Genomic DNA, 115343 nt, shown 5'->3' on the forward strand with positions numbered 1-115343 from the left:
CCGGCGAGGTGGACCGGGGCACCTCGATGCTGGTCCCCGTCGGACCGCTGCGCGGGGTCCTGGTCAGCCGGGAGTCGCACCCCTTCACCTGGACCGAGGCCAGCCGGGCCGACGCCCTGGTGCGTTCGGTCATGCCCTCCGCCGGACCGGTGCCCGCCGACCGCGTCATCCGCACCGCCGAGGGTCTCGGGCTCGGCCTCGGCCAGGTGCACGAGACCGATGCAGCGGCCCTGCGAGCCCTGCACCGCCGCTGCTCGCCGGGGACCCTGCGCAACCGCTACTTCGCGGGCGTCAGCGAACTGGGGGCGCACATGCTGCGGGTGTTCTGCGACGCGGAGCGCGGTCTGACCGTCGCGGTGCGCCCGCACGGCCGGGAGGAACCGGTGGCGCTGGGCCACCTGATGTACACGCTGGACCCGGGGGTGGGCGAGATCGCCTTCCTGGTGGAGGACGCCTGGCAGGGGCGCGGGGTGGGTACCGCGCTGACCCGTGCGCTCACGGTCGTCGCCGCGGACTGGGGGCTGGCCGAGGTGCGTGCCGAGACCACGCTCGCCAACACCGCGATGCTGAGGATCATGCGCCGTTTCGGGGCCTCGGTCCAGGCCCGGGAGGGTGCGTACGTGCACGCCCGGCTGCCGGTCGCTGAGGCGGTCCAGGGCGGGATCGGTGCCCGGAACCGGGATGGCGGCCAGGTGGTGGGGCTGACGGGGCCGGGCTGACCCCGTCCGCTTCGCGGGGTGTTCGGGTCGGGCCCGGCTCTCCGGGGCGCGGACGGGTGCGGGGGCCGGCGGCCACCGCGGTGGCCGCCGGCCCCCGCCTCGCGGTTGACGCGATGAGGCCGTTCTCCCGTGCCCCGGGCGGGGCCGCGGAAGCGAAACCTAGTTGTCGTCGCCGTCCGCGGCGCTGTCGGAGCCCTGGGGCTTCTCGGCGGCGGGCGCGGCCTTCTTGGTGGCGCGACGCTTCTTCACCGGACGCGAGTAGTCGACGAGGGGCTCGTAGCGGGTCTCGTGCTCCTTGAAGCACTCCTCGCAGGCGTCGACCTCGCGGACAGCGCCCTCCCAGGCGAACTGGATGACCTCAGAGGCCTCGACCTTCTCCTCGCGGACGGCGTGGGGGTCGCAGTACTTGCGCGTGAAGACCTCGGTGACCACGGCGGGGATTTCCCTTCGATATCGCGTGAACAGTGCGGACCCCGCAATCATACACGTGTACGAAAGCGGAAACGGGTGATGAGCCGGGTTTCCGTGATGGGTCGGGGTCGCCCCGAAGCCTAGCGAAGTCGGAGGGGTCGCCGCGCCGCCGAGCGCCGCGTGCGGCCCGGGTGACCAGGCAGTCCGTTCGGGGCGGGCACTGTGATCCCGGTCGCCGTCGGTTCGGGGATTCGATCCGGGGCGGACAATGTCCTTCGTCCCTTTTCCTGTTCCCGTCGCGAATATTCGCACCAGCCGATTTGTGCATTTGGTGAACACGGTGCCCGGGGTGTGGTTAGTGTGATGGCCACTCCGGGGAGGGGCCGTCGGCCGCAGTCGGCGGGTCGCCCCGGGAAACCGGCCGCAGCGCCCTTGCCGGCGCGCGCCGAGGGAAGGACCGGAGGCCGTGGGGGAGCGGATCCGGTGCCGTACGAGTGGGCCCCGCGTGCGCGGGGTGCGTTTGCCGTGTTCAGGGGGATGGTCGTGGTCGAGTACATGGAAGGTACGCCCAGAAGGCGTGGTGACGGCGCTGGGGAGGGGACGCGCCCCGGCGGCGGGAGATCGGCGCGGCTGCGCGCCGAGGCCGATATGGCACACGCCTGCGAGCGCATGTCGGTGGACCCGCGTTTCGTGAAACTCCGTAGGAGGTTCGCACTTCAGGCGGGGGCGTTGGTGGGCGCCTTCCTGTTCAGTTACACGGCCTATCTCCTCCTTTCCGCCTACGCGCGCGATTTCATGAGTGTGCAGATCGTCGACTCCGTCAATGTCGCCCTGGTGTTGGGCGTCGGGCAGTTCCTGCTCACCTTCGTCCTCGCCTGGGCGTTCTGCCGTTTCTCCACGCTTTCCATCGACCCGTTGGCCGAGGAGATCCGGGACCGGGCCCGGGACGAGGAGACGATCAGCGGACGGGTGATCGGCTGATGGGTACCGCGATCCCGCTCCCGGGAACCGCCCTCCGCCCGGCGGCCGCACCGGACCTGGGCAGTGTGCTCAGCGGCCAGTTCGGCGTCGCGCACGCCTGGACCATCGGCCTGTGCGCCCTGTTCGTCCTGGTCACCCTGGCCGTCACGGTCCGGGCCCGGCGCACGACCAAGGGCGCCGTCGACTTCTACGCGGGAGGCCGCGGCTTCTCCAGCACCCAGAACGGCCTCGCCCTCACCGGCGACTACCTGTCCGCCGCCTCCTTCCTCGGCATCGCCGGGATGATCGCCCTCCAGGGCTACGACGGCTTCCTGTACTCCATCGGCTTCCTGGTGGCCTGGCTGCTGGTGCTGCCGATGGCCCAGCTGATGCGCAACACCGGCCGCTTCACCATGGCCGACCTGCCCGCATTCCGGATGCGTCGGATGCGGGTACGCCTGGCCTGCACCGTCTCCACGGTGACCGTGTGCGTGTTCTACCTGGTGGCCCAGATGGTCGGGGCGGGAGCCCTGGTCGCAGTCCTGCTCGGCCTGCACGACGGCGGCACCTTCCTGGGACTGGGCGCGGACCAGGCCCGTACCGGCGCGATCGTCCTCGTGGGCGTACTGATGATCGTCTACGTCATGTACGGCGGGATGAAGGCCGCCACCTGGCTGCAGATCATCAAGGCCGTGGCACTGCTGACCGCCACCGGGCTGCTCACCGTGATGGTGCTGGCCATCTTCTCCTTCGACCCCAGGGCCCTGCTCGGCAGCGCGGCCGAGGCCAGCGGGCACGGGTCGGCCTTCCTCGAACCCGGGCTGCGCCTGGGCGTGGAGGTCCCCGGCGACGCGGCGCAGACCTTCTTCAACAAGATCGACCTGATCAGCCTGGGCCTGGCACTGGTCCTGGGCACCGTCGCGCTGCCGCACATCCTCATCCGCTTCTACACGGTGACCGACGGCCGGGCCGCCCGCTCCTCGGTCAACCGCACCATCGTGATGGTCGGCGCCTTCTACCTGATGACCCTCGCCCTGGGGTTCGGCGCCGCGGCCCTGGTGGGCTCGGAACGCATCATGGCCCTGGACCCCTCCGGCAACTCCGCGGTCCCCATGCTCGCCGAGGAACTCGGCAGCCGGGCCGCAGGTCCCGCGGGCGCCGCCGTGCTGCTCGCGCTGATCTCCGCGGTCGCCCTGGCCACCATCCTCGCGGTCATCGCCAGCCTCACCCTGGCCTCCTCCTCCTCGATCGCGCACGACCTGTTCGGCCACGTCCTGATGTGGGGACGCCCCCGCGAGTCCCAGGAGATGAGTGTGGCCCGTCTCTCCGCCTGCGTGATCGGCGCGGTCGCCATCGCCCTGGCCGTGCAGGCCCAGGAACAGAACGTCGCCTTCCTGGTGGGCCTGGCCTTCGCCATCGCGGCCGCAGCCAACCTGCCCGTCATAGTCCTCACCCTGTTCTGGCGCCGCTTCAACACCAGGGGGGTGGAGTGGGGGATCTACGGCGGCCTGTCCGCGACCCTGCTGCTGATGCTGTTCTCCCCGGTGGTGTCCGGCAAGACCGACCCCGTCACCGGTGGGAACCTGTCGGTTCTGCCCGCCTGGGTCGACATCCAGCTCTTCCCGATGGAGAACCCCGCGCTGGTCGCCGTGCCAGTCGGCTTCGCCTGCGCCGTCCTCGGGAGCCTGCTCTCGCCCGAACGCAACAGCGCCCGCTTCACCGAGCTGCGGGTGCGCTCCCTCACCGGGTGGGGCGCCGACCGGAGCTGAGCGGCGGTGCCCGCCCGGGCCGGGTCCGTTCCCGGCCCGGGAGCGGCGCGACGAGGGGTCTCAGTCCCGGCCGCTGGGTTCGGCCGCGGCCACGGACTCGGCCACCTCGTGCAGGAACCCCGGGAGGTCGGGCAGTACCCGGACGGTCTCGTCCCAGTCGCGCTCGAAGGCAGCGGCGTGTTCCGCCACGGAGGAGCCCTCGGCCCGGCGGATCGAACGCAGCAGGGCCCACGCGGCCGCGGCCACCAGCGGACGGGACAGCCCGCGGCCGCGTACGTCCAGCTCACCGGTCACCGACCACCGCCCGTGCGGCGCCGGGGCGGGTACGGCCACGGCCCGCCCGCGGACCAGGCGGTGCTCCACCTCCAGGGTCAGGGGCGGGTCGGCCGCGGCCCCGGACGCCGCCGAGAACCAGGCGCGCAGGTCCAACCGGGCGCTGACCCGGGCCGTCAACAGGTTCGAGCCCCAGCGGGCCAGCGCGCTCTGCACCGGAAAGCTCAGGTCCGCGCTGACCACCAGGGTCTGACGCGCGTGGTCGTGGACCACGCTTCCGCGGGTGGCCGGGGGAGCGTCGGACCCACCGGGCGCCTCGTCCCCGCGCATCGCGAAGTCGACCGAACACACGCCCGTCCCGTCCCAGGCGGTGACGGTCAGGTCGGTACCGAGCCACCCCTCGCCGCCCCGGTCCAGGAGGGGCCTTCCCTCGGCGTCCACCTCGGTCAGCAGGTACCTGCTCCCCGGGGCCAGGTGCTCCCCGTCGAGCAGCCTCAGGGAGGGGGCCGCCCCGCCCACGGCGGCCTCGTCCGCGAGGTCCCGGGCCCGCAGCTCCCGCTCCGTGTCGCTTTCCGGCGCCTCGGCGGGGTCGGGCCCCGGGACGTCGGCCAGCCGCCCCCGGTCCGCCCGCTCCCTTTCCCGACGCTCCTCAGCGGACAGGAGCAGTCCCAGTTCCTCGGCCCGTCCCCGGAGCCGTTCCCGCTCCTGCTCGCGGGGCAGGAGCAGCTCCCCGGTGCCGTCGAAGCGGGCGCGGCGCAGGACCTCGTACACCGCGGACACCGTGCGCGCGAGGTCGTCCCGGTCCGCGGGGGACAGGTCCAGGGTGTGGCTCAGGCGGGGCATGCGTCCCCTCCGCTTCGGTCGGTGGTCCGGTGTGGCCAGGCCATTGTGGTCCCTGGCGGTCAGGGGGGACAAGCGCGGCGGGCACGCCCGGACTGTCCCAGGGGTCGGGCAGGATGACCCCGTGACCAGATACGTCGTACTGCTGCGCGGGATCAACGTCGGCGGGCACCGCAAGGTGCCCATGGCCGACCTTAGGTCCCTGCTGACCGGACTCGGGTACACCGGCGTCGCCACCTACATCCAGAGCGGCAACGCCGTCCTCACCGCGCCCGGGGCGGGGCCTGCCGCGCCGGACGGGGTGGCGTCCCGGGTCCGCTCGGCGATCGCCGCCGAACTCGGCCTGGACGTTCCGACCGTGGTGCGCACCCGGGACCGGCTGCGCGCGACGGTGGCCGGGAATCCCCTGGAGGTGCCCGACCCCGCCCGGTTCCTGGTGCTGTTCAGTTCCTCGCCGATCGACCCCCGGGTGCTGGCCGACGTGGACCCGGCCGGGTACCCGGACGAACACCTGGCCCTGGGGCCGGACGCGGCCTACACCCGGCACGAGCGGGGGATCCGGTACGCCAGGTACCCCGACCTGCTGGCCAACCGGGTCCCCGGTACCGTCACGGCACGCAACTGGCGTACGGTCCTGCGTCTGCTGGAGATGGCCGAGGGCGGCTGAGGGGCCCGGCGGCGGGGACTGTCCGAGAGGAGTCAGCGGTGAACTGAGCACGGCGGTCGGAGCACCGCCGGCGCGACCACGTGAAGGGGTGGTGTCCGTGCCCAGACGGTGGACGGTGATTCTGCGGGACCACGCTGACGCGGCGCGGCCGATCCGGCCGGAGGACTGTCACGGGCTGCTCAACCACTGGTGGCCGCAACCGGCGTCGGAGCACACCGCGCCCAAGCGCTGGGTGATGAACGGGTGGCCCCGGCCCCTGGGCGACCGGCTCCACCACTGGACCCTGACCTGGTTGGACGACGCCGACCCGGCACCCCTGGACCCCGGCGAGCTGCTCGGCGCGGTCCAGCGCATCGGCGACCACGTACTCGAGCCCCTCTCGGTCACCCGGACCTTCGACCGCACCTACACCGAGATGCTCACCCCGCCGAGCGGCCCCGCCGCCGTGCGCGCCGCCGAGGTGCGCACCCGCACACCCGTCGTGACGACCACCCGGGACACCTCCGGTGAGCGCGTCCCGCACATCTGGCCCAGCCCCCGGCGCCTCTTCGGGGCCGTGCACCGTTCCGGCGGCGGGATCGTCGGCGGCAGCGGCGCGCTGGGTGCGGTGGCCCGCTTCGCTCCGCCGTCCCTGGCCGCCCCCTGGCTGGAGCAGGCGCTGGCCGGGCTGGCCCGGGTCCGGCGCTCGGCCCTGCCGGGCCAGGAGGTGCGACTGTGCGAACACCACCACGCGGAGAACCGGACGGTGCTGGGCTGGCGCGGCGGCCTTCTCCTGGAGGTGTTCGGCGGGGGGAACCAGGACGCCGCCACCTTCGCCGCCCTGCTGGAGCTCCTGGAACTGGCCGGGGTCGGCAAGTACACCGCGCAGGGCTTCGGGTCGGTGCTGGTGGACACCGTCACCCGCGGCCGGAGCGCCGCCGCTGTCCCCGCTCCGCGCTCCGGCCGGGCGCCCCACCGGGTCCGCCGGAGCCCGCCCCGGTCGGTGGAGGCCCGTGCGCACGCGGCGGCCGAGGCCGAGGAGTTCGGGGGCACCCTGTTCGACTGACCCGCAGACCGCCGGTTCCCGCCCGAGGACGGCGGGCGGGGGCCGGTGCCCCTCCGGGCGGCCGATCGGCCGCCCCGTCGGCTCCCACCCGGTGGACGGGGCGGGAGCCGGCACCTGTCTCCGGGGCGTTCAGACCGGGCTCTGCCCCGGCCCCGGCCCCGGGACCGTCCCCCCGTCACCCCGCCGCAGGGCCCGGGCCAGGCCGAGCAGGTGCGGGACCAGGTCCTCCGGGGTCAGTGCGGGGCCGGTCCCGCCGTCGGATGCGGGGTGCTCGCGTTCGGAGCGGGGGAACTGTTCGTTTCTGCGCGGGGTCGGCATGGGGCGCCTTCCTGGCCTGGGGGCGGGACGGGTCCGTGTACCCAGCTCTCTCGGACAGAGACGGCGGCCCCGGTGCACGCGAGGTGACCGGAAGAGGTCAACCGGATGACGCGGGGCCGAGGCGCCTGGTATCGGTGGTGCCGACGGCAACGCCGTCCGAGAGAGGTCGGCAATCCGATTCCGTTCGGCATCCGGACCGTTCCAGCCGTTGCCCCCGGCCATGAGGAGTCCGCCGCGGTGATCCACGCCCCCGAGCACCGACCGACCGAACCCCCGGAGAACGGCCCCCGCGCCCCCGCGGGCCCGCCGGACAGCGGGGTGGTCGTCGGGGTGGACCTGCGGGGGATCCAGGCCTACGTGTACAGCGGCCGCCGCATCCTGGACGCCGTCGGCCGGGCCGCCCTGGTCGCCGAACTCACCGACACCGCCGACCCCGTCCACGGGGTGGCCCACCTGGTGCCCGAGGACTGCCTGGTCCTGCGGGACGCGGGCGGCGCCCTGACCGTCGTCCTGCCCGACCTCGCGGCGGCCCGTTACTTCACCGCCCGCTACACACGGCGGCTGCGGGAGCGCGCCGGGGAACTCACCCCGGTGGTCGCGTTCGTCCCCTACGGGCCGCGGGCCCTCCCGGTCCCGGGCGAGGCCGTGCTCCCCGACGTGGACACGGCCCTGACCGAACTTCCGGTCCGTCTGCGCCGTGCCCGCCGCCACATGTCCGCGCTGCACACCCCAGCGCACGGCTACGGGATCACGGCGGTGTGCTCGGTCAGCGGAGCCCCGGCCGAATCGGTGGACAGCAGCAGGTCCCTGGACGGCCGGGCCGGGGTGTACGAACGGGTGGCCGCCGACGTGGCCCGGGCCCGGGGGATCGGCCGCCGCTGGCACCGCGCGCACAGCGACGCCTGGCTGACGGGCGCCGACACCGCCGCCGGAACACCCGGACTGGTGCTGCCGATGGAGGTGGACCGGCTCGGCCGCGACCGCGGTGACGTGAGCCGGGTCGCGGTGGTGCACCTGGACGTCAACGGTCTGGGGGCGATCCTCGGCGGCTACCGGGAGCGGGCGGGAGACCCCGGTGCCCCCGGTTCCGGCGCCCTGGCCCAGCGGACGCTCTCCACCAGGATCGCCGGGCTCACCGAGGGGCTGGCCCGGGTCCTGGTGCGCGCGGTGGCCGCCACGGTCCGGACCGGCCCCGGACGGCGGCCGGTCATCCCCGCCGCCGGCGGGGGCGGTCCGATCACCCTGGACCACGAACCGCCCGGCCCGGCCCGGCTGCCGGTGCGGCCGATCGTGGTCGCCGGGGACGACCTCACCGTGCTGTGCGACGCGAGGCTGGCCCTGAGCATGGTGCGGTACGCCCTGGACTGGCTGGACGCCGACCCGGAACTGGTCGGTGACCCCGAGGACCCGCGGGTGGCCCTGCACCGCGCCCTCGCCGCGGTGCACGGCCCGTCGGACCGGTCCGACGGGCCGTCCGCTCCGGGTACGCCGACGGGCGGCCTCCCGGACGGGCGCGCCGTGGTGGCCGCGGACGGGCGTCGGCACACCACGTTCGTCCCCACGGTCGGGGTGGGGGTCGCGGTGCAGCCGGTGGGGGCCCCGCTCTCGCTCGGGTACGACCTCTGCGAGGCCCTGTGCCGGCTGGCCAAGGACCGACGGGCTGCGGCCGCCGACTCCGACCCGGCCGCCGCGGGGGAGCACGCGGTGGCCTGGACGGCCCGTTTCGACGGGGTCAACCGGGTCCTGGACCGGATGGAACACGCCCGCCTGGCGGAGTGTCCGCGCACTGCGCTGCCGATGACCGGGACCGCCTTCGTCCGGTTCCTGGACCGCTACCTGTCCCCGGGCGGCCCGGTCGCGGACGACGACAGCCGCCACCGGGGATGGCTGGTCTCCGCCCTGGTCCCGCTGCTGGAGTCCGGGGCCGACCCCGGTCCCGAACTGGCCCGCCGGGCACGCGTCACCGGACGTGCCGCGGCCCTGCCCGCGGGGTGGACCCCCGGCGAACTGCTGGACGCGGTCGGGGTGATGGACCTGTACACGGATCCGGGGCTGGCCGAGGCGCTCGACCCCCGGCGCCCCGTGAGGGTCGGGGATTCAGCTCCGGGCGGAGGCGGGGACCGGTGAACGCCCAGGACCCGGTGGACCCTCCGGACCGGATCGTGGTGCGTCTGGCCTCCCCCGCGCTGTTCGTCGGGGCCAGCGCGGACGGCACGGGCGCCGACACCGACGTGGTCACCGACGCCCACGGACTGCCCCTCCTGCCCCGGCACCGGCTCGCGGCCCGGTTGCGCGCGGGCGCGGTCAGCGCCGCGGCGGTCGCCCCCGACCTGGCCGGTGCGGTGGAGCTCCTGTTCGGCCGCGGGCGTTCGCACGGCCCCGACCGGATCCTGCGGCTGGGCCACGCGGTCCCCGGCGACGGGGTGCGCGCCGCCGTGGCCCGGGCGCTGGCGGGACGCGCCGAACCCGCGCGCTCCACGCTGCGCCGGGCCGTCACCGACGCCCACACCACCCTGGAGTCGGGGGTCGGGATCGGCCCGTACGGGGCGCCCGAACCCGGGCGGTTGCGCACCAACCGGGTGCTCCTGCCCGGGCTGACCCTGACCGCGGTCCTGACCTGGGCGGTCCCTCCGGGGGAGGAGCACTGGCGGTGCCTGGCGCGGGCCTGTCTGGCCACCGACCAGATCGGGCTCAGGGCCACCCGCGGGCGCGGCCGGGTGGACGTGCGCCTGGCCCGGAGCGATGACCCCGACCCCCAGGCCACCACGCTGTCCCTGGCAGCGCCCCCGGCACGCCCGCCGGGCCCCGCCCGGCGGGAGGGGGCGCGGACATGAGCTCCGCCCCGGCTGTGAGCGCCTACCTGCCGCTGCGGTACGTGCTCACCGACTCCCTGGCCGTGCGTACCGCCTTCGACCCCCTGCGGGTGGACTCCGAAACCGTGCTGGGCGGGCGCGCGCAGCGCGGCATGCTCGCCGCGGCGCTGCGCCGGGCCGGTCTGGAGGACGAACTGACGGAGTGGGTGGCGCGCGGTGAACGGGTCCGGTTCGCCCCGGCCCACCCCCGGCTGGAACAGCACGCCCGGGGAGGCGCACCGGTGGTCGCCCATCCGCCGCCCGCTCACCTGTACGTCCCGGGCAAGGACGGCGACGCCCTCGTCGACGTCTTCGCCGAGGGCGCCGACCAGCCGGGCGTCCCCCTCCGCGCGCTCCGGGACCCGCTCACCCCGGACCGGTCGCTGCGCGCCGCCGTACGCACCACCTCCGAGCGCTACCTGGGGCGTTCGAGGTCCGGGGGAGCGGGACGGGGCGTGCCGTTCTTCACCACGAGCCTGGACCCGGGACAGGTCTTCGAAGCCAGGTGGCAGCTGCGCGGACCCGACCACGCCTTTCTCCTGGGGCTCGCGGAGCGGATCGTGGCGGTCCTGGCCGAGGCCGAGGGCACGCTCACCCTCGGATCGGGAGGGACCCGTGCGCACGGCGGGGTGGCGGTGGGGCCCGTCGACCCGGACCGGTTGCTGTCCCCGGACCGGGTGGAGCGCCCGGACGCGGACCGGACCCGCGTCGCCGGGGACCCGGTCGACCTGCTCCTGCTCTCCCCGGCGCTGCTGGTGGGTGGGCAGGGGCAGGCCCGCCCGCACGCCCTGGTGCCCGCTGTCCGCGAACTCCTGGCCCGGCTGCTGCCCCGCACACCGGTGGAGGTGGCGGCGGCCCACGTCGAGCCCGTCCTGGTCGGCGCCTACCACCGGGGTTACCGGGGGCCCATGGCCCAGCGCTGGGCGGCGGCCCCCGGTTCGGTGGTGCGGTTGCGGCCGGGCCGGGACCTGACCGCCGCGCACGTCCGCGACCTGGAGGCCCACCCGTTGGGGGAACGCCTCGTGGACGGGTACGGCCAGTTCGCCCTGCTCGACGCGCCGCCGGGCGGCCCCGAACCGCTGCCCCCGCCGTCCGCGCCCCTCCCCGCCCGGGCAGGGGGCACCGCCGCCCTGCCCGACGGCCGGCCCCCGGCCGCCCCCGACCTCCCGGAGGCGGGGCGGGACGGGGAGCTGGACGCCCTGTACGGCGAACTGCTGTGGAACGCCGCCGCGCAGCCCGTCCGCGACCACGCCCGCGCGCTGGCCCACGCCTGTGCGGACACACTCGCCCCGGTCACCCCCAGCCTGCTGGGGCGGCTGCGGGAGGTGCTGACCCGTCCCGGACGCAGCGCCGAGGAGTCGTTGGCCGCACTGGATCGCACGCTCTCCCGGTCGCCGTCCGGGGGCGGCGGCCGGGGACCGGAGGGGTACGGGGGCCCGGGTGAGCGCGCGGTGCGCGTCCTGGAACGGGCCCGGCTGGTCCGCCCCGGTCCGGCCGCACCCGTCACGGTCCACGCGTGGTTGGGCGGGATCCGTGCGGGGGCGGGCGCACCGGTCTGGTGGCGCGACAACCGGCCCCGGGCCGACCGGGACCCCGCCTACGCCCGCGCCTTGGCCGCCGTCGACCTGGCCTCCCCCGACGGCCTCCCGGCCAGGGACCGGGAGAGCGGTCTCTCGGCCCGCGCCGAACAGTGGGAGGAGCGGGCCTCGGCCCGGCTGAGTCTGCTGCTGGTCTCCTCGTGGCTGGCGGAGGCGGCCCGGGTCCTGCGCACCCAAGGGGACCGGACCGAACAGGCACGGGGGCGCGCCGACCTGGACCGGGGGAGCGCCGACCGGGACCGGGGCGGGGGTGCGCCGCGGTGACCGCGCCCGAGGACGCACGCGACCCCCGATCCGCCGGCCTGCTCTGGGAGTTCGCGGTCCGGCTGCTCCTGCTCACCGACACCCACGTCGGCGCGGCCCGGGCCACGCCCCGGCACGCCGCGGAGAGCGACGTCAACCTGCGCCTGGACCGCGACCCGCGGTCCGGGGCGCCCCGGCTGCGCGCCACCACCCTCGCGGGGCTGCTCCGCCACGAACTCCTCGCGCGTACCGGCGACCCCGACGGCGCCGCCGCCCTGCTGGGGTCGGGCGACACGGGCGGGGCCGATGGTGCCCGGGCCCCTTCGCCGCTGCCCAGCGCCCTGGACGTCGACGACGCGTACGCCGTCCTGCCGGACTCCGCGGCGGTGTCGGTGCGGGTGGGAACCCGGGTGGACCCGGCCACCGGCAGCGTGCGCCCCGGCCGGATGTGGCAGTGGGAGGTCCTGCCCGCGGGCACCGTGTTCACCGCGCACCTGCGGCTGCGGGTGGCCGCCCCCGCAGACGAGGCCCGGCTCCTCACCCTGCTGGTGCTGGCCGTCCGCGGACTGGGGGGCGACGGCCCCGGGATCCGGATCGGCGGACGTTCGGGACGGGGTCACGGAGCGGTCCGGGCCGCCCGCTGGGCCGCGCGCCGACACGACCTCACCGACGAACACGGCTGGTTCGCCTACCACGCACGCGACTGGGCAACCCGCTGGGGCGAGGGCGCCGAAGCGCTCACGGGTCCGCCGGAGGCGCCCCCGCCCGGGGCGGCCCCCGCGGAGCCGGACCTGGCCGCCCTCCTCGACATCCGGCTGCGCGAACAAGGGCGGGCCGCGACCGCCGCGCACCTGGCGGCCCGGTCCGCGCACACCGACCGGCGGCGCCGGGCCGAACTGCGGATGGAACTGTACGTGGCCGAAAGCCCCGACCCGGTCGCCGCGGGGCGTCCGCCCGCCCCCCGGGACCTGCGCCCCGGGCTCCTCATGGTCGGGGACGCGCCCGCGGACGGCCGCCTGGCGGAGGCCGACCGCGGCCACCGGCGGCGGCCGTTCGTCGCCGACCACGGGGACGAACGGGTGCCGCTTCGCCCCGTCCTCGGCGACACCGCCCTGTTCGCCCTGCTCAAACGGTTGGGCGGTCGGCTCGTGCGGGACGCCTGCGAACACCTCGTGGGGCAGGGCGGCCGTTGGCGGCAGTGGCACGGGCACTGGTGGGGCGCCGACACCGGCCACCGCCCCGGCGCCCCGCCGGCCCCCTCCCGGATCCGGCTGCGCGCCACCCCGCCCCTCGACGGCGGCGCGCCCCTGACCACCACGCGCCTGACCGCGGACGCCCTGTTCGGTGACGCCGTGGACGGCCACCTGTTCACCACAGACCTGCACTGCGGGGGCTCGGCCCGGGTCGTCGTGGACGTCACCGAACCCGACGACGCCGTCCGGGGGATGCTCGCCCTCCTGGTCCGGGAACTGGCCACCGTCCCCCTGGACACGCTCGGCGCGGGGGCCGGAAGCGGCCAGGGCAGACTCGTCGCGACCCGGGCGGTCCTGACCACCCGCGGGGGTGGCCGGGCACCGGTCGAGGAGGTGGACCTGGTGGCGGCACTGGACGAACCGGACGGCCGCGACGCCCGGACCGTGCGGGGGTGGCTGCCCGCCCTGCACGCCCGGATCACCGGCTCCGACACGGAAGGGGAACCGCGTTGAGCGTGCACGCACACGAACCGCCCGCACCGGCGGGGGTGGACGTCGGACCGCTCTCGCCCGAACGGGTCGAGGAGGTCCTCACCGACGTGTTCGTCCGGGGGGAGCGCTGCCGGGCGCTCGACGCCGCGGGACCGCCCGGGTTCCGGGGCGGCCCCCAGTGGCTGCTGGCCGAACTCGGCGACGGCCGGATCACCGGGGCCTGCCCCTCGGGCCGGTGGCACCGGTCGGACGCCCTGCCCACCGCGCACCTGTCCGCGCCCCCGCTCGACCCCCGCACCGACCGGTGGCGGGTCCTGGAGGTCCTGGTGTTCGGCCCGCACGCGCAGATCCGCCTGGGCGAGGGGGCGGACGCGGGGTGGGTCGCCGCCGACGCCCCGGGCGAACTCCCGGAGTGGCTGCGCCCCCGCGACAGGTCCTTCCTGCTCCAGGGCTGGGTCGGGGACGCCGACAGCCGCACCCTGGAAGGGGCGGTACCCCTGTCGGTGACCCGGGAGCCCTCCGGGGCCGAGGCGGTCCTGCCGGTGGCCTGGACCGGTTTCTCCGGCCGCCTGCGGACGCTTCCGGAACAGGGGCGCGGAGCCCTGGAGAGTACCGGGACCTGGCTGACGGTCCGGGAGTACTGGGCGTGCGATCCCGTCACGGGCGCGGTCGGGGTGGCCTTCCACCGGCTCACCGGGGTGTGCGCCGGGACTAAGCCCACCGGCCCGGAGTTCGAGGTGGGCACCGGAGACGAGACGGGCACCGGCGGCCCGGCGGGCGTCCGGGGCCGGGCGGGGGAGCGCTGATGGCGGACCCCCGGCACGTCGCCGCCCGGCTGAACCCCGCCGCGCCGGGGCCCGGGGGACAGCCGCGCCGCTACCGGGCCACGGCCCCCTACGGGCTGGTCCGGCTGGCCGATACGCCCGTGCCCGCCGCCGCACTGCACCCCGACCACGACACCAGGGCGCTGCTCCGCTCCCACGAGCGCACCGTCCCGGGGACGCACTCGGGCTGGATCGACCTGACCCTGACCACCCTGACCCCCACCTTCGTCGGCCGGACCCCGGGCAGGGGCGGCGTCCACCACTCCACCCGCTTCCCGCACGGGGACCGGTCCCTGCCCGCGGTGCCCGGCTCCACCCTGCGCGGCCTGGTCCGCAACACCCTGCGCATGCTCACCGGCGGCGAGAGCGGTCCGGTCAACACCCCCATGCTGTTCTTCCGGGCGCCGGTGCGCGTGGACCCGGACAGCGCCGACGGCTCCCCGTCCCCCCGGGCCCGCCACGTCGCGGCCAGGCAGCACGACCACTACCGCAGGCGCCGGGCCGGGCTGCGCACCAGGCAGGGGTTCCTGTACCACTCCCCGGGTGAGACGGCGTGGTACGCCGTCGAGGTGCCCGCCACCGCGCTGGAACCCGAACCGGGCCGGGCGCTCAAGGTGCCCTTCGCGGTGCTCCGGGAGAGCCTGCGCACCTGGGACTTCGGGGTCGGCGACTTTCCCGACCCGCCCCGCGGCAGCACCTACGTCCCCACCGCGCACGAACAGCACGGCCGCCTCCAGCACCGCTGGGTGTACGCGGTCCACCTGCCGGGGCGGCGCGGGGTCGCCGCGGTCGCCCCCACCGAACCGCAGGCCCGCGCCCACCTGGCCGAACGCGCCGGGAGCGGCGCGCGGCACGAGCACACGGGTCCCGGACACGGCGGGGTGGTACCGGCCCTGCTCGTGCTGACCGGGGCAGCCGCCGAGGAACGGCGCAACGCCTACCTCTTCCCCGCGCCGCCGGACCTGCGGACCGGTCGCCGCCCGGTGCCCGACGCCATGGTGGAGCTGTTCGAGTCGGCGGAGCAGGTCACCGGCTACCAGCGGGCCGCCTTCCCCCCGACCCTGGGCACCGGGGACGGGGACCCGGCCCGGCCCCCCGTCGCCGGGACCGGGGGCGGCGGGCTGCCCCGACGGGGCCTGGAACCGGTCTGGTTCGACGTGGACCCCTCCGGCCGCGTGGTCTCCTTCGGCCGCTCCGGCGGCTACCGGATCGCGGTCAGCGACGACAGCCCGATCCGCCGCGCCGTCCCCGAGCGGGTCCTGGGGCCCCAGCACGGCGACCCCGACCGCGCCGACCGGGCCGGGCGGACCGTCGACGTGTGCCGGGCGGTGTTCGGCGACACCGACGTCTTCGCGGGTGAGGCCGGAGCGCTCCGGGGCCGGGTCTCCTTCGGCAACGCCCTGAGCACGGACCCCGACCCCGACTACCCCGACGGCGCCGCGCTGCGGGTGCAACTGCTCTCCCCGCAGCGCGGCTGCTTCGCCAACTACCTCGCCCAGGGCCCCGACGCGGCGGCGGGCGAGCGGCCCGACATCGTCACCTGGTCGCACGAGGGGCGGATCCGCCTGGGCGGGTACAAGGCGTACCTGCACCGGCACGACCCCCGCCTGGGCGCGCCGGTCCGCTACGACGAGCGGGCCCGGACCGAACTCGGGATCACGGTGCTCCCCCGAGGAGCCCGGGCCGCGCCGCCCCGGGACACCCAGCGCGACATCGTCCCGCTCCGGGACGGCCTCACCCTGCGCTCCCGCATCACCTTCACCAACCTCACCGACGCCGAACTCGGCGCCCTGATGCGGGCCCTGCTCCTGGCCAACCCCGCCGACGGGGGAGACCCCGCGGACCCCGGGCACGCCCACAAGATCGGTATGGGCAAGTCCCTGGGCATGGGCAGCGTGCACCTGCGCCCCGAACTCCACCTGGTCGACCGCCGCGCCCGCGCCGCCGACCTCTCCCTGAGCCCCGCCGCGGGGGTCACCCGTGCCACCGGGGAACGTGTGGAGGCCTTCCTTGGCGCCTTCTCCGCGGCCCTGGCGGGGTACCGGGGGGCGGAGGACTGGAGGGAGGTGGAGCAGGTGGTGGACGTGCTCCTGGCCAGCCGCTGGCGGGGCCGCCTGCCGTGCTCGGAGACGGCGGTGATGTCGCTGCGCCAGTTCGCCGAGTACCCGGTCCTGCCCCCGCTCACCGAACGGTTCGGGGGAGCAGCCGCAGGATGAGCAGGCCGACGGCGAAGGACAACGCGCTCCCGACGGCCACGGCGGCGTACAGCCCGCGCAGGAACGCCTCCCGCGCGGAGTCGGCCGCCGCCGCGGACAGCCCCGGGGTCGCCAGGGTCTCGTTCAGGGTTCCCGCGACCTCGGGCCCCGTCAGCCGGAAGACCAGGGCCGCGACCGACCCGAGCAGGGAGATGCCCAGCGCGTTGCCGATCTCGTTGCTGGTCTCGGCGACGGCGGCGGCCGCCCCGGCCCGCTCCGGCGGCACCGCCGACACGGCGGTCTCGGCGACCGCGCTGAACGAGATGCCGTAGCCGACACTCGCCACCACGGTGGAGGCGACGAACCAGGCGACCCCGGAACCGGTGTCCGCCAGGAGCAGGAGCGCCAGGCCGGAACCGGCGAGCAGGTGCGCGGCGGCGAGGGCGGACCGCCTGCCCACCCGGGGGAGGAACCGGGGCGTCACGACGCAGGTCACCGTGAGCACCAGGGCCCCGGGGACCGCGAGCAGCGCGGCGGTGAGGACGTCGAGGCCGAGCACCGACTGCAGGTACATCCCGGTGAGGTAACTCGCCGAGGCCCACACCAGGAGCGAGAGCAGCCCGGTGACGATCGCGAGGGCGAAGACGCGCTCCCGGAACAGGCGCAGGTCCACGAGCGGGTGTTCGAGCCCGTGCTGCCTGCGGAGGAACCACCACACGAGCGCGGCCCCGAGGAGGCCGGTGGCGGTCTGGGACCAGGAGGGCCCGTGGCCCGCGGCGTCCTTGAGCGTGTACACGGTCAGCAGCAGACCGGCGGAGGACAGGGCCACGCTCAGCACGTCCACCCGCCCGGGCCGGGTGCCGCGGACCTCCCGCAGGACGGCGGGGGCGAACACGAGGAAGAGCGCCACGACCGGCATGTTGATCAGGAAGACCGATCCCCAGGGGAAGGCGCTCAGCAGCGTCCCGCCGGTGACGGGGCCGATCGCGAAACCGGCGGCGAAGGTCGCCGCGAAGATCCCGATCGCCTGGGCCCGCCGGCGGGGGTCGCGGAACAGCTCACTGATCACCGCGAGGCCGGAGGGCAGCAGGGTCGCCCCGCCGAGTCCCATCAGCGCGCGGAACGCGATCAGGGCCTCCGGTGTGGTCGAGAACGCCGCCCCGGCCGATCCGGCGCCGAACACGACGGCGCCGACCGTCATCAGCCGGAGGCGCCCGTAGCGGTCCCCGACGCTGCCGAAGGTGATGAGCAGCGAACCCACCACGAAGCCGTAGATGTCGAGGATCCACAGGGCCTGGCCCGCGCTGGGGGAGAGGGCTTCGCTGATACGGGGCATCGCCAGGTGGAGGATGGAGTTGTCCATCGCCACGAGCAGGACCGGGCCGAGCACGACCAGCAGGCCGAGCCACGCGCGGCGGTCCGTGGGCCTGTTCGGGGTACGGGAGAGGAGCTGTTCTGTCATGGCTCCGACGGTGTCCGCCGTCCCCGGCCCCAGCCAGACCACCGCCGTGGGTATCCCCGACAGGGGCAGGCACCGCGGCGCCGACCGTGCCTAGGATGCGGAGCATGGAACTGGAGAGCCTGGGCGCCTACCTCAGAAGCCGACGCGACCGCCTCACCCCCGAGGACGCCGGTGTGCGCGCCTACGGTGCGCAGCGTCGTGTGCCGGGGCTCCGCCGGGAGGAGCTGGCCCAGCTCGCGGGTGTCAGCCCCGGGTATTACACGCGGTTGGAGCAGGACCAGGCGGGCACCGCTTCCCGGCAGGTGCTCGACGCCCTGGCCCGGGTGCTGCGGCTGGACGCCCCCGAGACGGTCCACCTGCACAACCTCGCGCGCCGCCCGTCGGTGCCACGTCTGGTCCGGCCGGAGCCCGAGCAGCCGCACCCCAGGGTGCTGGCACTGCTGGCCTCACTCGGGGAGGGTGCTCCGGCGGTTCTGCTGGGGCGCCGCGGGGATGTTCTGGCGTGGAACCGCGCCGGGCACGCGCTGGTCGCCGAGCACCTGGACTTCGACTCCACGCAGGATCCGGAGAACCGCCCCTCGATCCCGAGGATGTTCTTCCTCGACCCGCTCTGCCGGGACCTGCACCGCAACTGGGAGGAGCTCGCCCGGGTGCACGTGGCCTACCTCCGCCTGACCGCGGGGCGCCACCCCGCCGACGGGCGGTTGGCCGAGCTCATCGGCGAGCTGACCATGCGCAGCCCCGAGTTCGCCGCCATGTGGGCCGAGGGCGAGGTCCGGGACTGCACCGTCGGCACCATGCGGCTCCGGCACCCCACCGTCGGTGCGCTGGACGTCGACTACCAGGTCTGGCTCCAGCCCGACAGCCCCGACCACCACCTGGAGGTCTACACCGCCCGCACCCAGGCCGACCGCGACGCGCTCAGCCTTCTGCCGACCCCTCGGGCGGCGGGGACGGGCGGGCGGACCCGGGAGCTTCACCCCTGGTGAAACCGGGCGGCTCGCGGCCGAGGGTTCTGGCCCCCGCTCACCCGTGCCCGCTTATGGTCTCGGCGAGGGCCTCCAGCAGGTCGGCCCGTCGGTCGGGTTCGTTCTGGGCGCCCCGCCACAGCTCCGGGGGCTCGGGGCCCTCCTCCAGGAGGCGGCACAGCAGGGTGTCGAGCGAACCCCGGGGGTCGGCGTCGAAGGCCGCCCGGCGGGCCTGGGCCTGCGCGGCCAGTTCCCGGGCGAGCCGGACCAGCCACGTCCGCTCGCTTTCGGCCAGGACCTCGCGCCGGGGACCGATCGGCTCCGGGGCGTCCCCGTGCCGTGCGGGCGGGTCGGGAACGGGGGCGTAGGGGGCGCTGCGGGACCGCCCCCTGGCCCGTTGGACCAGTGCGAAGTGGCCGGGCATGTCCACGGCCATCCGGCCCAGCACCCCGGTGAGCCTGCGCGCCACGTCCTCGCCGTTCATGGCCGGCAGCAACCGGCGCAGGAGCAGGCGTCGGCGCTGGTCGGGGGTGCGGCCGGGGTCGGCGTCACGGCCGGCGGCGAGTTCGGCGAGCTTGCGCAGCAGGTAGTCGCCGGTGGCGGTGGAGACCATCGGGGGTTCCCGGACCGCGGTGAGCGGGCGCCCGTGCAGGTCCGCGACGGGGACCGCGTCGCCGTCCTCGGTGAACGACACCGACTCGCCGGGGCGGACGTCCTCGGGCAGGTCGGCGGCGGGGTTCCCCCACCCGGCGGTGAGTACCAGCATGGCCAGGGCCTCCTGCTCGACCACGTCGGTGGCGATCCGGGCGACGTCGCGGCGCTGGGCCCAGCGCCGGGGGCGTTCGGAGAAGGCGCAGCGGATCCTGCCGTCGGGGGCGGGCTGCGGGTAGACGCGCCGCAGGTTCTTGTAGGACCGGTCGCGGCGGACGTCGTCCAGGGCGTCGCGGAGCCGGTGCGCGGCGGTGCGGTCCACGCCGCCGGTGCCCCCGGCGCCGGGCGCGGCCCGGGCCATGCGCACGGCCACGACGCCGTGCGGGTCGCCGCCGTGTCCGGTGCACGCGCAGTGTTCGAAGCACAGGTCGACGTAGTCGCAGAACTGCTCGGAGTGGCTGGCGCAGCCCTGCGCGGTTCCGTCCGCCGAGCACGGTCCGCAGCCCAGGACACGTGTGAACAAGCGTAGGAAGGCGGCCGAACCGAACAGCTCCCCGGCGGAGCAGTGGTGGTTGCTCACGAACTCTTCTCCCCGGATGTTCCGGGGCTGGGACGCTTCCCCAGCCCTTCCGGGGAAACGCGCGAACGAGGCGTGAGCCTTCGGTGACACTCCTGCGTCAACGGGAGGTCGTGCAACAAGGTAGGACCGCTGCGACTGGAATGTCAATTGCCGACCATGGTGCTGAAAGCTACCAAAAGTGAACATTTTCAATTAATCGGTCATTGTTCGCACGCGGCCCAGGATGAGCAGCGGGACGCCTCCGGCTGTGCCCCGGGATCCGGTTACGGGTGAGACGGAGTGCGTCACCGAACGTCAGCGGAACATGGCCGGATCAGGCCATGTCTACTCCCCTTCCCCTCGGGGCTGAGATGCGTTATGGGCGCGGTTATGGGAGCGATCCCAGGCTTCGCGGTGCCCGATTTCCGGCGAGGTATGCGCGCGCCCCACCTGGCATTTTGGGGATTTCATAGAATATGAAAGGAATCCTTGCGAATTCGGAGAGTATTCGCCCCGTTGTCGGTATCCTCCGCTTCCCTTACGTTGGCCCGGTGTTCACCACCCCATGGACACATGGCCGTCCGTAGAGCCATTCACCTCACGGACTGTCGACCCCCCGGGCTCAGGAGTGCGCTCCTGCCCAGAAAACGAAAGGGCAGCACCTTGCATCGACCCCCCATCGGGCGTGCCGTCGCAACCACCACCCTCGCGTTCGGACTGGCACTGGCAGCCACCGGAGTGGCCGCCGCCGACCCCGAGGCGTCCGAGATCCCCGCCGCGCAGGTCGCCGCCATGCAGGAGGCGTTCGGCCTCAGCGACTCGGGCGTCGCCGACCTTCTCGACGCGCAGGACCAGGCCGCCGACCTGGAGGCCGAGCTGCGGGAGCAACTCGGCACCGACTTCGGTGGAGCGGTCTTCGACGTCGAGACCCGCCAGCTCACCGTCCAGACCACCGACAGGTCGTCCTACGGACAGATCCGCAGCGCGGGAGCCGTCCCCGAGTTGGTCACCCACGGCGAGGAGGGGCTCGGCGACGCCGTGTCGGCCCTGGACGCGGTCGAGGACAGCGCCGCGGTGAGCGTCCACGGCTGGTACGCCGACCCCGACAGCGACCGCGTCGTCATCGAGGTGGACGAGGGCCGGTCCGCCGACGCCGAGGCGCTGGCCGCCGAGGCCGGCGTCGACGCCTTCACCGTCCAGGAGAGCGCCGAGCGGCCCCGGACCTACGCCGACATCGTCGGCGGCAACCCGTACTACTTCCAGGACGGTGGCAGCTGGTACGTGTGCTCCGTCGGCTTCGGTGTGGAGGGCGGCTACGTCACGGCCGGCCACTGCGGCGACGAGGGCTCCGACACCTGGAACGACGCGCCGGGCACCGAACAGATCGGCACGGTCGCCGGATCCGTCTTCCCCCGCAGCGACATGGCGTGGGTCGAGATCACCGACCCCGGCTTCACCGCCACCCCGCTGGTCAACGACTACGACGGCGGCGCCGTGACGGTCACCGGCTCCGAGGAGGCCCCCGTGGGCGCCTCGGTGTGCCGCTCGGGCCGGACCACGGGTTGGCACTGCGGCGTCATCGAGGCCAAGGACCAGACCGTGCGCTACCCGCGCGGCCAGCACGTCCACGGTCTGACCCGCACGACCGCCTGCGCCGAGGGCGGTGACTCCGGCGGCTCCTGGCTGGCCGGCACCGAGGCCCAGGGTGTGACCTCCGGCGGTTCCGGCGACTGCACGAGCGGCGGCACGACCTACTTCCAGCCCGTCAACCCGATCCTGGAGCGGTGGAACCTGACCCTGCTCACCGGCTGACCGGGAACCGGTCCCTCTCACCCCGCCCCGGGACGGCGCCTGCCGTACCGGGGCGGTCCCGTGTCCGGGGCGCGACCGGTCCGGGCCCGCTCCCGGCGGTGCCGCTGCCCGCCCGCGGCCTCGGGGCCGGGCCGAGCGGTGTCCGAGAGAGTGCGGTGAGGGCCTCGGAGCGGGGTGCGTCGCGGCTGTTCGGGCGAAGCGGGCGGTCGGCATGGAGCGAGAGGGAGCGGGAGGTCGCCGGATGCCCGTGGTCAATCTGACCCCGCACGTGGTGACGGTCGTCGACGAGCAGGCGCGCGTGATCCGGAGTTGGCCCGAGTCGCCCGAACCCGCCAGGGTCGAGGCCGTCCGGATCCCCCTGCGGGAGGTGGAGGGCGTGCCGCTCATGGCGGAGGAGCGCACCCGCGCGGCCCTGCCCGAACCCGTGGAGGGGGTGTGGTTCATCGTCTCCTCCGTCGTGAGCTCGGCCCATCCGGAGCGGGACGACCTGCTGGTCCCCTCCGACCTGGTCCGCGACGACCGGGGGGTGGTCACCGGCTGCCGTTCCTTCGTGCTCACCTCCGCCCCGGTCCGCGACCGGGAAGGGAAGAAAGTACTCCATTGATTCCTTCCGCCCCTTTTCGGGTGCGGGTGAGTACTGTGGTTCCGTTCCTGTCGTCTGGAGGCGCCCGAAGGCGGTGCGTCCGGGAGGGGAAACCGTGGACGCACCCCGTACCGCCGTCGTCCTCGTGGGGCAGAACCCGACCCCCGCACTGCTCTCCTGCCTGACCCTGCCCGCCGACCAGCTCGTCCTGGTCGCCAGCGACGGGACCCTGACCGTCGCCCGACGGGTCGCGGAGGCCGTCGGACGCCTCGCCCCGCGCCGTTCGGCGCGCGTGCTCAGCGTGGGGCCGGACCCGCACGACCCCGATCGGGTCACCGGCCTGCTGGAGACCGTCCGGAGCGCACTCGGCGGGCGCCCCTGGTACCTCGACTACACCGGCGGCACCAAGGTCATGAGTGTGGTCGCCGCCCTGCACCACGAACGCGCACTGCCGCCCCGGGCCCGCGCCTGGCGCTACTACCTGGACTCCCACAGCGACCTGCTCCGCACCGCCGACACCGCGCGCCACGACCGTACGGTGACCGGCCGCGGAGTCGACCTGCGCACCCTGGCCGGGATCCACGGCGCCCGCTGGCTGGCGGACCGCGACCCCGAACCCGTGCGCCGGTTCGTGCGGGGCGGGGAGGGCGCCCTGGCCGAAGCCTTCCCGCACCTGCCCGAGGGCGAGCGCAACGGAATCGCGGCCGAGGGCCGGCTGCTCCGCCACCTGCGCCGCCTGCTGCGCGGACGGCCCGACACCGAGGTCCTCGGCGCCCGGCAGGTCGCCGACCCCTTCCGTCCCGGCGGTTCCGTCGCCGACTTCGACGTCCTGGTCCGCCACCGCCACCGGGTGCTGTGCGTGGAGGCCAAGACCCGGGCCGAGGACGTGGTCGCCCGTGCGGGCTGGACCGTCGCCAAGGCGCGCAGGGTCTTCGGCGGTGCCGCCCACGTCCTCTTCGTCCACTCCGGGCCGCCCGTGGCCGACCTGCGCGACCAGGTCACCGAGTACAACCCGGCCCTGACCGCGCGCCAGGTCCACGTGTGGCACCTGGACGCCCTGCTGGAACGCCTCACCTCCTTCGCGGCGCTGCGCGACGCCTTCTTCCCGAGCCTGGCCGGGGCGCCGCCGAGCAGACCCGCCCCGGGGACGGCAGCCCCGCCCCCGCCGGGGGCCGCCGGGACCGATCCGGCCGCCACCCCTCCCTGCCCGCCCCCACCGCCCTCCCGCCATCCCGGCCCCAGGGACGCCCCGCTCCTGGTCACCCCGTTGGGCGGAAGCAGGTTGGGCACCCTGGCCGCCGTGCACGCCCACCGCCCGGCCCGGGCCCTGGTCCTGTCCTCCAAACAGAGCCTGCGGCGCGGGGTCCGGGAGGCGGCGGCGGGCACGCTGCGCTTCGCCGAGCACCCGGGCGCGCCCCCGGCCGACGCCGCCGCCCTGCGCGCCGAGGGTTACCGGGACCGGGTGCGGCTGTCGGGCGACCCGGTGGACGGTTACGACACCGAGGCGGTCGATCGGGCCGCGCGGGGGTGGGTCGAACGCGAACGGCAGGAGGGCCGCCCGGTGGTCGTGGACATCACCACCGGGACCAAGGCCATGAGCCTGGGGCTGGCCAGGGCCGCCCGGTTCCACGGGGCCTGCACCACCTACCAGTTGGCCCGGGAACGGGCCCTGGTCTGCCTGACCCACGGCCGCAGACCGCTGGAGGGGCGGGCCGGGATCGACTGGTCACTGGTGCTGTCCGGTTACCGGCCCCTGACCGGGCCCCTGGGCGGTCTGGTCACCGGCCCGGCCCGGGACCAGGTGGACGCGGCGCTCCTGGAGTCGGCGGGGGCGGCCCTCGGCGCGGCCGCGTCGGGGGAGTGCCAGGTGTGGTGGGACGTCAGCCTGGCGGACCCGGAGGGGTTCCTGACCGCGCAGGAACGGCCCGGCCTGGTGCTGACCTTCGGGGACCGGGCCGTGGGGCTGGCCGCACCGGCGCGCCTGCGGCGGCGTACCCCCGGCGGGCCGCTGCGCCGGGTGAGCCCGGGGGCCTGGGCGCAGAGCGTGTTCGCTGCGACCCTGCACCTGAACGTGCGCTGTGACGTGGCCGGGACGGTCCTGGCCCTGACCCGCCCGGGCCGCGACGTGGCCCGGGCGGGCGAGCTGGTGGCCTGGATCTCCCAGACCGGACCCGGTGAGGAGGGCGGAGGCGACCGGTCGGCCCCGGCGATCCGCTTCGGGGACCCGCTACGTCCGCTGGTCGTCGGGATGGACCCGCAGACCCCGCCGGACCTGCTCACGACCGACGTGAGCAGGCTCTGACCCGCCGTTCCCCCACTGACCCACTTATGGGCTATTTGTCCTATTTGTTACTGGTGGGTCGCAAACCGTCCGAGGCGCGCAACCGTCCACCCCCAGACACATCCCCCTCCCAGAACGGAGCCGCCCACGTGCGGTACGGATCCACACCGGCCCTGGCCGCCGGTGCGCTCGTCATGGCCCTGGCCACCGGCTGTTCCCTGCTCCCGGACCCGGCACAGGAGACCGAGGAGGCGGCCCCGGCAGCGGAGGTCGACACCGCCGCCCTCCTCGCCGAGCGTTTTCACGACCAGGAGGTCACCTGGACCGCCTGCCACAACACCATCGAGATCGAGGAGGCCGAGGAGTGGGGTGGAGACGGGGAGTGGCTGGAGGGCCTGGAGTGCGGTTCGCTCATGGTCCCTTTCGACCACTCCGACCCCGAGGGCGACTGGGTCCGCCTCCACCTCTACCGGCAGCCCGCCACCGGAACTGACGAGGAGCGGATCGGATCGCTGCTCCTCAACCCCGGCGGGCCCGGGGTGACTGGTTACGACATGCTCGCCTACGAGAGCTTCAGCGAGCCGATCCGGGAGGCGTACGACCTGGTCTCCTTCGATCCGCGCGGAATCGGCTCCAGTGAACCGGTGGCCTGCGGTGACCTCGGTGACGAGGGGGACAGCGGCCCCTGGGAGCCGCTGGAGCGCTGGGACGCCGACCCGGCCGACCTCTCCGAGGACGAGGTCACCGCTCTGGTGGACGCCGCTCGGGAGTACGCCCGGGAGTGCGAGAAGGAGGGCGGCGACCTCCTGCCCACCATGGGCACGGTCAACGTCGTCCGCGACCTGGACATCATCCGCGAGGTCCTGGGCGACCGGGAGCTGAACTACGTGGGCTACTCCTACGGCACCCACATCGGGGCCCTGTACGCCGAGACGTTCCCCGAGAGCACCCGGGTGATGGTGCTGGACGGCGCCGTTCCCAACGACCGCACCGGCGAGGAGATGCTGCTGGAGCAGACCGAGAGCTTCCAGGCGACCTGGGAGGGCTTCGTCCAGGAGTGCGTCGACACCATGCCCTACTGCGCCTTCGACGGCGTCGAGAGCGCCGACGAGACGATGGGGCGGATCCTGGAGGGGCTGGACGAGGACCCCTTCCGGTTCGACGAACCCCTCTGGTCGGAGGAGGAGATCGTCATCGACGGGAACACCCTCCTGGACATGACCACCAGCGTCCTCTACTCCGAAATGCTGTGGTCGGCCCTCAGCGACGGGCTGTACGCCCTCCAGGTCGGTGACGCGGAGACGGTCGACCTCGCCCTGCTCTTTCTGTACGAGGCCGTCTACGGGCACCCGGACGCCGCGTACGAGGACGAGGACACCGAGATCAACGGCCTCACCGCCCGTTACGCCGTCGAGTGCGCGGACTGGTCGTACGACACCGACCCCGACGGCTTCCTGGACCTGGCGGTCCGGGCCCACGAGGCCTCCCCGCTGTTCAGCGGTGTCTCCGCCTGGCTGGCGGCGCCCTGCGCGCACTGGGTCGAGGCCGAGGCGTCGCCGAACGGGTTCACCGCCCCGGACGCCCCGCCGATCGTGGTGGTCGGCACGGTCGGCGACCCCGCCACCCCCTACTCCTGGTCCCAGGACCTGGCCGAGCAGCTGGAGAGCGCCACTCTGGTCACCTACGAGGGCTCGGGCCACGGGGTCTACGGCTTCGGCTACAACGACTGCGTGGACGACGTGGTCGACACCTACCTCCTGGAGGGCGTGGTGCCCGGCAGCGGACACTTCTGCGCCCCCGAGGAGTACTGACCGCCCCGGTCCTGTCCGCCTGTCCGCCCGGGCGGACAGGACCGGCAGCTCCGAGCTCCGGTACGTGCCTCCGGTAAAAGGCACCGGAAAGCCACTCGTACGGAGTTTTTGCCCCTCTGCCGGGATGTTCACCGCGCAGGCGCCAACGATGACCCGGAGTATGGAGGCTTCGACGGTTCGCGGTTCGGAGCGGAGGTGGGCGTGCGGGTGCGCTGCGCTGGCGGAAGGGCCCTGGGTGCCGTGGGGCTGACGACCGTGCTGGTCGCGGCGGCGGGTTTCGCCCCGGCCGACCGGTGGGACGGCGAACTCCCCTTCTACGGCCAGACCGTCGACTGGCAGCCGTGCTTCACCCCGGAGGAACTCGCGGCCGCAGAGGACGCGGAGGGCGACCCCGACTGGACCTCGCGACTGGAGTGCGGCACCGTCACCGTCCCCGTCAACCACGGCGACCCCGAGGGCGGGACCATCGGCATGGCGGTGGTCAGGCACCCCGCCCAGGGGCCCGCCGAACAGCGGCGCGGCTCCCTCGTGTTCGACTTCGGCGGCCCCGGCGTCCCCGGGGTCGAACGGATGAGGAGCGGTCCCCTGCCCCTGAGCAGACAGGCACGCGCCTCCTTCGACCTGGTCTCCTTCGACCCGCGCGGGGTGGGGGAGAGCGCCGGGTTCACCTGCCCGCGGTGGCGGGCCATGCGGGCGCCCCTGGAGGCGATCCGGAACCTCGGACCGCAGGAGGTCACCGACGAGCGGCTCCGCGAGCTGGACAAGGCCGCCGAAGCCTACGCCCGGAGCTGTGTCGAGGAGGTCGGCGAGGAGTTCCTCGCCAACACGGGCACCGTCAACGTGGTCCGCGACCTCGACATCCTCCGCGACGCCCTCGGCGACCGCCGCCTGAACTACGTGGGTTTCTCCTACGGCACCCGCATCGGGGCCCTGTACGCCGAGATGTTCGCCGAGAACACCCGGGCCCTGGTCCTGGACGGGGCGATGCAGATCGAACGGGACGTCGTCGCGGACGGGGTGGAGCAGAGCGGCGGAGTCCGGACCGCGTGGGAGACCTTCGTCGACTACTGCCTGGAGCGGGCTCCGGAGTGCCCGTTCACCGACACGGAGCAGGCCACCGCCGAGACGGAGGCGATCCTGGCCGGGGTCGCCGCCGACCCGGTCGTCCTCGAGGAGGGCGGTGTCGGCCGCCACGAACTGCTCGTGCTGCTCCGCGAGTCCCTGTACACCGAACACAGGTGGGAGAACGCGGCCCGGCTCCTCGCCCGGCTCGCGGCGGGCGACACCGGGGACGAGTTCGTCCGGGGCTACCTCGAGGGCGCCCTCGCGTCCCGGGACGGGGAGTCGGGGCCGGAGGAGTCCGCGTTCACGGCGGTGCGCTGCGCCGACCACACCAACCCCACCGACCCCCACGAGTACCGGGAGGGCGCCCGGCGCGCCGCGGACCTCTCCCCGCTCTTCGGGGGCGACCAGGTGTGGTCGTTGCTGCCCTGCGCCCACTGGCCCGTTACCGAGGTCGTCCCCACCGGGGTGAGCGCCCCGATGGCGCCGCCGATCCTGGTGGTCGGCACCCGGGGCGACCCCGCCACCCCGTACGCGTGGGCGCGCGAGCTGGCCGACCAGTTGGCCTCCGCGACCCTGTTCACCTACGAGGGCGGGGGCCACACGGCCTACGCGGGCGGACGATCCTGCGTCGACCGGGTGGTGGACGCCTACCTCCTGTACGGCGAGGTCCCCCCGGAGGGCTCCTCCTGCCCGGGGGAGCTCTGAGCGGTCGGGAACCGCACGAACGACAGCACCAGGGCCAGGGCCCCCGCACCCACGGCCAGCACCAGGTGGCCGGTGCTGATCGAGGTGGCCGCCATCAGCGGGCCGAGGGCCAGGGGCGAGAGGAACTGTCCGACGAAGACCATCGTGCTGGAGACCGAGCTCGCCCGCCCCATCACCGGTGCGGGCGTCAGCGCGCCCACCAGCACGGTCAGCGAGGTCAGCCACACCCCGCCGCCGGCTCCCACCAGGACCGCGGCCGCCACCAGGGCCGCGTGCGCGTCGACCAGCCCCAGCAGCAGGAAGGCCGCGGTCCACAGCACGGCTGCGGTCCGCAGCAGGGCGTTGACGCCCAGGACCCGGCGCAGCCGCGCGTACGCGACGCCCACCAGTGCTGAGGTTCCGGTGACCGCGGCGATGTTCACCGAGACCGCCGCGGGGTCGTGCACACCGAGTTCCGCCAGCCGCTGGGGAAGGAAGACCAGCAGGCCGTAGGTGAGCACCATGTACACGCCGGACAGGGCGAACACGCCCAGGAGCGCGGGTTGCGCGGCCACCGCCGCCCGCAGGGTGGTCGCGTCCGAGGGGCGCTCGCCGCCCGGTCCGCTCCGCGCGGGCCCGGAAGCACCGAACAGGAACAGCGCGGCCGCGCCCACGGGGATCCCGACCAGGTACACGGCGAACGGCGCCTGCCAGGAGATCGCGCCCAGCGCGCCGCCGAGGATCGGCCAGAGCACGCCGCCCAGGCCGGTGGCCGCGGTCCGCCAGCCCATCACCCGGTCGCGGTCCGCTCCCCGGTAACCGTTCAGGAGGGCGACCGTCGTGGCCGAGAAGGCGGTGGCCGCGCCGATGCCGAACACGACCCGGCTGGCCAGCAGCAGGGTGTAGTCGTCGGTGACCAGTCCGGCCCCGCCCGCCAGGCCGTAGACGAGGAGACCGGCGAACATCGGCCCGCGTACCCCCACGCGGTCCACGAGCCAGCCGGTCAACGGACTGACGAGGGCGACGGTCAGTCCGTTGACGGTGAGCAGGGTTCCGGCCCGGGCCGCGCTGATCTCCAGGTCGGTGCGCAGGAGTTCGAGCACCGGCATGAGGATCGTGCTCGACATGATGCCCAGGGTGGAGGACAGCAGGAGGACCGCGAGGGCGCCGTGCGGGTGCCGTGTGCCGGAGGCCGACGGGGCGGAGGGGGCTCCGGCTCCCGCGGCGGTGCCGGGTCCGGGCGTCGAGGGCGGGGCGGGCTTCGGTTCGGGCATGGGGGACCTCGGATCAAAAACTGCCACTGAGTGGCATTGGATATTTGTAGGCACTTTATACTGAGAGGCAAAAAAACACCAGGGGCGTTTTTCGCGGCGGCTGGTTAGGATGCGGGGCATGGCTCCGAACGACACCCCGCAGGCCCGCCCCTCCCTCCGCGAACGCAAGAAGCAGCGCACCCTGGAGGAGCTCGCCGACGCCGCCGCACGGCTCTTCGCCGAGCAGGGGTTCGAGGCGACCACGCTGGAGGAGGTCGTCGCCGCGGCCGAGGTCTCCAAGCGGACCTTCTTCCGCTACTACGGGTCCAAGGAGGCGGTCGCGCTGGCCCCCGAGGGACAGCTGTGGGAGCGCTACGTCGCGGAGGTCGCCGAACACCCCCTGGGCGGAACGGTGCTGGACTCCCTTCGCACCGCCCTGCTCGAAACCGTCGCCCGGATGCCCCGGGGGTGGGAGGAGCGGTTCTACGCCTGCCGCAGGCTCGCCGCGCACAGCCCCACCCCGGCGCTGCGCGACCACACCGTCGTCGCCTCGTTCCACGTCCAGGCCGAGCTCACCGGCATCCTCGAACGGCGCCTGGGGACCAGCTCCGAGGCCGACGTCCGGCTGCGCCTGCTCGGCGAGTTCGCACTCAGCGCCTGGCGGTGCGGGGCCAAGGAGTGGGTGATGGGACGCGAACCCGGCCAGACCGGCCGACCGGCCATGGACGCCACCCCCGACCCCCTCGACGCCGGGACCGCCGCCCGGGTCCGGGGCGGACGCGAGCGGTTGCTGCGCCGCGTCGACGAGGCCTTCGCCGCCATCCCCGCCAGCCTCGCCCTGTCCGCCGACTGAGTGGGGACAGCCGCCCGCCCCGCCTGGCAGCCGCGGCGGCCCGGGTTTTGGGTGTGGGCGTATAGTTCGGACACACCGGCTGGCGACCGCACCAGCGGCCGTGCCGGCCTCCGAAGGGACACCCCCTGCAACTGAGCGCACTGCTCAACGGCCATGACCACCAGGTCATCCACGGGGACCCGGCCCTCCCCATCACCGCTGCGCCCTGCGTCGACACCGACCGGGTCGCACCGGGCTCCCTCTACCTCGCGCTCCCCGGGCACCCCGAGGGCGGTCCGGACGGGATCGCCACGGCGTTCGCCCGGGGCGCCGTCGCCGCCATCGTCGAGAAACCCCTCCCGGCGGACGGGCCGTCCGCGCCACCCGGCACCTGTTTGGTGCAGGTCGCCGACGCCCGGATCGCCGCGGCGCTGGTGTCCGCGCGCCACCACGGCGAACCCGGCGCCGCCATGGACGTGGTCGCGGTCACCGGTACCAACGGCAAGACCTCGGTGGCGGCCGTGTACGAGTCGCTGCTGCGGATCGCCAACGGGGCACGGGTCGGTGTCATCGGCACCTCCGGGGCCCGGACCGGCGGCGACCCGATCCCGATGCCCCGGTCGCTGCTCAGCACACCCGAGGCCCCGGACCTGCAGTACCTGCTGGCCCGGATGCGCAGCCGCGGCACCCTCAGCGTCGTCCTGGAGGCGACGTCCATGGGGCTGCTCCAGCACCGGGTGGACGGTTCGCACATCGACGTCGGGGTCTTCACCAACCTGACCCAGGACCACCTGGACGACCACGGCACGATGGCCGACTACCGGGACGCCAAACTCCGGCTGTTCCAGGGGCTGTGCCGTCAGGCCGTGGTCAACGTGGACGACCCCGTGGGCGCCACCATCCCCGCGATGATGCCGGGCGCGGTCACCACCTACTCCGTCGAGGGCCCGGCGGACTACCGGGCGAGCGACCTGGTCGTGAACGCCTCGGGTACCCGGTTCGTCCTGCACCACGGGGGCCGCGAGTACCCGGCGGCTATTCCGATGCCGGGGCGCTTCTCGGTCTCCAACGCGCTCGCCGCGCTGGCCGCCTGCCACGTGCAGGGGCACGACCTCGAAGGCCTGGTGGCCGCACTCGAGCACATGCCGCAGATCCCGGGCCGGTTCGAGCACTTCGCCGCACCGCACGGGGTCTCGGTGATCGTCGACTACGCCCACTCACCCGACTCCCTGGACCAGGTCCTGGCCACGATCCGCGGTTTCGCCCCGGGCGGGGTGATCACCGTCTTCGGCTGCGGCGGGGACCGGGACACCACCAAGCGGGCGCTGATGGGCGAGATCGCGGGCACCCACTCCGACCGGTGCGTGATCACCTCGGACAACCCGCGCCACGAGGACCCGGAGGCGATCATGGACCAGGTGGCGGAGGGGTTGGAGCGGACCGGGACCCCGTTCGCCCGGATCGCCGACCGCCGGGCCGCCATCAGCCGGGCCCTGTCGGTGGCCCGCTCCGGCGACGTCGTGCTGATCGCGGGCAAGGGCTGCGAGCCGTACCAGATCTTCGGCGACCAGATGCTGCCCTTCGACGACATGACCACCGTCCGCGAGTTCTCCACCGCGTCCGCCGGTCCGCTGACCGGGATCTACGAACCGGCCTCGCGCGTCGCCGAGAAGGGCTGACTCCCACACGGTGGCCCGGGCGCTCCACGTCGCCCCGGCCACCACCCGCTACGAGGGGGGTAGTCGGCGGGGCAGTTCCACCCCGTCCGGATGACGGGCCCCGGTGAGGCCGCCCGGCCCCGGGCCCGTCGGGTTCCCCCGCCGGGCAGGCGGGGTCATCCCTCCCCGGGGTCGGCACGTTCCCCGGCACGTTCGTCCGAAGCCCTCGCGTCCCGCCTGGCGTGCCTGGTGGGCCTGATCCGCAGTTCGTCGCTGGTCCGCTCGGTGCCGTCCTGGCCGACGAAGCCCACGCGGACGGGCTGCTCGGAGGCGTCGTCGACCACGGCCAGGGGTGCGCCCTCAGGCTGGAGGTGCTGGGCGCCCCACTGCATCAGGGCCAGTACCACGGGGGTGAGGTCGCGGCCCTTGGCCGTGGGCACGTACTCGTACCTGGTGCGGCTTCCCGGCTCCTTGTACGGCTGCCGGGTGAGCAGCCCGGCTTCGGTGAGCTGCTTCAGGCGGGTCGAGGCGACCGCCTCGGTGACCCCGACGCGTTCGACGAAGAGCTCGAACCGCCGGGTCCCGTACAGCAGGGCCTCGCGCAGGATCAGCATCGACGAGCGGGGTCCGATGACGTCCAGCGCCATCGCCATCCCGCAGGCGTCCGGGTGCCAGGAGCGCAGATCGGCGAGGGATCGGTCAAGCTTGATGGTCATGCTCAGCAGCTTAGCCACGCACACCTGACTTGACATGTCCATAGTCAGCACTCTATTTTCCTGGCTATGGAAAGCCAAAGTCAGACTCTGGGCGAAGCAACGCGGCCCGCCGTGTTCACGGACCACTGGGCCGGTTTCGGCGGGACCCACGGCGGCCTGGTGGCCGCCGCCCTCCAACAGGCCGCCACCGACCTCCTCGGTGGCACGCCCGGGACGCTGTCCGCCCACTTCCTCCAAGCCGTGCCGCCCGGACCCGCCGAGATCAGCGTCCGCCAGCTCCGCGGCGGCCGGTCCGCGGCGGCGCTCGCCACCATCGACGGCCTGGCCACCGCCCTGGTCCGGCACTCCCACGGCCCCGAGGAGCCCCCGACGATCCGTTCCGGTGACGCCTCGCCCCCGGAGCGGCGTCCCGATCCCGAATCCCTGGAACGCTTCACACCTCCGCGCGCCCTGGTCGCCTTCGGCTCCCACGTGGACATCCGGCCGCTCGGTACGTCCCGTCCGCTCGCCGCCGGACCCGACCCCGCGTACGAGGCCTGGATCCGGATCTCCCCGCAGGCCCCCGGCGTCGACCACCTGGACGCCCGGTCCCGGCGCCTGATCCTCGTCGACGCGATGCCGCCCGGCCTGTTCGCCGTCTGGAACCGGCCCGCGCCCGTTCCGACCCTGGAACTGTCGGTGCACTTCGCTCCCTGCCCCGACGACTCCCCGTGGCACCTGGTGCGCCACCGCACGGTGTGGGCCTCCGCTGACCTGTGCGTGGACGAGACCACCCTGCACACCCGGCACGGTGAACTCGCAGTCCAGGGGCGCCAGCTCCGCCGGATCCTGCCCGCCTGAGCCCCGGGGCCCGCCCCCGCGTCCGTACCCGGGACGGCACCGACGCGGGCCCCTGGCCCGCGCTCGACCACACACCGCGCGTCCCCCACCCCGTCTCCGCTGAAATCCGCCGCGGGGACCCCACCGAGGAGACCACAGACATGCCCGAAGCCGTCATCGTCGACGCCGTACGCACGCCCATCGGCAAGGGAAGACAGAGCGGTGCCCTGCACGGCGTCAACGCCGTGGACCTGCTCGCCCACAGCCTCGAAGCCCTCGTCGAGCGCACCGGCCTGGACCCCGCACTGGTGGACGACGTCATCGGCGGCGTCGTCACCCAGCACGGAGAACAGGCGGCCAACATGACCCGCCGCGCCCTCCTCGCCGCCGGATTCCCCGAGTCCGTGCCCGCCACCACCGTCGACCGCCAGTGCGGCAGCAGCCAGCAGGCCGTCCACTTCGCCGCACAGGGGGTCATCGCGGGCGCCTACGACATCGTCGTCGCCGCGGGGGTGGAGTCGATGGGGCGCGTGCCCATGGGAACCAACCTGGCAGGGTCGGCCGACGCGCTCGGCTCGGGCTTCGCCAAGCGCTACCCCGAAGGACTCGTGGGCCAGGGCGTGTCCGCCGAGCTGATCGCCGCCCGCTGGGACATCTCCCGGCGGCGGATGGACGAGTTCGCCCTCACCAGCCACGCCCGGGCGGCGGACGCCACGCGGCGCGGCGCCTTCGACGGCCAGCTCGCACCGGTCAACGGCCTGGCCGCCGACGAGGGCATTCGTGAGGGCGGCACCCCGGACACGCTCGCCGCGCTGCGCCCCGCCTACCGCGACGACGCCACGGCCGCCCGCTTCCCGCAGATCACCTGGAACGTCACCGCGGGAAACGCCAGTCCGCTCAGCGACGGCAGCGCGGCCGTCCTCATCATGAGCGCGGAGCGCGCCGCCGAACTCGGCCTGCGCCCGCTCGCCCGGCTGCACAGCTTCGCCGTCGCCGCCGACGACCCGCTGTACATGCTCACGGCGGTCGTCCCCGCCACGCGCAAGGTGCTGGACCGGGCCGGGCTGGCCATGGACGACATCGACCTGTTCGAGGTCAACGAGGCCTTCGCCTCCGTCGTGCTGGCCTGGGCCGCCGAGACCGGCGCCGACCTGGGCCGGGTCAACGTCAACGGCGGCGCGATCGCGCTCGGCCACCCGCTCGGTGCCAGCGGTGCCCGGCTGATGACCACCCTCGTCCACGGGCTCCACGAGCACGGCGGCCGGTACGGACTGCAGACCATGTGCGAGGCCGGGGGACTGGCCAACGCCACCGTCGTCGAACGGCTCTGAGCGCTCGTCCCCCGAACCCCGGCCCGGCCCCGGACACGACGGCGCCCCGGCCGCGGACCTCCTGAACGGAAACCTCCCGGCCGGGGCGTTCGTACGTACCGCTCCCGGGTGACCTCAGAGCTTGGCGGCCGCCTCCTCGTCCACCCAGAACACCGTCCGCTCACTACCGCGCGCACCGGCCACCGGGGCCCGGTCCACGCTCGCGCCGGACAGCCCCAGGCGTACGGCCTCGGCCTTGGACTCACCCGATGCCAGCACCCACACCTGCCGCGCCGCGCCGATGGCCTGCAGGGTCAGGCTGATCCGCGTCGGCGGCGGCTTGGGGGAGTCGTGCACCGCCACCACGGCGGCCTCGTCCTCGTGCACCCCCGGCAGCCCCGGGAACAGCGACGCCACGTGCGCGTCCGGCCCCAGACCCAGCAGGCACACGTCGAACTCGGGCACCGGGCCGTCCCCCCGCGCCGCCACTGCCAGCGCCGCCGAGTAGTTCGTGGCCCCCCGCACCGCGTCGTGGTTGTCGGTCCCGTCCGAGGACGGCATCGGGTGCACCTGGTGCGCGGGGATGTCGATGTCGTTGACCAGCGCCTCGCAGGCCTGGGTCTCGTTGCGCTCGGGGTCGCCCTCGGGCAGGAAGCGCTCGTCCCCCCACCACAGGTGGACGTGCGACCACTTCATCCCGCTGGCCTTGGCCTCGTCCCGCAGCGCCGCGAGGGTCCGGATACCGACCCCGCCGCCGGTCAGCACCAGGTGGAACTCGCGCTCCTCCACCTCGGCGCTCACGATCAGCTTCGCCAGCCGGGACGCGGCGCTCTGCGCCAACTGGCCCGCGTCGTTCGTACGGACGATCTCCGGTTCGGTCATCCCTCTACTCCGCTTCCAGCGAGCAGCGGCCCCAGGTGGCGGGCCGCGCTCGCGTAGGTCTCGTCGGCGTCCAGACGGCGCAGCTCCTCGGCCAACGCCAGGGCCGCGCCGCGCCGGGCCAGGGCCACCGTCTGGTCCGGCTGCCCGGTCCGGGACAGGGTCGCCACCCGGCCGTCCACCCGGGAGATCGTGATGTCCCCCTGGTCGGTGGTCAGCCGGACCTCGGTCAGGCCGGGCCCGTCCGAGGTGCCGCGTTCCACCGGCACCTCCAACCGCTCCGACAACCACGCCGCCAACAGCTCGGCGCTCGGGTAGTCGCGTTCGGCCGTCACCCTGGCCGAGGTCACCCACCCGCACGGCTGGTCCATGGCGCTGGCCAGCAGCGAACGCCACGGGGTGAGCCGAGTCCAGGTCAGGTCGGTGTCACCCGCACGGTAGTGGGCTACCCGCTCCACCAGGTCCCGTACCGGGTCCGGGGCGCGCAGGGCGTCGGTGATCCGGCGGTGGGCCAGGCGGCCCACCGGGTCGGCGGCCGGGTCGGCGGGCCCCCGGCCCGGCCACCACACCACCACCGGGGCGTCCGGGACCAGCAGCGGAGTCAGCACCGAGTCGGGGTGCTCGCCCAACGGCCCGTACAGGCGCAGCAGCACCGCCTCGCCCGGCCCCGACGTGCCGGGGCGGCGGATCTCCGCGTCGATGGCCGGTTCGGCCTCCGGGTCGCGGCGGATCAGCGCCACCACCCGCGAGGGGTGCTCGCGGCCCGCCTCGGTGGCGGCGCGCACGGCGTCGTAGTGGTCGGCCTCGTCGGTGACGATCACCAGGGTGAGCACCATGTTCATGGCGCCCCCGCCGACACTGAGCCGCTCGGCCATGAGCGCCTCGGTGATCTGCGAGGTCGTGGTGCGCGGAAGATAGAGCGTCATCTGTCCCTCCGGAAGCGGGCGCGGGCGGTCACGGGCGGCGCCACTGGCGGCCGTCCCTGCTGAGCAGTTCCTCCGCGGACTCGGGGCCCCAGGTACCCGAGCCGTACTGTTCGGGCCGGCCGTCCTTGGCCCAGTACTCCTCGACCGGGTCCAGGATCCGCCAGGACAGCTCGACCTCCTCCTGGCGCGGGAACAGCGGCGGGTCGCCGATGAGCACGTCCAGGATGAGCCGCTCGTAGGCCTCCGGGCTGGCCTCGGTGAAGGACTGCCCGTACGTGAAGTCCATGCTCACGTCGCGCACCTCCATGGAGGTGCCCGGCACCTTGGACCCGAACCGGAGGGTGACCCCCTCGTCGGGCTGGATGCGCAGCACCAGGGCGTTCTGGCCGAGCTCGCTGATGTCGCTGCGGGCGAACATCTGCTGCGGTGCCGCCTGGAACACCAGCGCCACCTCGGTCACCCGGCGGCCCAGCCGTTTGCCGGTGCGCAGGTAGAACGGGACCCCCGACCAGCGGCGGGTGCCCACGTCCAGCTTCAGCGCCGCGTAGGTCTCGGTCACCGAGTCGGAGGGGATGCCCTCCTCCTCCAGGTAGCCGCGGACCGAAGCCCCGCCCTGCCACCCGGCCGCGTATTGGCCGCGCGCCGTCCCCTTGCCCAGGTCGTCGGGGAGCGTCACCGCGGACAGGACCTTCTCCTTCTCGGCGCGGATCGCGTCGGCGCTGTAGGAGACGGGCTCCTCCATCGCGACGAGCGCGAGCAGCTGCAGGAGGTGGTTCTGGATGACGTCGCGTGCCGCGCCGATGCCGTCGTAGTAGCCCGCGCGGCCGCCCACACCGATGTCCTCGGCCATGGTGATCTGCACGTGGTCCACGTAGCTGCGGTTCCACAGCGGCTCGAACAGGGTGTTGGCGAAGCGCAGCGCCAGGATGTTCTGGACCGTCTCCTTGCCCAGGTAGTGGTCGATGCGGAACACCGACGACGGCGGGAACACGTCGTCCACCACCGCGTTGAGCTCCTTGGCGCTCTCCAGGTCGTGGCCGAACGGCTTCTCGATCACCACCCGGCGCCACGGTGTGGCCCCGCCCGGGCCAGCGGGTTCGGGGGTGGCCAGACCGCTGCGCTTGAGCTGGGTGACCACCGTCGGGAACAGTTTGGGCGGCAGCGAGAGGTAGAAGGCGTAGTTGCCCCCGGTGCCGCGCTCGGAGTCCAGTTCACGGACGGTCCGGGCCAGGTTGTCGAAGGCGCCGTCGTCGTCCAGGTCGCCCTGGACGAACCGCACGCCCTCGCTCAGCTGGCGCCACACGTCCTCCCGGAACGGGGTGCGGGCGTGTTCGCGCACCGCGGCGTGGGCCTCGGCCGCGAAGTCCTGGTCCTCCCAGTCGCGGCGGGCGAAACCGACCAGGCCGAAGCCGGGCGGCAGCATGCCGCGGTTGGCGAGGTCGTAGATGGCGGGCAGGAGTTTCTTGCGGGCCAGGTCGCCCGTGACGCCGAACAGCACCAGCACGCTGGGCCCGGCGATACGGGGGAGCCTTCGGTCCAGGGCGTTGCGGAGCGGGTTGGGTACCGCTCCCGGCATCACCGGTTCTTTCACGCTTGTCCGCGCTTCCTGTCGAGAGTGGCCGGTGGGTCGGTGGCTGACGGTACCCGCGTCCGCGCACCCCGGTTCGGGTGCGCGGACGCGGGCCGGGCCCCGAAGGGCCCGTCGGCTCAGGCGAGCTCGTCGAGCTTCATGGTGAGGCGGCCGAGCAGGCTCTCCCAGGAGTCCACGAACTTGACCACGCCGTCCTCCTCCAGGTGGCGGGTCACGTCGGCCAGGTCCACGCCGACCTCGGCCAGGGCGTCCAGGTCGGCCTGGGCGGCCTCGTAGCCCGCACGGACGGTGTCCCCGGTGACCTCGCCGTGGTCGGCGGTGGCGTCCAGGGTGGCCTGCGGCATCGTGTTCACGGTGCCCGGGGCCACCAGCTCGGTGACGTACCGGGTGTCCGGGTAGGCCGGGTCCTTCACACCGGTGGAGGCCCACAGCGGGCGCTGCGGGGTGGCGCCCCCGGCGGCCAGGGCCTTCCAGCGCTCGGAGGAGAAGACCTCCTCGTAGTCGCGGTAGGCCAGGCGGGCGTTGGCGATGGCGGCGCGGCCGAGCAGCTCCTCGGCCCGCGGGGTGCCGATCCCCTTCAGACGCTTGTCCGTCTCGGCGTCCACCCGGCTGACGAAGAACGACGCCACCGACTGGATGCGGGACAGGTCGTGGCCGTTCTCCCGGGCCAGCTCCAGCCCGGCCAGGAACGCGTCCATGACCGCGCGGTAGCGCTCCAGGGAGAAGATCAGGGTCACGTTGACGCTGATGCCCAGCCCGAGCACCCGGGTGATCGCGGGCAGGCCCTCGACGGTCGCCGGGATCTTGATCATCAGGTTGGGCCGGTCGACCAGCCACCACAGCGACTTGGCCTCGGCGACGGTGCGCTCGGTCTCGCGCGCCAGACGCGGGTCCACCTCCAGGGAGACCCGGCCGTCCACGCGGTCGGTGGCCTCGTACACCGGGCGCAGGGTGTCCGCCGCCCAGCGGATGTCGTAGGCGGTCAGCAGCCGGACGGCCTCGCCCACCGACACCCCGCGCACACCGAACTCGTGCACCTGCAGGTCGTAGGCGTCGCCCTCGGCGAGCGCCTTGTCGAAGATGGAGGGGTTCGAGGTGACGCCGGTGACGTTGTGCGTCGACATCAGTTCGGCCAGGTTGCCGGTACGCAGCCGGTTGCGGCTGATGTCGTCCAGCCAGACGGACTGGCCGGCCGCGGCCAGGTCCTTCAGAGCGGTGCTCATGGTTCTCTCACGCCTTCCTCACGGGGCGCGTACGCCCCTGTCACACGGAGCGGGCCCGCCGGGGATCCTCCCGGCGGGCCCGCGTCGTCAGCTTCCGGCCTTGGCCAGACTGTCGCGGACCGCCGCGACGACGGCCTCGGAGGTGATGCCGAACTTCTCGTAGAGCGTCTGGTAGGGAGCGGAGGCACCGAAGTGCTCCAGGCTCACCGACACGCCGGCGTCGCCGACGTAGGAGCGCCATCCCATGGCGATACCGGCCTCGACGGACACGCGGGCGCGCACCGAGGACGGCAGCACCTGCTCCCGGTACTCCTCGCTCTGGGAGTCGAACCACTCCACGCACGGCATGGAGACCACGCGGGTGGGCGTGCCGGCCTTCTCCAGTTCGGTGCGGGCCTCCAGGGCCAGGTACACCTCGCTGCCGGTGGCGACGACGATCGCCTCGGGGGTGCCGCCGCTGGCCTCGGCCAGCACGTAGCCGCCCTGGGCGGCGCCCTCGGCGGAGGCGTGGGTGTCCCGGTCCAGGACGGGCACGTTCTGGCGGGTGAGCGCCAGCGCGGACGGACGGTCGGCGTTGGCCAGGACCTCGCGCCAGACGACGGCGGTCTCGTTGGCGTCGGCCGGACGGATCACGTCCAGGCCGGGGATGGCGCGCAGCGCCCACAGGTGCTCGACCGGCTGGTGCGTGGGGCCGTCCTCGCCCAGGCCGATGGAGTCGTGCGTCCACACGTAGGTGACCGGCAGCTTCATCAGCGCGGCCAGGCGCACGGCCGGGCGCATGTAGTCGCTGAACACCAGGAAGGTGCCGCCGTAGGGGCGGGTGGGGCCGTGCAGGGCGATGCCGTTGAGGATCGATCCCATGCCGTGCTCGCGGATACCGAAGTGCAGCACCCGCCCGTAGGGGTTGCCCGGGAACATGCTGCTGGCCCGGTCGAAGGGCAGGAAGGACGGCTCGCCCTTGGGCGTGGTGTTGTTGGACCCGGCGAGGTCGGCGGACCCGCCCCACAGTTCGGGCAGGAGCGGTGCGATGGCGCCGAGCACCTCACCGCTGGCCTTGCGGGTGGCCATGCCCTTCTCGCTGGCCTCGAAGGACGGCAGGGACTTCTCCCAGCCCTCGGGGAGCTTGCCAGACTGGAGGCGGTCGAAGAGCTCGCCGTGCTCCTCGGCGCCCTTGCGCCAGGCGTGCAGGGCCTCGTCCCAGGCGGCGTGGGCCTCACGGCCGCGGTCCAGGGCCTTGCGGGTGTGCTCGATCACGGCGTCCTCGACGGCGAACGGCTCGTCGGGCAGGCCGAGGATCTCCTTGGTGGCGGAGATCTCGTCGGCGCCCATCGCCGCGCCGTGGATGGCGCCGGTGTTCTGCTTGTTCGGCGAGGGCCAGCCGATGACGGTGCGCAGACGGATGAAGGTCGGACGCCCGGTCTCGGCCTTGCCGCGCAGGATCGCCTGGTGGAGCGCCTCGACGTCCTCGACGTACTCCCCGGTGGCGGTCCAGTCGACCTCCTCGACGTGCCAGCCGTAGGCGGCGTAGCGCGCCACGACGTCCTCGCTGTGCGCGATGCGGGTGTCGTCCTCGATGGAGATCTGGTTGTCGTCCCAGATCATGATGAGGTTGCCGAGGTTCTGCGTCCCGGCCAGGGCGCTGGCCTCGTGGCTCACGCCCTCCTGGACGTCGCCGTCGGAGCAGAAGGCGTAGACGTGGTGGTCGAAGGGGCTGGCACCCGGGCCGGCCTCGGGGTTGAACAGGCCGCGCTCGCGGCGGGCGGCCATGGCCATGCCGACGGCGTTGCCGACGCCCTGCCCCAGCGGGCCGGTGGTGGTCTCCACACCGGCGGTGTGGCCGACCTCGGGGTGGCCCGGGGTCAGGCTGTCCCACTGGCGCAGACCCTTGAGGTCGTCGATGGTGAGGCCGTACCCGGCCAGGTAGAGCTGGATGTACAGGGTGAGGCTGGAGTGGCCGATCGACAGCACGAACCGGTCCCGGCCCACCCAGTCGGGCGCGGCGGGGTCGTGCCGCATGACCTTCTGGAAGAGGAGGTAGGCGGCGGGAGCGAGGCTCATCGCGGTGCCGGGGTGACCGTTACCCGACTTCTCTACCGCGTCCATGGCCAGCGCCCGGACCGTGTTGACGGCGCGGAGGTCGAGGTCCGACCACTCCAGGGTGTTCGGGGTGTGGGCGTTCACGGCCTTTGGTCTCCTTCTCGGGCACCCGTGCACCCGGTTCCGGGGCGGGTGTGCGGTTGTGCGTGCAGGTTGTCGCCGGGCACCCCGTCGGCGGCCCGCCGGTCGGGCGGGTCGCGGGGGGAACGCGGGAGGGCGGGGTCGCCATCGGCATCGGCATCGGCTGTGGACGTGGCTCGGCCGCACGTTGCCGACTTTGAGCCTATCGTCCGCGGCCGGGGATGTCGTTGCCCGACACCTCCTATTAGTTGTGGGTAACGCAGCAGGTGCGCGGGTTCCTGCGCACCCCGGCCCTCCTCCCGGGCGCGTGGCACGTTGGAAGCACGGCGAGGGCTGTGCGAACCTTCTCTACACCCGTGCGGTCGGCGGGCGCCTGATGCGCAGGCCGCCGGGCCCCTGCCGGAGGCCACCCGTACGGAGGGGGTTGGTCACCGGTCCCCGCAGCCAAGTACTACACTTTGTCGTTGACGGGGTTTTGGCTGATCCTGACGCTTTGTCGGGCCGTTCGACCCCGCGTGGCGAGCAGTGTCGAAATCCCCAAGAGTTGTCGAGGTATCCGCGTGTCTGAAACCGAGCCGGCCCCCCGGGGGACAGCAGTGCTTCCGGACGTGAGGACGCGGAACTGATGGCGCTCACCAACCGTTCCCCGCAGACCCAGGAGAGCGCCGAGGCGGCCGCCCCCGCGCCGGAGGCCCCCCGCAGGGCCTCGTTCGGCGCCTACGCCCGCGCCTACGTCGCCCTCTCCAAGCCGCGCGTCATCGAGCTGCTGCTCATCACCACCATCCCGGTGATGTTCGTCGCCGCCGGGGGTGTGCCGCCGCTGTGGACCGCGGTCGCCACCCTGCTGTTCGGCACCATGTCGGCGGCCAGCGCGAACGCGATGAACTGCTACATCGACCGCGACATCGACCGTGAGATGCGTCGCACCCGCCAGCGTCCGGGCGCGATGGACCTGGTGACCCCGCGCGGCGCCCTCGTCTACGGCCTGATCCTGGCGGTCGGTTCCACCGTCGGCTTCCTCGCACTCGTCAACGTGCTCTCGGCCGTGCTGTCGCTCTTCGCGATCGCCTTCTACATCTTCGTCTACACGATGCTGCTCAAGCGGCGCACCGCGCAGAACGTCGTGTGGGGCGGCATCGCCGGCTGCATGCCGGTCCTCATCGGCTGGGCGGCCGTCACCAACAGCCTCGACTGGGCGCCGTTCGTGCTCTTCCTGGTCGTGTTCTTCTGGACGCCGCCGCACACCTGGACGCTGGCCATGCGCTACCGCGAGGACTACGCGGCCGCCAAGGTCCCGATGCTGCCCGTGGTCGCCAGCGACCGCCGGGTCCTGCTGGAGTCGGTGCTGTACAGCTGGGCGACCGCGATCGTCTCGCTGATCTTCTGGCCGGTGGCCGGGACCACCTGGTTCTACGGTGCGGTCGCCCTCGTCCTGGGCGCCCTGCTGGTCATCCAGGCGCACCGCCTGCTCAGCCGATCGAAGGCGGGGGTGACCGGGGCCCGGCTGAAGACGATGGGTTTCTTCCACCTCTCCAACGCCTACCTGGCGCTGCTGTTCGCCGCGGTCACCGTCGACCCGCTGATCGCGCGCTTCCTCGTCTGAGGGGCGCCCCCGAAGGCCCGGGGCGGTCCGGGGCTCAGCCCCGCCGTCCCCGCCGTCCCCAGACGAGGACCGCCGACCACACGACCAGCGCCACCAGCAGCATCGCCAGCGGCACGTGCGCCTGGAGCGGCCCGTAGGTGCCCAGCGCGGCCTGGCCGAAGCCGAGCAGGAACGCCAGCAGGCTCACCACCGCGACCAGGCGGTCGTGCCGGGGCCCGCCGGGCGACCCGGCCCGCGGCAGCCGCCACACCAGGAGTGCCGCCAACAGCTGCACGCCGGTGGCCGCGTGCACGGCGAAGGCCCCGCCGTAGTGCAGCGGCAGCGCGTCGGTGTTGAAGGTGACCAGCTGCCCCGCCGTGGCGAACTCCCACAGGAGGGCGGCCAGGCTGGCACCGACCGCGATGCGCAGTACCAGGAGCCAGAGCGGGTTGCCCGCCCGGTCGGCGGTCGTTTTCGGGTCCATGGTGCGGCCTTTCTCCGTGACGGTCGGACAGGTTCGATTGTGCCGTACCCGGACCGGCCCCTCCGGCTCCTCCCGGCGGGCGTCCAACCGCTACGATCTGTCCCCATGCCCCGACTCGACAGCAAGGCGATCCTCCAGGGACGCCGCTCCCGTTACTCGACGACCCTCATCCTGGGCACCACCGTCAGCGTGGTGTGCATGCTCGGCATGCTCGGGTACCTGTGGATGCTGGCGATGGCCGGGGGAGCGGCGGCCGGGATCGACGGTGCGACCGGGTTCCTCGTCAGCCTGGTGACCGCGGTCGTCCCGGTCACCATCCTGGTGCCGCTCATCCTCATGCTCGACCGGCTGGAACCGGAACCGGGCTGGGTGCTGTTCTTCGCGTTCGTGTGGGGCGGGGGCGTGGCCGTCGTCGCCTCGCTCCTGCTCAACACCTGGGGGCTGACCTACTTCACGGTGCCGGTGTTCGGCGAGGGGGTGGCCGACTTCCTCAGCACGGCGCTGGTGGCCCCGGTCGTGGAGGAGAGCGCCAAGGGCGCGGTCCTGCTCATCCTGCTCTGGCGGCGCCGAAACGAGATCGACACCTTCACCGACGGCGTGATCTACGCCGGGATGGTGGCGACCGGGTTCGCCTTCACCGAGAACATCCTCTACTTCCTCAGCGCCTTCTTCGAGGGCACGCTCGTCGCGACCTTCGCCATCCGCGGCCTCGTCGCACCCTTCGGCCACCCGGTCTACACCGCGATGATCGGCCTCGGCGTGGCCTACGCCGCCATGCGCACCGGCGGCCTCCGCTTCCTGGCGCCGTTCGCCGGATGGGTGGCGGCGGTCCTCCTGCACGGGATGTGGAACGCGGCGACCACCTTCGGCTGGGCCGGGCTGGCAGTGGCCTACCTGATGCTGTTCCTGGTGCTCCTGGGCATCCTGGTGATCGCCGCCCGCGACCGCCGCAGCCAGGTCGCGGCGATCGACCGGTACCTGCCGCCCTACATCTCCACGGGCCTGGTCACCCCGTCCGACATCACCATGCTCAGTTCGATGACGGCGCGGCGCCAGGCCCGGGAGTGGGCCGCGCACAACGCGGGAGCCCGCGGCCGCCTCGCGATGAAGGAATACCAGCTGGCCGCGACCGAGCTCGCCCTGCTGCACCAGAAACTCGACCTCGGCCTACCCCGACAGGACTGGAAGGTCCGCCGTGACTCGTTCCTGGCGCTGATGCACGTGGCCCGGGACACCTTCCTGGGGCGGCTGCCCCAGCCGGTGAAGCCGGGGTGGGCGGAGAACCCCACCGACTCGGGTTTCCTGCGCCGAGCGGACTTCGCGCACGTCATCGCCCAGACGCAGGCTCAGCAGGACTACGTTCCCCGGCACGGGCAGCCTCCGCGGTGAGCTCCTCGCCCGGCGGCACCAGCCGTGTGGTGGCGAAGTACAGGCGGGAGACCGCGACCCAGGTGAGCGCGGAGCCGAGCACGTGCAGCACCACCAGGGCCTCGGGCAGTTCCAGGGCGTACTGGGTGTAGCCGAGCACGCCCTGGAGCAGCACGATCGCGAGCAGGGCCGCACTGCTCCTGCGCGCGGGCCGGGAGGCGCCGCCGCGGAAGGCGATCGCGGTGGCGAGGAGGCTGCCCAGCAGGGTGAGCCAGGCCAGGGCCGAGTGCACCCGGGTGATCGCGGGCAGGTCCAGGTCCCAGCGCGGAGCCGCGGCGTCACCGCCGTGCGGGCCGGTGCCGGTGACCACGGTTCCGGCGATCAGCAGCAGGAAGCCGACCACGACCAGGCCGACGCTCACCGTGTGCAGCATGGGGCCCACGCAGATCCGGGGCCTGCCCTCGGGCTCCTGGCAGCGCACGTACAGCGCGACGGTGATGAAGACCATCACCATGGACAGCAGGAAGTGGGCGGCGACCGAGGCGGGGTGCAGGTCGGTCCAGACGGTGATGCCGCCGACCACGCCCTGGCCCAGCACGCCCACCGGGATGATCGCGGCCAGCCGGACGAGGTCGCGTCGGCGCGGGCTCGTGCGCAGCACGGCGACGAGGGTGATCACGGCGACCGCCAGGACCACGAAGGTCAGCGTGCGGTTGCCGAACTCGATGGCGGCGTTGAGGGCCGCGTGCCCGGTGTCGATGGGTACGAAGCTGTCCGGTGTGCACCTGGGCCATTCGGAGCAGCCCAGGCCGGAGGAGGTGACCCGTACGGTCGCCCCGGTGACGGCGATCCCGGCGTTGACGACGATGTTCCCCAGCGCCCAGGCGCGCAGCGACTTCGGGGTGGGTTCCCAGATGCTGCGGGCCAGCAGGACCAGCGTCAGGACACCCGCGGCGGCCAGGACGATCTGCCAGCCCCAGAGGGGGACGCCGAGGAGGACGATGTCCTCCATCTCGTCCGCAGCGAGCGGTGTGAGCGTGTTCGTGGCCGTCGCCGCGGAGGCCGGGGATGCAAACATACGACAAAGCGTAGTACACGCTTCCGGAGTTCCCGACGCACCCCCGACACAGGTCGCCACCTGCGATGACGGGTTTCCCCGGAACGCGCGAGGGGTCCCGGAACGCGTTCCGGGACCCCCGGTCGGGCGGTCGGTGCTGTCCGGCCTCGGTGCCGGTCAGCCGCGGCGCCTCAGTCGTCGTACTGCGCGATGCACTGGTTCAGCAGGTTGAGGTTGAGGTTGAGCAGGCCGAGCGACTGCTGCTCCTGGACGCACTGCTGGTAGGCCCACGTGCCGGCTGAGGCGGCACCGGCGCCCAGTCCGAGCAGGCTGGCGGTGAAGAACAGTGTCAGGGCGAGCTTGGCGGCGATGCGCATGGTTTCCCTTCCGAATGCGGGTCATCAGGAGCGGGTCGGCCTTCCCAGGGGCATCAATTGCCGGGCCCGGGTGGGAGAAAACGCGGCCCGTGCGATGTTTGTCCGACTTGTGGTGATGTGCTGCCGTGCCGATGGCTCAGCGGGCGGGGGCGTGGCCTCCCGTTGTCCCGGGCCGTGCCCGCATTGGTCCGGCGGGGTCCGGTGTCGTCCACTGCCCACGACGGGTGCGCGGGGCGAAGTCCCGCCGATAAAGCTACCCTCACGAGAGGGTAGGGTTTGCTGTGGAGGGTCGACCTGCTTCCTTCGCGCTCCGCGCCCTCCCGTGGTGGCACGGCCGCGGCCGCGACCCCTGCCGTGGTCCGTGCCACCCCGCACCTGGTCCGCTCGGGCGCGGGCCCCGCGCCCGAGTCCTCATCGGCGGAACTCCCCTTCCCCACGTGGTCCGGACGGGTCATCCGACGCGGCATGAAATCCTCCTGGTGTGGGAGCGCACTAACATGGCGCCTTCGACGGCCAACGCCACCCGAACGAACCTGACGTTAGAGTAGAGTTAACAAGAAGGGGCACCCCGATGCCTGAACCGGGCCACATGCAGATCGGTGAGGTGGCCGAACGGACCGGCCTGTCCTTGCGGACCATCCGCTACTACGGCGAGGTCGGCCTCGTTGAACCGTCCGCCCGTTCGCGTGGGGGCTTCCGTCTCTACACCCAGGAGGACGTCGACCGGCTGAACCTCATCAAGCGGATGAAACCGCTGGAGTTCAGCCTGGAGGAGACCCGGGAGCTGCTGGAGACCCTCGACCGGCTCGGGGCCGAGCAGACCTCCGTCCAGGACCGGGAGGCCCTCAGCGAGAGGCTGGACGCCTTCGAGGCGGCCATCGTCGCCCGCTGCCAGGCCCTGCAGAAGCAACTGGCCATGGCCGAGGAGTTCGCCGGACGGCTACGCGAACAACGGGCCAGGGCCGACGCCCCCACCTGAGAACCCACACGTGCGAGGAGCGATCGTGACGGCGCCGGCGCCCTCGGCCAAGGCCGACCGGGAGGGGAAGTCCCGCCCGGTGGGTCAGCCCTTCTCGGGGCAGGTGTTCAAGATGCAGGCCAACATGGACCGCAACCACCGGGACCGGATGGCGTTCGTGCGGGTCTCCTCGGGCCGGTTCGACCGGGGGATGGTGCTCACGCACGCCTCGACGGGGCGGCCGTTCGCGACCAAGTACACCCAGGCGGTGTTCGGTTCGGACCGCTCCACGATCGACACGGCCTATCCGGGTGATGTGATCGCGCTGGTCAACGCGCATGCTCTGGCGGTGGGTGACACCCTCTACGAGGGCCCCAAGGTCGAGTTCCCGCCCATCCCCAGCTTCGCCCCCGAGCACTTCGTCGTCGCTCGTGCGGTGGACGCGGGCAGGTACAAGCAGTTCCAGCGCGGGATCGCGCAGTTGGACGCCGAGGGTGTGGTGCAGGTGCTGACCTCGGATGTGCGGGGTGAGCAGGCTCCGGTGCTGGCGGCGGTGGGTCCGTTGCAGTTCGACGTGGTGCGGCACCGGATGGAGCAGGAGTTCCGCTCGCCGATCGAGGCCTCGCCGTTGGAGTACTCGGTGGCGCGGCGTACCGATGCGGAGTCGGCTCCGGTGTTGCACGCGCTCTCGGGTGCGGAGGTGCTCAAGCGTCGCAACGACGGGGAGCTGTTGGTGCTGGTGCACAACAAGTGGCGGTTGCGGGTGATCGAGCGGGACAACCCGTCGTTGTTGATGGAGCCGCTGCTCGCCGGCGGCGTCGACGAGGAATACTAGGGCCCGGCTGCCCCCGCCCCCATGGAGCGCGCGGCACCGCGCCGCGTGCGAGCACCGAACAGAGCGCCCGTACCCGCCACGTCCGAGGAGTTTCACTGCCCTCCGCGCCGCCCGCCGCCGAAACCTCCGCCCCCAACCGTTCCGTCCCCAGGATCGTCATCGCCTCCGCGCTGGTCCTGGCGCTGAGCGGCCCCGGACAGACCGCCGGTATCGCGGTCTTCGTCGACCACGTCATCGCCGACCTCGGGGTCGGCCGTTCCGCGGTCTCCCTGGCCTACATGGCCGGGACCCTGTCCGGTGCTCTGGCACTTCCCTGGATCGGCCGTGCGGTGGACCGTTTCGGGGTCCAACGGGTTCTGGCCCTGGTGGCGCTCGGCTTCGGGAGCTTCCTGATGCTGCTCGCCTGCGCCCAGGAACTGGTCGGGCTGACGGCCGGTTTCGTCGGGGTGCGCGCCCTGGGGCAGGGCGGCATGAGCATGATCGCGACCACCGCCGTCGCGATCTCGGTGACCCGTAACCGGGGTACCCTGCTCGGCCTCACCAGTTCCCTGGGGGCGGCGGGGATCTCCCTGTTCCCCCTGCTCGCCGAGCGGGCGATCGCCGTCCTGGACTGGCGCTACACCTTCGTCGCCGAAGGGCTGCTGATCTGGGTCGTGGTCCTGCCGCTGGCCCTGTGGGGGCTGCGCGGCGCGACCCGGGCGCCCTCGGCGGACCAGGCCTGCCCGCAGAGCCCGGGCTCGGGCCCCGGGGCGCCGGCGCCCCTTTCCGCGATCGCCCGCACCTCCATGTTCTGGGCGATGGCAGGAGCCATCGCGTGCAGCGGTCTGGTCTCCACCGCCGTGTTCTTCCACCAGGTCTCCGTCCTGGGGGAGCAGGGGCTCACCCCCGCCCAGGCCGCCGCCAACTTCCTTCCCCAGACGGTCGCCGGTCTGGGTGCGGCCCTGCTGTTCGGGTCGGCGGCGGACCGGATGTCCCCGAAGATACTGATGAGCGCGGCCATGGCCATGCACGCCCTGGCTCTGGTCACCCTGCCGCTGGTGGCCCCAGGGTGGGGCGCCCTGCTCTACGGGGCCGCGCTGGGCGCGGCGGCCTCCGGAGCCCGCGCCGTCGAGAGCGCCGCGCTGCCCTTCTACTTCGGTACGGCGAGTCTGGGGACCCTGCGCGGTCTGACCCAGTCCGTGGCGGTCGCCTCCACCGCCGTGGGGCCCATCCTGCTGTCCCTGGCCCACGGCTGGGCGGACTCCTATCGCCCGGGAATCATGGGTCTGGCCCTGCTGTGCGCCGTCGTCGCGGTCGCGGTGTGTTTCGCGCGCAAGCCCCGGACCTTCCTTTCCCCTCCCGTGTCACACCACGATCAGGTCGGCTGAATCCCCAGGTGGACCGCCCTGTCGAGGGGGCGCTCCCGGCGCGACTGAGCAAGGCATGTGAACATCCCGGGATTCCGCCCAAAGAATCACTTTGGGTTATCCCGCCGGAAATGCGGCTGCCATCGAGATCACATATTTTGATCTGGGAAGATCCGTCATTCTCCACCCCTGTGACAGTTGTCTCAGTCGCCCTGCGTGACTCGAACCCTCACGTAACTGTAAATTTGAAGCAGGTCGGTTCCGCACGCACGAGGCGGAAACCCCACATACCTCCCGACCCGCCCCCAGGGACGGAGTCGGGCACGCGGCGACGAGGCCGCGCTCCGGGGCACCCGTCGGGTGCCGCACCGGAGAACCCCAGGCGTCTGCCGCCGCGGTCCCACCGGGCCGGGTGGCGCCCTCCGCGCCGTCGCCGCACCACCTGACGTGTGAACACCGCAGTCCTCGACGTGGACTGCCCGAACCAGATGGGTTCCATGAGTCTGCTGAAGACCCGACGAGGGTCCCTGATGTCCAAAATCCCCAGCGGGGCCCAGTTGCGCGCCGACGTCCTGGCCGGTCTGGTCGTCGCCCTGGCCCTGATCCCCGAGGCGATCGCGTTCTCCCTGATCGCCGGGGTCGACCCCCGGGTCGGCCTGTACGCCTCCTTCGTCATGGCCGTGTCCATCGCCTTCCTGGGCGGACGACCGGCGATGATCTCCGCCGCCACCGGCGCCATGGCGCTGGTGGTCGCCCCGCTGTCCATCGAGTACGGGGTCGACTACCTGATCGCGGCCACCATCCTGGCCGGTCTGATCCAGGTCGGGCTGGGCCTGCTGGGCGTGGCCAAGCTGATGCGGTTCGTGCCGCCCAGCGTGATGACCGGGTTCATCAACGCCCTGGCCATCCTGATCTTCCTGGCCCAGCTTCCGCACCTGGCCGGGGTCGGGGTGCCCGTCTACGCGATGGTCGCCGTCGGTCTGGTCATCATCTTCGGTCTGCCGCTGATCACCAAGGCGATCCCCGCCCCGCTGGTGGCCATCGTCGTGCTCACGGTGGGCGCCCTGGCCATGGGCATCCCCGCCCGCACCGTGGGCGACATGGGCGAGCTGCCCGACACCCTTCCGATCCCGCTGATCCCGGACGTGCCGTTCAACGTCGAGACCCTCACGCTGGTCCTGCCCTACGCGGTGACGCTGGCGCTGGTGGGCCTGATGGAGTCGCTGATGACCGCCAAGGTCGTCGACGACATCACCGAGACCTCCTCCGACCACGCCCGTGAGGCCCGCGGCCAGGGCATCGGCAACGTGCTGGTCGGCTTCTTCGGCGGGATGGCCGGCTGCGCGATGATCGGCCAGACGATGATCAACGTCAAGTCCGGCGCCCGGACCCGGATCTCGACCTTCCTGGCCGGTGTGTTCCTGCTCATCCTGTGCGTGGGGCTGGGCGACATCGTCGGGATGATCCCGATCGCCGCACTGGTCGCGGTGATGTTCTTCGTGGCGATCGTGACCTTCGACTGGCACAGCATCGCCCCCACCACGGTCAGGCGCATGCCCTGGACCGAGACCCTGGTCATGGCCGTCACCGTCGCCGTGGTGGTCTGGACCCACAACCTGGCGCTCGGCGTGATCGTGGGCGTGATCGTGTCCATGGTCCTCTTCGCGCGCAAGGCCGCCATGCAGGCCGACGTCACCAGTGTGCTGGACCCCGACGGCGGTACCCGGGTGTACTCGGTCAACGGCGAGGTCTTCTTCGCCTCCACCGGTGAGCTGGTGCAGCGGTTCGACTACGCCGAGCAGGGGCTGAGCAAGGTCGTGGTGGACATGTCGGGGGCCCACGTGTGGGACTCCTCCGCGGTGGCCGCGCTGGACCAGGTCACCGAGCACTTCCGCAGGCACGACGTGGAGGTGGAGATCACCGGTCTGAACAAGCCCAGTGCGCACCTGCACAAGGAGCTGACCGGAACCCTGGTGGGCGGCCACTGAGCCACCGGCCGGACGCCCGGAAGCGACCCCGCGGGGCCGTCGGAGATCCTCCGGCGGCCCCGCCGCCCTCTCCGGCCGTCCAGACCCGTCGGCCGCGCCCCGTCCCGTGGCGGTCCCGCCGCCCGGTGCCCAGCCGGGTCGTTACCGGTCGCCCCCCTGCGCCGCCTCACGCGCGTCGCGTTTGGCCGAGGTGCGGGTCGAACCCGCGCTCGCGGTGATCACACACGCCACCGCAAGCCACTGCCACACGGTCAGCAGCTCACCCAGCAGGACCAGGCCCACCAGGGCGGCCGCCGCGGGCTGGAGGCTCATCAGCACCCCGAACACCCTCGGCGGCATCCGGCGCAGAGCGTTCAGCTCCAGGGTGTAGGGCACCACGGAGGAGAGCACGCCCACCGCCAGGCCGAACAGCAGCAGCCGCCAGTCCAGCAGGGCGGCGCCGCCCTCGGCGATCCCGGCCGGAGCCAGCACCACCACACCCACCACACTGGCGACGGCCAGGCCGGAGGCCCCGCTGAACCGCTGCCCCGTGGCGGCGCTCAGCATGATGTACCCGGCCCAGGCCGTGGCGGCCAGCACCGCGAACAGCACGCCAACCGGGTCGAGTTCACCGAACTCGATCCCCAGCGCCGCCACGCCGAGCCCCGCCAGCCCCGCCCACAGCAGGTCGACGCGGCGGCGTGAGCCGATGATCGCGATCGCCAGCGGCCCCAGGTACTCGATGGTCACCGCGATACCCAACGGGATACGGGCGAAGGCCTGGTAGATGAGGTAGTTCATCGAGGCCAGGGCCACGCCGTAGCCGATCACCACCAGCCAGTCGCCACGGCTCCGGGCCTTCAGCGCGGGCCGGGCCAGCAGGACCAGGAGCACCGCCGAGGTGAGCAGGCGCAGCCACACCACTGCGGCCGGGGGCAGGGACTCGAACAGGTTCTTGGCCACGCCCGCACCGGTCTGCACCGAGACGATGCCGGCCATCACCAGCCAGACGGGGGGCAGTGATCCCAGCGCCGCGCTGGGGGAGAAGGTGCTGGTCGAACCGGTCCGGGTGCTCATGATGGGTCATCCTACGTTTTCGGCTGCCCTCTTCGCGTCCCCGGTGTCCGCGGCCCCCGCGCCGTCCGGGGCCGTTTCTCCCGGCCTGCTCCGGGACACCGCCGCCCACAGGAGCAGCAGCCACGCCACGGCCGCCACACCCGGTTGCAGCAGCGTCATGACCAGCCCGACCACCGTCGCCTCGCCCAGCCCGGTGAGGAGCTGGACCGCGATCCACAAAAAGGGCAGCGCCGCCGCGAGCAGGTTCACCACCAGGGCGGCCCACACCAGCCCCGGGCGGTCCGGGCGCCGCCACACCAGGAGGGTTCCGCCCACCGCGAGCAGGAACAGGGGAGGCCCGAGGTGACGGACGACGATGAACCAGGGCACTCCGATGGCTTCCATGGGCGCACACCCTATCGAGCGTTCCCGTCCGCCCCCGGCCTGCCCCGGGCGGGGCTCGAGAGGCCCCTGATATGCGCCAAGTGGGGCGTTTGGTGTGGAATAGTCCGGACCCGTAGTGAACCGGACCGCCCCCGTCCCGCAGGAGAGTCCCGCCATGTCCCGACGTAGAGCACCGCGTGCCGTATCCCCGGAGTGGCACGTGCCCAGGTGGCCGATTCTCGCCGGTGCGCTGGCCCTGCTCCTGGCGGTGGGGCTCGCCGGCTACGTGGCGGGCCTGTTCGTCGCCGACACCGACGCGGAGCCCGAGGAGATGTCCGTGGTCTCGGGGATCCTCGTCCAACCCTCGGACGCCCCGGAGGAGGAACCCGAACCCGAGGAGCAGGAGGAGGAAGAGGAGGAGCCGACCCACCCCGCGGGGCTCGACCCCGAACGCACCTACGTCCTGCAGAACGTGCACGGGGACCGGGCCCTCGACGTCGCGGGCTCCTCCGACCAGAACGGGGCCCACGTCCACCTCTGGGACCGCCACGACCAGAGCAACCAGCAGTGGCGCTTCGTCCACCTGGAGGCCGACCTCTACGAGATCGTCGGTGTGGGCAGCGGCAAGCTCCTGGAGGTCCCCACCGGGGAGGGGGCCGGTCCCGGAGCCGCCATCCTCACCCGGACCGGCGGGCAGAACCAGCACTGGAGGGTGGTCGAGGCCGGGGACGGGGTGGTCCGCCTGATCAACCGCGCCACCGGGCTGGTCCTCGAGGGGCAGGGCGGCGCCCCCGACAACGGGACACTGGTCACCCAGGCCGAGGACGGCGGCCACGCCCACCAGCAGTGGCGGCTGGTCCCGCTGGGCTGAGCCCCGCTCCGGACCGACCGGGCCCCGGGACCCGGCCCCACGGGGCTGCTAGTGTGCATCCGTGTTCTCCACCCGTGCGTAGACCGACGCCCCCGCCGCGGCAGGCAGCCGCGGCCCTCCGGCGTCCACGCACACCCGCGGCGCTGACCACCCGCGCCGCCCTCCTGACGGAGAACACCCATGTCCTCGCCCCGCCGGGCGCCGACCTACCGTGCCGTCCTGCGCGTCACGGGGGTCCCCCGTTTCCTCGTCCCCGCCCTCCTGGGCCGTCTGTCCTACGGGATGGTCTCGCTCGCTCTGACGCTGGCCGTCACCCACACCACCGGCTCCTACGCCGACGCGGGTATGGTCATGGGCCTGTTCGGCCTCACCGTCACCGTCCTGTCACCGGTACGGGCCGACCTCATCGACCGCCACGGGCCGTTCCGCGCCCTGCTTCCGATGGCCCTCCTGCACGCGTCGGCCCTGCTGGGTCTGGCCGTCGTCTCCTGGGTCCCCGGAGCGCACCTCGGAGTCCTGGCCGCCCTTACCTCGGTGGCGGGGGCCTGCGCGCCCCCGCTCGGCCCCCTCACCCGCAGCGTGTGGAGCCACCTGATCACTGATCGGGGGCTCCTCCAACGGGCCTACAGCCTGGACACCGTCACCGAGGAGCTCATCTTCCTCACCGGGCCGTTGCTCCTCGGCGCCCTGATGCGGGTGTGGCCGCCCTCCGCCGGGCTGGTGCTGGGCGCGTCCCTGATCGTGTCCGGGACCGCGGGCCTGGTGACCTCGGCCGCAGCCCGTTCCATGGACGCCGACCGAACCGCGTCCCGCCCCGAACCCGCTCCGCTCCCGGACGCCGCAGCGCCCCGGAACCCGGGCACGAGACGGGTTCGGGGCCCGGGCCCGGCCGCACGCGGGGGCTTCCTGTCCGCCGTCGCGGTCTCCGCGGCCGCTGGGCTCACCCTGGGCGCGTCGGCCCTGCTCAACGTCGCCTTCGCCGAACAGCGGGGCACCGTCGGGGACGTGGTGCTGCTGGAGTCCGCGCAGGCCGCGGGCAGTGCCGTCGGCGGTCTGGTCTACGGCGCCCTCGTCTGGCGGGCCGGGTCGCGTACCCGGCTGGCCCTGTTGGGCGCGGGGCTGGGCGGCGGTGTGGCCGCGGCCGCGCTGGCGCCCGGGGTGTCGGCCCTGGTGGCGCTGTTGTTCGTCGTCGGGCTGTTCACGGCGCCCCTGATCACCGCCGCCTACCTGCTCGCCGACGAATCGGTGGCCCCCGGCTACCGGACCCGGGCCGGGAACTGGGTGAACACCGCCTTCAACGCGGGCTCCTCGGCGGGCGGCGCGGCCGTGGGCCTGTTCCTCACCACGGCTCCGCCGGGCGCGGGCTACCTCCTGGCCGGGGCGCTGCTCCTCACGGCGTCCGCCGTCGTGTTCCTGGTCCCGGCGCGCACCGCCCGGTCCGTGCAGCCCGGACCGCCCCCGGGCGGCTCAGGCCAGCAGGAGTGAGCGCACCGTCCGCCAGGTCGTCCCGTCGGCGGCGTTGAGCAGGCCGACCCGTTCGTCGTCGGGCCGGTAGGGGTCGCCCTCGGGCCTGAGGGCGACCCCGCCCGCCTCGGTCAGCAGCAGGCTGCCGGGGGCGTGGTCCCAGGGCAGGGTCCGATGGAACAGGACGAAGTCCAGGTCGCCCTCCACGAGCTGGGGGTAGTCCACGCCCGCGCAGTGGGCGCCCGGACCCACCTCGGCGAACGCGGGGATCGCGGAGACCACGCGCTCGCGGGCCGTGGGGGACAGGAAACGGGACAGCACCGCCCCGCGCAGTTCCGCTGGGTCGGCGGGTGCGGGTTCGCGGTGCAGCCGGGTTCCGTCCCGCCACGCACCGGAGCCGAGTTCGGCGACGTAGAAGCGGTCCTCTGTGGGTCGCAGGATCCAGGAGGCGACGGTCCGTCCCTCGCGGACCAGGGCGGCCATGACGGCGAACGCGGTGCTGCCCCGGGCGAAGTTGCGGGTGCCGTCGACCGGATCGACCACCCAGGCCGCCGGCTCCCGCCGCAGGGCGCTGACCAGCTCGGGGGTGGCGGAGGCGGCCTCCTCGCCCACGACGGGGACGTCCAGCAGCTCCCGTAGGCGGCGGCTGATCTGCTCCTCCGCCTCACGGTCGGCCACGGTGACGATCTCGCCGGGCGACTTCTCCGACACCTCGTGCTCGGCCAGGGTTCGGAAGCGGGGCAGGACCGCGGTGTCGGCGGCCTCGCGGAGGATCCCGGTCACCGCGTCGATGTCGATCGTCATGACCGACAGCCTAGAGGGGTGCGCCGGTCGGTCCGGGGCCGCGTCCGGGTGGAGCGTTACTCCCAGCGGAACAGGCGCGAAGCGAGGAAGCCGGCGCCCGCGGTCCACACGGCCAGTACCACGAAGGCACCCGGGCCGGGGAGGGCCCCCTCGGTGAGCACGGCGCGCAGGCCCGAACTGAGTGCGGTGATCGGCAGCGCCGACACCGCCTGCTCCATCGGGCCGGGGAAGCTACTGGTGGGGAACAGGACCCCGCCCAGCCCCAGCATCAGCACGTAGACCAGGTTGGCTCCGGCCAGGGTCGCCTCGGCGCGGAGTGTGCCCGCCATCAGCAGGGCCAGTGAGCTGAAGGCCGCGGTCGCCAGCAGCAGGAGTCCCAGCACGGCGAGCACACCGGCCGGCTCCAGCGACGGCGACCAGCCCAGGAGCAGGGCCACCGCGCACAGCACGGCGATCTGGATGGCCTGCACCGCCAGCACGGCCAGGGTCTTGGCGGCGAGCAGCCCGAACCGGGACAGCGGGGTGGCGCCCAGGCGCTTGAGCACCCCGTAGCGGCGCTCGAACCCGGTGCCGATGGCCAGTCCGGTGAAGGAGGTGGACATGACCGCCAGTGCCAGTACCCCGGGTGTCAACGCGTCCACGCGCGACCCCTCGCCCACGTCCAGGACGTTGACGAGGCTGAACCCCACCAGCAGCAGGACGGGGATGACCATGGTCAGCAGGAACTGCTCGCCGTGCCGCAGCATGACCCGCAGTTCCATCCCGGCCTGGGCCGCGACCATGCGCCGCATCGGGGCGGCACCGGGCGCCGGGGTGAACAGGCTCGCGTCGGGGGCGGGTGTCTGGGCGTCGGTGACGGCCGGGCGGGCCGTCCCTGAGGTGTGCTCGGTCATGTGTCGCGCAGTTCCCGGCCTGTGGTTTCGAGGAAGACGTCTTCGAGGGTACGCCGCCGCATGCGCAGGTCCTCCGCCAGGACACCGGAGGAGGCGCACCACGCGGTGACGGTGGCCAGGAACTCCGGGCCGAGGTCGCCGGGCTCGTCGGTGGCCACGGCGTACTCGTGCCGTCCGCCCGCGGCGGTGGCCGACACGCGGCTTCCTGAGGGCAGGGCTGCTTCCAGCGCCCCGGCGTCCACGGGGGCGTCGGTGTTGAAGCGGACCTCGCGCCGCCCCTGGGTGAGCTCGGCGGGGGTGCCCTCGGCGACGACCGCGCCGCGGTCGATGATGACCACGTGGTCGGCGAGCCGTTCGGCCTCCTCCATGTAGTGCGTGGTCAGGATCACGGCCACGCCCGCCTCGCGCAGGGCCGAGACCAGGTCCCAGGCGGCCATGCGCGCCTGCGGGTCCAGTCCGGCGGTCGGCTCGTCGAGGAAGACCAGCTCGGGGCGGCCGATAACGGCGCAGGCCAGGGACAGGCGCTGCTGCTGGCCGCCGGACAGGCGGCGGAACGGTGTCTGCGCCGCGGCCGTCAGGCCCAGGCGCTCCAGGAGGACGCCGGGGTCGATCGGGCTGGCGTGGAAGGAGGCCATCAGCCGCAGCCACTCGGCGGTCCGGGCGCCGGTGGGCACCCCGCCGGACTGGGGCATCACACCCACGCGGGGCTTGAGCGCGGTGGCGTCGGAGACCGGATCGAGTCCCAGTACCCGGACCTTCCCGCCGTCGGCGTGGCGGAACCCCTCGCAGATCTCGATGGTGCTGGTCTTGCCCGCGCCGTTGGGGCCGAGCAGGGCGGTCACCGCGCCGCGGCGCGCGGTGAACGTGAGGCCGGTGACGGCCGTGGTGGCGCCGTAGCGCTTGACCAGGTCGACGACCTCGACGGCGGCTGTGTCCATGGGGCCTGAGTTTACGTGCGTCCCGGCCTCGTGCCGCACCACCCCGCCCCGTGACGGGCGGCGGTGGGCCGGGGTGCGGCGAAGGGCCTGATCGGGGCGGTCGGAACACGTCGGCGGGCCGTGCCCCGGAGAGCGGGTCCGTGTCCCCGCAGTGGAAGAATGGTGCGGCCCGGGCGGTTGTGCCACACGGTGCCTGGAAAAGGAAAGGACCGGTTCGTTCCGAGTGGAACCGTCCGCCGTGCCCGGGCGCGCTCGGGCGCATCTGCGACATTGGCCGAATAGCGGTATTTCGGTCTCATTGGCTGGGACGGGCCGGGTGGTCGGTCCCGTGCGAAGGCGGGCCTGTGCGGCTCTTTCCGCGCGTTCGTCCGCGCGAAGCACCTGGTTAGGCAAGCCTGACCTTCGTGATGAAGTGCATGAATCCGGGTTTGCCTAGGCGGACTTATTTAGGCCACACTGATGTTGTCTAAACCAGAAGCCGAGTGACTACGGGAGGGGAGCACCATGCCTGAGGCAGCGAGCGCGCCCCGCCCCCTGAACGGGCCCGACCACGGGACCCGTGCCCGCGTCGCCCGGCTCATCCTGGAGAAGGGACCGATCACCGCCTCCTCACTGGGGGAGCGGCTCGGTCTCACCCCGGCGGCCATCCGCCGCCACCTCGACAACCTGACCAGCGAGGGCATGGTCGAAGCCCGCGACGCGCGGCCCACACACGGTCGCCGCCGCAGGGGCCGTCCCGCCCGGGTCTTCGCCATCACCGAAGCCGGCCGTGACGCCTTCGTCCACGCCTATGACGACCTCGCCTCCAACGCGCTGCGCTTCCTGGCGCGGACCGCTGGTCCCGAGGCCGTCGGCGACTTCGCCCAGAGTCAGGTAGCCGACCTGGAGCGGCGCTACAAGCCCCTGCTGGACGCGGTTCCCCAGGAACAGCGCGTCCGGTTGCTGGCGGAGGCGCTCTCCAACGACGGCTACGCCGCCACCGCGGGCCAGGCACCCGCACCAGGAGGCGGCGACCAGTTGTGCCAACACCACTGCCCCGTCGCGCACGTGGCCGCCGAGTTCCCGCAACTCTGTGAGGCCGAAGTCGAGGCCTTCGCGCGGCTTCTGGGCACCCCGGTGCGCAGGTTGGCCACCATCGCCCACGGCGACGGTGTGTGCACCACGCACGTCACCCCACGGGGGGACGGGGCGAGCGGGGAGGACGGCACCCCCGCGTCCAAGAAGGCCATCCGCCAGCGGGCGGGCGGCTCAGTTCACCAAACGGACGTCTGAGTCCAGGAGGAGTCCGCGCATGACTTCTGTCGCGCACCCCGAGCTCGAAGGGCTCGGAACATATGAGTACGGCTGGGCCGACTCCGACGACGCCGGGGCCACGGCCCGTCGCGGCCTGAACGAAGAGGTTGTCCGCGACATCTCGGACAAGAAGAGCGAGCCGGAGTGGATGACCAAGCTCCGACTCAAGTCGCTGCGGCTCTTCGACAAGAAGCCCATGCCCGACTGGGGCGCGGACCTGTCCAAGATCGACTTCGACAACATCAAGTACTTCGTGCGGTCCACGGAGAAGCAGGCCACCTCCTGGGAGGACCTGCCCGAGGACATCAAGAACACCTACGACAAGCTGGGTATCCCCGAGGCGGAGAAGCAGCGCCTGGTCGCCGGTGTCGCCGCGCAGTACGAGTCCGAGGTCGTCTACCACCAGATCCGCGAGGACCTGGAGGAGCAGGGCGTCATCTTCATGGACACGGACACGGCGCTCAAGGAGCACCCGGAGATCTTCGAGGAGTACTTCGGCTCCGTCATCCCGCCCGGTGACAACAAGTTCTCCGCGCTGAACACCGCCGTGTGGAGCGGCGGGTCGTTCATCTACGTGCCCAAGAACGTGCACGTGGAGATCCCGCTCCAGGCCTACTTCCGGATCAACACCGAGAACATGGGCCAGTTCGAGCGGACGCTGATCATCGTCGACGAGGGCGCCTACGTCCACTACGTCGAGGGCTGCACCGCGCCGATCTACAAGTCGGACTCGCTGCACTCCGCGGTCGTCGAGATCATCGTCAAGAAGAACGCCCGCTGCCGTTACACGACCATCCAGAACTGGTCAAACAACGTCTTCAACCTGGTCACCAAGCGCGCCATCGCCGAAGAGGGCGCGACCATGGAGTGGGTCGACGGCAACATCGGCTCCCAGGTCACCATGAAGTACCCGGCCGTGTACCTCATGGGTGAGCACGCCAAGGGTGAGACCCTCTCGATCGCCTTCGCGGGCGAGGGCCAGCACCAGGACACCGGGGCCAAGATGGTGCACTGCGCACCCAACACCTCCTCCAAGGTCGTCTCCAAGTCGGTGGCGCGCGGCGGCGGCCGCTCCTCCTACCGCGGCCTGATCCAGGTGCAGGAGGGGGCGCACTCCGCCAAGTCCTCGGTCGAGTGCGACGCCCTGCTGATCGACACGATCAGCCGTTCGGACACCTATCCCTACAACGACCTGCGCGAGGACGACACCGAGCTCGCGCACGAGGCCACCGTCTCCAAGGTCAGCGAGGACCAGCTCTTCTACCTGATGAGCCGGGGGATGGGCGAGGAGGAGGCCATGGCCATGGTCGTCCGAGGATTCGTGGAGCCCATCGCACGGGAGCTCCCGATGGAGTACGCACTGGAGCTGAACCGTCTGATCGAGCTCCAGATGGAAGGATCGGTGGGATAAGTTGACGACCGCGAACACAGAGCCCAAGGCGCACAGCCACGGGCTGGGACAGATCCCTGTCTCCAAGCTCGACACGCACGGCTCCTACGACGTGGCCGCCTTCCCCGTCCCCAACGGGCGTGAGGAGGAGTGGCGCTTCACCCCGGTGCGCCGCCTCAAGGGGCTGCACGACTGGAAGGGGACCGCCGACGGCACCGACGAGACCGTCGTCGACGCCCCCGAGGGCGTCACCTTCGAGACGGTCGGCCGTGACGACGAGCGCTTGGGCAAGGCGGGCCTGCCCGTCAACCGCGTGATCGCGCAGGCCTACACCTCCTTCGAGGAGGCCACCGTCGTCACCGTGCCGCAGTCGCTGGTCGCCGACAAGCCGATCACGATCGACCGCCAGGCCCTGGGCGGCACCGCCTTCGAGCAGCTGGTCATCGACGTCAAGCCGATGGCCGAGGCCACCGTGATCATCACCAACACCGGTACCGGTGTGCGCGCGGGCAGCCTCGACGTCCACGTCGGCGAGGGCGCCAAGCTCACCCTGGTCAGCCTCCAGGAGTGGGACCACGACACGGTCGAGGTCAGCCAGCACAACGCGCGGGTCGGCAAGGACGCCAGCTTCAAGTCGATCGTCATCACCCTGGGCGGGGACCTCGTGCGGCTGTCGCCGCGCGTGTCCTACGAGGGCCGCGGTGGCAACGCCGAGCTCTACGGGCTCTACTTCGCCGGCGACGGCCAGCACCACGAGCACCGCTCGCTGATCGACCACAACGTGTCCAACACCCGCTCCCGGGTGGACTACAAGGGCGCGCTGAACGGTTCCGGCGCCCACACGGTCTGGATCGGCGACGTGATCATCGGGGAGGGCACCACCGGTACCGACTCCTACGAGAACAACCGGAACCTCCAGCTCACCGACGACACCCGGGTGGACTCCGTCCCGAACCTGGAGATCTTCACCGGTGAGGTCGCCGGGGCCGGGCACGCCAGCGCCACCGGGCGCCTGGACGACATCCACCTCTTCTACCTGCGTTCGCGCGGGATCCCGGAGGAGGAGGCCCGGCGCCTGATCATCCGCGGCTACTTCCTGGACATCGTCAACCGCATCGAGAGCCAGGAACTGCGGGACCGGGTCATGGAGAAGGTCGAGCGAAAGCTTGCCGCACATGAGTGAGACGGGTAACTGGACCAAGCTCGCCGAACTCGACGAGATCCCCGAAGAAGGGGTTCTGGCGGTCGAGACCGACGACGAGACCCCCATCGCGCTGGTGCGCACCGAGGGCGAGGTCTTCGCCCTGCGGGACGTGTGCTCGCACGCGGAGGTCCGTCTCTCCGAGGGAGAGGTCGAGGACGGCACCATCGAGTGCTGGCTGCACGGTTCCTGTTTCGACCTGCGTTCGGGGGCGTCGATCAACCCGCCCGCGACCCAGCCGGTTCCCACCTATGACGTGAAGATCGACGGCGACGACGTGCTCGTGTCGCTGGATGAGAAGAATTCCTGAGGCCTGAAATGACGAAGTTCGAAATCCGCGGTCTGCGCGCCGACGTCCTCATCAGCGAGGACGAGCGGCAGGAGATCCTCAAGGGCGTTGACCTGACCATCAACTCCGGCGAGACGCACGCCATCATGGGCCCCAACGGCTCCGGCAAGTCCACCCTCGCCTACGCGATCGCGGGCCACCCGCGCTACGAGATCACCGAGGGCGAGGTCCTCCTCGACGGTGAGAACATCCTGGACATGGAGGTGGACGAGCGGGCCCGCGCCGGCGTGTTCCTGGCCATGCAGTACCCGGTCGAGGTCCCGGGCGTGTCCATGTCCAACTTCCTGCGCAGCTCGGTCACCTCGGTGCGCGGCGAGGCCCCCAAGCTCCGCCAGTTCTCCAAGGAGCTCCAGGGCGCGATGAAGAACCTCTCCATCGACCCGGCCTTCGCCGCCCGCGGCGTCAACGAGGGCTTCTCCGGCGGTGAGAAGAAGCGCCACGAGATCCTCCAGCTGGAGCTGCTCAAGCCCAAGGTCGCCGTTCTGGACGAGACCGACTCCGGCCTGGACGTCGACGCGCTCAAGATCGTCTCCGAGGGCATCAACCGCGCCCAGGCCGACAGCGACCTCGGCGTCATGCTCATCACGCACTACACCCGCATCCTCAACTACGTGAAGCCGGACTTCGTGCACGTCTTCTCCGAGGGCCGTATCGCCGAGTCCGGCGGTCCGGAGCTGGCCGACGTGCTCGAGTCCGAGGGCTACGAGCGGTTCGCGAAGGCGGGCGCGTAACCATGGCCCTCCGCGAGTCCGGTCAGCCCGACACTGGCCTGCTCGACACACAGGCGATCCGGGAGGATTTTCCGATCCTGTCCCGGACCGTCCGTGACGAGCGCCCGCTGGTCTACCTCGACTCCGGGGCGACCTCGCAGAAACCGCGCCAGGTGCTGGACGCCGAGCGCGGGTTCTACGAACGCCACAACGCGGCGGTGCACCGTGGCGCGCACCAGCTCGCGGAGGAGGCCACCGACGCCTACGAGTCGGCCCGGGAGACGATCGCCCGTTTCATCGGCGCCGACTCCGACGAGGTGGTCTTCACCAAGAACGCCACCGAGGCGGTGAACCTGGTCGCGTACGCGATGAGCAACGCGGCCACGGCCGAGGACGGCCTGCGCGGGTTCCAGGTGGGCCCCGGGGACGAGATCGTCGTCACCGAGATGGAGCACCACGCCAACCTGGTGCCCTGGCAGCAGCTGTGCCAGCGCACCGGCGCGACGCTCCGCTGGTTCCCGGTCACCGAGTCGGGCCGCCTGGACCTTTCGGACCTGGGCGAGCTGGTCAACGAGCGCACCAAGCTGGTGGCGTTCGCGCACCAGTCCAACGTGCTCGGCACCGTGAACCCGGTCGGCGCCATCACCGCACGGGCCCGCGAGGTCGGTGCGATGGTGCTGCTGGACGCCTGCCAGTCGGTCCCGCACATGCCGGTGGACGTCAGCGGGCTGGACGTGGACTTCCTGGCCTTCTCCGGGCACAAGATGCTCGGTCCCAACGGGATCGGGGTGCTCTGGGGGCGCCGGGAACTGCTCGCCGCCATGCCGCCGTTCATCAGCGGCGGTTCGATGATCGGCGTGGTGCACATGAGCCACTCCACCTGGGCGGACCCGCCGCAGCGCTTCGAGGCCGGGGTGCCGATGGCCCCGCAGGCCGTCGGTCTGGCCGCGGCCTGTGACTACCTGTCGAAGGTGGGCATGGACCGGGTCGCCGCACACGAGCACACGCTCACCGAGTACGCCCTCAAGCACGTGGGCGCGATCGAGGGCGTGCGGATCGTGGGCCCGACCGAGGCGGTGGACCGGGGCGGCGCGGTGTCGTTCGTGGTGGAGGACATCCACCCGCACGACCTGGGCCAGGTCCTGGACGACAAGGGCGTCGAGGTACGGGTGGGCCACCACTGCGCCTGGCCGCTGCACCGCAAGCTCGGCATCGTCGCGACCACGCGCGCGTCCTTCTACCTCTACAACACGTTGGAGGACGTGGACGCGCTGGTGGAGGCTATCCGGGCCGCCCAGAGGTTCTTCGGGACCAGGGCCTAGGAACGATTCGGTGAACCACCGGGGGTGTTCTTCTGATGGTGGCGGCGGGCGACGGATGGGCGAGCCAGGCGTAGACGAGATCGCTGTGCCTGCTACGACCCGAATCCCTCCGCAAAGGTGCCGACCACGGGCCGAAGCGCAGCTCAGGCCCACAGAGAACACTGCTTAGGACGAGGATTCTGGCTGACCATGCAGTTGGACGCGATGTACCAGGAGATCATCCTGGACCACTACCGGAACCCGCACAACAAGGGGCTGCGGGATCCGCACGACGCCGAGGCGCATCACATCAACCCCACCTGTGGGGACGAGGTGACGCTCCGGGTGGCGCTGACCCCCGCCCCCGGCTCGGTGCTGGACGACAAGGCCGTCGTCAGCGACATCTCCTATGAGGGGATGGGCTGCTCGATCAGCCAGGCCAGCACCTCGGTGCTCACCGACCTGCTCATCGGCAGAACGGTGGCCGAGGGTATGACGACCCTGGACGCGTTCACCGAGTTGATGCAGTCCAAGGGTAAGGGTGAGCCCGACGAGGACGTGCTGGAGGACGCCGTGGCGTTCGTCGGCGTGTCCAAGTACCCGGCTCGGATCAAGTGTGCCCTGCTGGGATGGATGGCCTGGAAGGACGCGGTGTCGCAGTCCTTGGAGAAGGAAGGCGCCTGAATGAGTGACAACGAGACCACGACGACCGAGCCCGCCGAGAAGCCCGAGGCCGCTCCGCTCTCCCCTGAGCAGGAGGCGCTGGCCGAGGAGATCGGCGAGGCGCTCAAGGACGTGATCGACCCCGAGCTCGGCGTGAACATCGTCGACCTGGGTCTGGTCTACGGGGTGAACCACGACGACGAGTCGATCACCCTGGACATGACCCTGACCAGCGCGGCCTGCCCGCTGACCGACGTGATCGAGGACCAGGCCAACAGCGCCCTGGACGAGTTCGAGCGCGAGGTCAAGATCAACTGGGTCTGGATGCCGCCGTGGGGTCCGGACAAGATCACCGACGACGGTCGGGACCAGCTGCGCATGCTGGGCTTCAACGTCTGATCTGATCCGACGTGCGAACGGGCCGGGCCCTGGGTGACTCCCAGGGGCCCGGCCCGTTCGTGTGTGCGCACCCGAACCGGCGTGCCGCGTCCTGGTCAGCACCGGTGCCGGTCGGGTCCGGCCATCTCCTGGACCTCGTGGGCGATGTCGTGCGGGGTGCGCACGAGCCCGCGGAACGGGATGCGGACGTCGTGGTCGCCGTCGGGGCCCTCCAGGCGCAGGCACAGGCCGTGCCGGTCCACCCCGAGGGGACGGGGGCGGCCCTGGGGGAGCGGGGTGGGGCAGCGGGCGACCAGGGCCCGGAGCACGTCCGGGTGGTCGTCCTCGAGGTGGCGCAGCCAGGGCCCCTCCCAGCGGCCGAACGGGTCCGCGGCGGCTTCGGTGAACTCCTGCGGGTGCAGCAGGTGGCAGCCCTCGTTGTCGGAGTGGACGACCAGGTGGGGGTCCATGACGACCATGGTGCGGCCGTGGCCCAGATCGAGCAGGCGCTCGTCGGGGTCCCCGGCCAGGACGGCGAGCGCACGGCCGCGTGCCTGGGCGGGGGATGCGATGCGCAGGTCCCCGCTGATCCAGAGCAGCGAGCGGGTCGGGTCGCGCAGGTCCACCGGGGCGGTGTCGGTGAACTCCACGGTGGCCTCCAGGGTGCCTTCGCCGATCTCGGCCAGGACCCGGTGCTGGTCGGGGAGCAGCAGGGTGACCTCGCCCTCGGCCGTGGTGTGGCAGACGGCCCCGGTCAGGTGCAGGGAGGCGCGGTCGGTGGTGACCGTGGCCGGGTTGGGCCGGGAGAGGACGGAACGGGCCCTCTCGGCGGGGGAGGGCGCGAGGGAGTGCGGAGACAGGAGGACCACCTCAATTCTTTTAGGTAAGCCTAACCTATCTCTTTTTGGGTCTGTTCGGAACCCGGCAGGGGGCGGTTCGCGGGGCGTCCCCTACCGGGCGGGGCACGACGGCACCCGTCCGGATCCGGACCATCCGGACGGAGAAAAGGGGCCCGCGGCCGGAAGGTGTCCGGCCGCGGGCCCCTTCGCGGGCTCGGGCGTCAGTGGGCGGCGAACATGGCCGAGCGCAGCTCGCTCGCGATGTCGTCGTCCCCGCGCAGGGACAGCACGTCCAGCAGCGCCTGTGGGTCGGCGAGGGACTCGTCCCCGTTCTCGGTGATCCGCCGGGAGAGGATCCTGAGCGCTTCCTCCGGGGCGGCCGGTGCCGTGTAGCCGATCAGGTGCAGGGCCCGGGCGGTCGGCGGGTGCCCGCTCAGGTCCCCGGCGGGCAGTTTGCGGGCGTCCAGGCGGTCGCCGGAGACCGTGATGAAGATGCGGTCACCCGGCTGTGCGGCCTGGCGCCGCAGCAGCGGACGCAGGGAGTCGAAGGCGGGCTGGTCGCGCCAGACCAGGACCAACAGGTCCGCGCCGGGGGCGGTCAGGCACAGCAGCCGACCGGGCTGGAGGCCCAGGAGGGTCGCGTAGCCGTTGGGCACCGCCACGGGGGCACCGTTGAGGTGGTCGGCGGTGACGTCGATGCGGTGCCACCAGCGGCCGTCCGGGGCGCGGAAGCAGCGGGCCGACATGGCCGGTCCACTCGACCCCGGACGGACGGGCGCCTGTGCGGGGGCCGCCGCCGGGGCGGGGGGCATCGGCGGGTGCGCAGCCGGGGCGGGGGCGTGCGGGGGCGGGAAACCGCCGTGGTCGGATCCGGGTCTTTGCTGGTAGCCCTGATCCCCGCCGGGCGGGGGAGGACTGAGGGGTTCGGTGGTCGGCTGCCCGTCGGCGCGGCGGCGGATCGGTAGCCCGTTCTCCGTGGTGACCCCGGACTCCTCCGGTGAGTGACCGCCGCCGGGCGCCTCCATGGGAACCGAGGCGTCCACGAACACGTGGCCGTCGCGCAGGCTCACCCCGGGGGTGCTCAGCAGCCAGGCGCGCAACTCCTGCTGGCGGATACCGATCCGGCCCAGCCGGATGCCCGCCTCGGTCAGACTGGGGGCGTCGCCCAGCAGTTCGCGTGTCTGCCAGCGCAGCCGGTTCGGGTCGTCGGCGATGAGCCAGCCGTTGTGCATGCGCCGGTCGGTGAACAGGGTGATGATCACGCGCCACAGGGGGGTGTGCAGCGTGGGCACGTCCACCGGGTGGTCCGGGTGCGCGTTGATGAGCCGGTCGATGGTGGTCGCGGCCCCGAGCTGCTCGGAGAGCTCCCGCAGGTGCTTGGTGATGGCGGCGCCCTCGGGGGAGCCGAGCCAGTGCAGCAGGCGCTCCTCGACCTTGCGCTGGGCGCTGCGGATGTCGGTCACGTCCACCGAGATCTGTTCCGACAGGACGCGGATGCTGATCGGGTCGGTGGCGAAGAGCCGTTCGGCGGCCACGGTCCGCTCCAGGTCCGGCCAGGAACGGAACATCTCCTCGACCAGGTCCACCAGCGGGTGCTGGCCCAGGGCGGGCGGGGCGGGGCGCTCCTCCGCCTGCTCCGGGAGCGGTGCCTTGGTCCGGCGGAAACTGGGGCGGCGCAGGGTGCGGCCGGGGCCCAGGAGCGAACTCCGGAACTGGGAGCGCAGGTCGCCCACACCGCTGTGCTCGGGACTGTGCTCCTGCGCGCCGCCCGCGTCGGAGGCCAGGGCCGCGCCGGGCAGCATCGCGGCGGAGCTGACCATGCCCCCGGCCACGGCGGAGGGCTGGGCCTCGGCCTCGGGGGCGTAATGGTCCGCCGGGGCCTGCTGGGCCTCGGGCGCCTGCTCCTGGTCCCGCTGGGCGCGCAGGGCCCGCAGGGTCCGGATGGCGCGGGTGGCGGGGGTCTGCGGCGGGCCCGAGTCGTCCCCGCCGCCCTCGGCGGAACCGGTGGTCCCGTCCACCCCGGTGGCGGAGGTGAGGTAGTCGAGCGCGTTGCGCACGTGTTCGGGGGCCGACTCGGGGAGCCAGTGCGAGATGGTGCGCACGGCCTCCAGCATGAGCGCGGGGGAGGGGGTGGGGCCGCTGGGGAGCTCACAGCAGGGCTGCAGGGCGCGCCAGACGACCGTGCTCACGACGTCGAGGACTCCGCAGCTCTGGAGGTGCCACTCGTGGATCTCCGCGGGGCTGGCCGAGATGAGCCGGTCCCAGTCCCCGGCGGTGGCGGTCACGGCACCGCGGACGGGCTCGGCCAGGTCCGAGCAGTCCACCGGTTGGGTGCGCAGGCTGGGCAGGAACTCCGCGAGGGGGATGTGCCCCCACTGTTCCACGGCGAGGCGGGCCAGACCGTTGGCGAGCCAGGGCGGTCCCGCGATGTCCAGGACGCGGGCGACGGGCAGCGAGTGCCACCAGCCGTCTATCAGACGGTCGTGATGGAGCAGGGGTGCCACGTCCGGCGACCTCGACCACCGCAGGGCGGGCGCGAGGTCGACGAGGCAGATCGGAGAGACGGCGTTCATCCGCTGGGGACCTCGACCTCCTGGTGTCTGCACGTGAATTCGGGAGGAACCGCACGGGCCTTCGGTTCGATGCACCACAGTACGCGTCCTTGACCCGGAGGGGGACGGGTCGGGAACCGGCTCGGCCGTTTCGCGCGGGGCACGGTCAGCCGAGGGGCAGGGGTGCCGTGAGCACTTCTCCGAGATCGTACGTGTCCTGGGGCCACATGGGTAGCCCCGGGACGTCCCGGTCCGGCTCCGCCCGGGGGTGAACACGCTGTGTGATGGCCGTGACGGAAGAGATCCGCGCCAGGAACAGGCCAACTGATGTGATCTACCTCATGTCGGACTTTCGGCTCTTCTCGTTACCGTCCTTCGTTCTGCGTACGACGCTCCCGCTGCCCGCACCGCCCTCGGTCGGAGCCGGGTTCCGAGGGGCGTCGGGCCGGGACGCTCCGGCCGCAGAACTCCTGTCCAGGCCCGGCGCTCCGATGCCGGGCGCGGGTATGCTGAACGGGCACTGTCCTCGCCCGAGCGCCCCTCGGCCGGGTGGCCATGGCGCGGCCGACCCCGGGGCCGACGGTGCTCGGACATTCGGGCCAGCGACACACCGCGACCCGCCAAGACTTCCGTTCCCGCGCACCCCGGCGCTTGGCAGGCGTGGGACGGTCGATCCGGATGATTGGTTGACGTGACAGACCTTGAGATGAATCCCCCCGCTGCCGCGCCCGTGGCCAGACCGGAACTGATCCGGTCCTACGTGGCGATCGGTGACAGCATCACAGAGGGGATGGAGGACGACAGCGGCCCCGGCGGCGAGTACCGGGGGTTCGCGGACCGCCTCGCCGAACACCTGGGCACGCTCTCTCCCGACTTCCGCTACGCCAACCTCGGTGTGCGCGGGCGCCGGATGAAGCACATCTTCGGCGAACAGCTCGACCAGACCCTCGCCTGGAAACCGGACCTGGTCACCGTCCTCGCCGGAGGAAACGACGTCCTGCGCCCCGGGGGCGATCTGGACGAGCTGGCCGAGAACTTCGAGTGGGGCGTGCGTCAGCTGCGCGACGCGGGGATCCGGGTCGTGATCCTCGCCGGGCACGACACCGGATGGATCCCCGTCCTGCGCCTCTACCGCGGCCGTATCGCGGTGTTCAGCATGCACATGCGCGCGGTGGCCGAACGCACCGGAACCGAGATCGTCGACCTGTGGGCGCTCAACGCCCTCAACGACCCCCGCGCCTGGAGCGACGACCGGCTGCACCCCAACGGCGCGGGACACCAGATCGTCGCGGCCCGCGTCGCCGACCTGCTCGGCCACCCGATGGGACCGCCCGAGTCCTGGACCGACCCCTGGTCCACCCCGCCCCAGCAGCTCCCCCGGATCCTGCGCCGCCGTGAGAGCCGCCGCTGGGCCCGTCAGCACCTCGTGCCGTGGCTGCGCCGCCGGGCGATGGGCCGTTCCTCCGGGGACGGCCGACTGCCCCGGCGACCGGAACTGGACTACCTGCACGACGAGGAGACCCGCGAACTCCTCCGCCGGAAGCTCCGGGAGGCCGGGGCGGACACGCACTACAACGACTACTCCGCGGACGACACCCCGCCGACCAGCAGCCCCTCCGGCACCAAGGGCCCCGAGCCCCAGCGCTGACCGGGCGCCGCCTCAGTTCCGGGACAGGGACTGGATCAGAGCGCTGACGTGCACCATCCCCAGGCACTGACCGTAGGGGTTGGTCGCGATCAGGTCGTCGTAGACGCGCTCGCGGTCCTGGCCCGCGACCCGCAGCGCGGCGATCGCCGACATCCAGGCCGGAACCGTTCGCGGCGCCTCGGCCAGCCGAAGGGCCGGGCGCTTGGCGTGCAGGGCGTGCCCGTAGCGTCCCGTCACCGACAACAGGAAACGCGTCCGGTCGATCACCCCGAGCGGACGCTCCCGGTGGTCGATCAGCACGACACTGTTGAGGGCGGGGTCGTCGGTGAAGGCTTCCAGGACCTGCTCGGCGGTGGAGTTGGAGTCGAAGCCGACCGGCGGGACCATGAACTCGGTGACGCGCGGGCCGGAGTCCGCGCCGCCCTGGGCGGCCGCCGCCGGCTCGGGCACCGGGGTCACCCGCTCACCGGGCCGCCACTCCTGGTCGGCGAAGAACGTCCCGCCGCCCAACCGCACCCCGCACTCGCGCAGCCGAACGATCTCCTCGGCACTGGTCACCCCCGCGGCCACCGCGTACACGCCGCTGCTCCGCCCGATCCGGGCCAGCCCGGCCACGATCCCCCCGTTGCGGTGGTCGCCGTCGATCCCCGAGACGAGGGAGGGGTCCAACCGGATCAGGAACGGCGCCGCCTCCACCACCAGGTCCGGGCGGGCCATGGCCGTACCGAACCCGCAGCGGAAACCGGAGGCCCGAAGCCGGGCCACCCCGGACAGGACCGTGGCCCGCGGCAGCTCCGCGAGATCGGCGGTCAGCATGAACGTGACGTCACGAGGGCGCCGCCCCGCCCGTCGCAGACCGTTCTCCGCGAGGACCGCGAAGTCCTCCCCGGCGGCCAGCGCCCAGGCGGGCAGCGGAAGCACCAGGGGCAGGAGCCCCTCGGCCCCGGCGGCCTCGCGCACCAGTGACAGCAGCCACTCGGCCACGGCCGCGGCCTTCCGTTCGGAGACCTCGGCACCGCTTCGTCTGCCCGGCGGGGCCGCTGCCACCTCCACCGCCACGACGGCGCCGGAGTCCAGGTCCACCACGGGGCGGTAGGACAGGGCGGTACGGGCCCTCGTCGGGCCCGTTTCGGGGGTACCGGGCGCCGGGGCGGCGGGGCCGGGGGCCGGGGGCGGGTCCTGGCGTACTGGGTGCGGGGGAAGCGTGGACACGGGACCCATGGTGGCGGGCGGGGCGCACCGATCTGAAGACCTGTCCGACTCTGTTCAACACACCTTCACGAGCCGTTTCGCGCGGGCGGCTGGTGCGGGGCGGGCCCGGGTACGCCGAACGGGCCCCGTCCGGTGGACGGGGCCCGTTCGCGGGTGCGCTCGGTCAGGCCCGGCGGAAGGCCACCGCGATGTTGTGGCCGCCGAAGCCGAAGGACTCGTTGATGGCCGCGACGTCCCCCTCGGGCATGTCCCGGGGCTTGTCGCGGACGATGTCCACGGCCACGTCCGGGTCGAGCTCGGCGATGTTGATGGTCGGCGGGATCCGGCCCTCGTGCAGGGCCAGGATCGTCGCGATCGACTCCACCGCGCCCGCGCCGCCCAGGAGGTGGCCGGTCATCGACTTGGTGGAGGTCACCGCGACCCGGTCGGCGGCGGAGTCGCCCAGAGCCGAGCGGATCGCTCGGGTCTCGCCGACGTCTCCGGCCGGGGTGGACGTGGCGTGCGCGTTGACGTGCACGATGTCGCTGGGCTTGAGGTCGGCGTCGGCCAGGGCCTGGGTGATGGCGCGGGCCTGGCCGGCGCCCTCCGGGTCGGGCTGCACGATGTCGTAGGCGTCGTCGGTGTAGCCGACGCCCGCGGCGTGGGCGTACACCCGCGCACCGCGCTTGGCCGCGTGCTCGGCCGACTCCAGGATCAGGATGCCCGCGCCCTCGCCCATGACGAAGCCGTCGCGGTCGGCGTCCCAGGGGCGGGAGGCGCCCTGCGGGTCGTCGTTGCGCGTGGACAGGGCCCGCATCGAGGCGAAGGAGGCGATGTTCAGGGGGTGGATCGCGGCCTCGGTGCCGCCCGCGATCACCACGTCGGCCCGGCCGGCGCGGATCATGTCCACACCGTTGGCGATGGCCTCGGCGCTGGAGGCGCAGGCGCTGACCGGGGCGTGCGCCCCCGCACGGGCGGTGAACTCCAGGGCCACGGCCGCGGCCGGGCTGTTGGGCATGAGCATGGGCACGGTGAACGGGGAGACCCGCTTCCAGCCCTTCTCACGGAAGGTGTCGTACTGCTCCAGGATGGTGAGGATGCCACCGATCCCGCTGGAGACCACCACTCCGAGGCGGAGGGGGTCGATCTCGGGGGCGCCCGCGTGGTCCCACGCCTCCTGTGCGGCGATGAGCGCGAACTGCTGGGTCCGGTCGAGGCGGCGCAGGCGCGGACGCGGCAGCTTCTCGGAGGGCTCCTGCGCGATCTGCCCGGCGAAGTGCACCGGGAGCTTGTCGTGCCAGTCCTCCGGCAGGGTGCTGATCCCGGAGCGGCCGTCGAGGAGCGCGGACCATGTGGTCGCGACGTCACCCCCGAGGGGGGTGGTGGCGCCGAGGCCGGTGACGACGACATCGGTCTTGGACATGATCCGATCGCCCTTCTCGTGGGTCGTTCCCGGCCGTGTGCGCCGGGAGGCGTGGCGGATGGTTCGGTCTGGGCGTCCGTGGTGCGGACGGGTGGGCCGCCGGGACCGGGTGGGCCCCGACGGCCCGGACACAGCTACTTCTGGATGAAGTTGATGACGTCCTGGACCGTCTTGAGGTCCTTGAGCTGGTCGTCGGGGATCTCCACGCCGAACTTGTCCTGCGCGGCGACGGCGATCTCCACCATGGACAGCGAGTCGATGTCCAGGTCGTCCACGAAGCTCTTCTCGGGCGTGACGTCGGAAGGCTCGGTGCCGACGATCTCCTCGACGATTTCGCCGAGGCCGGCCAGGATCTCCTGCTCGCTGAGGGCCATGTCTTGTTTCTCCTTGCTTGACGAATGTGGTGTCGGGAAACGGTCCCGTGTGGAACGGGCGCACCCGGGCTGCCGGGGTCGGATCAGGGGATACGGATCACCTGTGCGGCGTAGACCAAGCCCGCACCGAATCCCAGGGTGAGCACGGTGCTCCCCGACGGCAGTTCCCCGCGTTCGATCATGCGCGACAGCGCCAGAGGGATCGAGGCGGAGGAGGTGTTGCCAGCGGTGACGATATCGCGGGCCACGAGTGCCTGGGGCGCACCCAGCTTGCGCGCGATGGACTCGACGATCCGCAGGTTGGCCTGGTGGGGCACGAAGGCGGTGAGCTCGGAGGGCTCCACGCCGGCCCGCTCCAGGGCTTCCAGGGCCACCTTGTACAGCTCGGTGGTGGTCCACCGGAAGACTGCCTGGCCCTCCTGGTAGAGGTACTTGCCCTCACGCAGGTAGATCTTGTCGGCGCGCTCGCCGGAGGAACCCCACACGACCGGACCGATGCCGTGGTCCTCGGTGGCGGAGACCACGGCCGCCCCGGCGCCGTCGGCGAAGATCACACAGGTGGAGCGGTCCTGCCAGTCCACCCAGTCGCTGAGCTTCTCCGAACCGATCACCAGGACGTTGCGCGCGCTCGCGGCCCGGACGGAGTCCGAGGCCAGCCCCAGGGCGTAACAGAAGCCCGCGCAGGCGGCGTTGACGTCGAAGGCGCCCGGGGCGGTGATGCCGAGCCGGGCGGCGACGGTGGCGGCGGTGTTGGGGATCTGGTCCTGCACGGTGCAGGTGGCCACGATCACCAGGTCGACGTCCTCGGGGGAGAGTCCGCTGGCGGCCAGGGCCTTGCCCCCGGCTGCCACAGCCATGCTCGCCACGGTGTCCTCGGGGCCCGCGATGCGGCGCTCCTTGATGCCCACCCGGCTCTGGATCCACTCGTCGGTGGTCTCGACACGGGCCTCCAGGTCGGCGTTGGTCACCACGCCGGACGGCTGGTACTCGCCGAAGGAGAGGATCGCGGCGCCGCCGGGCACGTTCGGGGACTTGAACATGGTCAGCCTTCCTGCTGGGTGCTCGCGGAGGAGGCGGTTCCCGCGTGCTCCTTGATGAGGGCGCCTGCGCGATCGAGGTCGTCGGGGGTCTTCACCGCGAGGAGTTCGACACCGCGCAGCGCGCGCTTGGCGAGGCCGGTGAGCGTGCCCGCGGGCGTCAGCTCGATGAGCGCGCTCACCCCCAGGTCGGCGAGCGTCTGTGTGCAGGCGTCCCACCGGACGGGGGAGGAGACCTGGGCGATCAGGCGCTCCAGGTACTCGGAGCCGCTGCCCACCACGGCGCCGTCGGCGTTGGACAGCAGCCGCACCGCGGGGTCGGCGGGCTCCAGCCCCCGGGCGGCGGCCCGGACCCGCTCCACGGCCGGGGCCATGTGCTCGGTGTGGAAGGCACCCGCGACGGACAGGGGGCGGAGCCGGGCCCGCTCGGGCGGGTTCTCGGCCAACGCGGCCAGTTGCGCGGTGGTGCCCGCGGCCACGATCTGGCCGGAGCCGTTGTCGTTGGCCGGGGTCAGTCCGGCGGCCTCGACGGCGGCCAGGACGTCCTCGCGCTTGCCGCCCAGGACCGCGGTCATGCCGGTCTCGGCCTGTGCGGCGGCGTCGGCCATCCCCCGGCCGCGTTCGGCGACCAGCGCCAGCGCGTCCTCGGGGGAGAGCACGCCCGCGATCGCGGCGGCGGTGAACTCGCCGACGCTGTGCCCCGCCGTGGCGTCCACGAGCGAGGGGTCGGCGGGCAGCGGGGCTCCGGGGACGAACGGCGGGCCGAGCACGGCGGAGGCCGCGGCGAGGCCGGCGCTGACCAGCAGGGGCTGGGCGACGGCGGTGTCACGGATCTCTTCCGCGTCCGCGGTGGTGCCGTAGCGCACCAGGTCGAGGCCGGTCACCTCGGACCACGAGGCGAACTTCTCGGTCATGCCGGGGAGTTCGAGCCACGGTGAGAGGAAACCGGGAACCTGGGCGCCTTGGCCGGGAGCAACGATTACAAGCACGACATCAACCTTGCCCTGTAGGAGATCACCAGTTGGATAGGGAGAGACACGAAGTTAGGAGGAGACCGTTTGTAGGTACTCCACAAAACGGCGTCCGAGCTGTGCACGAAAGCCCGAAACGGGTGGAGGAGATCACTTTCCGACGTTACGCGGGCCCCTCCGGGAGCCGTCCGCGGACCCCGCTCACCTGGAGGGTGACGGCCGACACGGGGGTGAACTCCGGGGCGGGACCGGAGAGGATGCGAACCTGGACGGGTGAACACCGAATCCCAACCGACTGAGGACGGCGCGGCCGCGCCGTCCGCCTCCGAGGCCGCACAGGACCAGACCCGCGCGGAGACCGTCCGGCGCCTGGAGCGCTCCATGGGCGTACTGGGCACCGCCGCCGTCAACCGGATGGAGGAGCGGCTCGGCTGGTTCCGCAGGATGTCGGCCCAGGACCGCTCCTGGATCGGGCTGGTGGCCCAGTCCGGGGTCGCCGCCTTCGTGGACTGGTTCCGCAACCCCGGGCGGGGCCGCCCCGCGATCACCGTTGAGGTCTTCGGCACCGCTCCGCGCGAGCTCACCCGCTCGGTCTCCCTCCAGCAGACCGTCGACATGATCCGTGTGGTCATCGACGTGGTGGAGAGCCAGGTCGAGGAGCTGGCCGCACCCGGCGGTGAACAGCAGCTGCGCGAGGCCATGCTCCGCTACACCCGCGAGGTGGCCTTCAGCTCCGCGAAGGTCTACGCCCGCGCGGCCGAGGCGAGGGGGGCCTGGGACGCGCGCCTGGAGGCACTGATCGTCGACGCACTGCTGCACGGCGACCAGGTGGAGGGCCTGCAGACCTGGGGTTCTGCGCTGGGCTGGTCGCACACCCCGGTGATCGCGGTGGCCGGGGACGTCGGCGAGGACGCCGGCGGCAAGGTCCTCGACGATCTGCGCTCGGCCGCCCGCCGCCTCGGTTACGACGTGCTGGCGGGCACGCAGGGGCGTCGCGTGGTCGTGGTGATCGGCGTGGGCGACCGGTACCCGGTCGACGAACTCCCGCTCGCCGCCGCCGAACCCCTGGCCGGGCTCTTCGGGGACGGGCCCGTGGTGGTGGGGCCGACCGTGCCCGACCTGCACGCGGCGGGGGCCTCGCTGCGCGCGGCCGTGAGCGGTCTCCGGTCCGCCGTGGCCTGGCCCGACGCGCCGCGCCCGGTGCTCGCGGACGACCTGCTGCCCGAACGCGCCCTGGAGGGCGACGCCGAGGCCCGCCGCCAGCTCGTGACCGAGGTGTTCCTCCCGCTGCGGAGCGCGGGCTCCCCGCTCCTGGACACGCTGTCGGTGTACCTGGAGCACGCCTCCTCGTTGGAGGCCACCGCGCGGATGCTCTTCGTGCATCCGAACACGGTGCGCTACCGGCTCAGCCGTATCTCGGAGCTCACCGGACACATCCCCTCCGACGGTCGGGGCTCGTTCGTGCTCCGGATCGCGGTGGCCCTCGGAAGGCTGTCCGAAACCCGGGAGGGATGATTCGCCTCACCGGTATCAGGGATAACCGTGACGGAGGCCGCCGGTACGTCGTAATCTTATCGTTGCCTGCTATTTCGGCTGCCTTATGGAAGTTTCACCAGCGCCGGGTATGCCTGTAACTGACCGCGTGCGCCCGGGGACCAGGCGAAAGAGATAGCTTTGATACGGGCGGGCTGCAGGTGGAGCCAAGAGGCGACGAAAATCCTCGGGCGCCGCTCCCCGCACCGCCTCGTCACGACGTTCTTGGGGGGTCCAACGCTGTGGTCGAGCGACCGAGGAAGAGGTTCCGGATACTACGCCCGGTGATCGATTTCGTTCTCCAGCCCACTCAGGAGGGCGAGCTGCGCAGACGGGTGCTGTTCTGGGTCCCCGCGCCGATCCCGGTCCTGGGGCTGGTCTACCTCATGGTGGGAGGGACGTTCTCCGCCGCCGGGTGGACGATCCTGCTCGCCGCCAGCGTGGGGGTGGGAACGATGCTGCTCGCCATGCTCGTACAGCCCACACCGCTGCCGGAGGGCCTGGCCCCGCCGGTGTCGGCCCGCCGTTCCCTGCACCGCTTCCGCCAGTTCACCCAGCTGCGGGTGGCGCTGGCCCTGGTGCCGATGGTGATCGGTGCGGCCGCCGCGGTCGCGGGCGGCGGCATGTACCCGCTGTTCGCCGCGCTGGCCCTGGCCTGGCCCCAACTGCTGCTGGCCGTGCCCACCTTCTTCACCATCACCAAGGCGCGCCGCGCCATGGAGGCCTGGGGCACCACGGCCTACCTGTGGCACGCGCTGTCCCGACCGGCCAGGGTCACCTGGCCGGTCGCCACCCCGCTGGCCCGCTCCTACCGCGCCTGGCGGGCCGACCGGGACCGCCGCCTGGCCCAGCAGAAGGAGCAGGACCAGCAGCAGGAGAAGGCGTGGCAGGAGGCCGTGCGGGAGGAGAAGCTCAACCCGACCGAGACCGCGGCCCCCGCACCGGAGGCGTCCGGCGGCGAATCCGGTACCGGGGAGACCGGGCTCCAGCGGACCCGCAGGCTCCACGCGCTGCCGGAGGAGACCGGTAACGAGGACGACGAGCCCACCGCGCTCCTTCCCAAACCCGAACCGGCCGCTTCCGAGGGTGCTCCCGCACCGGCGACCGGGACCCGCGGCACGGTGAACCGGGCCGCCCGGCAGATCCTCGAACAGGGCGGCGCACTCGGCCTGGGAGTCCGGCGCAGGCGCCGCGGACCCCACACCAGTCGGCCTCCCCGCTCCAACAAGCCCTGACCGCTCCGGCGGCGCCCCCTCCGGACGCCGCCGGGCGTCGTTTGCCGACCGGGCGCCCCCGGAACCGCTGGCGACGGTCGGCGGGAGAGCGGTTCCGGCCGGGCGGCCGGGATCAGACCCGGGCGCGGCGGTGCACCTCGGGCAGGGCTTCGCCGCCGCCCTGCGGGCAGTGGTACCAGCGCGCCTCGGCCGCACGGCCGTCGAAGGCCACCTCACCGATGGTGTTGCCGAAGTGGGGGCGCCCGGCCAGACGCCACGACAGCGGGCTGCGGCGCACCCCGGCCAGCCTCGTCATGACCAGCCCGGCCAGATGGAAGGGCCAGCCCGCGGACAGGGCGGCGGCGCGGCGGAAGTTCGGCGGGAGCTGGTTGCACAGCGCGGAGGAGACCAACTGGGTCACCCGGGACGTCGTCCCTCCCGCGCGGGCGCGGGCGCGGGCCAGGTAGGAGAAGTGGACGTCCCCGCCGAGCAGGAGGACGGTGGCGGGGGCCGGGCCGCGTCCGCCCCGGGCGACGTCGAGCAGCGCGTCGGCGAGGCGGTGGAAGGAGTACTGGAAGGCGCCCCAGTGCTCCAGGTCCAGGGCCTGGCGGAGCCTTTCCGCGGGGCCGCGCGCCGCCGACCCCCAGGCGCCGCCGCAGACCGCCTCGTTCCAGGCCTCCAGGTGGTGCACCGGCGGCGGCAGCAGGACCGGGACGGTGGAGGCCACGACGATGTGCTCCGGGCCGCCGGTGAGGTTCTCGTCGAGCCAGTCGTGCCCCTCGGAGCCGAGGATGGACCGGGAGCCGTCGGAGGGGTCGCCCTCGCCCAGGGCCCGGTTGCAGCGGGTGTCGGCCACCAGGATCCGGACGCCGCCCACGTCGTGGCGGTGGCTCCACCGGTAGGAGGACGGTTCCTCGTGGGCCCGCCAGGCGAAGGAGTCGAGGGTGTCCCCGGCGTCGGTGCCGCGCTCCCGGTGGTCGCGGACCGCGGCCCACAGCGGGTCCTTGGCCCGCGCGTCGGGGGAGAGGTTCCCCACGTGCTGGTACACCCAGTAGGCGCCGAGCCCGCTCGTCACCCGGGTGCGCCACCACGGACGCTCGTCCATCTCGCGCCGCCAGGCCGCCGAGGTGTTCCAGTCGTCGCGGATGTCGTGGTCGTCGAAGACCATCAGGGTGGGGACGGTCGACAGCAGCCACCGCACCTGCGGGTCGGACCAGGCCTGCCGGTAGAGCTCGGCGTACTCGTCGTAGCGCACCACCTCGTCCTCGGGCGCGCCGTCCCCGGAGGCGCCGTCCCCGGAGTCGGTGTCGCGCACCTGCCTGAGGAAGGCGCGCATCGGCTCCTGGAGCTCGTCGGCGTAGACCTGGTCGCCGATCAGCAGCAGCGCCAGGTTCTCGTCGGCGGAGTCGAAACCCTCCCGGGCCAGCCGGCGCGCGCTCGCGCGGAGCATGTCTGGCCCGTAGCGGACCAGCCCCTCGGGGGTGTCCCCGGTGGGGGTGCGGCAGGAACCGTACAGGAGCCGGGTGGGCGCCTGCGGGGAGAGCGTGCGCAGGACGCTCGGCGGCAGGGGGCTGTCGGGTTCCGGCCAGACCCGGTCCTCGCCGAGGAAGACCTCGTAGGCAAGGACCGCACCGGTGGGGAGGCCGTCGATTTCGCACACGGCGTAGTGGTGGCCGTGGACCGTGAAGGTCCGGGCGGCGTGGACCGCCCCGCCGTCCACACGGATCCGGACGTCACAGGGTGCGTCCGTCTCCACCCACACCGTTGCGGTGGTGGGTCCCACATGCCGCAGCATGGGGCCCAAACGTAACGAGACAGTCACCCTTTTCCCTTCTTTCGACCAGTTTCACACACGTCGACGACGAGTATGGACCCTTCGCGCAGCTCGCGGCCACGCACGGTTGACATGGGATGGTTGCACCCGGGGCCCGGCTGCGCGAAGGTGGCGCTATGCGGACACAGATCCTTGAGCTGCACACCGGCGGATCGGAGAGCATCACCGACATCACCGGGCAGTGCAGCGACTTCGTCGCCGGTAGCGGAGGCGACGGCCTGCTCAACGTCTTCGTCCCGCACGCGACCGCGGGTGTGGCCATCATCGAACTCGGGGCGGGGTCCGACGACGACCTCCTGGCCTCCCTGGACGACCTGCTGCCGGCCGACGACCGCTGGCGCCACAAGCACGGCTCCCAGGGACACGGGCGTTCGCACGTGATGCCGGCGTACGTCGCTCCCCAGACCACGGTGCCCGTCCTTTCCGGCAGACTCGAGTTGGGAACGTGGCAGTCCATCGCGTTCGTCGACCTGAACGTGGACAACCCGGACCGACGGGTGCGGTTGTCCTACCTGAGGTCGGAATGAACGGAAGCCGACGCGTGCCGGGTTCGGCCGCGCGTTGACGGGAGATGCCAGTAGCGTGTGAACTAGGCCATCAGCGATGGTTACGGACCCACGTGACGGGCGACCGAAAAGCCCGGCATCGTTGTGACAACTGCTTCGTGCAGGCAAGATTGAGAAAAACCATCTGTGGAGGAGAACTTTCGTGAGCGCGACCGCGGGCCAGGCACAAAGCGAACGCGGCTTGGCTGACCGACTCGGAATCAAGCCGGGTCAGGTGGTGCAGGAATTCGGGTTCGACGACGACGTCGACGAGGGACTGCGCGCATCCATCGCCGAACTCACGGGCGAGGCGCTGGTCGACGAGGAGTACGACGGCGACGTCGACGCGGCCCTGCTGTGGTGGCGGTCCGACGAGGAGGGCGACCTCACCGACGCACTGATGGACACGGTGACCACCATCGCCGACGGCGGGACCATCCTGGTCCTGACCCCGAAGGCCGGACGTGATCTGCACGTGTCCCCCAACGACGTCGCCGAGGCGGCCAACACCTCGGGCCTGTCCCAGACCAGTGCGGTCAGCATCGGCGCCGACTGGTCGGGCACCCGCCTGGTCGTCCCCAAGAGGTGACGGTCGGCACCCGCACCGGGTGAGACGTCCGGTGCCGCGCGTCCCGGCAGAACAGACGCGCGGCGCTGAAGGGCGCCCGCTGAACGGCGGGCGCCGATACCGGCCTGTACGCCGACGAACGCGAACGCGAGTATGACCGACACCGTCTCCGCGGGTGCCAGCGCACCCGAGATCGCCCTCCGGGACCAGTACGGCCAGGAGGTCCTCCTGAGCTCCCTGCGGGGCGGGCCCGTGCTCGTGGTCTTCTACCCGCTGGCCTTCTCCGGCGTGTGCTCCGGCGAGCTCGCCGACCTCAGCGAGCACCATGCCGAGTTCAAGGAACTGGACGTCACCGTCCTCGCGGTGTCCGTCGACTCCACCTTCGCCCTGCGCACCTGGTCCGACCGGGAGGACTTCCCGTTCGCGCTGCTGTCCGACTTCTGGCCGCACGGCGCCGCCGCCCGGGACTACGGGGTCTTCGACGAGCGGCGCGGGGTCGCCCGCCGGGGCACCTTCCTGATCGACGGCCACGGCACCGTCCGCTGGACCGTGCACACCCCCGCCGGTGAGCCCCGGGACGTCACCGAGTACCTTCGCCAGGCCCGGGAGCTGGCCGGATAAATCAGGCGCGAGGACCACCGAGAAGCGGTATGATCGCTCGCGACGCACACACGGGGCGCGTAGCTCAGTTGGTTAGAGCAATTGCCTTACAAGCAATAGGCCAGGGGTTCGAGTCCCTTCGCGCCCACTCCACTCAGGACGACCCTGCTCAGGGGCCTTCGGCCGCCTCGCGGGGTCGTTCTTCGTGTTTCCCGGGGGGAGACCCCCCGAACCCCCCGAGGTACCCCCCTCTGGTCGGGGTCGCGTCGATTGGTGAGGTGGGCGGGGCACTCTCTCACAACGCGGGGCTTCGCCCCACGGGTTGTAGTTGGCTTGCCCAGGGTCCGCCCTGGACGGCTTACTGGAACCCTTACCCAATGCAAGGGATTCGAGAAGCTCGTCCACCGAGGACAGCACCAGGAAGCCCTCTCCGTCCACGGAGGGGGCTTCGTCGCTGTTCAGGGGTATCTCCGGTGCCCTCGACTGTGCCGACGCGTGTACGGCCATCCTGTAGGGCGTGCAGCCTGTCAAGCACCGATCACAGCCGCGCCAGCCCTATCAGCACGCGCTCCATGTCTTTCGCGCCCAGCGGCGATGTGTTGTGAGGAGCCCTTGAAGGCAGCGGGGTGTAGCCGTAAGGCATCGTCCGGCGCGGCAACGGCAAGGGTGGAGCCGGTGGGGGAGAGGCTTCGGCCTCCTGGTGCTCAGCCGACCCCGCGGCGGCGAGGGCGAGCACACACCACACCGTCTTGCCGCCACGCGGCGACGGCACCACATCCCACCGCTGGCTGAGCACCTCCACCAGGAACAGCCCACGACCGTTCTCGGCGTCAGGGGGTACAGGCTTGCTCGTAGGCGCACCGTTCCTGGCATCCCACACCTCGATCAGCAGCTGGCCGCCTTGGACGCTGATCACCAGATGGATAGGAACTCATCTCGTCTGTTGAGTCTGCGGAAGCAGATCAATGTGCGGGCGATGCCGGCGAACGTGAGGAAGCGCTCGGCTGGTAGCGGCGGTGCAGTCGGCGGCATCCGGCCAGCCAGGCCATGGGGCGCTCGACCTGCCAGCGGTGGCAGGGCCCGGCTTTCGTGCAGGTTCGCACCCGAGATCGCCAGGGAGACCGGCAGCCCTGCCCGAGCGGTGACCAAGTGGATCTTGGCGCCCTTCTTGCCCCGGTCGACAGGATCCGGACCTGCCAGCTCCCCCTCTTTGAGAGCAGGCATGTTCACCGAGTCGACCGAGCACCGCCACCGGTCCAGCTCACCGCGGGAGCCGAGTTCGCCCAGCACCCACGGGCGCGAGCGCGCACTTCAGCAGCGCGCCGGGGGAGAAAAGGCCGTTGACCGATCATGCCGTCACGGTCCTGCAGCACGGGCGGTTTCCTGCCTCCGCGACCGGCTGCCCCTCGTGCACGAAGTACGGCCATCAGCTGGACAGGCACACCCCGTTTCACACGGGCCGGAGTCGTTCGAAGCCGCATCGGAACCCTCACGCGGCAGCCACCCGCCCGAGCCGGGGCAGCCACCGCGAGGGGGTTCAGAACTCGACGTCGTGGTCAGGGCTGCTGCCCTGCGAGCTACTGCTCGGGTCCGGTGTACTTCCGGTGTTCTGCGAGCGATTGCCGAACGGGGGAGTTCCGCTTTTGGCGAGGCGCGCGAGTCTGGATTTGTCGGATGAGGGCTGTGCGCTTCGGGCGAGGCGCGCGACTTTGGACGCCGTAGCGGTCCTGGCTGGTTCCGCTGCCGCAGTCCCCTCCCCGCGTTGCTCCTGGAGCGCCGTCTCGATCGTCCGGTGAGGCCCGGATGCGGTGCGTGCCGCTACCACGGTCCCCTCTCGCCGAAGGTCCTGGTGATCTCGCTCCGCGTAGTCGACGGTCATCCTGACCATGTCATCGACCGGTTCGGTGCGCACCTTGCGATCGGTGCTGCGCATGTAGGCAACGGTGGAGTCGAAGCGCTCGATCTCCCGGGGGGTGGGGATTCTGTTGCGCTCCTCGATGATCGCCTCGTGGGCACCGGAGGCCTTCTGCATCGTCCCGTCCGGGTTGCGGTGGTTTTCGTAGAGGACCTCGCCGTCGCGGTTGGTCACGTAGATGTGGTCGACCTTGCCCGTGGATTCGAGTTCGCGTGCTACGCGAGGGTTGCTCGCGTAGATCGAATCGTGCAAGGGAGGTTCGACCCACCGCCCGTACCCCTTCGTGGGGTTGTCACGGTCCTGCTGGTAGCGGTGGGCGATGCCGAGCATGCTGTTCGACTCGTGGGTCGCGACGAACACCGCAGTCGTCTCATACCCTCGATCACGGAATCCGTCGAGCCAGTAGTCGGCATGTTCCGTGCGCCCGAAAGGGAAGCTGGCGACCACGTCGTACTTCGGGCCGCCCGTGTCACCGCGAAGGTTCCCGATCAGCTCCTCGTGGAGGTCGTCGGGTAGCCTGCGCTCAACGGCGGACTGGCCCTGGCGACCGTTGTCCCGCATGATCTTTGTGTAACGCGGATGGATCGCGGCGTTGTCATCGGGGTCGTAATTAACGGTCGACGGCCCGAGGGTGCTGGTTACCCTTTCCTGGATTGTCGTCTTGCCTGCGCCCGGTTGACCCGTGATGATGACGAACTGTGGTTTCTGGCCGTTCGAGCGAACGGGAACATCGCCGGGAACGAGATCCTCAGTGCGTCTTTTCTTGCGCTCCTCAATCTGAGCCGCTTCCCGGGGGCCGGCGGAGTGCATCACGCATCACTCTCGCTGACCTTTTCGCGAAGCCGACGGATAAGGTCCGGATATTCAGTGACAATCGGCTTTGCCACATCCACGTCCATCCACGTCATGGACTTCAGAAGGTCCGAGTTCCGCTTGCTCTCGTTCTCGTATTTTTCTTTCTGCTCGGGGTCCTCTTCAGCGAAGGCCAGGTCCGCGTAGAGATACCTCACCATGCTGATATAGGATTTTGCTTTCTCTTTCAAGTTGAGGTACTCCATCAATTCCATGCCCTCGGGCGGGAAGGGTCGGACCTTTCCGGGGGAAGGGTCGCGCTTCTCGCCCTTGTTGTCGTTGTGCACAGAACTCATCTCCTCGGGTTTCGAATGGCGTGATGATATCACCTGTGTCTGTGCCGACCGGCCCCCGTCTGGACAGCAAATATTCGGAGCATTCGCGATTGATCCTTGGCGTATCAGGGGATTGGTCTGTCCCTCTGATTCGGTGTTCGGGCCGGGGCGTTCCCGGTTCGGCCAGGAGCAGGCCCTCGTCTGGTGCTGCGGCGGGCCCCGGGGCGGGTCGCGGTTGGTTCGCCCGGGGGTCGTTCCACTCCGGGGGGCGGCCGGGCCTTCGCTGCGGGGCTCCGCCTTCCGGGCGCACTCACCCGCCGACGACGCCTTCCCCGACGATCCGGGAGAGCGCGGTCGTCCCGTCCCACCGCTGCTCCGGGTGACCCCTGCCCGTTACCCGGGCGTCCGCATCCGGCCCGCCGTGTATCGGCGAGGTGTCCAAGCGGTTGCACGATTTGGGGCACCCGGTTCCGAATTCAGCGCCCGATTCCGGTGAATACGCAGTACACGGGCTTGTAGGGCCGCAGGGGTGTCCGATCGCCCTGCAAACGGTTGCATTAACACCCCTTGACATGGAAAGCGCTTTCTCTACTCTCAGGTAAAGCACTTCAAAGCTCATGCCCCACTACGAAGGGTAAGCAGTGAGACGAACAAGCACCCGTCGACTCCTGTCGACGCTGGCCGTCGCCGCCATGGTGGCGGCCGGTCTGGGCACGATGTCCTCGGCATCGGCGCAGACCGGCGACGCCACGGGTTACGCGAGCGAGAACGGCGGAACCACCGGCGGCGCGGGCGGGCAGACGGTCCGGGCCACCACCGGAACCGAGATCCACGAGGCCCTGTGCGAGCGGTCCAGCACCGACACCCCGATCATCATCGAGGTGGAGGGGACCATCAACCACGGCAACACCTCCAAGGTGTCGGGCGACGGTTGCGACACCGCGGACGACGTGATCGAGCTCAAGCGGATCAGCAACGTCACGATCGTCGGCACCGGCGGCGGAGCCGTGTTCGACCAGCTGGGCATCCACATCCGCGAGTCCAGCAACATCATCATCCAGAACGTGACCGTCCGGAACGTCAAGAAGTCCGGCTCACCCACGTCCAACGGCGGTGACGCCATCGGGATGGAGAGCGACGTCCGCAACGTCTGGGTCGACCACGTCACCCTGGAGGCCTCGGGCGGTGAGTCGGAGGGCTACGACGCGCTCTTCGACATGAAGAACAACACCCAGTACGTCACCCTCTCCTACAGCATCCTGCGCGACTCCGGCCGCGGCGGCCTGGTCGGGTCCAGCGAGAGCGACCGCTCGAACGGCTACGTCACCTACCACCACAACCTGTACGAGAACATCGACTCGCGCGCCCCCCTGCTGCGCGGCGGCATCGGGCACATGTACAACAACCACTACTCGGAGCTGCACAAGTCCGGCATCAACTCCCGGGCCGGGGCCAGCGCGAAGGTGGAGAACAACTACTTCAAGGACTCGAAGGACGTCCTGGGCACCTTCTACACCAACGAGAAGGGCTCCTGGGAGGTCAGCGGCAACATCTTCGACAACGTGACCTGGTCCGACGAGGGCGACGAGAACTACCCCGCCGGACCCGACCCGCAGTCCAACACCTCGGTGAGCATCCCGTACTCCTACGAGCTCGACGACGCCGGCTGCGTGCTGGAGGTGCTGGAGCAGACCGCGGGCGCGGGCAAGGGCAACCGGACCTCGGACGGCAACTGCGAGGCGGAGGAGCCGGACGAGCCGACCGACCCGGACCCCACCGACCCGGTCGACCCGGACCCGACCGACCCGCCTGAGCCGGAACCGACCGATCCCCCCGACGGGACCAACCTCAGCATCGGGGCCGGCGCCGACGGATCCGGCAAGGCCAGCGGGACCAGCTACGGGAACGTCATCGACGGCGACATGAGCAGCTACTGGTCGCCGACCGGTTCGACCGGCCGTATTTCGGTCAAGTGGGACTCCGACACCACGGTGTCCGCGATCAACATCCGCGAGGCGGCCGGGGCCGAAGGCAACATCGGCTCCTGGCGGGTCGTGGAGCACGACAGCGGCGACGTCCTGACCACCGGCAGCGGAGCCGGCGTCATCACCTTCGACCCGACGGCGCTGCGAAAGATCAACTTCGAGATCACCAGCTCGGACGGCACGCCGCGCGTCGCCGAGTTCGAGACCTACGCCGACTCCGCCCCGGACGACGGAGGGGACACCCCTCCGGACGGTGGCGGCGACACCCCGCCGCCCTCGGGCGACGAGCTCTTCGTGGCCCCGGGCGGCAGCGACGGCGCCGACGGTACCGAGTCCGACCCGACCACGCTCCCCTCGGCGATCGACCGGATCGAGCCCGGCGGGTCGATCTACATGCGCGGCGGCACCTACGACCTCTCCGAGACGGTGCGCATCGAGCCGGGCAACGACGGCCTCTCGGGTGACCGCAACGAGCTGTTCGCCTACCCCGGCGAGACCCCGGTACTGGACTTCTCCGCCCAGAGCGAGGACTCCGCCAACCGGGGACTGGCCATCGGCGGCGACTGGTGGCACATCAACGGCATCGTCGTCGAGCGCGCCGGCGACAACGGCATCCTGCTGGGCGGCAACGACAACGTCATCGAGAGGGTGACCACCCGGTTCAACCGCGACACCGGACTGCAGCTGTCGCGTTACACCGCCGGCGCCCCCGAGTCGGAGTGGCCCTCGAACAACCTGATCGTCAGCTCGGTCTCGCACGACAACGCCGACTCCGACGGTGAGGACGCCGACGGGTTCGCTCCCAAGCTCACCGTCGGGGAGGGGAACGTGTTCCGCCACACCGTGGCCTACAACAACATCGACGACGGCTATGACCTGTACACCAAGTCGGACACGGGCCCGATCGGCGAGGTGACCATCGAGCACTCGCTGGTGTACGGCAACGGCTCGCTCTCGGACGGCTCCCAGCACTCGGACGGCGACCGCAACGGGTTCAAGCTCGGCGGTGCGGGCATCGCGGTGGACCACGACGTCCACCACAACATCGCCTTCGAGAACGGCAAGCACGGGTTCACCTACAACTCGAACCCCGGCAGCGTGACGGTCTCGAACAACCTGAGCATCGGCAACGAGGAGCGCAACTTCCAGTTCGACGGCGGCGACTCGGTGTTCCGCGGCAACACCTCGTGCGACAGCGGCTCGACCGACCGGTACCGGGGCGACGCCGACGGCTCGAACCAGTTCTGGGACGGCTCCAACGGTTCCCGCTGCTCCCAGTACTCCGGGGACCTGGACTGGAGCTTCGACTCCGACGGCCGCCTCGTGGTGACCATCGGCGGCAGCGAGGTCGACCTGTAACCGATCCGGCCGACAGCGCCGAAGCGGCCTGGACGCCGACCGGCCCGCCCGATGCATTCGGGCGGGCCGGCCGTTTCCGGTGTCCGCCGTCCCGACCGCTGTCCCGGGCGACGTGTCTCGTGGGCTGAGCGCGGACGGGCCGGGGCGGGGAAACGACCGCCGCGGCTCGACGACATCCGCTTGGAAGCGCTTTCCGAAGGCCGTTGCGTGCAGACGCTGCACGTCGGACCCTTCGACGAGGAGGCGGACGTACTCGCGCGGACGCACGACGGGTTCATCCCGGAGACCGGGCTGCGGACGGTCGGCAGGCACCACGAGGTCCACCTCGGCGACCTCCGCCGGGCCGCACCCGAGAAACTCCGCACCGTCCTGCGGCAACCGGTCGCCCCCGCCGCCTCCGGCTCCGGTGGCCCCCTCCGGGAGGATTCGGTCACCCCCTGACCGGGGGCGCGCCGACCCCCCGCATCCGGCGGATTGTGGCAAACCTCGCGCGAAACGGTGGTCCGGCGGTGCGGTGCGGGGCACTTTTTGTGGAGATCCCACAAAGCAGCGGCTCCGGCGTGAGCAATTCGGGACATTGGTGTACCTGGAGGTAATCCAGCAAGCTGGATACCAGGCCAGGCGGCGCTCCGGGACCCGGACGTCGCCTTCTGTGTGTTGGTACTTGGGAGGGGCATCCGGTGTTCAGTCGTGTCGCCATCGTCAACCGTGGGGAAGCCGCGATGCGGCTCATCCACGCCGTCCGGGACCTCTCGGCGGAAACAGGGGCGCGGATCGAGACGGTCGCCCTCTACACCGACGCCGATCGCAACGCGACCTTCGTCCGCGAGGCCGACGTCTCCTACGACCTGGGACCGGCCTCCGCACGCCCCTACCTGGACCTCGCCGTCCTGGAACGGGCCCTGCTGGAGACCGGGGCCGACGCCGCCTGGGTCGGCTGGGGCTTCGTCGCCGAGGACCCGGCCTTCGCCGAGCTGTGCGAGAAGATCGGCGTCACCTTCGTCGGCCCGAGCGCCGAGGCGATGCGCAAACTCGGTGACAAGATCGGCTCGAAGCTGATCGCCGAGGAGGTCGGCGTCCCCGTCGCGCCGTGGAGCCGCGGCGAGGTCTCCACCCTCGAGGACGCCCTGCGCGCCGGGGACGAGATCGGCTACCCGCTGATGCTCAAGGCCTCCGCGGGAGGCGGCGGCCGGGGCATCCGGATGGTCGCCTCCGCCGAGGACCTGACCGAGGCCTACGAGCGCACCAGCCAGGAGGCGCTGCGCGCCTTCGGCTCCGGCGTGGTCTTCCTGGAACGCCTGGTCACCGGCGCCCGGCACGTCGAGGTGCAGGTCATCGCCGACGGGCAGGGCACCGCCTGGGCGCTGGGCGTGCGGGACTGCTCGGTGCAGCGGCGCAACCAGAAGATCATCGAGGAGTCCGCCTCCCCGGTCCTGGAGCCCGACCAGGCCGTCGAGCTCAAGACCTCGGCCGAGCGGCTCGCCGTGGCCGTCGGCTACCGCGGCGCCTGCACCGTCGAGTTCCTCTACCACCCCGGCGAGCGGCTCTTCGCGTTCCTGGAGGTCAACACCCGGCTCCAGGTCGAACACCCGATCACCGAACTCACCACCGGCACCGACCTGGTCCGCATGCAGCTGCACGTGGCCGGAGGCGGCAGGCTGGAGGGCACCCAGCCGGAGGAGTCCGGGCACGCCGTCGAGGCCCGCCTCAACGCCGAGGACCCCGACCGCGACTTCGCGCCCGCCCCGGGCCGCATCGCCCGGCTGAGCATGCCCGCCGGTCCCGGCATCCGGGTGGACACCGGTGTCCGCGAGGGCGACAGCATCCCCGCCGACTTCGACTCGATGATCGCGAAGATCATCGCCTACGGCCGCGACCGCGAACAGGCGCTGGGCCGCCTGCGCCGCGCGATGGCCGAGACCACGGTGATCATCGAGGGCGGCGCCACCAACAAGAGCTTCGTGCTCGACCTGCTCGCCCAGCCCGAGGTGATCGACGGCAGCGCCGACACCGGCTGGATCGACCGGGTGCGCGCCGAGGGCCGCCTGGTCACCCACCGCCACTCCGCCATCGCCCTGGCCGCGGCCGCGATCGAGGCCTACCAGGACGAGGAGGAGGCCAGCCGCCAGCAGCTGCTGTCCACCGCGCACGGCGGCCGCCCGCAGGTGCAGCACGACACCGTCCGCCCCCTGGACCTCAAGCTCCGCGGCGTCGGCTACCGGGTGAACGTGGCCCGGACCGGGCACGACCGGTTCCGCGTCGGTGTCTGCGGCGGCGGCGACGTGTACCCCGCCGACGTCGAGGTGGAGCGGTTCGACACCCACAGCGGCAACATCACCGTCAACGGCCGCCGGTTCCGGATGGTCTCGGCCACCCACGGGCCGATCCACCTGGTCGAGATCGACGGCGTCACGCACCGGATCAGCCGCGACGAGGGCGGCGTCGTCCGTTCCCCCGCACCCGCCCTGGTGGTCGCCACACCGCTGGCGGTCGGCGACGAGGTCGAGTCGGGCGCCCCCATCCTGGTGCTGGAGAGCATGAAGATGGAGACGGTCCTGCGCGCCCCCTTCCGGGCCCGGGTCCGCGAGTGCCCGGTGGCGGTCGGCGGCCAGGTCGAGACCGGCGCACCGCTGATGCGGCTGGAGCCGCTGGCCGAGGAGGGCGCCGAGGACGCGCAGGCGGCCACCGAGACCGTCGAGATCGAACTGCCCGAACAGCCCCCGGCCGCCTCCGCCGCCGCACGCGCCGAACAGGGCCTGCGGGACCTGCGCGGCCTGCTGCTCGGCTTCGACTACGCACCCGCCGAACGCGAGCGGGTGCTCTCGGACTACCTTGCCGCGCGCGCCGAACTCGGTTCGCGGCAGGTCGAGGGCGAACTGGACCTGCTCACCGTGTTCGCCGACCTGTCCGAACTGAGCCGAAACAAGCCGGGCGGCGCCCTGGAGAGCGCGCAGGACAGCCGGGTGCACAGCCCCCGCGAGTACTTCCACAGCTACCTGCAGAGCCTGGACGTGGAGCGCGCGGGCGTCACCGAGGGCTTCCAGACCAAGCTCACCCGGGTCCTCGCCCACTACGGCGTCACCGACCTCGACCGCACCCCGGAGCTGGAGAACGCGGTCTTCCGGATCTTCCTGGCCCAGCAGCGCATGGGCGCCTGCGTCACCATCGTCTCGGAGCTGCTGCGCCGGTGGCTGGCCGACGCACCGCCCCAGGAAGCGGTGGCCGAACGCGCCGGGCTCGTCCTCGAACACCTGGTGGAGGCCACCCAGGTGCGCTTCCCCGCGGTCTCCGACCTGTCCCGGGGCGTGGTGTTCCGCTGGTTCACCCAGCCGCTGCTGCGCCGCAACCGCGCCAGGGTCTACGCGGCGGTCCGCGACGAACTGCGCCACCTCGACCGCCACCCGGACGCCCCGGACCGCGCCGAGCGGATCCAGACCATGGTCGCCAGCTCCGAACCGCTGGTCCGGCTGATCGGCCAGCGCATCGGCCGCCCCGGCAAGGACCACGCACCGCTGCTGGAGGTACTGACCCGCCGCTACTACGGCAACCGCGGACTGTCCGGGGTCACCGCGCTCCGGGCCGCGGGCAGCCAGCTGGTCACCGCCGAGCACACCGGCTCCGAGGGTACGGCCCGGGTGGTCACCACCGCCGTGGACATCGCCGCCCTGCCCGACGCGCTGGGGGCCGTCGCCGGACTCGCCGCCGACGCACCCGAGGGCGGCCTGGTCGCCGACCTGTACCTCACCTGGGAGGACCAGCCGGACGCCGACGCCATGGCGGTGCGGCTCGGGGAGGTCCTGGCGGAGCGCGTGCTGCCCGAGGGGGTGCGCCGGATCACCGCCACCGTCGCCGGTACCAGCGGCGCCGTCATGCACCACCACTTCACCTTCCGCCCGAAGGACGGGGGACTGGCCGAGGACCGGCTGATCCGCGGCCTGCACCCGCAGATCGCCCAGCGGCTGCAGTTGGAGCGCCTGCGGGAGTTCGACCTCACCCGGCTGCCGTCCGCGGACGAGGAGGTCTACCTGTTCAAGGCCGTGGCGCGCAGCAACCCCGCCGACGAGCGGCTGTTCGCGATGGGCCAGGTCCGCGACCTGACGCCGCTGCGGGACGCCGAGGGCCGACTGGTCGCGCTGCCCGCCGTGGAGGGCACGCTCGCCGCCTGCCTGGACGCGATCCGCAACATCCAGGCGCAGCGGCCGCACAACAAGCGGTTCGACACCAACCGGATCCTGATGTACGTGTGGCCGCCGGCCGAGCTGAGCATCGACGAGCTCAACGCGCTGGTCGAACGCATCCTGCCCACGACCGACGGCGCCGGGCTGGAGGAGGTCCAGTTCGTGGCCCGCCAGCGCACCGACGAGGGCGAACTCACCGAGACGGCCGTGCGGATCACCCTCGACCCGGGCAAGGGCGCGAGCGTGCACGTGGACCGGCCCTCGACCGAACCGGTCCAGCCGCTGGACGACTACCGGCAGAAGGTGCTGCGCGCCGCCCGCCGCGGAACCGTCTACCCGTACGAGCTGACCGGCATGCTCGCCGGGTCCGAGGGCACCTTCACCGAGCACGACCTCGACGAGCACGGCGCGCTCGTCCCGGTGGACCGGCCCAGGGGCCGCAACACCGCCGCGATGGTGGCGGGCGTGGTCACGACCCCGACCGAACGGCACCCCGAGGGCGTCACCCGGGTGGTGCTGCTCGGCGACCCGACCAAGGCGCTGGGCGCGCTGTCGGAGCCGGAGTGCACCCGGGTGATCGCCGCGATCGACCTGGCCGAGCGGATGCGGGTGCCGCTGGAGTGGTTCGCGCTCTCGGCGGGCGCACGGATCTCGATGACCTCGGGTACCGAGAACATGGACTGGGTGGCGGCCGCCCTCAAGCGGATCGTGGAGTTCACCCAGGACGGCGGCGAGATCAACATCGTGGTCGCGGGCATCACCGTCGGCGCCCAGCCGTACTGGAACGCCGAGGCGACGATGCTGATGCACACCAAGGGCATCCTGGTGATGACGCCGGACTCGACCATGGTGCTCACCGGCAAGCAGTCGCTGGACTTCTCCGGCGGCGTGTCGGCCGAGGACAACTTCGGTATCGGCGGCTACGACCGGGTGATGGGCCCGAACGGCCAGGCGCAGTACTGGGCGCCGAACCTGCCGGCCGCCCGCGACGTGCTGATGGCGCACTACGACCACACCTACGTCGTGCCCGGCGAGGGCGCGCCGCGCAAGGCGGTCACCAGCGACGCGGACGAGCGGGACGTCTCCGACTTCCCGCACGCGATCGAGGGCAGTGACTTCACCACCGTCGGCGAGATCTTCTCGGCGGAGCACAACCCGGACCGCAAGAAGCCGTTCGACATCCGCACGGTGATGCGGGCCCTGTCCGACCAGGACCACCCGGTGCTGGAGCGCTGGGCGGGCATGGCCGACGCCGACACCTCGGCGGTGCAGGACGTGCACATCGGCGGCTGGCCGGTCTGCCTGATCGGTATCGAGTCGAAGTCGGTGCAGCGGCACGGGTTCCCGCCCACCGACGGGCCGGACACCTACACCGCGGGCACGCTGTTCCCGCGTTCGTCCAAGAAGACCGCGCGGGCGATCAACGCGGCCTCCGGCAACCGGCCGCTGGTGGTGCTGGCCAACCTGTCCGGGTTCGACGGCTCCCCGGAGTCGATGCGCAAGCTGCAGTTGGAGTACGGCGCGGAGATCGGCCGGGCGATCGTCAACTTCGACGGCCCGATCGTGTTCTGCGTGATCTCCCGCTACCACGGCGGCGCGTTCGTGGTGTTCTCCAAGGCGCTCAACCCGAACATGACGGTGCTGGCGCTGGAGGGCTCCTTCGCCTCGGTGCTCGGCGGCGCCCCGGCGGCGGCGGTGGTGTTCTCCGGTGAGGTGAACAAGCGCACCGCCACCGACCCGAGGGTCACCGAGCTGCAGACCCGGGTGTCGGAGGCCGGGGCCGGGGAGCGGGCCGAGCTCAGCGCCGAACTGTCCGAGGTGCAGTCCGCGGTCCGCGCGGAGAAGCTCGGCGAGGTCGCCGCGGAGTTCGACAGCGTGCACAGCATCCAGCGCGCGGTCGAGGTGGGTTCGGTGGACGCGATCATCAGCGCCGCCGAGCTGCGCCCGAGCATCATCGAGGCCATCGAGCGCGGTATGAAGCGCTAGGGGGCCGGACAACGCACGAACGGCCGGCCCTTGCGGGGGCCGGCCGTTCGTCCGTGTGCAGGGGAGCGCGGGGATCGTTAGGTTGGCCCGATGGGTTTCTCCTCGGTCACCGGACTGTTCTCCCTCCTCGCCCTGCTGCCCGTGGTCGCTGTTCTGGTCCTGGTGGTGTTCCTGGTCCGTCTCGGCCTGGGACACGGCTGGCGCGGGGCGCTTTCCCGCGCCGTGTTCGACGTCCTGGTGGTCTTCGCCCTGGTGCCGGTGGTCGTCCTCACCCTGGTCAACCCGGGTGGTCGGCACGGCGTGGAACTGGTCCCGTTCGCCGACATGTGGAGTACGGGGGTCAACTCGACCACCCTGTACCAGAACGGCGGGCACATCGCGCTGTTCGCCCCGTTCGGGGCCCTGCTGCCCCTGGCCTTCTCCGGGGTGTTCGCGTCCTTCTCCCGGGTGGCCCTGGCGTCCGCGGGGATCGCGGTCACGATCGAGGCCCTCCAGTACCTGAGCGAGGACAGCTGGGTGGCGTCGACCGACGACGTCATCCTCAACGTCCTCGGCGCCCTGGCCGGGGCGGCGCTGACCTGGTTCTGGTGGCGTCCCGCCGGGGACCGGGCGGCGGCCCGGCCCGGACGGTCCTGAGGCCGCGGCGCCCCGGCGGCCGGGATTCAGTGCACGACGTCGAAGACCTGCTTCTGGACGCCGTTGGAGTACACCGCGTGCTCGACCAGGTCCAGTTTGGTGGCGTCCTTGTCGGTGTCGCTGAACAGGCGCTTGCCCGCGCCCAGGAGCAGCGGGAAGACCAACAGGTGGTAGCGGTCGACCAGCCCGGCGTCGGCCAGCGAACGGCCGAGCGCGGCGCTGCCGTGCACGGAGATGGGGCCGCCCTCGGTCTCCTTGAGTTCGGCGACCTCGTCCAGGGTCCGCAGGACGGTGGCGGGCCAGCGCGGGTCGTCCTCGATGAGCGTGGTGGAGACGACGTAGCGGGGCATGGCGTTGTACCCGGCGAACTCGGCCATGGAGGGCCACACCGGGGAGAAGGCCTCGTAGCTGCGCCGCCCCAGAAGGAGGGCGGTGGCTTCCTCCTGTTCGCGGCTCTTGATCTCGTAGGCCGCCTCGTCCATCTCGACGGCGTTGAAGGTCCAGCCGGAGTTCCGGTACCCGGGTTCCCCGCCGGGAGCCTCCATGACTCCGTCGACGGACACGAACGCGGTGACGATCAGGGTGCGCATGCTCGGTTCCTCACTGCTGGGTTGCGCCTACATCCTCTCGACGAACGGCCCGGCCCGCGTTCGACACGTCGGGAGGTTCTTTTTCGTGTGGGGGCGCCAGAGGTCGGACCTGGGTGCGCGGTGCGCCGGAGCCCGCGCCTAGTATGACGGCGGCCTGAGGAGAAGCAGGTGTTCCTGCGGCTGGTACAGAAAAGGATCGATCTGTGTTGTTTTGTCAATTATTTTTGCTATCCACCATTTATGGAAAAGGTTTTCTTGATGTGCTGGACGGGCGTACCTGACTCCTGTGTTCCGGAGGTTCCTCCGGCCTGCCCTGGCCTTGGCGATCTCGGTCCGTGTTTGATGAGGAGAGTTGGGAAGCAGGGACTCCGCTCGCCCGAGCACACTGTCGGATGGCGTAATGAAAGTGTTTCAGGTGGCCTCTCGTGTCGTGTGTAGAAACTATGGCGTGGCTTTCTTCGCCGTGGTGGTTGCGTTCGCACTGTTTGTCTTCAGTTGCATGCTCGCAACATTCACTGAGCTTCCGTGGCCGGGGGTGCTGATCGCCTCTGTCGGGTTCGGATCCGTTTTCTGGATCCAGTTGAAGATCGGGCTTCTCAGGAATGTGGAGATCCGTGAGCATGAGATTGTTTTGAACAACTACTTCACTCGAGTTTCAGTGCCGATCTCCAGCATCAGGGAAGTTCGGGTGAGTGATGGCTCTTTGGCGTTGGAGTTGCACTGCGGGCGTATTCTGGATTCCGCCGCATTCGAGGGATCTCTTCTGGCGATGCTCCTGGGGAGTCCGAGTGCGAAACGGGCTGCTGTGTTGATTGACAGGGCCAGGAGGGAGGAGGCCGCAGGTGGGAGGTTTGTTTCTGAAGAGCCGGTGGTCCGTCTGCGTATGAACCTGATGTTCCTTTTGGGGGTTTGGGCTTTCGTCTTCGTGTTGTTCTGGTACTTGAATAGCTTGCAGCTTTGGCTTCCGTGATGGTCCAGTCCTTCTGGAAGTCGGACCTTGGTTTAGCGGTGGGAGGATTCCCGTCGGGGAGTAACCAAGTAGATGAACCCGCTGAGGCGCCCGTTGGATGAGTGCGATCTGGCACGGTACGCACCTTCCGATAGCATCCGCTCGTTACCTCCGTGTCGCTGCGCGTACAGCATGTCCTGACCCCGCCACGACCGGATCAGTCCCTGTCCCATACCGAATCGCAGGTGCCTTGTGGCTCCCGGAAACGTGTTCCCGACCCCGGCCGGGAGGATGAGTCTCGGCCAGTGGGTGGCGTGCGGGATGACCGGTCTGATCATTGCAGCGAGCTTGACCGTGTACGCGGGGTACCGCGACACCCTCAGCATCGAGACCGAGGCGATCAACACCGACGCCTGGGGCGACCGCCCCGAACAGGTCGCGGGCATCCACAACATCCTGCTGCTGGTCGGGGACAACGAGTCGGCGGGCAAACGCCCCGACGTGCTGGTCGTCGTCAACATCAACGTGGACAACGACACCGTGACCATGGTCAACCTGCCCCGCGACCTGATCGTGGACATCCCCCGGTGCGACCCGGTTGGTGATTTCCCCGGTTGGTCCGGCGGACCGCAGCAGATCAACCACGCCGCGACCTACGGCGGTCTGGACTGCCTGGGCAACACCGTGGAGACGACCACCGACATCCACCTGGACCACATGGTGATGGTGGACTTCGCCGGGTTCGAGAACATCGTGGACACCATCGGCGGTGTCGAACTGTGCATCCCCGAGGAGCTCGACGACCCCAAGGCCCACCTGTCGCTCGACCCGGGGACGCAGACCCTCAAAGGTGAACAGGCACTCGCCCTGGCCCGCTCCCGCCAGAGCACCGAGCACAAGAACGACATGGGGCGCATCAAGAGCCAGCAGCGGCTGATCGGTGCCATCCTGCGCAAGGTCACCAGTGGCGAGATCCTGTCCAAACCCACGACGATCTACGACTTCCTGGGCTCGGTCACCGACAGCATGGTGACCGACGACGGGTTCACCGTTGACAGGATGGCGGAGCTGGCCATAGCCATGCGTGAGGTGGACCTGAGCCGGATCAACATGGTGATGGTGCCGGTCGTGGACTCACAGACCCACGAATACAAGGTGGACCCCCAACAGCCCGCCGCTGACGATCTGTTCGCCGCGATCGCCGCCGGTGATGTGCTGCCCGAGGACGAGAGCGGGGACGAGGGCGAGGGCGGGGAGTCCGAAGAACCCACCGTCGAACCCGGCGACGTGTCTCTGCGAGTGCTCAACGGGACCGTTCAGATCGGCTTGGCCGAGACCGTGCGGGGGCTCCTCGAGAACCAGGGATTCACAGTCTCCGAGATCGGCAACCCCGGGCCGCGCAACCCGGAGCAGAGCACCATCTACCATGCTCCCGGCCAGGAGGCCGCGGCGCAGACCCTCGCTGGCGCCCTCGACACGGTACGGACCGAGGAGGTCCCCGAATTCGGCGAGGAGCTGGAACTGGTGATGGCGGCAGACTGGGACGGTTTGGCCAGCGACGGCTCCGCCCAGACCGATGGCAGCGGCGAGGGCGCGTTGGACGGACTGGACACCGCGTCCGCCGCCGAGGACACCGCCGACTCCGCGTGAAGTCGACGACCACGGATAAGAGGCCGTCTCAAGAGTCCCGCAAGCCAGATTCGCGCCCGGCACGATCACGCCTTGGGGGCGTTGTGTCGCCCGACGGGCTTTGGGAGACTATCCAGCCGCTACGGTCCCTGCCCCCAAGACCGGCCAGCTCTCGCGTGGACCAGAGGTCTGTGCTTACCACGGTGCTGTTCGTCCAGGCCTCGGCGTGCTCCTGGGGCAAGGCCGATGGTCTGCGCGGAGTCACCCGAGCCACCGCGCACCGCTGGTTGAAATGCCTGGACCGAGACGGTTCGGACCATGATCCACTGCATCCTCCTCCGTGAACTGGGTACACGCACCCTGCTGGACTGGTCCGGCGCCACCGGTCGATACTCAGCCCCGGGCCTCCACTTCCCTGGCCGTGCTCAGTATTGTCTGCACCCCGTCTGCTACAAGTGCCTCACCAAGCACTCCGATAAATTTTGGGATGAGCCCTTGGTGCAAAAAATTTCGTTCAATAATCCTACAAGTCGCGTGACTTGCGGTATTATTGTTGGATTATTTCTCTTGTTTGCCTTTGCTATGAATATGGCGCCGTTCTATGGCCCGAGTGGTCGGGGTCGCGAGAGTGATCTTTCGAATGGGATTTTCCTTTCGTTTGGCATGGTCTTTATGTCTTGGTTTATTTATGAAATGGGGTGTGTTGCAAGAGTCAAAATTTTGGGCGACGAAATTGTATTGGTGAACCCATTTAGTGAGGCAAGGATACCATTTTGTCTTATTGAAGGGATTGCCTATCGCGGGGGCTTGAAAATCAAGGTGAGGGGTGGACGTTCATACGGATCTGCTGCCTTCCCTGATTCTCTGGTTTTAGCAATTTCTGGCTATGCAAGGCATGGGCGAGTCGCTGCGCATATTAAAGATGTGGTTGCTGATCACGGTCCTTGTGGTGCGTGTGTTGAGGTTGGGGATAGATGGAGGTTCTGGCCATCCTTCAGTGTGTTCCTCGCCATTTTTTTGTTTTATGTATTGATTGCTGTTTTCGCATTCTTTTCAGCTTGATGAGTCGCCGTGGTGTTTAAGGGCAGGCCAGTAGAAGTTTGTAGGATTTGGTGTCGGTGACGCGTGCAGCGGATGGCTCAATGATGCGATGAGGTACGGAATGAAGAGCCGAGGACTGAGAACCCACTTCCCGTTTCGACGCATTGGCAATGAGTTCCTCAGTGTGAATATTCGAGTGCTGTTCTCGGAAATGATATTTCAAGCCATGAGTGGGGACAGCCTCCTGGGTCCATCTGAGGGTTTCGCTGCGCACAGATCGAGGTTGTGTGGTGGCTTTCGTTGTTGCCGACTAGATGGGATTGTCAAGAGTGAGAGCGGATAAGAGCCGCGTAGTCCGGTTTCGGCGATGGTCTTCTGTCGCCTTTGCCTGTGTCGTAGCTGCTTTTTTTGGAGTCCTGTTCATTGGGCTTGGAGGAGCGGTGGCCAATGCAAGTCAAATCTTCACGGATGGCGTTGTGGCATTGATCCTGCTGCTGCCGTTTGTGTCAGTTTTGATTTGGTTTATTTTCAAGCTCTGCATTTTCTCTGGCGTGGATGTGGGTTCGGACAGGGTCACGGTTAGAAATTTTTCTACAGAGACTGATGTCGAGATCGGTTTAATTAAATCCGTCAGTTGGAGTGGTGGGGTGCAGCTTGTGTTGAAAAATGGTACTAGGGTAAAGTCTGTTGCTTTTCCGGATTCTCTTTTTTCTCTTGCGTTGCAGTATAGGAATTTTAGGCGTGTTGCCAGGGTGATGGATGCTGAAATCAAGGAGAGGTCTCGCGGGTTGACTGCATTTGATTCTACTGGGGTTCGGCAGCGGAGGCGGTGGGATCTGTCCCTGATGCTCATTGCTGGGCTCTTTTATTACTCGGTGTTGTTTTTTTCCTGTTTGATTTTTTCGTAACGGTTCATATTTTCCGGTGAGAGGTCATGCGGTTTTGGGTGCCCAGAACTCGCCTTCGAGCAACCTGGACAGGGCATCGTAGATGCTGACCCGTGCTTGGCTGCGGTCGCGGAATAGAAGCGCGCAGCGCAGAGCTGCCTGGCCTGTCCAGGCTTCTCAGGCATCCCGATATCTTCTGGCGGGTCTCGAACATCCGCACCTCGTGCTCGGCCGGATTGTTGTCGAGCGGAGCCCGCGCATGAAGGAGAGGGTTTCGTCGGCCTTGAGTGCCTTGCCGAGCAGGCTCCCGAACATCGGCGTATACCTGCGGGCACTCCGGATCGAATCGATTCCCGTAGAGGGGGCACTCAAAGGCGCTCGTTGCGAGGATTTGCACCCTTGGGGCCAGAAAGCTCGGGCTATCGGCTGTCTACCCGGTTCAGTCTTGCGGCAGGAGCTCGGGCCACTCAGTGGAAGGCAGTCAGGGTGCCGATGACCTATCAGTTCACGGGGACGCCCCGGGGCGGGTGTCGCGCAACTCTCCTGCCCAGGCTCCGAGCTTGAAGGCGTTCCACTCTGTCCTGGTGTAGGCGAGAGTGGGGGGAGTTCGGGGTGGGGGTGGATCCCTCGGCAGGTAGAAACTCGGGGCACAGGCGTCCGTAGGCGGTGTGGTCGATAGCGGCCTGGTCGAGGAAGTGGCCCCAGGCGGCGTGGGGGCGGTGAGAGTGGGGTTGGGTGTCCCCGATCTCTGTCGCGCCTTCGCGGGCGGATCTGACCTGTACGCAGCCCTGGGCACTGGTCTTCGCGCTACCTCTCAAAGGTGCCCGGAGAAAATACGCCTGGGCCACGCGTATCTACGCGACGTGACGTCGGAGCCGAGCCACCCGACCCTCGTGCGAGGATCCCGGCACGCCCTGAGGTGTTCCCATGCTCCATGACCAGGCACGGCGCTGGATGGTGCTCGCTCTCGGGGGTGAGTACTCCTGGACGCACCGTCCGGACAGTGGCCGCCCCCGGTCGAGTTCTCATGCTCAAGGAGAGGGCAGGGCCGTCTGTCCAGGAGCGCACGTCGCACCCCGGGATCGATGCACCGCTCTGTGGCCGGATGTGGACAGCAGAGTTTCTTCGCAGGCCAGAAGTGGGTCTGAGTACCAGTTCTTCGCGGACAAGCTCTGTGCGAACTATGTCCCGTTTGTAATGATCCGGATGTTTTAGTTAAGGTCCCTTGCGGATCGTGGGTGTGAGTCATCACCCATGGTCCTCACATCCCCTGACAACTGACTGAACGGCATCCCCCATGCGTCGCTCCATGCCCCGCGCGACGGCGGTCTCGACCGCTGCTGCTGTGGCACTCTCGTTGCTTTTCGCGCCCCCTGCGGCTGCGGAACCCGAACCACCGGACCCGGCCACCTCCGAGGAACAGCAGGAGCTGGACGCTCTGGCGTTGGCGGAGCAGTCCGGTGAGCGGGTGGAGATTCCGGGGCTGACCGATGAGAAGACCCAGCACTTCGCCAACCCGGACGGGTCGTTGACCGCGGAGATCTCGGCCCTGCCGGCGCGGGTGCGCTCCGAGAACGGCTGGGTCGATGTGGACACCACCCTGGTCAAGGCCGAGGACGGGTCGGTACGCCCCAAGGCGGCGGGCATGGACATCGCCTTCTCCGGAGGCGGCGATGACGCGATGGCCCGGATCGGGATCGGATCCAACAGCGTCAGCCTGGGATGGGAGGGTGAGCTCCCCGAACCGGTGCTGGACGGGGACCAGGCCACCTACGCCGATGTGCTGCCGGACGTGGACCTGGTACTGACCGCGGGGGTGGAGGGCTTCACCCAGGTGCTGGTCGTGCACACCGCCGAAGCCGCCCAGCTGCCCGAGTTGGCTGAGCTGGACCTGCCGTTGGACACCACCGGTGTGACCATGACGGTCGACGAGCACGGCAACCTGGACGCGACGGGCGATGCTGGCGGCCAGAGCGTGTTCTCCGCTCGGGCCCCAGCTATGTGGGACTCAGCGGGGGAGGAAGAGCAGAGCCAGAGTGAGGACCCGACGGTAGCGGCACCGTCCGGTGCCCGCATGGAGTTGCTCGACACGTCGGTGGAGGTCGACCGGCTCAGGTTGGTACCCGACCAGGGCATGTTGGTGGATGAGTCAACTGAGTTCCCGGTCTACATCGATCCGTCCGTGAACGCCAGCCGCCCGAACTGGGCCTCAGTTGATCGGGCCTATCCCAATCAACCCACTTTCAACGACTCGGGTGAGGACAGCGTGGGCGTGGGGCGCATCGAATGGGATCGCGTCTACACACGCCGTGCGTTCTTCCAGTTCACGATGATGGGTCGCACCATGCACCCGAACACGATCATCAACTCCGCCACGTTGCGCACCGAGGTGGACTGGGCCTACAGCTGCAACAGCAACTCCTACATCCAGTTGCAGCGGGTCAGCGCATTCAACAGCAAGACCACCTGGAACAACCAGCCCTCCACACAGGGCGGTGTGCTGGACACCCAGAACGTCACCGGTGGTTGGGCGACCTGCCCCTCGACCAGCGGGGTGGAGTTCGACGCAACCGACGCCTACAAGTGGGGCCTGGACAACGACGCCTCGCACATCTACCTGCGGCTCAAGGAGCGCAACGAGTCCGGTACCTCCGCCTGGCGCAGGTTCGATGTGAAGGACAAGCCCCCGGTGCTGGTGGTGGACTACAACCACCCTCCGCAGAAGCCGGTCACCTCCACCCTCTCCGACTCCCTGGGCGGGGTGTGCTCGACCGACGCCGACCAGCCCAGGCTGGTCAACGACACCGAGATCAGGTTGAACGCCCAGATTCGTGACCGCGACTCCTACTGGGTGGGTCAGCAGGTCAAGTCCCGATTCGAGTGGAAGAGCGTCGAAGACGACACCACTGTGGGGTCAGCGGACTCGGCCTACGTGACCGTGGGCAAGTGGTCGGGCGGCAGCTACCGACCGGTCACCGCCTCCGACCTGCCAGAGAAGGAACTACTCGCCTACCGGGTCCGCGGATACGACCGGTCCGACTGGGGACCGTGGTCGTCCTGGTGCTACATCAAGATCGACACCACCAAACCCGACTCCGGCCCCGAGGTGACCTCGACCGACTACCCGGCCGGGGACGAGGCGCACGGATCGGTGGGCCGATCGGGCGAGTTCACCTTCGCCAACAACGGTGTCGAGGAAGCCACCAGCTACCACTACAGCGTCAACGACGCCTCCTGCTCCACCGAGATCGAACTCGACGAGCCCGGACAGAGCGTGACGGTGGTGATCACTCCGAACCGGGACGGCCCCAACCTGCTCCATGCCCGCACCGTGGACGCCTACGGCAACTCCTCCGAGTGCGGTCTGGCCTACACCTTCACCGTGGATTCCCCGGCCGACCCGGTCTCCCATCTGCCGTTGGACGAAGGCCAGGGCACCACCGTCACCGACTCCGCGGGCGATCGCACCCTGGAGGCCACCAACGGTGTGGACTGGGTGCGTGGCCGTGTGGGACCCACCAGCGGCGGCACCCAGCGCCTGGAAGGCGCGGCGATCGACATCGACGGCTCCAACTCCCGCCTGGTCACCGAGGAACCGGTGGTGGACACCAGCCAGGCCTTCTCGGTCTCGGCGTGGGTACGCATGGACGACAAGGACCGCAACCGCAGCGTGGTGGCCCAGACCGGCCTGGAGAACAGCGGCTTCTACCTCGGCTACCAGCAGACCCTGGGATATGACAGGTGGGTGCTGAAGATGGCCCCCACGGACGAGACCGGGGTCGGCGGCTGGTCACGAGCCCTGTCGGACGCATCCCCCCAGACCGGGGTGTGGACCCACCTGCTCGGCACCTTCGACCCGGCCGACGGCCAACTGGTGCTCTACGTCGACGGAGTACGACAGCAGACCACCGGCCACCTGGACACCCCATGGAAGGCCGAAGGCCCCCTGATGGTGGGCGGCGCACGCTCCTCCACGAACAACTCCGAGCACTGGCGCGGCGGAATCGACGACGTCCGCGTATGGGACCGGGTCATCTTCGACACCCCTGTGGCGGAAGAGGGCGAAGCCCGCTCCGAGGTCTGGGAACTGGCCAACCGTCCCGCCGCCCTGGAGGGGCGCTGGCGCCTGGACGAAACCGAGGGAACGGTCGCGGCCGACGCCTCCGACCACGCTCTGGACGCCACCTTGGAGGCCGACCCGCTCACTGCCTGGAACCAGGCCCTGAACGAGGTCACCTTCGCCCCCGGCGTCAGCCTGAACACGGACCACAAGGAACACTTGCACACCGACGCCCCGGCGGTGCGCACCGACCGCAGCTACAGCGTCGCCTCCTGGGTCCGGTTGGACGAGGTCGGCCACAACGCGGCCGCGGTGGCCCAGAACGGCACCGACCACAGCGCCTTCTACCTCAGCTACCAGCACACCTACGACTGGGACAACTGGGTGATGAAGCTGCCGCCCGAGGACCGGACCGGGGCCAGCGGCTGGCACCGCTCCCTGTCCGAGCACGCCCCCGAGTTCGGCAGGTGGACCCACCTGGCGGCTACCTACGACCACACCCTGAGCGAGGCCACCCTCTACGTGGACGGTGCGGCGCAGGAGCCCGTGGAGGTTCCCGACGCCTGGCACGCGAACGGCCCGGTGGTGATCGGCGCCTCCCAGTTCGAGTCGAATCTCAACGGTGAGTGGGCCGGCGACATCAGCGACGTCCACCTCTACCAGGGCGTGCTGACCGAAGCCGACATCATCAGCGTCAGGTTGGGATACCTGCCCGTGTCCTGACACCCCACCAACCCCCGCCATCCCCGAGCCCTGTGATCTGCCCGGCAGGCGCGCACCTGCCGGGCGGGAGGAACCCTCTGTGTCTGACATCCCCCAGGCCCCCGCGACCCGTCGTCGCCGGAAACCGATCGTCTCCTTCGTCTCGCTGTTGCTGGTGACCGGACTGGTCTCGGCGCTGCCCGCTTCCGCTCTGGGATACAACACCCGCCCGGAGGTGGATCTGGGGGAGTCGGTGGACGGCCATGCCGCTACCCAGTCCGCGATCACCGCCGACAGTGCGGTGGCCGACGCCGCGGTGTCCTCGTTGGAGGAGGCCACCTGGCCCGAGCCCGGCAGCGTGGCCTTCGATGAGCGCGACCTCGCACCGCAGGCCCGCAGCGGCGCTGCCGGGGGCGAGCCCGTGCGGGTCGAGGGCACTGACGCCGAGGAGTTCGAGGACTGGGTCTCACCGATCCCGGAGGAAGAGGAAGCGGCGGCGCCTGAGCCGGAGGCCGACGCGGGGCGGACCAGTGAACGCAGGGCACCGGCCGAACCCGGGACGGAGGAGCCCGAGGACGCCGGGGACTCCGAGGCACAGGTCCCCGAAGAGGATGCCGGGGAGTCCGGCGATCCTGATTCTGAAGCCCCCGGGTCGGATCCGCAGACGGAGGGCGGCTCCGACCAGGACGTCGGGCCCGAGCGCGAGCCCGAGCCCGCCCCGGAACCCGAAGAAGAGGAACAGCGGGAAGAGGAGCCACAGGAGAGCCAGGAGAGCAGTGCCCCGGCGGGCCCTGTGACCTCGGCCGAGGTGGAGGTGTTGGACCGCGCCGAGGCCGCCGAGCTGGGGCTGTCCGGTCTGGCCCTGCGCGTGCGCCGCACCGACGACGCCGAGAAGGCGGGTCCGGTGCGCGTTGAGGTCGACTACTCCGGGTTCGCCTCCGCCTACGGGGCCGACTACGGGGCACGGCTGGACCTGGTCGCGCTCACCGGGTGCGAGGCCGAAGAAGGCTCGGGGTGCTGGTCCACCCACGAGCTGGACTCGGAGAACGACACCGAGGCCCAGTCGCTGTCTGCTCTGGCTCCGGCCACCAGCGGCGGGGTCCTTCTGACCGCCGCGGCCTCGGGGGAGAGCGAGGGGGAGTCCACCGGTGACTACACCGCTACCTCCTTGAGCCCCTCCTCCACCTGGAACGTGGGCACCCAGTCCGGCGGGTTCTCCTGGAACTACCCGGTCCAGGCCCCCAACGTCGCCGGTGGCCTGAAACCCGAGGTCAGCCTCGGCTACTCCTCCCAGTCGGTGGACGGGCGCACCTCAAGCACCAACAACCAGACCTCCTGGATCGGTGAGGGCTTCGACTACCATCCCGGCTACATCGAACGCCGTTACCAGACCTGCCAGGAGGACGACACCGAGATCCCCGACCAGTGCTGGTCGCACCACAACGCCACGTTGAACCTGGGCGGTCGTGCCACCGAGCTGGTCTACGACGACGGCGAGTGGACCCCGAAGAACGACGACGGCGCCAAGATCGAACGCCTGACCGGGGCCACCAACGGTGACAACGACGGTGAGCACTGGAAGGTCACCACCACCGACGGCACCCAGTACTACTTCGGCCTCAACCGCCTGCCCGGCCACTCCTCGGGAGACGACGAGACCAACTCGGCCTGGACCGTGCCGGTCTTCGGCAACGACTCCGGTGAACCCTGCTACGAGTCCAACCTGGACGACGCCTGGTGTGACCAGGCTTGGCGGTGGAACCTCGACTACGTCGTCGACGTCCAGGGCAACGCCCTGGCCCACTACTACGAGGCCGAGACCAACAACTACGGCCTCAACTTCGAGTCCGACCCGGTCGAATACGACCGTGGCGGCTACCTCAAGCGCACTGCCTACGGGCTGCGCGACGACGACGCCCAGGCCACCGCCCCGGCCCAGGTGCTCTACACCACGGGCGAACGCTGCGTGGACACCGACTTCGGCTGCGAGGCGGCCGACCGGAGCGAGGACAACGCCGAGTACTGGCCTGACACCCCGCTGGACCAGGAGTGCGACGACGACTGCGCCGGGCAGCACAGTCCGACGTTCTGGACCACCAAGAAACTGGACAAGGTCACCACCCAGCTCCACGACGGCGACGCGTACGTGACGGTGGACTCCTGGGAGCTGGAGCACTCCTTCCCCGCCCCTGGGGACGGCACCGACCCCGCGTTGTGGTTGGACTCCATCACCCACACCGGGCACACCGGCGGGGACAGCAAGACCAAACCGGCGATCACCTTCGCCGGCACTCCGATGCCCAACCGCATCGACTCCACCACCGACGGCCTGGCGCCGATGAACAAGTGGCGCATCACCGCCATCTACACCGAGACCGGTGCCCAGGTGGACGTGTCCTACGCGGACCCGGGCTGTGACCCCGAGGACCTGCCCGAGGCGCACGAGAACACCGGGCTGTGCTTCCCGGTCATCCGCTCCCACCGCCCCGGCGCCGACGACATCACGGACTGGTTCGCCAAGTACGTGGTCACCGACCTGGTCGAGGTCGACCTGGTGGGCGGACAGCCCGATATGGTCACCAGCTACGACTACGTGGGTGACGGCGCCTGGGCGTACATGGACGAGGACGGGTTCGTCGACGAGGACAAGCGGACCTGGTCCCAGTGGCGGGGCTTCGACCGGGTGATCGAGCGCAAGGGCCACCCCGACGAGACGCGCACCGAGGTCGAGCACCTGTTCTACCAGGGCATGGACGGCGACCACCAGCCCTCCGGGACCCGCACGGCGAGCGTGACCGACTCCACCGGCACCAGCGTGGACGACGACCCGGTCTTCAACGGGCAGGTCCGCGAGACCATCGTCCGCAACGGTGTCGAAGGGGAGGTGGTCTCCAAGACCATCAGCACCCCCTGGAAGAAGCGCACCGCCTCCACCTCCCACGCCTGGGACCTCGAGGCGCACCTGACCAACACCGAGCAGGTGGACGCCTACACCGCCCTGGCCGACGGCGGGTTCCGCCAGACCCGCACGGTCAACACCTTCGACGAGTTCGGCATGGTCACCTCGGTCCACGACCAGGGGGATGTGGACGAAGCGGGTGACGACTGGTGCACCACCACCACCTACGCCCGTAACACCGACCTGCACCTGCTCACCCCCGTGGCCCGGAAGCAGAAGGTGACCGCGGCCTGCGGGGAGGACGCCTCCTACCCCGGCGACGTCGTCAAGGACGAGCGCACCCTCTTCGACGGGGGCGCCTTCGGCGACGCGCCGACCAAGGCCCGGCCGACCGAGACCCAGCGGGTCGCTGACTACGACGGCGCCAACCCCGTCTACCAGACCCTCACCCGGACCACCTTCGACACCTACGGGCGCGCTCTGGAGGTGACCGACGCCGAGGGCAACACCACGGTCACCGACCACACCTCCGACGTCGCCGGCGGCCCCGACACCGAGGTGAGCACCACCAACGCCCTGGGCCACACCAGCACGGTCGAATACGACGAGCGCTCCCAGCCGGTGGCCGAGGTCGACGCCAACGGCAACCGCAGCGAGATGGTCTACGACCCCCTGGGCCGGATGACCGAGGTGTGGCTGGCCGACCGGCCCCGCGACCGTTACTCCTCCCCCTCGATGCGGTTCGAGTACCACCTGTCCAAGGACGAACCCACCGTCGTGGTCACCCACGCGCTCAACGCCTCCGGTGACTACACCACCAGCCACAAGATCCTCGACGGGATGCTCCGCGAGCGTCAGAGCCAGGCCCCGGCCCCGGGCGGCGGTCGTGTGCTCACCGACACCTTCTACGACAGCCGCGGCAACGCCATCATCTCCCGCGAGCCCTACTTCAACGAGGGCGACCCTGGTGGGGAGCTGTTCGAGGTGGCCAACCACGACGAGATCCTCCGCTGGACCCGCACCGTCCACGACGGTGCGGGCCGGGCCACCGAGGCCATCCAGATGTCCCGCGGGGTGGAGCAGTACCGCACCAGCACCCGATACCAGGGCGACCGCACCCTGGTGAGCGAGCCCGAGGGCGGCACCGGCACCACCGCCATCACCGATGCCCGGGGCAACACCGTGGAGCTGCGAAAGCACCACGGACCCGCAGCCGAGGGCGAGTTCGACTCGACCTTCTACACCTACACCGCCCGCGCCGAACTGGAAACGGTCACCGACCCGGGCGGCAACACCTGGACCTACGACTACGACCTGCGTGGTCGAAAGGTCTCCGAGACCGACCCCGACACCGGGGTGAGCGAGATGGTCTACGACGACCTGGACCGGGTCGTCGAGAGCACCGATGCCCGCGGCCAGACCCTGCAGACCGTCTACGACGAACTGGGCCGTCAGGTCGAGCTGCGTGACGGCGACGGAGACCTGCGGGCCGAATGGACCTTCGACAGCGTGGCCATCGGCCAACCCGCCGCCTCCACCCGCTACGAGGACGGAGAGGCCTACACCACCCGAGTCATGGGATACGACCGGGTCAACCGGCCCCGCGCCCACCAGATCTCCATCCCCTCCAGTGAGGGGGAGCTCGCGGGAAACTACCTGTTCCGTACCCTCTACTACCCTGACGGCAGCGTGCAAGCCACGGAGATGCCCGCAGCCGGAGCCTTGCGGGCTGAACCGGTCGTGTACGGCTACGACGACCTGGGCAACCCCACCACGCTCTCGGGGTCGGACCACATCGTCACCGAGACCGTCTACTCCAAGATCGGCAACCTCGTCCAACGCGAGTTCGGTCCCCGGGGTACCAACCGCACCTGGCAGAGCTTCGACTTCGACGAGAAGACCAACCGGCTCGACATGGCCAGCGTCGTTCCGCAGTTGGGCGAGGGTTCGCTCTCGACCCAGACCTACGGGTACGACGATCGGGGTAACCTGCTGTCCATCAACGACGAGCCCACCGACCCCGAGCGCGCGTCCGACGTGCAATGCTTCGACTACGACCACCTGCGCCGTCTGAACCAGGTCTGGACCCCCGATGCGACGGGGGAGGAGGCCTGTGCGGCTGAGCCTCAGGTGAGCGAGCTGGGCGGGGCGGACCCGTACTGGCACGAGTTCACCTATGACGAGGTCGGCAACCGGGTCCAGGAGGTCCAGCATGGACCCGGCGGGGGTATCACCCGCGACTACACCACCCCTGAGAGTGGCGAGGGCCCGGCGCACGCCGTTACCCAGGTCGCGGAGTCCGGAAGCTCGGGTAACAGCACCCATTCCTACGACTACGACCAGGCCGGGAACATGATCTCTCGGGCCGATGGCAAGCATGATCAGACCCTGGAGTGGGGCCCTGAGGGTGAGCTGACCAAGGTCACGGGCGATCTGTCCACGACCGAGTACGTCTATGACGCCGATGGTGAACGTCTCCTGCGCCGTGCCAATGGTGCGACCACCCTGTACCTGCCCGGGATGGAGGTGACCTGGGACGAACCTGCGGGAACCGAGGAAGCGACCCGGTACTTCTCCCACGCGGGGGAGACGGTGGCGGTGCGGGAGAACGATGGTTCCCTGCATTGGACGATGCCGGATCACCACGGCACCGGTCAGATGAGTGTCGCCGCGGTGGGGGATGAGGTCACCCAACGGCGGATGACGGTGTTCGGCCAGGAGCGTGGCACCACGGGGACGTGGCCGGGCGAGCGCGGGTTCGTGGACGGCATGATCGATGCCTCCACTGGGCTGACCCAGTTGGGTGCGCGTGCCTATGACGCTGATCTGGGCCGGTTTATCTCGGTGGACCCGTTGATGGATCTGGCCGATGCTCAGCAGATGCACGGATACGCCTACGCCAACAACAACCCAGCGAGCTTCAGTGACGCCAGCGGGTTGCTGCTGGTGGGCCCGGCTGGCCCTAAGCCCAATCCGGCTCCTGCTCAACCCAGCTGGCACCATGACAAGTGGTTGTGGAACCAGCAGTACGTGCATCAGAACAACCCGGAAGCTCTGAACAAGGCAACCCAGAAGTTTCACCAGATCACCGGGGGGAGCTACAAGCCCACCTTCTCAGGGGCACGTCCACACGTACCCTCCCCGGCTCCAAAAAATCCTTTTGCGGGCGCAAGTGCAACTGTGTCAGCAGAGACTAAGGCCCTCAATAAGTCCCAGCAGGACAATGATCCTAGTTTTTGGGAACGGTCTGGGGCCTGGATTCACGAAAATTGGGATAATATTTCGACGGCTGGGACGGTAATTGGAACCGCTGCATGTATCGCTTTGTCTTTTGGTGCGTGTGTAGCTGTGGGTGCTGTGGTAGTTGGGGGTAAAGTAGCTCTCGATGGCTATCAGTACTGGTTTGGCGGCGGTCGTGGGGTCGAAGGGCGTGAGTTTAGATGGGGTGAACATATTGCTGGAGCGGCAGGAGTGGGCGTGAGTGGAGCGTTTAGTGGATGGATGGGGGGAGCCATGAGATACGGGTCAAAAAATGGAGTTATGGGAACTCGGGTTTCATGGAGTCGCATTTGGGGGCAGAGGAAGGACACTGTCATTCGAAGGCACAGGGATGGCTCTTTTGATTTCGGCGGGACTGCTACTGACACTGGCATGAATGCGCTTTCTGCATCTTATGGAAATGTTATTTCAAGCCTGGGTTCTAGAAATGAATAGAGCTTGGAATTATAAAGCGAGAGGTGTTGGCTTGGTCGCTGCAAAAAAACCTAGCCCGTGGTTCCTTGTCGCCTCGGCTTCAACGTTTGCACTGATGGTTGTGGTGTTGGTTTTCGGGGAGGAATTCCTCCTTTCCGACAGGGTCTGGGCTGCCTTCTTTTGTTCTTTAATTGCATTCATTGGTGCTGCTGGTATTTATATTGGAGATTGGATGTCATATCGAAAAAATGCTGACCACAAGAGGGAGTGTTAGGGCTCATCTCGAAAGGTGCAAGCGGAGTACTTGAGCTCGGTAATAATCCAGTGGTTGAAATAGTTTCCATTCATGAACCTTGCGATGCGTGTGTTGGCGTTGAGGGCGGATGGACGTTTTTGGCGCCCACTGGGGTGTGTATTTCCATTTTTGTAATTCTTGTGGTGTGAGTCGCTGGGGTGCCGAATGTGTCCGTTGCGGATCAATTTCTCTGTCGGGCACAGGCCTGTCTTGGAATGATGAGTCCATGCCCGATCTCTCGCGCCCCGAATTAAGTCCTACTATGAGGAGCTGGCCGCTCTAATGGCCGAGTAGGTCCAGGCATCATTGAACACAGGATGCGAATCACCGAACTCGAATTAGAGGTTGCCTGTCTGTGGGACTGACTTGAGCCAGATCTCGCAAACTTCCCAAGCCGTCCTTAGTGAATGCTTTGTCAGGGCCTCTCTGAATTCCCAGAAGCACAGGATTGGCCGTATTTCTGGCGGAAAGAATGAGGCGGGTATGGGAGAGTTGTCAGGCCGTAAGCTTAAAGGACTTTCTCGACCTTGTTGCTTTCCTGGTCAGCTCTGAAGTCGTGCATCGGAAAATTCGGCCCTCTGGGGGTGCAGACTTCTGGGGGAGCGAGGGCAGGGGCTCTTGGTGTTTCCGGCTTCGGTTATGCCGTCAGGTAGGGGTAGATCTGGATGATGGGATGCCCCTCTCTGAGAGTTGGGGCACCCGTTCGCGTCAGCGCTGGAGGGTGGTCAGGAGATTGGCCCACTCGGTGCTCTGGAAGGCGAGGTGTCCGTGCTCGCGGTGTTGAGTGTCGCGGACCAGGACGTTTTGGCCTTCCGCCACCTCAACGCAGTCGCCGCCGTTGGTGCTGTAGCTGCTCTTGTGCCATGAGGTGTGAGCGGGGGTGCGTGGCGCGGACATCTCCGGGCCTCCTCATCGTTCGAGGGGGGCTTACTGGTTGTCTGGCAGGAGCCCGCGCATGAAGGAGAGGGTTTCGTCGGCCTTGAGGGCCTTGCCCAACAGGCTCCCGAACATCAGCGTATACCTGCGTACCTCTTCCGGGTCCTCCGGAACCAGACCGCTACCAGCTTGTTCCAGGTAGACCAGATCCGGGTCGGCCTGCTCGGGGAACTCGAGAAGGTTGAACTGTCCGTCCAGTCCGGGATGGGCACCATGGGAGAACGGCACCACGCGGATGGTCACGTTGGGGCGCTGGGCCAGGTCGATGAGGTGCTGGACCTGTCCACGCATCGTTTCGGGCCCGCCGACCTGGCGGCGCAGGACTGCCTCGTCCAGGATCGCGACGACCTGAAGCGGGGCGTCCTCGCGGGTGAGGAGTTCCTGGCGTGACAGGCGGACCAGGACCTTCTCGTCCACCATGTCCGGAGCCGAGGTGATGGCGGTCTGTTCGATGACGGCGCGGGCGTAGGCCTCGGTCTGCAGGATGCCGGGGACCACAGCGGTCTGGAAGGTGCGCACCACCGAGGCGGCGGCCTCCAGGCCGATGTAGCTGTCGAAACCGGGCTTGAGGGTCTGACGGTGCCGGTGCCACCAGCCGCGTTTGCGCGCGTGCTTGGCCATCTCGATGAGTTCTTCGCGTTCTGCCCCGTGGACGCCGTAGACGTCGAGGAGGATGGCCACGTCTCCGGGCTTGGGGCGGGTCATGCCGGTCTCGTAGCGCCACAGCGTGCTGTCGGTGCTCCCGATGCGTTCGGCGACCTCGGCTCTGGAGAGGCCTGAGTTGTCGCGCAGCCGGTTCAGTTCGGCCATGAGGCGTCGCTGGCGGGCGGTGGGGCTGAGACGTACGGCCATGCTGTCTGACCTCCCTTGATCTTCGTGAACCGTATCACTCAGCATGATTCGACAATCAATCTACGTAAACAGCATGACTTCTTTCTGCAGTATTGCAGTTTTAGTTTTGGCGGTCCATGCTTGGGGCGGAGGGCAGCAGAACAAGCTGTTGCCGTGTGGTTGGTGTGTTTGAGGAGGGCGTTGTGAGTGGTGGTCGGATACCTGGGCCTCGGCGGCCTGGTGGTGGGGTGGGGTGGTCGTCCGCGGCGTGGTGCTACCTGGGTGGGACCCGCGCCGATGTGGCGCGGGCTCGGGCGTGGTTCGTGCGGGACCGGCGGCTCCAGGGCGGGCGCGGGTCCTGGGTGGAGCTGGTCGGTAGCGAGCTCGCGACGAACGCGGTGCGGCACACGGCGAGTAGTGAGAAGTGCGGGCGGATGGGGCTCTCGTTGGAGTTCCTGGGGGAGCGGACCGTGCTGTTGGGGGTGCTGGACCAGGGGCCCAGGTTCGGCGGGCCGGTGCTCACGCCGCAGGTGGTGGACCGTCAGCCCGGGGAGCTGAACCCGGGCGGGCGGGGGCTCTGGCTGGTGGACCGGATCGCGGACTTCTGGTGGTGGGAGGGCCAGCGGGGCCAGCCGCTGTTCCTGCGGGCGATCATCCGCCTGGACCGGGAGCCGGACCTGGGTGAGATCGGCCTGGACCTGGCCAGCTGAGGGCCAGGCGCGGTTCGCGGACTGAGCGGGCGCGGCGGGAAGCGCACCCCCGGGGGCGCACAAGTACGACGCGCACCGGGGCCATTGACACCCGGGTGCCCCCGTGGAGCGCACCAGGACAAGAAGCAGTGTGCCCGGGCCGGTGCACCAATCACCGGCCCGGGCTGATCAACCACCTGACGGAAACAGGGGATTGACCATGCAGAACTCTACTCGCGGCCGTCACCGCAGGCCCCGGGAATCGATGACCGCACGCCTGTGGTGGGTGTTCGCCTCGGCACTGGCCTGGACCCTCGCCCAGGTGATCGGCGCCCCGACACGGAGCGAGCCGAGGATCGCGCTGGCCCCGGTGCCTCGGCGGATGGAACTGTCCGCTAGGGCTCAGGGAGCGGGCTCGGGAAGCGACTGGGTCCACCCCGACCGCATGGCGGGCGCCCTGGTGCGGCCCTACATGCTGCGGGAGTGAGTCGGGGCAGAGCCCTGAACGCAGGTCTCCGGGCCCACACGCGGGAGGCCGCCACGACAACGGGATCGTGGCGGCCTCCCTCCGTGTCCGAGCCCGGCGGTTCCCCGCTCAGCCCTCGGCGGGCGGTTCCTCGCCCAGGTAGAAGGCGGTGGTGCGGGCCCTGGCCGCCTCGGCCTTCGCGCGCGGGGTGCCGAGTTCCACGTTCGCCTCTGCCCAGGCCGCGCTGGCGTCGGTGATGAACCGGCGCCCCTCCTCCGTCTTCTCCCAGCCGTCGGTTTCCCGGGGCCGGTCCGAGTCGGTCCTCAGGTGCTCTGCCAGTCCGAGGAAGGCCAGGTCCCAGCCCACCCCGGTCGCGCCTGGGCCGAACTGCCGCCAGAACTCCGACTCGGTGTCGGTGGGCGCTGTGTGCTTCAGCGTCAGCCTGGCCCCGTCGCCCTCCGGGTCCACCCGGACGGTGATCCAGCTCGTGTCGCCGTCGAACTCCCAGGTGGCACTGAAGGAGTGGGGTGCCGTGCAGGTCTCGATCGTGCCGCTGGCGTTCCCCTCCACCTGGTACTTCCCGTCCAGGCGGAGGTCGCCCGTCACCGGGGCGAACCAGCGGCGCAGGCGCTCGGCCGAGGTGCACGCCTCCCACAGGTCCTCGACCGTGGTGTCGTAGCGCTGGCTGATCGAGGACACCATCGTCTGCTCCCCGTCGCGCTCCCCGGTCTTCAGCCCCCGGGACACGGCCCGGACCTGTCCGTTCACGTCGACGGGCGTACGCTCGCTCATTGTTCCTCCTGGATGCGTCGTTGCCGCTTGCCTCGCGCGA

General features: G+C 70.9%; 90 protein-coding genes, 1 tRNA gene and 2 pseudogenes (2 of these 93 cut by a window edge). 56 read left to right on the forward strand and 37 right to left on the reverse strand.

Annotated elements, in window-relative coordinates:
- A protein-coding gene (locus AC0VYD_RS09385) for a GNAT family N-acetyltransferase (protein ID WP_475479494.1) crosses the window boundary here: on the forward strand, positions 1–719 show its 3' portion. The gene continues 364 nt to the left of window position 1, outside the view; 719 of the gene's 1083 nt are visible here — the last part of the coding sequence; its start codon lies beyond the left edge, outside the window; it ends in the stop codon at positions 717–719.
- 159 nt (positions 720–878) lie between these two features.
- Here AC0VYD_RS09385 and AC0VYD_RS09390 read toward each other — a convergent pair whose 3' ends face one another.
- Positions 879–1151, reverse strand: coding sequence for a hypothetical protein (locus tag AC0VYD_RS09390; RefSeq protein WP_475479495.1), 273 nt, complete (start codon positions 1149–1151; stop codon positions 879–881).
- Positions 1152–1673: 522 nt separating this feature from the next.
- On the opposite strand from AC0VYD_RS09390, the gene AC0VYD_RS09395 reads away from it, so the two are divergent.
- Together AC0VYD_RS09395 and AC0VYD_RS09400 are read left to right on the forward strand one after the other, a co-directional pair.
- On the forward strand, positions 1674–2111 hold the full coding sequence (locus tag AC0VYD_RS09395) for a DUF485 domain-containing protein (protein WP_475480225.1): 438 nt from the start codon (positions 1674–1676) through the stop codon (positions 2109–2111).
- Positions 2111–3859, forward strand: coding sequence for a solute symporter family protein (locus AC0VYD_RS09400; RefSeq protein ID WP_475479496.1), 1749 nt, complete (start codon positions 2111–2113; stop codon positions 3857–3859). The genes AC0VYD_RS09395 and AC0VYD_RS09400 overlap by 1 nt, the downstream gene beginning before the upstream one ends.
- Before the next feature lie 60 nt (positions 3860–3919).
- On the opposite strand, the gene AC0VYD_RS09405 is transcribed toward AC0VYD_RS09400, so the two are convergent.
- On the reverse strand, positions 3920–4975 hold the full coding sequence (locus AC0VYD_RS09405; RefSeq protein ID WP_475479497.1) for a hypothetical protein: 1056 nt from the start codon (positions 4973–4975) through the stop codon (positions 3920–3922).
- 121 nt (positions 4976–5096) lie between these two features.
- Between AC0VYD_RS09405 and AC0VYD_RS09410 the strand changes: the two genes are divergently transcribed.
- The gene (locus AC0VYD_RS09410; protein WP_475479498.1) at positions 5097–5639 is read left to right on the forward strand and encodes a DUF1697 domain-containing protein; all 543 of its coding nucleotides are present in this window, start codon (positions 5097–5099) and stop codon (positions 5637–5639) included.
- 97 nt (positions 5640–5736) lie between these two features.
- Positions 5737–6684: a CRISPR system precrRNA processing endoribonuclease RAMP protein Cas6 gene (locus tag AC0VYD_RS09415; RefSeq protein ID WP_475479499.1), complete on the forward strand. Its 948-nt coding sequence runs from the start codon at positions 5737–5739 to the stop codon at positions 6682–6684.
- A gap of 129 nt (positions 6685–6813) precedes the next feature.
- Here the strand turns inward: AC0VYD_RS09415 and AC0VYD_RS09420 are convergent, their stop codons facing one another.
- Positions 6814–7002, reverse strand: coding sequence for a hypothetical protein (locus tag AC0VYD_RS09420; protein WP_475479500.1), 189 nt, complete (start codon positions 7000–7002; stop codon positions 6814–6816).
- 237 nt (positions 7003–7239) lie between these two features.
- Between AC0VYD_RS09420 and AC0VYD_RS09425 the strand changes: the two genes are divergently transcribed.
- The 6 genes from AC0VYD_RS09425 to AC0VYD_RS09450 are packed head-to-tail and all read left to right on the forward strand — an operon-like array spanning position 7240 to position 16420.
- Positions 7240–9129, forward strand: a complete 1890-nt coding sequence (locus tag AC0VYD_RS09425; RefSeq protein WP_475479501.1) for a hypothetical protein — start codon at positions 7240–7242, stop codon at positions 9127–9129.
- Between the two features lie 14 nt (positions 9130–9143).
- Positions 9144–9836, forward strand: a complete 693-nt coding sequence (locus tag AC0VYD_RS09430; protein ID WP_475480226.1) for a hypothetical protein — start codon at positions 9144–9146, stop codon at positions 9834–9836.
- Complete coding sequence (locus AC0VYD_RS09435) at positions 9833–11716, forward strand: hypothetical protein (RefSeq protein ID WP_475479502.1); 1884 nt, start codon at positions 9833–9835, stop codon at positions 11714–11716. The genes AC0VYD_RS09430 and AC0VYD_RS09435 overlap by 4 nt, the downstream gene beginning before the upstream one ends.
- Positions 11713–13401, forward strand: a complete 1689-nt coding sequence (locus AC0VYD_RS09440) for an RAMP superfamily CRISPR-associated protein (RefSeq protein WP_475479503.1) — start codon at positions 11713–11715, stop codon at positions 13399–13401. Before AC0VYD_RS09435 ends, AC0VYD_RS09440 begins: the two co-directional genes overlap by 4 nt.
- Positions 13398–14186, forward strand: a complete 789-nt coding sequence (locus AC0VYD_RS09445) for a hypothetical protein (protein WP_475479504.1) — start codon at positions 13398–13400, stop codon at positions 14184–14186. The genes AC0VYD_RS09440 and AC0VYD_RS09445 overlap by 4 nt, the downstream gene beginning before the upstream one ends.
- On the forward strand, positions 14186–16420 hold the full coding sequence (locus AC0VYD_RS09450) for a TIGR03986 family type III CRISPR-associated RAMP protein (RefSeq protein WP_475479505.1): 2235 nt from the start codon (positions 14186–14188) through the stop codon (positions 16418–16420). The genes AC0VYD_RS09445 and AC0VYD_RS09450 overlap by 1 nt, the downstream gene beginning before the upstream one ends.
- Here AC0VYD_RS09450 and AC0VYD_RS09455 read toward each other — a convergent pair.
- Positions 16386–17861, reverse strand: coding sequence for an MFS transporter (locus AC0VYD_RS09455; protein ID WP_475479506.1), 1476 nt, complete (start codon positions 17859–17861; stop codon positions 16386–16388). The two genes, AC0VYD_RS09450 and AC0VYD_RS09455, sit on opposite strands and share 35 nt — an antisense overlap.
- 104 nt (positions 17862–17965) lie before the next feature.
- Here AC0VYD_RS09455 and AC0VYD_RS09460 point away from each other — a divergent pair, with 104 nt between their 5' ends.
- Positions 17966–18850: a helix-turn-helix transcriptional regulator gene (locus tag AC0VYD_RS09460; RefSeq protein WP_475479507.1), complete on the forward strand. Its 885-nt coding sequence runs from the start codon at positions 17966–17968 to the stop codon at positions 18848–18850.
- Positions 18851–18887: 37 nt separating this feature from the next.
- Here AC0VYD_RS09460 and AC0VYD_RS09465 read toward each other — a convergent pair whose 3' ends face one another.
- The gene (locus AC0VYD_RS09465; protein ID WP_475479508.1) at positions 18888–20060 is read right to left on the reverse strand and encodes a hypothetical protein; all 1173 of its coding nucleotides are present in this window, start codon (positions 20058–20060) and stop codon (positions 18888–18890) included.
- A 642-nt stretch (positions 20061–20702) separates the two neighbouring features.
- On the opposite strand from AC0VYD_RS09465, the gene AC0VYD_RS09470 reads away from it, so the two are divergent.
- From AC0VYD_RS09470 to AC0VYD_RS09490, 5 genes are all read left to right on the forward strand, one after another.
- Positions 20703–21851 (forward strand): S1 family peptidase, encoded by a 1149-nt coding sequence (locus AC0VYD_RS09470; RefSeq protein ID WP_475479509.1) that lies wholly within the window; start codon positions 20703–20705, stop codon positions 21849–21851.
- A gap of 241 nt (positions 21852–22092) precedes the next feature.
- Positions 22093–22455: a hypothetical protein gene (locus tag AC0VYD_RS09475; RefSeq protein ID WP_475479510.1), complete on the forward strand. Its 363-nt coding sequence runs from the start codon at positions 22093–22095 to the stop codon at positions 22453–22455.
- A 94-nt stretch (positions 22456–22549) separates the two neighbouring features.
- The gene (locus tag AC0VYD_RS09480; protein WP_475479511.1) at positions 22550–24736 is read left to right on the forward strand and encodes a PDDEXK family nuclease; all 2187 of its coding nucleotides are present in this window, start codon (positions 22550–22552) and stop codon (positions 24734–24736) included.
- Between the two features lie 128 nt (positions 24737–24864).
- Positions 24865–26526 (forward strand): alpha/beta hydrolase, encoded by a 1662-nt coding sequence (locus tag AC0VYD_RS09485; RefSeq protein WP_475479512.1) that lies wholly within the window; start codon positions 24865–24867, stop codon positions 26524–26526.
- 240 nt (positions 26527–26766) lie between these two features.
- On the forward strand, positions 26767–28296 hold the full coding sequence (locus tag AC0VYD_RS09490) for an alpha/beta hydrolase (protein ID WP_475479513.1): 1530 nt from the start codon (positions 26767–26769) through the stop codon (positions 28294–28296).
- Here AC0VYD_RS09490 and AC0VYD_RS09495 read toward each other — a convergent pair.
- Entirely contained in the window at positions 28239–29549 is a 1311-nt protein-coding gene (locus tag AC0VYD_RS09495; RefSeq protein WP_475479514.1) for an MFS transporter, read from the reverse strand. The two genes, AC0VYD_RS09490 and AC0VYD_RS09495, sit on opposite strands and share 58 nt — an antisense overlap.
- A gap of 118 nt (positions 29550–29667) precedes the next feature.
- Here AC0VYD_RS09495 and AC0VYD_RS09500 point away from each other — a divergent pair, with 118 nt between their 5' ends.
- Together AC0VYD_RS09500 and AC0VYD_RS09505 are read left to right on the forward strand one after the other, a co-directional pair.
- A complete protein-coding gene (locus AC0VYD_RS09500; protein ID WP_475479515.1) occupies positions 29668–30381 on the forward strand; it encodes a TetR/AcrR family transcriptional regulator in 714 nt (237 codons plus the stop codon).
- Between the two features lie 167 nt (positions 30382–30548).
- Complete coding sequence (locus AC0VYD_RS09505) at positions 30549–32039, forward strand: UDP-N-acetylmuramoyl-L-alanyl-D-glutamate--2,6-diaminopimelate ligase (RefSeq protein WP_475480227.1); 1491 nt, start codon at positions 30549–30551, stop codon at positions 32037–32039.
- Positions 32040–32194: 155 nt separating this feature from the next.
- Here AC0VYD_RS09505 and AC0VYD_RS09510 read toward each other — a convergent pair whose 3' ends face one another.
- Positions 32195–32734 (reverse strand): winged helix-turn-helix transcriptional regulator, encoded by a 540-nt coding sequence (locus AC0VYD_RS09510; RefSeq protein WP_475479516.1) that lies wholly within the window; start codon positions 32732–32734, stop codon positions 32195–32197.
- 111 nt (positions 32735–32845) lie between these two features.
- Here AC0VYD_RS09510 and AC0VYD_RS09515 point away from each other — a divergent pair, with 111 nt between their 5' ends.
- Together AC0VYD_RS09515 and AC0VYD_RS09520 are read left to right on the forward strand one after the other, a co-directional pair.
- Positions 32846–33574 carry an acyl-CoA thioesterase gene (locus AC0VYD_RS09515; RefSeq protein WP_475479517.1) on the forward strand — a complete coding sequence of 243 codons (729 nt, stop codon included), beginning with the start codon at positions 32846–32848 and terminating at the stop codon, positions 33572–33574.
- 140 nt (positions 33575–33714) lie between these two features.
- Positions 33715–34884 carry a thiolase family protein gene (locus AC0VYD_RS09520; protein ID WP_475479518.1) on the forward strand — a complete coding sequence of 390 codons (1170 nt, stop codon included), beginning with the start codon at positions 33715–33717 and terminating at the stop codon, positions 34882–34884.
- Positions 34885–34998: 114 nt separating this feature from the next.
- Here the strand turns inward: AC0VYD_RS09520 and pgl are convergent, their stop codons facing one another.
- The 5 genes from pgl to tkt form a co-directional block, all read right to left on the reverse strand.
- Positions 34999–35745 carry a 6-phosphogluconolactonase gene (gene pgl / locus AC0VYD_RS09525; protein WP_475479519.1) on the reverse strand — a complete coding sequence of 249 codons (747 nt, stop codon included), beginning with the start codon at positions 35743–35745 and terminating at the stop codon, positions 34999–35001.
- Positions 35742–36668 carry a glucose-6-phosphate dehydrogenase assembly protein OpcA gene (locus AC0VYD_RS09530; RefSeq protein ID WP_475479520.1) on the reverse strand — a complete coding sequence of 309 codons (927 nt, stop codon included), beginning with the start codon at positions 36666–36668 and terminating at the stop codon, positions 35742–35744. Before AC0VYD_RS09530 ends, pgl begins: the two co-directional genes overlap by 4 nt.
- A gap of 28 nt (positions 36669–36696) precedes the next feature.
- On the reverse strand, positions 36697–38244 hold the full coding sequence (gene zwf / locus AC0VYD_RS09535; RefSeq protein WP_475479521.1) for a glucose-6-phosphate dehydrogenase: 1548 nt from the start codon (positions 38242–38244) through the stop codon (positions 36697–36699).
- A 131-nt stretch (positions 38245–38375) separates the two neighbouring features.
- Entirely contained in the window at positions 38376–39482 is a 1107-nt protein-coding gene (gene tal / locus AC0VYD_RS09540) for a transaldolase (RefSeq protein ID WP_475479522.1), read from the reverse strand.
- A gap of 87 nt (positions 39483–39569) precedes the next feature.
- Positions 39570–41663: a transketolase gene (gene tkt, locus AC0VYD_RS09545; protein ID WP_475479523.1), complete on the reverse strand. Its 2094-nt coding sequence runs from the start codon at positions 41661–41663 to the stop codon at positions 39570–39572.
- A 622-nt stretch (positions 41664–42285) separates the two neighbouring features.
- On the opposite strand from tkt, the gene AC0VYD_RS09550 reads away from it, so the two are divergent.
- Positions 42286–43263, forward strand: a complete 978-nt coding sequence (locus tag AC0VYD_RS09550; protein ID WP_475479524.1) for a heme o synthase — start codon at positions 42286–42288, stop codon at positions 43261–43263.
- 34 nt (positions 43264–43297) lie between these two features.
- On the opposite strand, the gene AC0VYD_RS09555 is transcribed toward AC0VYD_RS09550, so the two are convergent.
- Complete coding sequence (locus tag AC0VYD_RS09555; RefSeq protein WP_475479525.1) at positions 43298–43726, reverse strand: hypothetical protein; 429 nt, start codon at positions 43724–43726, stop codon at positions 43298–43300.
- Between the two features lie 105 nt (positions 43727–43831).
- Here AC0VYD_RS09555 and AC0VYD_RS09560 point away from each other — a divergent pair, with 105 nt between their 5' ends.
- Positions 43832–45115, forward strand: coding sequence for a PrsW family intramembrane metalloprotease (locus AC0VYD_RS09560; RefSeq protein WP_475479526.1), 1284 nt, complete (start codon positions 43832–43834; stop codon positions 45113–45115).
- Here the strand turns inward: AC0VYD_RS09560 and AC0VYD_RS09565 are convergent.
- On the reverse strand, positions 45054–46172 hold the full coding sequence (locus tag AC0VYD_RS09565; RefSeq protein WP_475479527.1) for a COX15/CtaA family protein: 1119 nt from the start codon (positions 46170–46172) through the stop codon (positions 45054–45056). The two genes, AC0VYD_RS09560 and AC0VYD_RS09565, sit on opposite strands and share 62 nt — an antisense overlap.
- A gap of 170 nt (positions 46173–46342) precedes the next feature.
- Complete coding sequence (locus tag AC0VYD_RS09570; RefSeq protein WP_191271394.1) at positions 46343–46528, reverse strand: hypothetical protein; 186 nt, start codon at positions 46526–46528, stop codon at positions 46343–46345.
- 571 nt (positions 46529–47099) lie between these two features.
- Here AC0VYD_RS09570 and AC0VYD_RS09575 point away from each other — a divergent pair.
- The 4 genes and pseudogenes from AC0VYD_RS09575 (at position 47100) to AC0VYD_RS09590 (ending at position 51655) form a co-directional block, all read left to right on the forward strand.
- Positions 47100–47507: a MerR family transcriptional regulator gene (locus AC0VYD_RS09575; protein ID WP_475479528.1), complete on the forward strand. Its 408-nt coding sequence runs from the start codon at positions 47100–47102 to the stop codon at positions 47505–47507.
- Between the two features lie 31 nt (positions 47508–47538).
- Positions 47539–48321, forward strand: a pseudogene (locus tag AC0VYD_RS09580) (peptide chain release factor 3); the annotation flags it as partial.
- A 152-nt stretch (positions 48322–48473) separates the two neighbouring features.
- On the forward strand, positions 48474–49688 hold the full coding sequence (locus AC0VYD_RS09585) for an MFS transporter (RefSeq protein ID WP_475480228.1): 1215 nt from the start codon (positions 48474–48476) through the stop codon (positions 49686–49688).
- 467 nt (positions 49689–50155) lie between these two features.
- Positions 50156–51655, forward strand: coding sequence for a SulP family inorganic anion transporter (locus AC0VYD_RS09590; protein ID WP_475480229.1), 1500 nt, complete (start codon positions 50156–50158; stop codon positions 51653–51655).
- 141 nt (positions 51656–51796) lie between these two features.
- Here AC0VYD_RS09590 and AC0VYD_RS09595 read toward each other — a convergent pair whose 3' ends face one another.
- Positions 51797–52711 (reverse strand): EamA family transporter, encoded by a 915-nt coding sequence (locus AC0VYD_RS09595; RefSeq protein WP_475479529.1) that lies wholly within the window; start codon positions 52709–52711, stop codon positions 51797–51799.
- A 6-nt stretch (positions 52712–52717) separates the two neighbouring features.
- Positions 52718–53095: a hypothetical protein gene (locus tag AC0VYD_RS09600; RefSeq protein WP_475479530.1), complete on the reverse strand. Its 378-nt coding sequence runs from the start codon at positions 53093–53095 to the stop codon at positions 52718–52720.
- Between the two features lie 154 nt (positions 53096–53249).
- On the opposite strand from AC0VYD_RS09600, the gene AC0VYD_RS09605 reads away from it, so the two are divergent.
- Complete coding sequence (locus tag AC0VYD_RS09605; RefSeq protein ID WP_475479531.1) at positions 53250–53945, forward strand: RICIN domain-containing protein; 696 nt, start codon at positions 53250–53252, stop codon at positions 53943–53945.
- Between the two features lie 180 nt (positions 53946–54125).
- Complete coding sequence (locus AC0VYD_RS09610; RefSeq protein ID WP_475479532.1) at positions 54126–55430, forward strand: MFS transporter; 1305 nt, start codon at positions 54126–54128, stop codon at positions 55428–55430.
- Here the strand turns inward: AC0VYD_RS09610 and AC0VYD_RS09615 are convergent.
- Genes AC0VYD_RS09615 through AC0VYD_RS09625 form a run of 3 tightly spaced genes read right to left on the reverse strand, consistent with a single transcriptional unit; the run spans position 55413 to position 58044 of the window.
- The gene (locus tag AC0VYD_RS09615) at positions 55413–56213 is read right to left on the reverse strand and encodes an inositol monophosphatase family protein (RefSeq protein WP_475479533.1); all 801 of its coding nucleotides are present in this window, start codon (positions 56211–56213) and stop codon (positions 55413–55415) included. The genes AC0VYD_RS09610 and AC0VYD_RS09615 overlap by 18 nt on opposite strands.
- 56 nt (positions 56214–56269) lie before the next feature.
- Positions 56270–57106, reverse strand: coding sequence for an ABC transporter permease (locus tag AC0VYD_RS09620; protein WP_475479534.1), 837 nt, complete (start codon positions 57104–57106; stop codon positions 56270–56272).
- Complete coding sequence (locus AC0VYD_RS09625) at positions 57103–58044, reverse strand: ABC transporter ATP-binding protein (protein ID WP_475479535.1); 942 nt, start codon at positions 58042–58044, stop codon at positions 57103–57105. The genes AC0VYD_RS09620 and AC0VYD_RS09625 overlap by 4 nt, the downstream gene beginning before the upstream one ends.
- 504 nt (positions 58045–58548) lie before the next feature.
- Between AC0VYD_RS09625 and AC0VYD_RS09630 the strand changes: the two genes are divergently transcribed.
- From AC0VYD_RS09630 to AC0VYD_RS09665, 8 genes are all read left to right on the forward strand, one after another.
- The gene (locus AC0VYD_RS09630) at positions 58549–59316 is read left to right on the forward strand and encodes a helix-turn-helix transcriptional regulator (RefSeq protein WP_191271377.1); all 768 of its coding nucleotides are present in this window, start codon (positions 58549–58551) and stop codon (positions 59314–59316) included.
- A gap of 19 nt (positions 59317–59335) precedes the next feature.
- Positions 59336–60748, forward strand: coding sequence for a Fe-S cluster assembly protein SufB (sufB, locus tag AC0VYD_RS09635; RefSeq protein WP_191271375.1), 1413 nt, complete (start codon positions 59336–59338; stop codon positions 60746–60748).
- A 1-nt stretch (position 60749) separates the two neighbouring features.
- On the forward strand, positions 60750–61910 hold the full coding sequence (gene sufD / locus AC0VYD_RS09640; protein WP_475479536.1) for a Fe-S cluster assembly protein SufD: 1161 nt from the start codon (positions 60750–60752) through the stop codon (positions 61908–61910).
- Positions 61903–62238, forward strand: coding sequence for a non-heme iron oxygenase ferredoxin subunit (locus AC0VYD_RS09645; protein WP_475479537.1), 336 nt, complete (start codon positions 61903–61905; stop codon positions 62236–62238). The genes sufD and AC0VYD_RS09645 overlap by 8 nt, the downstream gene beginning before the upstream one ends.
- 8 nt (positions 62239–62246) lie before the next feature.
- Positions 62247–63008 carry a Fe-S cluster assembly ATPase SufC gene (gene sufC, locus AC0VYD_RS09650; protein WP_475479538.1) on the forward strand — a complete coding sequence of 254 codons (762 nt, stop codon included), beginning with the start codon at positions 62247–62249 and terminating at the stop codon, positions 63006–63008.
- A gap of 2 nt (positions 63009–63010) precedes the next feature.
- A complete protein-coding gene (locus AC0VYD_RS09655) occupies positions 63011–64309 on the forward strand; it encodes a cysteine desulfurase (RefSeq protein WP_475479539.1) in 1299 nt (432 codons plus the stop codon).
- A gap of 189 nt (positions 64310–64498) precedes the next feature.
- Positions 64499–64972 carry a Fe-S cluster assembly sulfur transfer protein SufU gene (gene sufU / locus AC0VYD_RS09660; RefSeq protein WP_475479540.1) on the forward strand — a complete coding sequence of 158 codons (474 nt, stop codon included), beginning with the start codon at positions 64499–64501 and terminating at the stop codon, positions 64970–64972.
- Positions 64973–65350: a metal-sulfur cluster assembly factor gene (locus tag AC0VYD_RS09665; protein WP_191271362.1), complete on the forward strand. Its 378-nt coding sequence runs from the start codon at positions 64973–64975 to the stop codon at positions 65348–65350.
- A gap of 95 nt (positions 65351–65445) precedes the next feature.
- On the opposite strand, the gene AC0VYD_RS09670 is transcribed toward AC0VYD_RS09665, so the two are convergent.
- Both AC0VYD_RS09670 and AC0VYD_RS09675 read right to left on the reverse strand, forming a co-directional pair.
- Positions 65446–66198, reverse strand: a complete 753-nt coding sequence (locus AC0VYD_RS09670) for a DUF2470 domain-containing protein (RefSeq protein WP_475479541.1) — start codon at positions 66196–66198, stop codon at positions 65446–65448.
- Positions 66199–66389: 191 nt separating this feature from the next.
- Positions 66390–68741, reverse strand: a complete 2352-nt coding sequence (locus AC0VYD_RS09675) for a hypothetical protein (protein WP_475479542.1) — start codon at positions 68739–68741, stop codon at positions 66390–66392.
- A gap of 685 nt (positions 68742–69426) precedes the next feature.
- On the opposite strand from AC0VYD_RS09675, the gene AC0VYD_RS09680 reads away from it, so the two are divergent.
- Positions 69427–70368: an SGNH/GDSL hydrolase family protein gene (locus AC0VYD_RS09680; RefSeq protein ID WP_475479543.1), complete on the forward strand. Its 942-nt coding sequence runs from the start codon at positions 69427–69429 to the stop codon at positions 70366–70368.
- A gap of 12 nt (positions 70369–70380) precedes the next feature.
- Here AC0VYD_RS09680 and AC0VYD_RS09685 read toward each other — a convergent pair whose 3' ends face one another.
- The 5 genes from AC0VYD_RS09685 to AC0VYD_RS09705 all read right to left on the reverse strand — a co-directional run bounded on the left by AC0VYD_RS09685 (position 70381) and on the right by AC0VYD_RS09705 (position 75307).
- Positions 70381–71589: an EAL domain-containing protein gene (locus tag AC0VYD_RS09685; RefSeq protein WP_475479544.1), complete on the reverse strand. Its 1209-nt coding sequence runs from the start codon at positions 71587–71589 to the stop codon at positions 70381–70383.
- Between the two features lie 154 nt (positions 71590–71743).
- Complete coding sequence (gene fabF, locus AC0VYD_RS09690) at positions 71744–72982, reverse strand: beta-ketoacyl-ACP synthase II (protein ID WP_475479545.1); 1239 nt, start codon at positions 72980–72982, stop codon at positions 71744–71746.
- A gap of 134 nt (positions 72983–73116) precedes the next feature.
- On the reverse strand, positions 73117–73356 hold the full coding sequence (locus AC0VYD_RS09695; protein ID WP_017589705.1) for an acyl carrier protein: 240 nt from the start codon (positions 73354–73356) through the stop codon (positions 73117–73119).
- Between the two features lie 83 nt (positions 73357–73439).
- Complete coding sequence (locus AC0VYD_RS09700; RefSeq protein WP_475479546.1) at positions 73440–74396, reverse strand: beta-ketoacyl-ACP synthase III; 957 nt, start codon at positions 74394–74396, stop codon at positions 73440–73442.
- 2 nt (positions 74397–74398) lie between these two features.
- A complete protein-coding gene (locus tag AC0VYD_RS09705; protein WP_475480230.1) occupies positions 74399–75307 on the reverse strand; it encodes an ACP S-malonyltransferase in 909 nt (302 codons plus the stop codon).
- Positions 75308–75637: 330 nt separating this feature from the next.
- On the opposite strand from AC0VYD_RS09705, the gene AC0VYD_RS09710 reads away from it, so the two are divergent.
- Positions 75638–76879 carry a PucR family transcriptional regulator gene (locus tag AC0VYD_RS09710; RefSeq protein WP_475479547.1) on the forward strand — a complete coding sequence of 414 codons (1242 nt, stop codon included), beginning with the start codon at positions 75638–75640 and terminating at the stop codon, positions 76877–76879.
- 302 nt (positions 76880–77181) lie between these two features.
- Positions 77182–78132 carry a hypothetical protein gene (locus AC0VYD_RS09715; protein ID WP_475479548.1) on the forward strand — a complete coding sequence of 317 codons (951 nt, stop codon included), beginning with the start codon at positions 77182–77184 and terminating at the stop codon, positions 78130–78132.
- A gap of 112 nt (positions 78133–78244) precedes the next feature.
- On the opposite strand, the gene AC0VYD_RS09720 is transcribed toward AC0VYD_RS09715, so the two are convergent.
- Positions 78245–79933 carry an alkaline phosphatase D family protein gene (locus AC0VYD_RS09720; protein WP_475479549.1) on the reverse strand — a complete coding sequence of 563 codons (1689 nt, stop codon included), beginning with the start codon at positions 79931–79933 and terminating at the stop codon, positions 78245–78247.
- 128 nt (positions 79934–80061) lie between these two features.
- On the opposite strand from AC0VYD_RS09720, the gene AC0VYD_RS09725 reads away from it, so the two are divergent.
- The 4 genes from AC0VYD_RS09725 (at position 80062) to AC0VYD_RS09740 (ending at position 81806) form a co-directional block, all read left to right on the forward strand.
- Positions 80062–80472, forward strand: a complete 411-nt coding sequence (locus tag AC0VYD_RS09725; protein ID WP_475479550.1) for a secondary thiamine-phosphate synthase enzyme YjbQ — start codon at positions 80062–80064, stop codon at positions 80470–80472.
- Positions 80473–80653: 181 nt separating this feature from the next.
- Entirely contained in the window at positions 80654–81079 is a 426-nt protein-coding gene (locus AC0VYD_RS09730; RefSeq protein ID WP_473040428.1) for a DUF3052 family protein, read from the forward strand.
- 132 nt (positions 81080–81211) lie between these two features.
- Positions 81212–81679: a peroxiredoxin gene (locus AC0VYD_RS09735; protein WP_475479551.1), complete on the forward strand. Its 468-nt coding sequence runs from the start codon at positions 81212–81214 to the stop codon at positions 81677–81679.
- 53 nt (positions 81680–81732) lie between these two features.
- Positions 81733–81806 (forward strand) — tRNA-Val (locus AC0VYD_RS09740).
- Between the two features lie 390 nt (positions 81807–82196).
- Here AC0VYD_RS09740 and AC0VYD_RS09745 read toward each other — a convergent pair.
- The 4 genes and pseudogenes from AC0VYD_RS09745 to AC0VYD_RS09760 form a co-directional block, all read right to left on the reverse strand.
- A complete protein-coding gene (locus tag AC0VYD_RS09745) occupies positions 82197–82574 on the reverse strand; it encodes an ATP-binding protein (RefSeq protein WP_475479552.1) in 378 nt (125 codons plus the stop codon).
- A pseudogene (locus tag AC0VYD_RS09750) lies at positions 82571–82963 on the reverse strand (hypothetical protein); the annotation flags it as partial. The pseudogene AC0VYD_RS09750 and the gene AC0VYD_RS09745, both read right to left, overlap by 4 nt.
- A 232-nt stretch (positions 82964–83195) precedes the next feature.
- Entirely contained in the window at positions 83196–84383 is a 1188-nt protein-coding gene (locus AC0VYD_RS09755; protein WP_475480231.1) for a zeta toxin family protein, read from the reverse strand.
- Positions 84383–84712, reverse strand: coding sequence for a hypothetical protein (locus AC0VYD_RS09760; RefSeq protein ID WP_475479553.1), 330 nt, complete (start codon positions 84710–84712; stop codon positions 84383–84385). Before AC0VYD_RS09760 ends, AC0VYD_RS09755 begins: the two co-directional genes overlap by 1 nt.
- Positions 84713–85341: 629 nt before the next feature.
- Between AC0VYD_RS09760 and AC0VYD_RS09765 the strand changes: the two genes are divergently transcribed.
- The 4 genes from AC0VYD_RS09765 (at position 85342) to AC0VYD_RS09780 (ending at position 94844) form a co-directional block, all read left to right on the forward strand.
- Complete coding sequence (locus AC0VYD_RS09765; protein WP_475479554.1) at positions 85342–88044, forward strand: pectate lyase family protein; 2703 nt, start codon at positions 85342–85344, stop codon at positions 88042–88044.
- Positions 88045–88224: 180 nt separating this feature from the next.
- Positions 88225–88485 (forward strand): hypothetical protein, encoded by a 261-nt coding sequence (locus tag AC0VYD_RS09770; RefSeq protein WP_475479555.1) that lies wholly within the window; start codon positions 88225–88227, stop codon positions 88483–88485.
- 239 nt (positions 88486–88724) lie between these two features.
- Positions 88725–94208 carry an ATP-binding protein gene (locus AC0VYD_RS09775; protein WP_475479556.1) on the forward strand — a complete coding sequence of 1828 codons (5484 nt, stop codon included), beginning with the start codon at positions 88725–88727 and terminating at the stop codon, positions 94206–94208.
- Positions 94209–94298: 90 nt separating this feature from the next.
- Positions 94299–94844 carry a VanZ family protein gene (locus tag AC0VYD_RS09780; protein WP_475479557.1) on the forward strand — a complete coding sequence of 182 codons (546 nt, stop codon included), beginning with the start codon at positions 94299–94301 and terminating at the stop codon, positions 94842–94844.
- Between the two features lie 26 nt (positions 94845–94870).
- Here the strand turns inward: AC0VYD_RS09780 and AC0VYD_RS09785 are convergent, their stop codons facing one another.
- Positions 94871–95434, reverse strand: coding sequence for a dihydrofolate reductase family protein (locus AC0VYD_RS09785; protein WP_475479558.1), 564 nt, complete (start codon positions 95432–95434; stop codon positions 94871–94873).
- A gap of 448 nt (positions 95435–95882) precedes the next feature.
- Between AC0VYD_RS09785 and AC0VYD_RS09790 the strand changes: the two genes are divergently transcribed.
- The 6 genes from AC0VYD_RS09790 (at position 95883) to AC0VYD_RS09815 (ending at position 111315) form a co-directional block, all read left to right on the forward strand.
- The gene (locus AC0VYD_RS09790; protein WP_475479559.1) at positions 95883–96404 is read left to right on the forward strand and encodes a hypothetical protein; all 522 of its coding nucleotides are present in this window, start codon (positions 95883–95885) and stop codon (positions 96402–96404) included.
- 270 nt (positions 96405–96674) lie between these two features.
- Positions 96675–98033, forward strand: a complete 1359-nt coding sequence (locus tag AC0VYD_RS09795) for an LCP family protein (protein WP_475479560.1) — start codon at positions 96675–96677, stop codon at positions 98031–98033.
- A 297-nt stretch (positions 98034–98330) separates the two neighbouring features.
- The gene (locus AC0VYD_RS09800; RefSeq protein ID WP_475479561.1) at positions 98331–99074 is read left to right on the forward strand and encodes a hypothetical protein; all 744 of its coding nucleotides are present in this window, start codon (positions 98331–98333) and stop codon (positions 99072–99074) included.
- Positions 99075–99493: 419 nt separating this feature from the next.
- Complete coding sequence (locus AC0VYD_RS09805; protein ID WP_475479562.1) at positions 99494–99961, forward strand: hypothetical protein; 468 nt, start codon at positions 99494–99496, stop codon at positions 99959–99961.
- A gap of 1276 nt (positions 99962–101237) precedes the next feature.
- Positions 101238–104723: a LamG-like jellyroll fold domain-containing protein gene (locus AC0VYD_RS09810; RefSeq protein WP_475479563.1), complete on the forward strand. Its 3486-nt coding sequence runs from the start codon at positions 101238–101240 to the stop codon at positions 104721–104723.
- A gap of 79 nt (positions 104724–104802) precedes the next feature.
- Entirely contained in the window at positions 104803–111315 is a 6513-nt protein-coding gene (locus AC0VYD_RS09815; RefSeq protein ID WP_475479564.1) for an RHS repeat domain-containing protein, read from the forward strand.
- Positions 111316–112297: 982 nt separating this feature from the next.
- Here AC0VYD_RS09815 and AC0VYD_RS09820 read toward each other — a convergent pair.
- Positions 112298–112486, reverse strand: a complete 189-nt coding sequence (locus tag AC0VYD_RS09820) for a DUF397 domain-containing protein (protein ID WP_473040406.1) — start codon at positions 112484–112486, stop codon at positions 112298–112300.
- Positions 112487–112516: 30 nt separating this feature from the next.
- Complete coding sequence (locus tag AC0VYD_RS09825; RefSeq protein ID WP_225942390.1) at positions 112517–113377, reverse strand: helix-turn-helix domain-containing protein; 861 nt, start codon at positions 113375–113377, stop codon at positions 112517–112519.
- Positions 113378–113655: 278 nt separating this feature from the next.
- Between AC0VYD_RS09825 and AC0VYD_RS09830 the strand changes: the two genes are divergently transcribed.
- Both AC0VYD_RS09830 and AC0VYD_RS09835 read left to right on the forward strand, forming a co-directional pair.
- Complete coding sequence (locus AC0VYD_RS09830; protein ID WP_475479565.1) at positions 113656–114066, forward strand: ATP-binding protein; 411 nt, start codon at positions 113656–113658, stop codon at positions 114064–114066.
- A 199-nt stretch (positions 114067–114265) separates the two neighbouring features.
- Positions 114266–114532 carry a hypothetical protein gene (locus AC0VYD_RS09835; protein ID WP_475479566.1) on the forward strand — a complete coding sequence of 89 codons (267 nt, stop codon included), beginning with the start codon at positions 114266–114268 and terminating at the stop codon, positions 114530–114532.
- 108 nt (positions 114533–114640) lie between these two features.
- Here the strand turns inward: AC0VYD_RS09835 and AC0VYD_RS09840 are convergent, their stop codons facing one another.
- Together AC0VYD_RS09840 and AC0VYD_RS09845 are read right to left on the reverse strand one after the other, a co-directional pair.
- The gene (locus tag AC0VYD_RS09840) at positions 114641–115303 is read right to left on the reverse strand and encodes an SRPBCC family protein (protein ID WP_475479567.1); all 663 of its coding nucleotides are present in this window, start codon (positions 115301–115303) and stop codon (positions 114641–114643) included.
- Positions 115300–115343 carry the 3' portion of an ArsR/SmtB family transcription factor gene (locus AC0VYD_RS09845; protein ID WP_475479568.1) on the reverse strand. The gene runs 298 nt beyond the window's last position, so the window shows 44 of its 342 coding nt (coding positions 299–342); the start codon falls outside the window, past its right edge; its stop codon occupies positions 115300–115302. Before AC0VYD_RS09845 ends, AC0VYD_RS09840 begins: the two co-directional genes overlap by 4 nt.

This window comes from Nocardiopsis sp. iso_40, from assembly GCF_056173285.1.

What these genes read in the sequence shown, in the direction of transcription:
- AC0VYD_RS09605 (WP_475479531.1), top strand. Translation starts at nt 53,250, where the DNA reads ATGTCCCGACGTAGAGCACCGCGTGCCGTATCCCCGGAGTGGCACGTG.
- AC0VYD_RS09685 (WP_475479544.1), bottom strand. Translation starts at nt 71,589, where the DNA reads ATGGGTCCCGTGTCCACGCTTCCCCCGCACCCAGTACGCCAGGACCCG.
- AC0VYD_RS09840 (WP_475479567.1), bottom strand. Translation starts at nt 115,303, where the DNA reads ATGAGCGAGCGTACGCCCGTCGACGTGAACGGACAGGTCCGGGCCGTG.
- AC0VYD_RS09800 (WP_475479561.1), top strand. Translation starts at nt 98,331, where the DNA reads ATGATCCACTGCATCCTCCTCCGTGAACTGGGTACACGCACCCTGCTG.
- AC0VYD_RS09400 (WP_475479496.1), top strand. Translation starts at nt 2,111, where the DNA reads ATGGGTACCGCGATCCCGCTCCCGGGAACCGCCCTCCGCCCGGCGGCC.
- AC0VYD_RS09705 (WP_475480230.1), bottom strand. Translation starts at nt 75,307, where the DNA reads ATGACCGAGAAGTTCGCCTCGTGGTCCGAGGTGACCGGCCTCGACCTG.
- AC0VYD_RS09530 (WP_475479520.1), bottom strand. Translation starts at nt 36,668, where the DNA reads ATGACGCTCTATCTTCCGCGCACCACGACCTCGCAGATCACCGAGGCG.
- AC0VYD_RS09600 (WP_475479530.1), bottom strand. Translation starts at nt 53,095, where the DNA reads ATGGAAGCCATCGGAGTGCCCTGGTTCATCGTCGTCCGTCACCTCGGG.
- pgl (WP_475479519.1), bottom strand. Translation starts at nt 35,745, where the DNA reads ATGACCGAACCGGAGATCGTCCGTACGAACGACGCGGGCCAGTTGGCG.
- AC0VYD_RS09455 (WP_475479506.1), bottom strand. Translation starts at nt 17,861, where the DNA reads ATGACAGAACAGCTCCTCTCCCGTACCCCGAACAGGCCCACGGACCGC.
- fabF (WP_475479545.1), bottom strand. Translation starts at nt 72,982, where the DNA reads ATGTCCAAGACCGATGTCGTCGTCACCGGCCTCGGCGCCACCACCCCC.
- AC0VYD_RS09795 (WP_475479560.1), top strand. Translation starts at nt 96,675, where the DNA reads ATGAGTCTCGGCCAGTGGGTGGCGTGCGGGATGACCGGTCTGATCATT.
- AC0VYD_RS09420 (WP_475479500.1), bottom strand. Translation starts at nt 7,002, where the DNA reads ATGCCGACCCCGCGCAGAAACGAACAGTTCCCCCGCTCCGAACGCGAG.
- AC0VYD_RS09655 (WP_475479539.1), top strand. Translation starts at nt 63,011, where the DNA reads ATGGCCCTCCGCGAGTCCGGTCAGCCCGACACTGGCCTGCTCGACACA.
- AC0VYD_RS09625 (WP_475479535.1), bottom strand. Translation starts at nt 58,044, where the DNA reads ATGGACACAGCCGCCGTCGAGGTCGTCGACCTGGTCAAGCGCTACGGC.
- AC0VYD_RS09825 (WP_225942390.1), bottom strand. Translation starts at nt 113,377, where the DNA reads ATGGCCGTACGTCTCAGCCCCACCGCCCGCCAGCGACGCCTCATGGCC.
- AC0VYD_RS09435 (WP_475479502.1), top strand. Translation starts at nt 9,833, where the DNA reads ATGAGCTCCGCCCCGGCTGTGAGCGCCTACCTGCCGCTGCGGTACGTG.
- AC0VYD_RS09475 (WP_475479510.1), top strand. Translation starts at nt 22,093, where the DNA reads ATGCCCGTGGTCAATCTGACCCCGCACGTGGTGACGGTCGTCGACGAG.
- AC0VYD_RS09560 (WP_475479526.1), top strand. Translation starts at nt 43,832, where the DNA reads ATGCCCCGACTCGACAGCAAGGCGATCCTCCAGGGACGCCGCTCCCGT.
- AC0VYD_RS09520 (WP_475479518.1), top strand. Translation starts at nt 33,715, where the DNA reads ATGCCCGAAGCCGTCATCGTCGACGCCGTACGCACGCCCATCGGCAAG.
- AC0VYD_RS09725 (WP_475479550.1), top strand. Translation starts at nt 80,062, where the DNA reads ATGCGGACACAGATCCTTGAGCTGCACACCGGCGGATCGGAGAGCATC.
- AC0VYD_RS09780 (WP_475479557.1), top strand. Translation starts at nt 94,299, where the DNA reads ATGGGTTTCTCCTCGGTCACCGGACTGTTCTCCCTCCTCGCCCTGCTG.
- AC0VYD_RS09695 (WP_017589705.1), bottom strand. Translation starts at nt 73,356, where the DNA reads ATGGCCCTCAGCGAGCAGGAGATCCTGGCCGGCCTCGGCGAAATCGTC.
- sufB (WP_191271375.1), top strand. Translation starts at nt 59,336, where the DNA reads ATGACTTCTGTCGCGCACCCCGAGCTCGAAGGGCTCGGAACATATGAG.
- AC0VYD_RS09575 (WP_475479528.1), top strand. Translation starts at nt 47,100, where the DNA reads ATGCCTGAACCGGGCCACATGCAGATCGGTGAGGTGGCCGAACGGACC.
- zwf (WP_475479521.1), bottom strand. Translation starts at nt 38,244, where the DNA reads ATGCCGGGAGCGGTACCCAACCCGCTCCGCAACGCCCTGGACCGAAGG.
- AC0VYD_RS09590 (WP_475480229.1), top strand. Translation starts at nt 50,156, where the DNA reads ATGGGTTCCATGAGTCTGCTGAAGACCCGACGAGGGTCCCTGATGTCC.
- AC0VYD_RS09700 (WP_475479546.1), bottom strand. Translation starts at nt 74,396, where the DNA reads ATGTTCAAGTCCCCGAACGTGCCCGGCGGCGCCGCGATCCTCTCCTTC.
- AC0VYD_RS09620 (WP_475479534.1), bottom strand. Translation starts at nt 57,106, where the DNA reads ATGACCGAGCACACCTCAGGGACGGCCCGCCCGGCCGTCACCGACGCC.
- AC0VYD_RS09610 (WP_475479532.1), top strand. Translation starts at nt 54,126, where the DNA reads ATGTCCTCGCCCCGCCGGGCGCCGACCTACCGTGCCGTCCTGCGCGTC.
- AC0VYD_RS09645 (WP_475479537.1), top strand. Translation starts at nt 61,903, where the DNA reads ATGAGTGAGACGGGTAACTGGACCAAGCTCGCCGAACTCGACGAGATC.
- AC0VYD_RS09450 (WP_475479505.1), top strand. Translation starts at nt 14,186, where the DNA reads ATGGCGGACCCCCGGCACGTCGCCGCCCGGCTGAACCCCGCCGCGCCG.
- AC0VYD_RS09460 (WP_475479507.1), top strand. Translation starts at nt 17,966, where the DNA reads ATGGAACTGGAGAGCCTGGGCGCCTACCTCAGAAGCCGACGCGACCGC.
- AC0VYD_RS09550 (WP_475479524.1), top strand. Translation starts at nt 42,286, where the DNA reads ATGGCGCTCACCAACCGTTCCCCGCAGACCCAGGAGAGCGCCGAGGCG.
- AC0VYD_RS09570 (WP_191271394.1), bottom strand. Translation starts at nt 46,528, where the DNA reads ATGCGCATCGCCGCCAAGCTCGCCCTGACACTGTTCTTCACCGCCAGC.
- AC0VYD_RS09495 (WP_475479514.1), bottom strand. Translation starts at nt 29,549, where the DNA reads ATGCCCGAACCGAAGCCCGCCCCGCCCTCGACGCCCGGACCCGGCACC.
- AC0VYD_RS09835 (WP_475479566.1), top strand. Translation starts at nt 114,266, where the DNA reads ATGCAGAACTCTACTCGCGGCCGTCACCGCAGGCCCCGGGAATCGATG.
- AC0VYD_RS09630 (WP_191271377.1), top strand. Translation starts at nt 58,549, where the DNA reads ATGCCTGAGGCAGCGAGCGCGCCCCGCCCCCTGAACGGGCCCGACCAC.
- AC0VYD_RS09820 (WP_473040406.1), bottom strand. Translation starts at nt 112,486, where the DNA reads ATGTCCGCGCCACGCACCCCCGCTCACACCTCATGGCACAAGAGCAGC.
- sufU (WP_475479540.1), top strand. Translation starts at nt 64,499, where the DNA reads ATGCAGTTGGACGCGATGTACCAGGAGATCATCCTGGACCACTACCGG.
- AC0VYD_RS09755 (WP_475480231.1), bottom strand. Translation starts at nt 84,383, where the DNA reads ATGCACTCCGCCGGCCCCCGGGAAGCGGCTCAGATTGAGGAGCGCAAG.
- AC0VYD_RS09665 (WP_191271362.1), top strand. Translation starts at nt 64,973, where the DNA reads ATGAGTGACAACGAGACCACGACGACCGAGCCCGCCGAGAAGCCCGAG.
- AC0VYD_RS09615 (WP_475479533.1), bottom strand. Translation starts at nt 56,213, where the DNA reads ATGACGATCGACATCGACGCGGTGACCGGGATCCTCCGCGAGGCCGCC.
- tal (WP_475479522.1), bottom strand. Translation starts at nt 39,482, where the DNA reads ATGAGCACCGCTCTGAAGGACCTGGCCGCGGCCGGCCAGTCCGTCTGG.
- AC0VYD_RS09565 (WP_475479527.1), bottom strand. Translation starts at nt 46,172, where the DNA reads ATGTTTGCATCCCCGGCCTCCGCGGCGACGGCCACGAACACGCTCACA.
- AC0VYD_RS09680 (WP_475479543.1), top strand. Translation starts at nt 69,427, where the DNA reads ATGAATCCCCCCGCTGCCGCGCCCGTGGCCAGACCGGAACTGATCCGG.
- AC0VYD_RS09785 (WP_475479558.1), bottom strand. Translation starts at nt 95,434, where the DNA reads ATGCGCACCCTGATCGTCACCGCGTTCGTGTCCGTCGACGGAGTCATG.
- AC0VYD_RS09810 (WP_475479563.1), top strand. Translation starts at nt 101,238, where the DNA reads ATGCGTCGCTCCATGCCCCGCGCGACGGCGGTCTCGACCGCTGCTGCT.
- sufC (WP_475479538.1), top strand. Translation starts at nt 62,247, where the DNA reads ATGACGAAGTTCGAAATCCGCGGTCTGCGCGCCGACGTCCTCATCAGC.
- AC0VYD_RS09595 (WP_475479529.1), bottom strand. Translation starts at nt 52,711, where the DNA reads ATGAGCACCCGGACCGGTTCGACCAGCACCTTCTCCCCCAGCGCGGCG.
- AC0VYD_RS09675 (WP_475479542.1), bottom strand. Translation starts at nt 68,741, where the DNA reads ATGAACGCCGTCTCTCCGATCTGCCTCGTCGACCTCGCGCCCGCCCTG.
- AC0VYD_RS09555 (WP_475479525.1), bottom strand. Translation starts at nt 43,726, where the DNA reads ATGGACCCGAAAACGACCGCCGACCGGGCGGGCAACCCGCTCTGGCTC.
- AC0VYD_RS09500 (WP_475479515.1), top strand. Translation starts at nt 29,668, where the DNA reads ATGGCTCCGAACGACACCCCGCAGGCCCGCCCCTCCCTCCGCGAACGC.
- AC0VYD_RS09510 (WP_475479516.1), bottom strand. Translation starts at nt 32,734, where the DNA reads ATGACCATCAAGCTTGACCGATCCCTCGCCGATCTGCGCTCCTGGCAC.
- AC0VYD_RS09735 (WP_475479551.1), top strand. Translation starts at nt 81,212, where the DNA reads ATGACCGACACCGTCTCCGCGGGTGCCAGCGCACCCGAGATCGCCCTC.
- AC0VYD_RS09405 (WP_475479497.1), bottom strand. Translation starts at nt 4,975, where the DNA reads ATGCCCCGCCTGAGCCACACCCTGGACCTGTCCCCCGCGGACCGGGAC.